The following is a 110,301-nucleotide window of genomic DNA, read 5'->3' on the forward strand; positions in this document are numbered from 1 at the left end:
GCAGCCTGCGCTATATCGGCGGGGGCGGTGCGGCGATGCCGCAGGCCGTGGCGGAGCGCCTGAAGACCCAGTTCGGCCTGAACTATCTGGAAGGCTACGGCCTGTCGGAAACGATGGCGCCGACGCACAGCAACCCGGCCGATCGCCCGAAGCTGCAGTGCCTGGGCGTGCCGACGTTCAACACCGACGCGCGGGTGGTCGATCCGGTCACGCTGCAGGAACTGGCGCCGAACGAGGTGGGCGAGATCATCGTGCGCGGTCCGCAGGTGTTCAAGGGTTACTGGGGCAAGCCTGACGCCACGCGCGATGCGTTCATCGAGTTCGAGGGCCAGACGTACTTCCGCACCGGCGACCTCGGCCGCATGGACGAGGAAGGCTACTTTTTCATCACCGATCGTCTGAAGCGCATGATCAATGCCTCGGGCTTCAAGGTGTGGCCGGCAGAGGTGGAAAACCTGCTGTACAAGCATCCGGCCGTGCAGGAAGCCTGCATCATCGGCACGCGCGATGCCTATCGCGGCGAAACGGTGAAGGCGGTGGTGGTGCTGCGCGCGGATGCCAAGGGCAAGACCCAGCCGGAAGACATCATCGAATGGGCCAAGGAGCACATGGCCGCGTACAAGTATCCGCGCGTGGTCGAGTTCGTCGATGCCCTGCCGAAGTCCGGCACCGGCAAGGTGATGTGGCGCCAACTGCAGGAAACGGAAAACGCGCGTCAGGCTGGCTGATCAGGTGAGGCGTAACACCCCGCGGCACTGGAAACTCAGTGGCCGCGGGCCCGCATCAGCATCCGCACCATCGTCTTGTAGCCACGCTCCCTCGCATGGCGCGACGGCGTGACGCCTTCGCGATCGGCCAGGTTGGCATCGGCCCCGGCGTCCAGCAGTGCCTGGACGATATCTTCGTAGCGCGAACTGCCGTCGCCGAGGATGATGGCTTCCAGCAGTGCCGTCCAGCCCAACTGGTTCACCCGGTCCACCGGGACGCCCGCGCTGAGCAGCAGCTTCACGATTTCCACATTGCCGTGCTGGCTTGCGGCGATCAGCGCCGTGCCGTCGTAGCGGTCGGTGCTGTTCAGGTCCGCGCCATGCGACAGGGCCAGCCGTACCACGTCGATCTGGTTCGTGGCCGCCGCCAGCAGGAATGGGCTGTTGCCTTCATCGTCCTTGCGGTTGACGTCCGCCCCAGCCTGAACCAGCACCCGCGTGACATCGCCGCGACGGTTGTAGACCGCCGCGAGCAGAGCGGTACGTCCGCGTTCGTCCGTGGCCTGGGCCGATGCGCCGGCCTTGAGCAGCCGATTGACCAGGTCGAGGTCGCCGATACTGGCTGCCGTGATCAGGTTGTGGTCGAGGGCGGCCATGCCGTCCCCGCGCGACGGCAGGGGTGTGTGATTGCTGCCGTGCCACGGGCGAGAAGGCATCGGCGCGGATGCGCCGCCCAGTCCACCCACCGAGCGGGCCAGCGTCTGCCCGCCCTGGCCGGCCAGCAACCCCCCAGCGACCAGTAATCCCATCAGCCCGAGTATCTCGGCAAGTGCCTGGCGGCGGGGACGGGTCTGGGAGCGCGTCATGTTGGCAGGTGACAGGATCGATCAGACAGTTTCGTGCGGCTGGATAATAGACTCGGCAGCGTCAGCGCTGGCGACACTCGCCCGCGTTGCGGCGCCGTTGGTTTCGGCGGCATCGCTTTCCTGGAGCTGGCGCCACAGGCGTCCCAGGTACGGATCGTCCACGCCATTCGTTGTCAGGCCAAGCAGGGTTTGCTGGAGATACTCGCGCGCCGGGCCATACAGGCCACAGGCATGGCGCAGGCAGGCCACCACGCGCTCGTCTGGCAGGCGGCCAGCGTAGGCCGAATGCTCGCGGTTCATGACAAAGGCCAGCGCGCGCTGCTCGGGTGCGTCCGGCGCATTGCCGACTCTCACGCGCAGCCAGCGCGGATGATAGGCGCCGGTCAGCATCTCGCGGCGCCACAGCACGCGGAATTCCTGCTCGATCACGTGCCCGGGGATGCGGAATACCATGCCGGTGCAGCAACCGCCACGATCCAGGCCGAGCACGAGGCCCGGATTGTCCCATGTGCCCCGATTGATGCGGGAATAGAGATAGAAGCCTCGATGGTAGCCATGCACGGTGGCCAGCCTGCGATCCGTATGGACCACCATCGGATTCCAGATCAGAGAGCCATAGCCAAACAGCCAGACATCGCCGTTCAGACCGGGTGTCTCGGGCCGGGCGCCGAGCGCGTCGCAGAGCGAACGCTCCACATCGGCTTCTGGCAATAACGAGGACGCGACCGGCGTGCTGCACAACGATGTGCGCAGCCTGTCCGATTCGAGGTCCTGTCGCGTAATGGCCATGTTTGACAGCATAATCCAAAGCGCATTGATGCGTCGCAAGGAAACCACAGATGCCAGCAGGGGTGTGTGTACAAGGCAACGGTCGGCAACGGCTTGTTCCAACAGCCTAGTTCTTCCGCCCGCCCCGATCCGGCGGCAAGTCACTACAATGGGGGCCTCATCCTCGGAGATTTTCGGAGAACCGGCAATGGCGCGTACCCTGACCGTAGTGTTCGGCAGTGGCAAGGAATTTGAATTCACGCTGGGCGACAGTGAACTCGCCGCGGTGACCGAGGATGCCGCCTGGCGCTGGTTTGACCGTGAATACGCCGAGCTGGATTGCCAGGCGTCGAGTCCGGTCGGCAAGGTCCTGGTGATCGACAAGATCCTGAACGTGGCGAAGTTCTCGGGCGAAAATCGCTTTGCCACCCATCCGGAATGGGCGCAGGACTATGCCCGGCACGCCGGCCGGCTGCTCGATCGCGACAAGGTGCGCGTGGATGTTGGCAGCGCGGCAATCGGTTTCTGACCGCCCCGGAATAAAGAAAAACCCCGCTTCGGTAACAAAGCGGGGTTTTTTTCTGCCTTCCTGCCGAAGCCACCTCTTCCGGGGCGGTTTCGTTTTTTCAGGCGGATGTCAGGCGGGTACGCTCGACGGGCTGGTGCAGCGCTGCGACAGATAGGCGCTGAACTCGTCGCGCACCTCGGGGTGCCTGAGGGCGAATTCGACGGTCGCCTTCAGATAGCCGAGCTTGCTGCCGCAGTCGTACCGCACGCCTTTGTAGCGATAGGCCAGCACCTGTTCCTGGTCGAGCATCGACTGGATGGCGTCGGTGAGCTGGATCTCGCCGCCGGCGCCCGGCTTCAGCTCGCGGATATGGTCGAAGATGCGCGGGGTGAGAATGTAGCGACCCACCACGCCCAGGTTCGACGGCGCATTCTCGGGTGCCGGCTTCTCGACGATGGCCGACATCTTGATCACGCGGTCGTCCCACTCGCGGCCGTCGATCACGCCATACGAGCGGCTTTGCTCGGGTGCGATCTCTTCCACGCCGAGTACCGAGCAGTTGTAGTGGTTGTAGATATCCACCATCTGCTTCATCACGGGCAGGTCCTTGCCACCGTCGAGCAAGTCGTCGGCCAGCATCACGGCAAACGGCGTGTCGCCCACGAGCTTGGCGGCGCAAAGCACCGCGTGGCCCAGGCCCAGCGCCTCGGGCTGGCGCACGTAATAGCACTCGACGTTCGCTGGCTTGATCGAGCGCACCACATCGAGCAGTGCCTGCTTGTTCTTGGCCTCGAGTTCCGCTTCCAGTTCGTAAGCCTTGTCGAAGTGATCCTCGATGGCGCGCTTGGAGCGCCCGGTGACGAAGATCATCTCGGTAATGCCTGCGGCCATGGCTTCTTCCACGGCGTACTGGATCAGTGGCTTGTCGACCACGGGCAGCATTTCCTTGGGGCTCGCCTTGGTGGCGGGCAGAAACCGGGTGCCTAGCCCTGCAACGGGAAAGACGGCCTTGGTGACGCGGTTTTCCATTTCAGCCTTCCTTGTTTATCCGGAGTGATACCGTGCCGTAACGGTAGGGGTGCCGTCTGTCCGGTTCCGTCCGACGCTGCAGTCGGCACGAAACCGGGGAAGCACTTTTTACGCTCAGGCAGGCAATCGCTGTAGTTGATCCTGAAGCTTGACCAGCGTCTGTTCGAAATCGGACAAACGCTGCGTTTCCTGAGCCACGACAGCCGGCGGTGCCTTGGCGACGAAGCTCTCATTGGACAGCTTGCCACGGCATTTGCCGATTTCGCCGGAGATACGGTCGATCTCCTTGCCCAGGCGCACGCGTTCGGCAGCCACATCGATCTCGATCTTGAGAAGCAGGTGGTTGCCGTCGGCGATCGCCACAGGGGCGCCGGCGCCTTCCTTCTGCAGCGTGGCCTCGTCTTCGAACACCTTGACCTCGGAAAGTTTCGCCAGCGCCTGGATTTGCGCCGCCGCTTCCTTCAGGAACGTGCTGTCTCCCTGAGCATAGAGCGGGATGCGCTGGGCCGGCGAGATATTCATCTCGCCGCGCAGGTTGCGGCAGGCGTCGACCACCGACTTGAGGCGGGCCACCCAGGCTTCGGCGGCTTCGTCGATCTTGGCCGCGGCGCTCAGCGGGTAATCCTGCGTGGCGATCGACTCGCTGCCATCGCCCTTGGCGCGGCCGGCCAGCGGGGCCACCTTCTGCCACAGTTCCTCGGTGATGAACGGGATGATCGGGTGGGCCAGACGCAGCACCGTTTCCAGCACGCGCAGCAGCGTGCGGCGCGTGGCGCGTTGCTGGGCTTCGGTCCCGGTCTGGATCTGGACCTTGGCCATCTCCAGGTACCAGTCGCAGTATTCGTCCCAGACAAACTTGTAGATCGCGCTGGCGATGTTGTCGAAGCGGTACTCGGCGAAGCCCTTCTCGACTTCCGCTTCCACGCGCTGCAGCAGCGATACGATCCAGCGGTCGGCCTGCGAGAAGTGCAGGTAGCCGTCCGGGCCGCAATCGTTGTTGCACGGGCCCATGCCGCAGTCATGGCCCTCGGTGTTCATCAGCACGAAACGCGTGGCGTTCCAGAGCTTGTTGCAGAAGTTGCGATAGCCCTCGCAGCGGCCAGTGTCGAAGTTGATGTTGCGACCCAGCGTGGCCAGCGACGCAAACGTGAAGCGCAGCGCGTCGGCGCCGAATGCGGGAATGCCGTCCGGGAATTCCTTCTTCGTCTTCGATTCGATCTTCGGCGCATCCTTCGGACGACGCAGGCCGGTGGTGCGCTTCTTGAGCAGCGGCTCGAGCGAGATACCGTCGATCAGGTCCACCGGATCGAGCGTGTTGCCCTCGGACTTGCTCATCTTCTTGCCTTCGGAGTCCCGCACCAGACCGTGCACGTACACGGTGTGGAACGGCACCTTGCCGGTGAAGTGCTTGGTCATCATGACCATGCGCGCCACCCAGAAGAAGATGATGTCGTAGCCGGTCACAAGCACCGACGACGGCAGGAAGTGCTGGATCTCGGGCGTGTTCTCGGGCCAGCCCAGCGACGAGAACGGAACCAGGGCGGACGAGAACCACGTGTCGAGCACGTCTTCCTCGCGGCGCAGCGCGCCGGTGCTGCCGGCGGCCTGGGCCTTCGCGCGTGCTTCCTCTTCGGTGCGCGCCACGAAACAGTTGCCGGCATCGTCGTACCAGGCGGGAATCTGGTGGCCCCACCAGAGCTGGCGGCTGATACACCAGTCCTGGATGTTCGACAGCCACTGGTTGTACGTGCTGATCCAGTTTTCCGGTACGAGCTTGATTTCACCGCTCTGCACGGCCTCGAGCGCGACTTCGGCGATCGAGCGGCCCGGGTTGAATGTGCCTTCCGGGGCGGGCTTGCTCATGGCCACGAACCACTGGTCCGTCAGCATCGGTTCGATCACGCTGCTGGTGCGCTCGCTGCGCGGCACCATCAGCTTGTGCTTCTTGACCTCGCCCAGCAGGCCCTGCGCCTCAAGGTCTGCCACCATCTTCTTGCGCGCGTCGAAGCGGTCCATGCCGGCGTAGGCGGCCGGCGCATCGGCGACGATCTTCGCGTCGAGCGTCAGGATCGACAGTTGCGGCAGGTTGTGGCGCTGACCCACGGCGTAGTCGTTGAAGTCATGGCCCGGGGTCACCTTGACCACGCCGGTGCCGAACTCGCGATCCACGTATTCGTCGGCGATGACCGGGATCTTGCGATCGGTCAGCGGCAGATGCACGAACTTGCCGATCAGGTGGGCGTAGCGCTCATCCTCGGGGTGCACCATCACCGCCGTGTCGCCGAGCATCGTCTCGGGACGGGTGGTGGCCACGGTCAGGTGGGTCAGGCCGCGTACGGTGTCCGGCTCGGCCAGCGGGTAATGGATGTGCCACAGCGAACCGTCTTCTTCGACGCTGTCGACTTCCAGATCGGACACGGCGGTGCCAAGCACCGGATCCCAGTTCACCAGCCGTTTGCCACGGTAGATCAGGCCTTGCTCATGCAGGCGGACGAACACCTCGGTCACGGCCTTCGACATCTCGGGCGACATCGTGAAGTACTCGCGCGTCCAGTCGATCGACGCGCCCATGCGGCGCACCTGGCGCGTGATCGTCGAGCCCGATTCTTCCTTCCACTCCCAGACCTTCTCGGTGAACTTGGCGCGGCCCAGGTCGTGGCGCGATACGCCTTGCGCTTCGAGCTGGCGTTCCACCACGATCTGCGTGGCGATGCCGGCGTGGTCGGTGCCCGGCACCCACAGCGTGTTGGCGCCGCGCATACGTGCATGGCGGGTCAGGCCGTCCATGATCGTCTGGTTGAACGCATGGCCCATGTGCAGCGTGCCGGTCACATTGGGCGGCGGCAGCTGGATGGCGAAATCGGGGCGATTGGCGTCGAACGTGGGCTGGGCAATGCCGCGCCGCTCCCATTCTGGGCCCCATTTCGCCTCGATGGCGGCGGGTTCGAAGCTCTTGGCTAGGGACTGGTCTTCTGCGGTCATGCTGGGATGTCGAGATGTGCGGGTCAGGGCTCTGGCCGGCTGGCGGATCGGCGCGCCGCGGCATTGGGCCGGGAAAACGTCAAATTATAGGGGAGGCGGGGTTCCGGTGCGCATTTCGGCGCCGGAAGGTGGCCCGGGCGGGCGAATGCTGTCATTGCTGCCAGGGCGCGGCGGGGGCCATCGGTATAATTGCGGCCTATCCTTCCGGCCCTGCTCCGATGTCCAGTCTGCTCGCCAATCTCAATGCTGAACAACTCGCCGCCGTCACATTACCTGACGAGCCGGCCCTGATCCTGGCCGGTGCGGGCAGTGGCAAGACCCGTGTGCTGACCACGCGGATCGCGTGGCTGATCCAGAACGGCCGTGTGTCCCCGGCCGGCATTCTGGCGGTGACCTTCACGAACAAGGCCGCCAAGGAGATGCAGACCCGGCTGTCGTCGATGTTGCCGATCAACACCCGGGGCATGTGGATCGGCACGTTCCATGGCCTGTGCAACCGGATGCTGCGTGCGCATTTCCGTGACGCCGGCCTGCCGCAGACATTCGCGATCCTGGACTCGCAGGACCAGCTCTCGGCGATCAAGCGGCTGCTCAAGGGGCTGAACGTCGATGACGAGAAGTACCCGCCCAAGAATCTCCAGTATTTCATCAACAACGCCAAGGAGCAGGGCCTGCGCCCGGCCGACGTCGAAGCCAATGACGATTTCAATCGTCGCTTCGTCGACCTGTACGCGGCCTACGACGAGCAGTGCCAGCGCGAGGGTGTGGTCGACTTCGCCGAGTTGTTGCTGCGCTGCTACGAACTGCTGCGTTACAACGACGCGATCCGCCAGCATTACCAGCACCGTTTCCGCCACGTGCTCGTCGACGAGTTCCAGGACACCAACGTGCTCCAGTACCAGTGGCTCAAGCTGCTGGCCGGCTACGGCTCGGGCAATGCCGCGGCGGTGTTCGCCGTGGGCGACGACGACCAGAGCATCTACGCGTTCCGTGGCGCCAACGTCGGCAATATGCGCGACTTCGAGCAGGAATTCCGCGTTCGCCACCTGATCAAGCTCGAGCAGAACTACCGCTCGCACGGGCATATCCTCGATTCGGCCAACCACCTGATCTCGCACAATGCGCGCCGACTGGGCAAGAATCTGCGCACCGACGCCGGGCACGGCGAGCCGGTGCGCGTGTTCCAGGCAGGTTCGGACGGCCAGGAAGCCTCGTGGATCGTCGAGGAAATCCGCGACCAGATTGCGCAGGGCATGTCGCGCTCGGAGATCGCGATCCTCTATCGCAGCAATGCGCAGTCGCGGGTCATCGAACACGCACTGTTCTCGTCGGGTATCCCGTACCGGGTGTACGGCGGCCTGCGCTTCTTCGAGCGCGCCGAAGTGAAGCACGCGCTGGCCTACCTGCAGTTGATCGAGAACCCGCGCAATGACGCCGCATTCGGGCGGGTGGTCAATTTCCCCACGCGCGGCATCGGCGCGAAGTCGCTCGAAGTGCTGCAGGACGCGGCGCGGCAATACAACTGTTCGTTGGCCGAAGCAGTGGCCTACGTGCCCGGCAAGGCCGGTAGCTCGTTGGGCGCCTTCATCCGGCTGATCGAGCAGATGCGTGCCGAGACCAGCCGGATGACGCTGGCGCAAACGGTCGAGTACGTGACCAACACCAGCGGCCTGATGACGCACTACCAGACCGAGAAGGAAGGTCAGGACCGCATCGAGAACTTGCAGGAACTGGTGACGGCCGCGCAGGCATTCGTGGTCGAGGAAGGCTACGGGCTCGAGGCGCTGGGCCGCATGCTGCCGGCGAACCGCGATGCCATGCCGGCGCTGGCGCAGGGCGAACAGGACCAGCAGGTGCTGGACCCCGAACAGTTGCCCGTGGTGATGACGCCGCTGGTGGCGTTCCTGACCCACGCGTCGCTGGAGGCGGGAGACAACCAGGCGCAGGCCGGCCAGGATGCGGTGCAGATGATGACCGTGCACGCGGCCAAGGGGCTCGAGTTCAATGTGGTGTTCATCACCGGGCTCGAGGAAGGGCTGTTCCCACACGAGAACAGCGCGATGGAGGCTGACGGTCTGGAGGAGGAGCGCCGCCTGATGTATGTGGCCATCACCCGCGCGCGGGAACGGCTTTATCTGTCGTTCGCCCAAAGTCGCGTGCTGCACGGCCAGATGCGCTATCACGTGCGGTCGCGCTTCTTCGAGGAGCTTCCCGAGGCCTCGCTGAAGTGGATCACTCCGCAGGGCCAGGCCTACGGCACCTATGGCTCGGGCAGCGGACGCCAGTCATCCGAGCGCGAAAGCGCGTGGGGCCGCGACTGGTTCAAGCGTGCCGAGGATGTGCCCTATACGGGTGTCAAGCCGACCGGCGGCATGGACACCGGCAAGAACTACGCCGAAGAAAAGCGCGCCGCGGCCACTGGATTCCGCGTGGGCCAGAGCGTGTTCCACAACAAGTTTGGGGAAGGCAAGATCAAGGCGCTGGAAGGCGAGGGCGCCGATGCGCGCGCGAACATCGACTTCAAGCGTCACGGCACCAAGTGGCTGGCGCTGTCGGTGGCGAAGCTGGACGCGATTGATTGAGGAGGGGATTTTCTCCCCACTTCCGCATATGGAAGCGGGGAGAAAAGAGGGTCAGGACTGCGCCACGCTATCGTTCGCCGTCTCACCCGGCGGCGCGATGTTGAAGCAGCCGCGGTACGTCGCGTAGAACGAGCAGTAGAGGATCGCCAGCATCAGCAGCGAGTACGGCGTGATCAGGAACGACAGCACGGTATCCGCGCCGATCGAGGCGAACACTACCTCGAGGAACAGCGGCACTACCACCAGCAACAGCGCGAACAGCAGGGCGTAGGTGAAGAACGCGCCACGGTTGCGCCAGCAGGCGGTCCAGCTGAAGAACAGCGCCTTGACGGGCGGCACGCCATGCCAGGCGGCGAGCATCGGCGCAAACCAGAACATCATTGCCACCGGTGTGTACAGCAGCGCGCCGATCAACAGTGCGTAGTACAGTTGCCGTACCGCTTCGCCGGAGGGCTCCTCGCCCTTGAGCACCATCGGCGCCAGTGCGCTGATGTCGACCACGGCTGTGGCGATGAAGCTCAGCGCGAACACCAGCACCGCGTAAATGCCACCCAGCACCAGCAGGTTGCGGGTGGCCTGTTTCCCGTTCGTGCGGAAGCCCGACAGCAATATCGTGGGCAATACACGCTTGTTCTGGATGACGTCGCGGCAGGCGGTCATCACGCCCACAGACAGGCCTGGGGTGAACACCAGCAGCGCGATGATGCCGAACAGCGGAACGAAGATCGCCAACTGCGCGGCAATCAGATAGATAAACAACAGCATCAGGAATGCCAGCGGGTTCTTGCGGAACAGCCAGATGCCCTGGCGGAACCAGACGTAGCCTTCCTTGGCGGAAACTTCCAGTAGTTGCATGGCGAATCAGATCCAGGGGAGCGCTGCGGCGTCGTCGATGCGGCGGCGCAGGATGCGTTCGAAGTGGGTCGGATCGTGCGGCTGGAGCATATCGGCCTCGCGCGGCAGGTAGAAGTCCCACAGGCGCGATACCCAGAAGCGCAGCGCGCCGGCGCGCAGCATATCTTGCCAGTGCGCCGCCTCCACTGCCGTCAGGGGCCTGACCGCATGATAAGCCCGCAGCATGGCCTGCGCACGTTCCATGTCGATGGTGCCGGTCGCGAGGTCGATGCACCAGTCGTTGACGGTGACGGCCAGGTCGAACAGCCATTTGTCGTCGCCGGCAAAGTAGAAATCGAAGAAGCCGCCGAGCCGGTGGTTGCCGGCGCTGTCAGTGTCGAACAGCGCGTTGTCGCGGAACAGGTCGCAGTGGCAAGGGCCACCCTCCAGCGCGGCGTAGTCACCGCCGCCGAAAAACGCGGTCTGGTGCGCGATTTCCTCGGTCAGCAGCTTGCGCTGCGCGGCATCGAGGAAAGGCGTGATTTCCGGGGTGGTCTGCTGCCACCACGCCAGGCTGCGCAGATTCGGCTGCTTGCGTGGATAGTCCTGGCCGGCGATATGCATGCGCGCCAGCATTGCGCCGACTTCGGCGCAATGGTCGGGCTGCGGTGCAAGTTGCGAGGCGCCGGGCAGGCGCGTGACGATGGTCGCCGGCTTGCCCTTCAGTTCGCGCAGGATCTCGCCGTCGCGGGCTGGCATCGGCGCCGGCACGCAGATGCCGTGCCGTGCCAGATGGTCCATCAGGTGCAGGTAATACGGCAGCTGGTCGAATTGCAGCCGTTCAAAGATCGTCAGTACGTACTCACGTGTGACGCCATCCTGCTCCATGGTCAGGAAAAAGTTGCTGTTCTCGATGCCCGAGGCAATGCCGCGCAGCGCGCGCACTTCGCCAAGGTCATAGTCAAGCAGCCAGCGGGCGATCTCGTCCTGCGAGACCGTGGTGAAAACGGCCATACTGTTCTGTTGGTGCAATTCGGGACGCGACGAACCGAGGGCGGATGGCAATGGCGGTTCGCCGCCGCGGCATCACTGCCGGAGGGCCGGCGCGACCTTCGCCAGGCGCGAGCGCCCGGCGAGGATCGTGGGTAAAAAGACAATCAGGATAACGGGAAAGGCTGCCGTATCAGAACTTCAGGTTCACGGACGGCACGCGGTTCACGTCATGGTCACGAATCTTGGGCGAGCTGTCTTCGGGCTTGCTCATTTCGTACTTGGTGCCGAAACCGGACTGAACCTGGATATCGGTGGCCCGACCCTTGTTGCGGTACTCGGTCACCTGCGTGCCATCGCGCTCGCGCAGCACGAAGCTCGGCTCGCGCGGTTTGTTGATCTCGCTCTTCGCGGCAGGGGCGATCGGTTGGTTGTTGATTTCGTTCAGTTCCTGCTGGGTCAGCGCATTGCTTTCCGCGTTGTCCTGGGCCACGGCATGGGTGGTCACAGTCAGTGCAAGCGCAGCTGCAGCAAGCGCAAGAAGGTAGCCATGACGGCCAATGGCCGTCGGGACATTGGCGAGCCTGGCACCCGTATGCGAAGGGGAAGTCATCTGGGGCTCCTGTGCGTGCGGGCCAGCTGCCCAGCGACGCGGATTTAGCCTGCAAGGACCCGGCGGTGCCGGATCTGGCAGGAGAATGCTTCCATTCTAGCAATTCCTGTCGGTTCCGGGCCGCTCTCGTGCCCTAGCGTCCACCCGCCAGCGCCGCCGGCGGGCGTCCATGCCTTACAGATAGAACATTTCTTCCTTGGGCGGAATCGGATGCTCGCCGCCGCGCTTTTCGTAGTACTCGTAGACGGCTTCGAGCACTTCCTGCGGCTCGTCGACGATCTTCATCAGGTCCAGATCGTGCTCGGCGATCAGGCCCATCGGCAGCAGCGTGAAACGGAACCAGTCGAGCAGGCCCTTCCAGAAGCGGCTGCCATACATCACCACGGGCACGGAACGAGACTTGCCGGTTTGTACCAGCGTCAGCACTTCGGCCAGTTCGTCCAGGGTGCCGAAGCCGCCCGGCATGACGATGAATGCGTCCGAATTCTTCACGAACGTGACCTTGCGCGTGAAGAAGTGGCGGAACCGCATGGCGATGTCCTGGTACGGATTGCCCTGTTGCTCGTGGGGCAATTCGATATTCAGGCCGACACTGGCGGACTTGCCCGCGTGCGCGCCCTTGTTGGCCGCTTCCATGATGCCGGGGCCTCCGCCGGAGATGACGGCAAAGCCGGCATCCGAGAACAGCCGGGCGATTTCGATGGTCTTCTGGTAGTAAGGCGAGTCCTCGCGCAGGCGCGCGCTGCCGTAGATCGAGACGGCCGGGCGGATCTCCGAAAGGTACTCGGTCGCCTCGATGAACTCTGCCATAATCGTGAACATTTGCCACGAGGCGCGCGCCTTCTTGGCCGTGGCGCGGTCTTCATCGGCCAACGCGCGCAGGCTTGGAATCATCTTGCGCGGATTCGCGCGCGCTGCCGCATCGCGTGCGGCAGCTTCCTGCTCGTCGGGGCCTTTGCCTGCCTCGGCGGCATCGGCCATGGCGGCAATGGCAGCAGCATGTGCGGCCGCTTTATCGGCCCGCTGGTCTGCCTTGTTACCGGCAACGTCAGCAATGTCTGTAGCGGCAAGGGGGGCGGCGTCAGCACCGCCTGCGGGGGCACCAGTCAATTTTGAGTCCATGGGAATGTCGGATAGTCCAAAAACACTCTTGCTCGTCGATGGATCGAGCTATCTATATCGCGCGTATCACGCTCTGCCGGACCTGAGGAATGGCGAAGGTCTGCCCACCGGGGCAATCTACGGCATGATCAATATGCTGCGCAAGCTGCGCAATGATTACCCGGCACAGTATATCGCCTGTGTGTTCGACGCCAAGGGCAAGACGTTCCGGGATGACATGTATCCGGCATACAAGGAGCATCGCCCGTCGATGCCTGAGGACCTTGCGAAGCAGATCGAGCCGATCCACGAGGCCGTGCGCGCGCTTGGCTGGCCGATCGTGGTCGTGGAAGGCGTGGAGGCCGACGACGTGATCGGCACGCTCGCGCTCCAGGCGTCGCAGCAGGGCGTGAACACGGTCGTTTCTACGGGCGACAAGGATCTTGCGCAGCTCGTCAATGACACCGTCACGCTGGTCAACACCATGAGCGGCGAGGTCCTCGATCCGCCGGGTGTGGTGGCGAAGTTCGGCGTGCCGCCCGAGCGCATCGTCGACTACCTGTCGCTGATCGGTGACGCGGTGGACAACGTGCCTGGCGTGCCGAAGGTCGGTCCGAAGACCGCCGTCAAATGGCTGACCGAATACGGCACGCTGGACGAGATCATGGGCAACGCCGAGAAGATCAAGGGCGTGGTGGGCGAGAACCTGCGCAACACGCTCGAATGGCTCCCGCGCGCGCGGGAACTGGTCACGGTCAAGACCGATTGCGACCTGAGCGGTGCCGTTGCCGATTTCCAGGCGCTGCACGACCTTGGCGAAGACAAGGAAAAGCTGATCGCGTTCTTCCAGCGCTACGGATTCAAGTCGTGGCTGCGCGAGGCAACCGGTGAGTCGTTGCCGAACGCACGCGCGGCAGCGCGCGCGGTGCCGAAGCCTACGCCGGCGCAGGGCGGGCTGTTCGATGCGCCGGCGCAGGCCGACGCCCCAGCCGAAGATGTGCCCCCGGCCGAGATCAACTACGAGACCGTGACCACCGAGGCCGAGCTCGACGAATGGCTGCGCAAGATCGCCGATGCGCCGATCGTCGCCGTCGACACCGAAACGACCTCGCTCGATCCGATGCTGGCGCAGCTCGTCGGCATCTCGCTGTCGGTCGAACCGGGCGCGGCTGCCTATATTCCCGTGGCGCATCGCGGCCCGGACGTCGCGGGCCTCGAGAACCATGGCCAGCTCTCGCGCGAGTACGTGCTCGAGCGTATGCGCGGCTGGCTCGAGGATCCGGCGCGTCCGAAGCTCGGTCAGCACCTGAAGTACGACTCGCACGTGTTTGCCAACCACGGCGTGGCGCTGCGCGGCATCGCGCATGACACGATGCTGGAAAGCTACGTGCTGGCTTCGTACCGCAATCACGGCATGGATAGCCTGGCCGAGCGCCTGCTGAGCCTGAAGACGATCACGTACGAGGAAGTTTGTGGCAAGGGTGCGAACCAGATCGGCTTCGACCAGATCGACCTGTCGCGCGCCACCGAATACGCGGCCGAGGATGCCGACGTGACGCTGCGCCTGCATCGCAAGATGCTGCCGCAGCTCGAGGCATCGGAAGGGCTGAAGTACGTCTACGAACAGATCGAGATCCCGGTCTCGGTGGTGCTGCAGAAGATCGAGCGCAACGGCGTGCTGATCGATGCCGACCGCCTGGCCGCGCAGAGCGCCGAGCTTGGTCAACGCATGATGGACCTCGAGCGCGCCGCGCACGATGCGGCGGGTCAGCCGTTCAATCTCGGATCGCCAAAGCAGATCGGCGAGATCCTGTTCAACCAGATGAAGCTGCCGGTGGTCAAGAAGACCGCCAGCGGCGCGCCGTCGACCGATGAAGAGGTGCTGCAGAAGCTGGCGGACGACTATCCGCTGCCCAAGCTGCTGCTGGACTACCGGGGCCTGTCGAAGCTGAAGTCCACCTACACGGACAAGCTGCCGAAGATGGTCAACCCGAATACCGGGCGCGTGCATACGAGCTACGGGCAGGCCACTGCGGTGACGGGGCGCCTGGCATCGACCGATCCGAACCTGCAGAACATTCCGGTGCGCACCGAGGAAGGTCGCCGCATTCGCGAGGCGTTCATCGCCGCGCCCGGCAACGTGATCGTCTCGGCCGACTATTCACAGATCGAACTGCGCATCATGGCGCATATCTCGGGCGACGAAAACCTGCTGCGCGCGTTCGCCAATGGCGAGGATATTCACCGTGCCACGGCCGGCGAAATCTTCGGCGTCGAGCGCGAGGCCGTCAACAGCGAGCAGCGCCGCTATGCGAAGGTGATCAACTTCGGCCTGATCTATGGCATGAGCGCGTTCGGGCTGGCCAGCAACCTTGGCATCGAGCGCGAGGCGGCCAAGCACTATATCGACCGCTACTTCATGCGTTACCCCGGCGTGGCGCACTACATGGAGCAGACGCGCCAGACGGCGCGCGAGCAGGGCTATGTCGAGACCGTGTTCGGCCGCCGCCTCTGGCTGCCGGACATCAACGGCGGCAATGGCCCGCGCCGTCAGGCCGCAGAACGCGCGGCCATCAACGCGCCGATGCAGGGCACCGCGGCCGATCTGATCAAGCTGTCGATGATCGCCGTGCAGGACTGGCTCGAAGGCGAGCGTCTCGGCACGCGCCAGATCATGCAGGTGCATGACGAACTGGTGCTTGAAGTGCCGCAGGCCGAACTCGAACTGGTCCGCGTGAAGCTGCCTGAGCTGATGTGCGCGGTGGCCACCCTCAATGTGCCGTTGGTTGCCGAAGTGGGTAGTGGTGCGAACTGGGAAGAGGCCCACTGATCCTCGCGAAGAGGATGTCCTCAATGCGATGCCGATGTATGCATAAGAGTACTGATTGAAGCGACTGCGGAAGGCTTGTCAGGGGTGCTGCTCTGCAGCACACTGGTAGCAATGAACGCATTTGCGGTACATCAAGAAATGCTGCAAGAACATCGGCTTCGCGGCGCAAGACGACAATAGAAAGTCGCCGACGAGGCCTGCCGGTTTTCAAATTGAAAACATCGGGTAGACCATGAGTCACGCATACGACAAAGAGGACAGCACGCAGAGGGAGGCGGCAACCGCAAGCACCCAGCCCGGCACGGTGGCACGATCGGAGAAGCAGGCACACCGGATCATCGTGGTCGGTGGCGGAGCCGGCGGGCTCGAGCTTGTCACGCGGTTGGGCGACAAGCTTGGCAAGTCTGGTACGGCGCAGGTGACGCTGGTCGACCGCTCGCCCACGCACATCTGGAAGCCGCTGCTGCACGAGGTCGCGGCGGGCAGCATGGACCCAAACACGCACCAGCTCGAGTACGTGGCCCAGGCGCGTTGGCACTACTTCGAATTCCAGCAAGGTGAACTGACCGGCATCGACCGGGAGCGCAAGCTTGTCAAGGTGGCGGCGTGCCTCGATCAGGATGGCGCGGAATTGCTGCCTTCCCGGGAATTGCCGTATGACACGCTCGTGCTCGCCATCGGTTGCGTCACGCATTTCTTCAGTGTGCCCGGAGCCGCCGAGAACGCGATCGCGCTCGATACGGTCGATCAGGCAGAGCGCTTCCGGCGCAAGCTGATTGCCGCGTGCGTGCGCGCGCAGAACGGCCGGGGCCGAGTCGGGGAGGATGGCCGCCCACGGGTCGACGTGGCGATCATCGGCGCCGGCGCGACGGGGGTCGAGCTGTCAGCGGAGTTGCGCAATACGGCGCACGTGCTCAATGCGTACGGGCTGCACCAGCTCGATCCGCGTCGCGACGTACGCATCCATATCGTCGAGGCGGGCCCGCGCATCCTGCCGGCGCTGTCGGAGCGTGTATCGGCCGAGACGACCAAGCTGCTGCGCAAGCTCGACGTCGACGTGTTCACCTCGGAACGCGTGACCGAAGTCACGAAGGACGCCGTGCTGACCGCCAGCGGCAAGCATGTCGATGCCGATCTGACGGTGTGGGCGGCGGGTATTACCGCGCCGGGTGTGTTGCGCACGCTCGGCCTGCCAGTCAGCAAGATGGGCCAGATCGTCGTGGGCCCGACGCTGCAGTGCGAGACGGATCCGGACATCTTCGCGTTCGGCGATTGCGCTGCCGCGCCGTGGCCCGAGAAGCAGACCACCGTGCCGCCGCGCGCTCAGGCCGCGCACCAGCAGGCAACCTTCCTCTATGACGCGATTCGTGCGCGGCTGGCTGGCAAGCCGCTGCCAAAGTTCGGCTTCAAGGATTTCGGCTCGCTGGTGTCGTTGGGCCACTTCAGCGCAGTGGGCAGTCTGATGGGTGGCCTGATCGGTGGTTCGATGTTCATCGAGGGGCTGTTCGCGCGCTTCATGTACACGTCGCTGTACCGGATGCACGTAATGGCGCTGCATGGAGCCATTGGCATGGGGCTGGACACCATCACGCACTGGCTGCGCAGCAAGACCAGCCCGCGCGTGAAGCTGCATTAGGCGCAGCGGGCGGAGGCCGGCGCCACCCATGATGCGTGCCGCCGGCCCCACTTGTTCCAGGATTGCTTAGAATTGGCGGCGATGTCTGCATCACTTATCCGATTTTCCGTGATCAAGGAGACCGCCCCATGCTGAAGCCCGAAGTCGAAAGCCTCGTTCCTGGTCAGACGTTCGACCGCCGCAGTTTCGTCAAGACCGCACTCGGATCGGCTTTCGCGGCCGCCGTGCTGCCGGTTCACGCCACGACCATCAAGACCGATTTCAAGGGCCTGACGGCTGGAGAGGTCACGGTCGAGTCGAATGGTTTCAAGATGCCGGTCTACCGCGCACAGCCCGAAGGCAAGACAAACCTGCCGGTGGTGCTGGTGATCAGCGAGATCTTCGGCGTGCACGAACACATCGCGGATATCTGCCGCCGCTTCGCCAAGCTGGGCTATCTGGCGATTGCGCCCGAGCTGTTCGCGCGTCAGGGTGACCCGAGCAGCTACGGCACGATCCAGGAGTTGCAGGCCAATATCATCCAGAAGGTGCCCGACGCCCAAGTGATGGGCGATCTCGACGCCTGCGTGGCCTGGGCCGGCGCCAATGGTGGCGACCTGAGCCGTCTGGCCATTACCGGGTTCTGCTGGGGAGGTCGCATCACGTGGCTTTACACGGCGCACAACAATCGCGTGAAGGCCGGCGTGGCGTGGTATGGGCAGCTTGTGGGCGAGCCGACAACGCTCAAGCCGCGCAATTCGGTCGATATCGTCAACGAACTCGATGCGCCGGTGCTGGGTCTGTATGGCGGCAAGGACACTGGTATTACGCAGGAGCAGGTGGAGCGGATGAAGGCCGCGCTGGCCGCCTCTTCCAATCCGAACGCCAAGGCGTCGCGGTTCGTGGTCTACCCGGAAGCCGGGCACGCCTTCAACGCCGACTATCGCGCCAGCTATGTGGAGTCGGCTGCCAAGGACGGCTGGCAGCGCTGCCTCGACTGGTTCCGTCAACACAAGGTCGCCTGACCTGACTCACCGGAAGGGCCATCAGGTCCATCTGGCCCTTCCGGCGTTGCGGTCATTGCAAAGACTGTGCGGACGTACGTACAATGCCGCTTTCACGTTTTTGCAACATTGTTGCGTTAATCGGTGGCGCCTGCCCGACTCCGGGCGGACACCGGTTCCGGGGAGCCCATCATCCATTCCACGCTTCTTTACATCCTGCTGGCCGCGACAATCTCGGGCGTCGGCAGCATTTTTGGCGCGGCGCTGCTCTCGCTGACCGTCGCGTCGCGTGTGGTGGAGCGCATGGTGAGCTTTTCGGTCGGAGTGCTGCTGGCCACCGCGCTGCTGCATTCGCTGCCCGAGGCTTTCGAATCCGGCGCCGATCCGCGCGCCCTGTTCGGCACATTGTTGGCGGGGCTTCTTGGCTTCTTCCTGCTGGAGAAGATCTCGCTGCTGCGTCATTCGCATCACCACGAGGGCGACGGGCATCATCACCATCACGGGCACGACCGCGAGGAAGCGGGGCGCAGCGGCCTGACGATCCTGGTGGGCGACACCTTCCACAACTTTGCCGATGGCATCGTGATTGCCGCCGCGTTTCTTGCCAATCCGCATATCGGCATCGTCACCGCGCTGGCGATCGCCGCGCACGAAATCCCGCAGGAAGTGGGCGACTTCATCGTGCTGCTGAATGCCGGGTTCTCGAAGGCGCGCGCGTTTGCGTTCAACCTGCTGTCGAGCCTGGCGGCCATCATCGGCGGGCTGGTCGGATATTTCCTGCTCGACCAGCTCACGGGCTGGATTCCGTACGTGCTGGTGATCGCGTCGAGCAGCTTCCTCTACATTGCCGTGAGCGATCTGATGCCACAGATGCAGCGCAAGCCGCGACTCAAGGAGTCGGCGGTGCAGGTGGTGCTGGTGGCGGCCGGCATTGCGGCCATCGTCTTCATCACGAATGGCGTGCACGAGCAACACGGGCATCGCCACTCGCGCACCGCCGCCGGGGTGACATCGAACTGATGTCACCGGCGGGAATTCCGGCTTAGCTGCCGGTGGCGACTGGCCGCTTCGGGTCAGCGCACCACTCGCTCCATGAGCCCGGATAGAGCGCCGCGCCGGTCAGGCCGGCGACTTCCAGTGCCAGAAGATTGTGGCAGGCCGTGACGCCCGAGCCGCACTGCATCACCGTCTGCGCCGGGGCCTTGCCCGCGAACACCTGTCCGAAGTCGGCGCGCAACTGATCGGCCGGCTTGAAGTAGCCGTCAGCCGTCAGGTTGTCCTTGAAGAAACGATTGGCGGCGCCGGGAATATGGCCGCCCACCGGGTCGAGCGTTTCGTTTTCGCCACGGAAGCGGTCGGCGGCGCGGGCGTCGACGACCAGCAGCGAAGGCTGGCTCAGGTTCGCCACCAGCGCGTCGGCATCCACGGTCTTCACCAGTGACGCACGGCGCAGCAGGTTACCTCCAATCTCCGGCTCGGCCGTTGCGCCATGCTCTAGCGGCAGCCCAGCCGCCACCCACGCATTGCGTCCGCCATCGAGCACGAGCGCCGCGGCATGGCCGACCCAGCGCAGCATCCACCAGAGCCGTGCGGCATACATGCTGCCTTGTCCGTCATAGGCCACGACCAGCGTATCGTTATCGACGCCCAGCACGCGCAGGCGCGCCGCGAACAGTTCGGCATCAGGCAGCGGGTGGCGACCGCTGAGGCCCGTCTTCGGTCCGGAGAGTTCGTTGTCGAGGTGGAGGTAATACGCGCCGGGGATATGGCCTTGTTGATAGCTATCGCGGCCGGCGGCGGGGTTGGTCAGGTCGAACGAGCAGTCGAAGACGACCACGCGCGGCTTGCCGGCGGCGCGCAGTTGGTCGAGTTCGGTGGCGGTGATCAGCGGAGTCGGCATGAAAGTCCTGTCTGCGTTACGTGTCGGGAACATGCCGCCAATGCTACACCGGCCTACACCTCCGGATGCACCTCGGCCTCGAGTGACTTGACCGGGGTGGCCGGCGTGGGGTGTTTGTCTGTAGCGCGTGCGCGGGTGAGCGTGGTGGCGATGCCGCTGGCTACGATCAGTGCCATGCCCAGCCACGAGATCCAGTTGAGCTTGTCGCTCCACACCAGGATGCCCCACAGGCTGGAAAACACAATGCCCGCGTACTGCAGGTTGGCGGTCAGCAGCGTGTTGCCGCGCTTGTAGGCGCGCGTCATCGACGTCTGGCCAAGCGTGGCGAGGATGCCGATCGCCAGGAGCAGGCCCGCGCTATGCCACGTGTGCGGGCTCACGCCGGTAAACAGCATCCAGACCAGGCCGCACACCAGCCCCACGGCCGAGAAGTAGAACACGATGCGGCCTTCCGGCTCGCCCAGTTGGCCGAGTTGGCGCACTTCGACATAGGCCAGCGCCGTGAACACGCCCGAGATCAGGCCGATCAGGCCGCCAGTGAGCTGGTCCTGGCCAACCGAGGGTTGCAGCAGACAGATCACGCCGGCAAACGACAGCAGGATTGCGCCGATCAGCTTGCGATCCGCCGCCCCGGCCGTACCGGCAAGCGCGGCGCTGGCGCCGAGGATCAGGGCGATCCAGACCGGCGACATGTAATTGAGCGTCATGGCCGTGGCCAGCGGCAGCATCGAGATCGAGGTGAACCAGAGCAGCAGTGCCGTCACGCCGAACACGCTGCGCTTGATGTGAGTGGCCATGTGCGGCGTGCTCACCGGTACTCCGCGCGAGGCCAGCATGATCCACATGATCGTCACGCCGATGAGGCTGCGATAGAAGACGATCTCGCCCGTGGTGTAGAACTCGGCCGCCAGCTTGACACCCACCCCCATCAACGAGAACGAGAAGGCGGCGAACAACATCCAGAGCGATTGCATGATGGCGGGTGAGGGCGAGGGGGGCGGAACGGAAGCGTGTGCCGGTGTCGGCACGGCGCCAAAGGCAGGCAAACCGTTGTAAAAGCAACGAATAAGAGACGGATTCTAGCAGTGCTCCGGCGGCCGCACCAATGCAAAACGGACCGCTCTCGCGGTCCGTTTGCTGGCATCCACCGATAACGGGCGATCAGCGCACGCCAGTTACCTGTTGTAGTCCATCACGCGGCGGTACCACTCGTGGAAGTGCTGCATGCCGTCTTCCATCGGAGACTGGTAGGGGCCGGTCTCGCTGATACCGCGCTTCATCAGCGCCAGGCGGCCAGCGTCCATGCGCTCAGCGATCTCGTCGTCCTCGATGCACGTTTCCATATAGGCAGCGCGCTCGGCCTCGACGAACTCGCGCTCGAACAGCGCGATTTCCTCGGGGTAGTAGAACTCGACGATATTGCGCGTCTTGCGCGGGCCCAACGGGTGCAGCGTCGAAATGCAGAGCACGTTCGGGTACCACTCCACCATGATGTTGGGGAAGTAGGTCAGCCAGATCGCGCCGTGCTTCGGCAGTTGCCCGTTGTTGAAGCGCAACACGGCCTCGTGCCACTTCTCGTACGTAGGGGTGCCCGGGCGCTTCAGGCCAGCATGCAGGCCCACGGTCTGCACGCTATGCCAGTCGCCGAATTCCCACGTGAGGTCGTCGCAGGAGACAAAGCTGCCCAGGCCCGGGTGGAACGGCACGACGTGATAGTCCTCCAGGTAGACCTCGATGAAGGTCTTCCAGTTGTAATCACAGTCGTGGACTTCCACGTGGTCGAGCTTGTAACCGTCGAAGTTCAGGTCCTGCGCCACGCCGAGCTTTGCCAGGTCGGCGCGCACGTCGCGCTTGCCCTCGAACAGCAGGCCGTTCCAGTTCTGCAGCGGCGAGCGGTTCAGGTGCGTGCAGGGCTGCTTCTCGAAGTGTGGCGCGCCGAGCAGGCCACCCTTGAGGTCGTATGTCCAGCGATGCAGCGGGCAGACGATGTTCCTGGCATTGCCGCGGCCGTTGAGCATGATGGCCTGGCGATGGCGGCACACGTTCGACAGCAGTTCGATGCCGTCGGGGTTGCGCACCAGCATACGGCCTTCGTCCTCGGCGGCCAGCGTCTGAAAGTCGCCGGTCTCCGGCACCATCAGTTCGTGGCCGACGTAGCCGGGGCCATTCTTGAACAGCAGTTCCAGTTCTTGTTGATGCAGTGCCTCGTCAAAGTAGACATTCACGGGCAACTGCGAATCAGCCGGCGCCAGCTTGAGCGCGGTGCTGAGATTGGACATTATCCCCACTCCCTATAACAGGCGAAAGCAGTGAACAACCCAACCATCGAAATATGAATCGATTTGGGAAACCGTGTCAGACGAGCAGGATCCGGCCAGGTTCCCCCGGGGTTAGTGATGGGGAAAATGTGCCCGCCGACACACCGCGTATGAGCGGTCATGTTGGTGCGGACGCAACGGCCTGGAACTCGCTGACGAGCCCGGGATTGTACCCGAGCCAAAAAGTTAAGGGCCTGATTTTTTTGCCTTTTTAGCGAAAAAGTCGACCCGGGTCGTCATGGAGGTGCCCTTTCGGGCGCATTCCGAATGACGACCCGGCCGCACACGTCACTTCCCTGTCAAAACCCGGTGCCAGGTAGATATCCACATGGACGATATGGCTATTGCGCCGGTCAGGCGATTCTGCGACCAAGCTCAGGATTGGCGTAAAATCCCGGATTCCCCTGATGAAGGCCTGACATGCCAAGAACCACGACCGCCCCGGTCCAGCCTGAAGATACGCCGGCCGCCAGCGTGCCGCCGGCTTCCTATGAGGCCGCAATGGCCGAGCTGGAAACGCTGGTGGCGAGCATGGAAAGCGGCGATCTGCCGCTCGAGGCATCGCTTGCCGCCTACCGCCGCGGTGCCGAGCTGGTGCGTTTTTGCCAGCAGAGCCTGGAGCGCGTGGCGCAGCAGGTCAAGGTACTCGAAGGTGACGCACTGAAGCCGCTTGCCGGCGAGTCGCGCACCCAGAACAACGCAGATAGCAACAGCGCAGATTTCGAATGAGCGATTTCGCCACCTGGATGCGGGCGCAGGGCGCCCGCACCGAAGCCGCTTTGGAAGCGGCCCTACCGTCCACGGACACAATTCCACACACCCTCCATGAGGCGATGCGCTATGCTGTGCTCGGCGGTGGCAAGCGTGTGCGCCCCCTGTTAGTGCACGCTGCGGGCGAGGTGGTCGGTGCGACACCCGAGGCTTGCGATGCCGCAGCATGTGCCGTCGAGATGATTCACGCCTATTCGCTGGTCCACGACGACATGCCCTGCATGGACGACGACGATCTGCGCCGCGGACGTCCCACGGTCCACAAGGCCTATGACGAGGCCACGGCCCTGCTGGTGGGTGACGCATTGCAGAGCCAGGCGTTCATCGTGCTGGCCCAGACCCCGGCACTGGCCGCGGAAGCGCGCCTGAAAGTGGTGGCGGAACTGGCCGTGGCATCGGGCTCGGTGGGCATGTGCGGTGGACAAGCCATCGATCTCCAGAACGTCGGCAAGGCCATGACCCGTGAGGCACTCGAAGGCATGCACCGCATGAAGACTGGCGCCCTGTTGCGCGCCAGCGTGCGCATGGGTGCGTTGTGCGGAAACATCGACCAGGCCGGCCTTGTGGCGCTTGATCGATATGCCGCGGCCGTGGGATTGGCGTTCCAGGTCGTGGACGATATTCTCGACGTCACTGCCGACACGGCAACGCTTGGCAAGACGGCGGGCAAGGATGCCGCGAACGACAAGCCGACCTACGTATCGCTGCTTGGCCTGGATGCCGCACGCGAACTGGCTGCCCAGCTTCGCACCGACGCCCACGAGGCGCTGGAGGGATTCGGCGCACGCGCTGGCCGGCTCGCCGAACTGGCCGACCTGATCGTGCTGCGCTCAAACTGAACTGAAAAGCCGGACGCACAGAATCCGGCGGCCGAACGGACACCATGACCTACACGCTGCTCAATAAAATCGACGACCCCGCGGACCTGCGCAAGCTGGACCGTCGCCAGCTCGACACGCTGGCCGAGGAACTCCGCGCCTACGTGCTCGAATCGGTCTCGCAAACCGGCGGGCACCTGTCGTCCAACCTCGGCACGGTGGAGCTGACGATCGCGCTGCACTATGTCTTCGACACACCGAACGATCGCGTGGTCTGGGACGTGGGTCACCAGAGCTATCCCCACAAGATCCTGACTGGCCGCCGTGACCGCATGTCGACGCTGCGCCAGTATGGTGGCATCTCCGGCTTCCCGCGCCGTGCCGAGAGCGAGTACGACACTTTCGGTACTGCGCATTCGTCGACGTCGATTTCCGCGGCGCTGGGCATGGCGCTCGGTGCCCGTACCCGGGGCGAGAAGCGCGTGGGTATCGCCGTGATCGGCGATGGCGCGATGACCGCCGGCATGGCTTTCGAAGCCATGAACAATGCGGGCGTCTACAAGGACCTGCCGATGCTGGTGGTGCTGAACGACAACGACATGTCGATCTCCCCGCCGGTGGGCATGTTGAACAAGCACCTGGCGCGCCTGATGTCGGGCCAGTTCTACGCGGCCACGAAGAAGGGCATCGAGAAGGTGCTGTCGGTGGCGCCGCCGGTGCTCGAATTCGCCAAGCGTCTGGAAGAACATGCCAAGGGCATGGTCGTGCCGGCCACGCTGTTCGAGGAATTCGGTTTCGACTACGTCGGCCCGATCGACGGCCACGACCTCGAGTCGCTGGTCCCGACGCTGCAGAACATCCGCCAGCGCGCGCTGGAAGGCCACGGCCCGCAGTTCCTGCACGTGGTGACCAAGAAGGGCCAGGGCTACAAGCTGGCCGAGGCCGATCCGATCCTCTACCACGGCCCGGGCAAGTTCAATCCGGCCGAGGGTATCCGTCCGTCGGCCAAACCGTCGCGCAAGACCTACACGCAGGTGTTTGGCGAGTGGCTGTGCGACATGGCCGCGGCCGACAAGCGCCTGATCGGCGTGACGCCGGCCATGCGCGAAGGCTCGGGCATGGTCGAGTTTGAAAAACGCTTCCCGGACCGTTACTACGACGTCGGTATCGCAGAGCAGCACGCGGTGACCTTTGCCGGCGGCCTGGCCTGTGAGGGCCTGAAGCCGGTGGTGGCGATCTACTCGACGTTCCTGCAACGTGGTTACGACCAGCTTATTCACGACGTGGCGCTGCAGAACCTGCCAGTGGTGTTCGCGCTGGACCGCGCTGGCCTGGTGGGCGCCGATGGCGCCACGCACGCCGGTGTGTACGACATCCCGTTCCTGCGCTGCATCCCGAACATGATGGTGATGGCGCCGGCAGACGAGAACGAGTGCCGTCAGTTGCTGACGACCGCGTTCCAGCAGGATTGCCCGACCGCAGTGCGCTATCCGCGCGGCGCCGGCGTCGGCGTGGCCACGCAGCCCGAACTGACCGCGCTGCCGGTGGGCAAGGGCGAGATCCGCCGCGAAGGCCATGCCCGCGCAGGTCAACGTGTGGCGATCATGGCGTTCGGTTCGATGGTGCATCCGGCCCTGACCGCGGCTGAGCAACTCGATGCCACGGTGGCCAACATGCGTTTCGTGAAGCCGCTCGATGTGGAACTGGTCAAGCAACTGGCCGCCAATCACGACTTCCTGGTCACGGTGGAAGAGGGCGCCACGATGGGCGGTGCTGGTAGCGCCGTGCTCGAAGCGCTGGCCGAGGCGGATATCGCACTGCCGACGTTGGTGCTGGGCCTGCCCGACAAGTTCATCGACCATGGCGATCCGGCGCATCTGCTGTCGCTGTGCGGCCTCGACGCGGCCGGCATCGAGCGTTCGGTGCGCGAGCGCTTCGGCCTGGCGGCGCAACCGGTCAAGGTGGCGAGCGTGGCCTGACGCCAACCGATACAGGTCATACGCGGTACTGAGAACCGGCGCGGCAACCCCGCGCCGGTTTGTTTTTTGGCGCGCGGGAATGGCATTTTTCTGCAGCGCTGCGGCATTATCCGCATGAAATATGCGGATTCACGGCGGGCGGGAACATGACTGTCCAATATCCCGTAAAATCGCCTTTCCGTTTTTGTGTTCGCAGCTGCGGGCCGGCGCCCCCATCCAGCCTGGACCCGTCGTTTCACACTCGTTGCGCGGCGTAGAGATGTTCTGCGAAATCGCCGCGACCGTAAGGATGGCCGCGCCCCCTTTGTCGGCCTCCTGGAGGAAACCGTAGATGAATGACATCAATCCCGCCTTCGTCATGCCCGACGTGCAGTCGAGCGTCGATACCCGCCAGATCGTGATCCAGCGCGTCGGCGTGAAGGGCGTGCGATATCCGCTGACGCTGAAGACGCCTGCCGGCGCAGTGGGCACGGTCGGTACGTTCAATATGGACGTGCGCCTGCCGGCCGACCAGAAGGGCACGCACATGTCGCGCTTCGTGGCGCTGCTCGAGGAAAACCGCGCGCCGCTGGACCTGGCCGCTTTCCGCGCGCTGGTCGACGACATGCTGGTTCGCCTGGAAGCCGATGCGGGTCGTATCGAAGTGTCGTTCCCGTACTTCATCACGAAGACCGCGCCGGTGTCGGGCGTGCAGTCGCTGCTGGACTACGAAGTCACGCTCGTGGCTGAGGCGCGTGACGGCCAGACACGCATGTTCATGACCGCGCTGGTGCCGGTGACGAGCCTGTGCCCGTGCTCGAAGAAGATCTCGCAGTACGGCGCGCACAACCAGCGCTCGCATATCACGATGCGCGTGGAGCTTGCCGGTGACCTCGATGTCGAGGCGCTGGTGCGCATGGCTGAGGAAGAGGCATCGTGCGAACTGTGGGGTCTGCTCAAGCGCCCCGACGAGAAGTTCGTTACCGAGCGTGCCTACGAGAATCCGAAGTTCGTGGAAGACCTGGTGCGCGATATCGCGATGCGGCTGAACGCGGACGATCGCATCGTCGCATACACGCTGGAAGCCGAGAATTTCGAATCGATCCACAATCACAGCGCCTATGCTGTGATCGAGCACGACAAGCGGCATCAGTAACGGTTGCTTGTTTTTCGCCCCTCGCCCACGTGTGGGAGAGGGGCGCATTGCCGCATCGGACTGGTATCAGACCAGCGTCACCGCAGGCGTTCCCGCCGCAACCTCCACCACCTGCACACTGGCTGTCGCCGGCATCGCCGGGGCCACGCCGCCCGCGATCGGCTTGAGTTTGTGAAAGCTGCAACTCAGCTTCGAAGCCGTCAGCGTCACCACCGCGTAACCCTGCGCGTCGGAGTTCACATACGTTAGCCACGGATTGAACGACGTCAGCGTCGTGTTGAACGTGTTCACCATCGCCCCGTTGCCATCGGTCGTGTAGACCAGCGGTTTTGCGTCCGCGAATGCCGCGTCGCTGTCTACCACGCTCTTGAAGTAGCTTTGGAACGAGTTGCTCGACAGACCCGCCGTGACCAGATCCACCATGACCGGGACCGGCGTCGCGGCGTCGTAGTCGTCCATGACCGGGCCCGCGAAGAACGCGTGAATGTCGCCGGTCAGCGCCACCACATTGCTGATGCGCTGCGTCTTCAGGAAGGCCATCATGGCCTTGCGCTCGGCGTTGTAGCCATCCCACTGGTCGGCGTTGAGAATGAACTGGTCGATCAGCATCGCAGGTGGCAGACCACCGGTCAGCGCGGCCACGATGGCGTTGATCTGGAGCGCGGGCACGGTCAGCCCCGTCAGCAGGCCGCGCAACTGGGTAAAGGCCGGCGCCTGGTAGCTGTTGGCGGCCTTTGCGTCCTTCAGATCCTGCGCAATGGCGCCGGTCAGGGGCCGCTTCTGCGATGCCAGCGCGGGAATTTGCGCGATCACGGCGTCGGCCAGCAACGATCCGACCGCCAGCGCCCCGTCAATCTGCATGCGTAGCAACGAGACCTCGTTGCCCCACAGCTTCCACGTGGTCGTGGCATTGCCTATCTGCTGTTGCCACCAGCCGCGTTGGGTGTCGCCAAGGATCGACACCGGCGTCAGCGCGCCACCAGCGGCGGCCAGCTTGCTGCCTTCCAGCGCGGCCAGCGTGGTCTTCGGCACGAAGTAGCGGCTGCCGATTTCGCTGCCCGCCGCCTGTTCCGGAATCACATGATCGGCGCGATAGAGCCGCTCGTCCGTCATCACCAGCGTGGCCAGGTTGCCGAACGTGAACGAACGGTAGATCTGGATGTTGTGGAACGACGTATCCGCCTGGTCGAAGCTGACGTCGGCTGGCATGAACTCGAACCACGCCTGGTTCGCCGCGCGCCGGCGCGCGGTGCGCGGCGTGGCATCGTCAGCGGCGGTATAGGTCTGATGGTCCTGCCAGCAGTCGTCGGAGAATTCGTGATCGTCCCAGATTGCGATCACGGGAAAGCGCGCGTGCAGCGCCTGCAGGCGTGGATCGCTGCGATATGACTTGTAGAGGTAGCGATAGTCGTCGATTGTGGTCGCGTAGTGAGCGCCATCGTCGCGCAGCGTGCCGTTGGGCAACGTCAATTGCGCATGGCGCGTTTCCACCTTGCCGGTCTGGAACGCCGCGCCGACGGTCTCGTAGATGTAGTCACCCATGTGGACCACGAAATCGAGGTCTTCGTTGACAAGCTCCTCCATGCCGGCCCAGTGATTCACGCTCCAGTCCTGGCAGGTGATGAAGGCGAACTTCAGTTGCGACAGTGGCGTGCCGGCGGTGGGCGCGGTCTTGGTGCGGCCCACGGGGCTGGTCTGATTGCCAACCTGGAAACGGTAGTAGTACGTGGTGCCGGCGGACAGACCCGTCACCTTGTTGCGCAGCGTGTAGTCCCAGTCAGGCGAGGCAGCCAGTGTGCTGTTGACGATCAGCGTGCTGAAGTCCGCCTGTGTCGACACCTGCAGTTGCACGTTGACGGGCTTGCTGCCGTTGTTGCCGTCCACGCGCGTCCAGAGCATGACGCTATCGGGTTTCGGGTCGCCGGATGCCACGCCTTGCTGGAACGTGAACGTGTTGCCCGGCTCGTTGGCGGGCGGCGTCGTGGGCGGATTGGTCGAGGGGGTGGCGGGCGAGGCGTTGTCGTCACCACCGCAGCCGGCCAGGCCGGTGGTGGCCACCGTCACGGTGACGAAACTTCCCCATTGCAGAAATTTGCGGCGATCCACTTTGCGTTCCCTTCCTTGTTATGTGATGCAGGAATCGCAAATTGTTCGGTGGTCCCGTGACCACCATGTGTCTGGATGTCAGCTCGATTAGAGCTTTTCTACGAAGTCCGGGCCTCGGGCAGGCGGATATCGGCCAGATCCCACCGTGGCGTCACGCCATAGTCGTAGCCGTGCCGGGCAAGCTCCGGCGCGGCCTTCAGGCGCATCGCGCCGGCAAACGCGATCATCGCGCCATTGTCAGTGCAGAACGCCAGATCGGGGTAGAACACCTCGACCTTGCGGCGCTTGCCCATCTCATTGAGCCGTTCGCGCAGTTGCCGATTCGCGCCCACGCCGCCCGCAACCACGAGCCGCTTGTCGCCGGTCTGCTTGAGCGCGGCGAACGACTTGGCGGCCAGTACGTCGACGATCGCATCGACGAACGCGCGCGCCAGATTGGCGCGGTCCTGCTCACAGGCATTGCTGAGCTTGCGTGTCTGCGTCAGCACGGCGGTCTTGAGGCCAGCGAACGAGAAATCGAGATTGCCAGAATGCAGCATCGGCCGCGGCAGTTCGAAGGCGCCGGGGTTGCCGAATTCCGCCAGCCGCGACACTTCCGGGCCGCCCGGATACCCGAGGCCCAGCAGCTTGGCGGTCTTGTCGAATGCTTCGCCGGCGGCGTCGTCGAGCGTTTCGCCGAGCAGCTTGTAGTCGCCGATGCCCTTTACTTCCATGAGCTGGGTGTGCCCACCAGACACCAGCAGCGCCACGAACGGGAACGGCGGCGGGGCACTCGTCAGCAGTGGCGAGAGCAGATGGCCTTCCAGGTGGTGCACGCCGATCATCGGCACGCCGAGCGCGAAGCCCAGCGCATTGGCCACCGATGCGCCCACCAGCAGCGCGCCGGCCAGTCCGGGGCCCTGCGTGTAAGCGATGGCGTCGATGTCCGCGCGCGTGCGGCCCGCATCGTCCAGTACCTGCTGCAACAGCGGCAGCACGCGCCGGATATGGTCGCGTGATGCGAGTTCGGGCACCACGCCGCCGTATTCGCGATGCATGGCGATCTGCGAGTGCAGCGCGTGCGCGAGCAGGCCGGCCTCGGTGTCGTAGAGGGCCAGCCCGGTTTCGTCACAGGAGGATTCGATACCGAGGACAAGCATGGCGTTTCTGGTGCGGCTGGCAGCGCCCGTGCAGGCATCTGCAGCGATCGTGCCGGCAAAATCTGAAGGCCAGCAGGGTAGCACACCGGGGCCAGGCGCGCTCGCGGGCCCGCATTTCGATACAATCCGGGCTTCGTTGAAGGGGTGGCATGACTCAGGGCAGACAAGACCGGTTCGATGTGGCGGTGCTGGGCGCGGGAGCCGCCGGCATGATGTGTGCCGCCGTGGCCGGGCAGCGCGGCGCGCGCGTGGTGTTGATCGACCACGCCACGAAGCTGGCGGAGAAGATCCGTATTTCCGGCGGCGGGCGGTGCAATTTCACGAATCTCCAGGCCAGCCCGGCCAACTATTTGTCGTCCAACCCCCATTTCTGCCGCTCGGCGCTGGCGCGCTACACGCCGCAAGATTTCCTGGCGCTGATGCGCCGCTACGACATTGGTTGGCACGAGAAGCATCGCGGCCAACTGTTCTGCAATGACAGCGCCGAAGACGTGATCAACCTGCTGCGCGCTGAGTGCGAGGCTGGCGGCGTGCGCTGGCAGACCGGCTGCAGCATCCATGAGATCCGCCGCGAGGGTGCCGACTACCTGTTGCTGACATCCCAGGGCACGGTGCGAGCCGGCGCGCTGGTGGTCGCTACCGGCGGGCTGTCGATCCCGAAGATCGGCGCAACGGACTTCGGCTATGCCATCGCCCGTCAGTTCGGCCTGAAAATCATCGACACGCGACCGGCCCTGGTACCGCTGACGTTCGACGGCCAGGCGTGGCAGCCGTTCGTGCCCTTGGCGGGGGTGTCGATGGAAGTCGATATATCCACGGGCAGCGGCAAGACCGCGGGCACGTTCAAGGAAGACCTGCTGTGGACGCATCGGGGCTTGTCCGGGCCGGCGGTGCTGCAGATCTCCAGCTACTGGCGCCCCGGAACGCCGATCGAGATTGACCTGTTCGATGGCGAGGACGCCGCCGCGTGGTTGATCGGGCACAAGAAGAGCAGCCGTAAGCATCTGAACAATCTGCTGGGCGAGCGTCTGCCGTCGCGACTGGCCGACGCATGGTGCGCGGCGGTGGGGCTGCAAGGCACGCAATCCGTGGCCGATATGCCGGACAAGGCACTGCGCCAACTGGGCGAATCGCTGAATCGTTGGCGCCTGGTGCCGTCCGGCACCGAGGGCTACAAGAAGGCCGAAGTGACACTGGGTGGTGTCGATACGCGCGGACTGTCGTCGAACACGATGATGGCGCGGGAAGTCGACGGACTTTATTTCATTGGCGAGGTCGTGGACGTGACCGGATGGCTCGGCGGCTACAACTTCCAGTGGGCCTGGGCATCGGCGGTGGCGGCTGGGGAAGCCGTGGCCGAGGCGGCTCGCGGCGCAGGCGCTGTTGCGTAGGCAGCATGTGTCGGCCCGCATGTTGGCCCTCGTGCCGGCCCTCATGTGCAGCTTGGCAGACCTTGCGCTAGAATCGTCGCTCTCGTAAAGCCGCCGGCGCGGTGCCGGCGCAATCCCACCCGGTTTTCTCATTGCATTTCGGCCGCCATATGACGACGATTCGCCTTAAGGAAAATGAACCGTTTGAAGTTGCGCTGCGTCGCTTCAAGCGCACCATCGAGAAGAATGGCCTGCTCCCCGAACTGCGGGCGCGGGAGTTTTACGAGAAGCCCACCGCCGAACGCAAACGCAAGCGCGACGCCGCCGTCAAGCGCAATTACAAGCGCCTGCGCAGCCAGATGCTGCCGAAGAAGCTATACTGACCGTGTCTTAGCGTCAGCACGAAACCCGCTGTGAGCATGGCTCCGGCGGGTTTTTGCGTTATGGTCGGGTTTGCCCCGCTCGCGTCCGTTGCTGGCGCGTAATCCAACTTTTCGGAAGATTGCCATGTCCCTCAAAGCCCGCATCAACGATGACATGAAGGCCGCCATGCGTGCCCGTGAAGCCGAGCGTCTCGGCACCGTCCGCCTGCTGCTGGCGGCCATCAAGCAGCGCGAGGTGGACGAACGCATCGAACTGGACGACGCTGGCATCACCGCCGTGATCGACAAGATGATCAAGCAGCGCAAGGACTCGATCTCCCAGTTCGAGCAGGCGGGCCGCGATGATCTGGTTGCCAAGGAAAAGGCCGAACTCGACGTGCTGGTAGCCTATATGCCGGCACAGCTCTCCGACGCGGAAGTGGCTGCCGAGGTTCAGAAGGCCGTGACCGAAAGCGGCGCAGCCGGTCCGCAGGACATGGGCAAGGTCATGGGCCTGGTGAAGGCCCGCCTGGCCGGCCGTGCCGACATGACCGCGGTTTCCGGGCTGGTGAAGGCCGCGCTCGCGCCGAAGTAAGCCTCTCATCGGTCAGAATCATTGCCGTCAGCAGATGTAATGCGTGATGTTGTCTGCGCGTTGATGAAAATTGCGCGTAGATGTCAGCAATCCCAAGTGGCGCGTTGCATCTGCACTACAATGATTCGATAGCCGCCGGGCGACGCCCCGGTCACGTATTCCAGAGAACTTCGAAACGGCCGCCGGCGTTTTGCCCGGCAGGCCGTGCCATCAGGACGGTCAGTCGGGTGATTCCGCAATCCTTTATTCAGGACCTGCTCAACCGCGTCGACATTGTCGATGTGGTGGGCAAGTACGTGCAGTTGAAGAAGGGCGGCGCCAACTTCATGGGCCTGTGCCCGTTCCATAACGAGAAGTCCCCGTCCTTTACCGTATCGCCGACCAAGCAGTTCTATCACTGCTTCGGCTGCGGCGCGCATGGATCCGCCATCGGGTTCCTGATGGAGTACTCGGGGCAGTCCTACCCGGACGCGGTGCGCGAGCTGGCCCAGTCGGTCGGCCTGTCCGTGCCGGAGGAGCGCAATAGCCTGCCACCCGCCCAGCGGGCAGAGCAGCAAGCCAGGTCGTTGGCGCTGACAGATGCCATGACGCGTGCCACTGACTTCTACAAGAAGCAGTTGCGCGGCGCCCCGCAGGCCATCCAGTACCTCAAGGGTCGTGGCCTGACCGGCGAGATTGCCGCTCACTTCGGTCTTGGCTACGCGCCGGACGACTGGCAAGGGCTGGAGACCGTGTTCGGAAGCTATCGCGATGACGCCATCGCCGGCCCGCTGGTGGAGGCCGGGCTGCTGATCGAATCTCAGGACAAACGTGATGCCGATGGCAAGCCGCGTCGCTACGACCGCTTCCGCGATCGGATCATGTTCCCGATCCGCAATACGAAGGGCAATGTGATCGGATTTGGCGGCCGCGTGATGGGGCGGGGCGAGCCAAAGTACCTGAATTCCCCGGAAACGCCGCTCTTCAGCAAGGGAACGGAGCTCTACGGTCTGTTCGAGGCGCGTCACGCAATCCGCGAAAATGGCTACGTGTTGGTGGTAGAAGGCTACATGGATGTGGTCGCGCTGGCTCAGCTCGGGTTTGCCAATGCCGTCGCCACACTTGGCACGGCCTGCACGCCGGTTCATGTGCAGAAGCTGATGCGCCAGACCGACGCCGTGGTGTTCTCGTTCGATGGTGACGCCGCTGGCCGCCGTGCCGCGCGCCGCGCGCTGGAAGCCTGCCTGCCGCACGTGGCGGATAACAAGACGATCCGCTTCCTTTTCCTGCCGGCCGAACACGACCCGGATAGCTACGTCCGCGAGGAGGGAACCGACGCGTTCGCGCGCCAGGTTCAGAACGCGATGCCTTTGTCGCGCTTCTTGCTGCAAATCGTCACGGAAGATCAGGATCTGCGCCAGCCCGAAGGCCGTGCCCGCGCGCAGTACGAGGCCAAGCCGCTGCTCCAGGCGATGCCTGCCGGTGGCTTGCGGCTGCAGATCGTGCGCGAACTTGCCGATACCACAAGCACCACGCCGGCCGAGATCGAGGCGATTTGTGGCCTGGGCAGCGATTCCTCACGGGTTGGTCGATTCGCTCAGCCGCGCCCGCGCGCGCGGCGTCAGGCGCCGACGGGGCTCGAACAGCGCGTGATCCAGTTGCTGATGTGCTACCCGTCGCTGGCGGCCCGGCTCGATGGGGACGCACGCGCATTGCTGCTTGACCCCCAGCACTCCGGATCCGAGGCGCTGGGCTACCTGGTGTCCGCTTGCGACGGCATTCAGGGTGAGGTGAACTTCGCGGCCTTCAGCGAGCAGTTGGCGCAAACGCCCTACGCCGATGTCTACGCGAGCGCACGCACGGTGGTACTGCGCGAGGAAATCGAAGAGGAGCCGGCGACGCATGAGTTCGACGGCGCCGTCCACAAGTTGCTGGCCGAGCCGCTGGAGCGCGAGCAGAAGGCGCTCGAGACCATGGTGAGCGCGGGCATGGCCGACGAAGAGACCAAGGCGCGATATCTCTGGCTATCGCGCGAAGTGCAGCGGCGCAGGCAAATGGGCTGGCGGCCCGCCGCCATGGAGGATAGTTGAACCGATTTTCGGCGTGAGCAGTTGAGCACGTGGCCTGAACCGATGGAAAAATTGGCGGCCAAACTGCTTAAGCCTTGATTTTTCAGGTGAAAACACAACCTGACAGGAAGCCGGGGGTTGGTGACGTGCTACAATGCCCGGTTTGGATTGCGAAATCTTTCTTCCCATTACTGGCGAAAGTGAGCGTGCCAATGGCAAAGGCCAAAGCAACCGAAGGGGTAGCCGTGAAGGCGCCCTCCAAAGCTCCCCAATCAGGGAGCGGCAAGGCGTCCGTGAAAACAACGGCGGCGAAGACATCGACCGCGTCAGTCAGGACGACATCAGCCCGGTCTGCGCCAGCAAAATCCGCGCGGAGCGCAACTGCGCCCGCCGGAACCACTTCCGCCAGGAATCGCACATCCGAAAATACAAAGCCCTCGACTTCGGCACGCGAGAGCGGCAAGAGCGCCAATACAAGCGGCAAGAGCGCCGCTGCACCAGTGAAAGGCAAGAGTATCACCGTGGCGAAACAGCAGAATACCGAAGTCGAGAGCAAGCGTGCGGCAACGACGGCCGGCACACGGAGTGGAGGCGCCAAGGCAGGCACCACCACTGCCGCGACGCCCAAGGCCCGTGCCGCGACTCCCGCACCCGTTGCATCCGAGCGTCCCGCCGCTCCGGCCGTCAAGCCGGAGCCGAAAAAGCGTGGCCGCAAGCCCAAGGCCGAGATGCAGCAAGACGACAGCACCATCGAAGACGTGACTGAAGAGTTTTACGACAACGACGCGCCGGCTACCCCTGCCGCTGCGCCCAAGACCGAAAAGCAGAAAGCCAAGGACCGCAAGGCCAAGGAAAAGGCCCTGCTCAAGGAATTTGCATCGTCGAATCAGGCTGGTAGCGAGGAAGAGCTCGAGATCCGTCGCCAGAAGCTCAAGGCGCTGATCAAGCTCGGCAAATCGCGTGGCTACCTGACCTATGCGGAAATCAACGATCACCTGCCGGACGACATGGTCGATTCGGAAACGATCGACACGCTGGTCGCCACGCTGAACGACATCGGTATCGCCGTCTACGAACAGGCGCCGGATGCCGAGACGCTGCTGCTCAACGACAACGCACCGTCCGCCACGAGCGAGGAAGAGGCCGAGGAAGAAGCCGAAGCCGCCCTGTCGACCGTGGACTCCGAATTCGGCCGCACCACCGACCCGGTCCGCATGTACATGCGTGAAATGGGTACCGTGGAACTGCTGACGCGCGAAGGCGAAATCGAGATCGCCAAGCGCATCGAAGCGGGCCTGAAGGACATGGTGATGGCGATCTCGGCCTGCCCGGTCACGATCTCCGAAATCCTGGCCAGCGCCGAGCGCGTGGCGAACGAAGAGATCAAGATCGACGAGTTCGTCGATGGCCTGATCGACCCGAACGCAGAGGAAGTCCAGGACAACTCCCCGGCCCAGGCGGTAGCTGCCGATGACGAGGACGAGGATTCGGACGAAGACGGCGACGACGGCGAAGAGGAAGACGACGAAAGCGGCGGTGGCGCCGGTGCGTCGGCTCGCCAGCTCGAGGAACTGAAGGTTGCCGCGCTGGAAAAATTCCGCGTGATCGCCGAGCAGTTCGACAAGATGCGCCGTGCCTTCGAAAAGGAAGGCTACAAGTCGAAGCCGTACGTGAAGGCCCAGGAAGCTATCCAGGCCGAACTGATGAGCATTCGCTTCACCGCGCGTAATGTCGAGCGTCTGTGCGACACGCTGCGTGGCCAGGTGGACGAAGTGCGCAAGCTGGAACGCGCCATCCTGAATATCGTTGTCGACAAGTGCGGCATGCCGCGCGCCGACTTCGTGGCCCGTTTCCCGGGCAACGAGACGAACCTGGACTGGATCCAGACCATCGTGGCCGACGGCAAGTCGTACAGCACGATCGTCGAGCGTAACGTGCCGGCCGTGCACGAGCTGCAGCAGAAGCTGATCGACCTGCAGTCGCGCGTGGTGCTGCCGCTGAAGGAACTGAAGGACGTCAATCGCAAGATGTCCGAAGGCGAGAAGCGCGCCCGCGAAGCCAAGCGTGAAATGACCGAGGCCAACCTGCGTCTGGTGATCTCGATCGCGAAGAAGTACACGAACCGCGGCCTGCAGTTCCTGGATCTGATCCAGGAAGGCAACATCGGCCTGATGAAGGCGGTGGACAAGTTCGAATACCGTCGCGGCTACAAGTTCTCCACCTACGCCACGTGGTGGATTCGCCAGGCCATCACGCGCTCGATCGCCGACCAGGCTCGTACCATCCGTATTCCGGTTCACATGATCGAAACGATCAACAAGATGAACCGGATCTCGCGCCAGATCCTGCAGGAAACCGGCAATGAGCCGGATCCGGCAACGCTGGCCGAGAAGATGGAGATGCCCGAGGACAAGATCCGCAAGATCATGAAGATCGCCAAGGAACCGATCTCCATGGAAACGCCGATCGGTGACGACGACGATTCGCATCTGGGCGACTTCATCGAAGACACGAACACGCTGGCCCCGGCCGAGGCTGCGCTGCATGGCTCCATGCGCGACGTGGTCAAGGACGTGCTCGACAGCCTGACGCCGCGCGAAGCCAAGGTGCTGCGCATGCGTTTCGGCATCGAAATGAGCACCGACCACACGCTCGAGGAAGTCGGCAAGCAGTTCGACGTGACGCGCGAACGTATCCGCCAGATCGAGGCAAAGGCACTGCGCAAGCTGCGCCACCCGAGCCGCTCCGACAAGCTGAAGAGCTTCCTGGAAGGCAACTAACGCCTTTCAAGGGCCTCTAGCTCATGCCTGGTTAGAGCAGCGGACTCATAATCCGTTGGTGCCGTGTTCGACTCACGGGAGGCCCACCACTGATGTTGTAAATGCGAAGGGGTTACGGTTTATGCCGTAACCCCTTTTCTGTTTCTGGCCTGTTTCTGGCCTGTCTCTGCCGGTAGATCGACCAAAACGTCGATCAAGGGCTCAAGCCCACGTCCGTTCCACCCGCCTTGTCATCGCCCCCCAGGCCGCACACGCCCCTTCCACCAATCGCTCGACAATCTTCCCCGCCGGCTCGATTGCATCGGCGAAGCCGGCGGCCGGGCCGAGCGAGACGATGCCGGCGTCGGTATCGCCGCCCAGGTACACGCGTTCCTGGGTGCGCGACGACAGGATAAGGTCGCCGAATGCCGCGTGCGAGCGGGCGCCTTCGGCTTCGAGGCGTTGCACCTCGCGCGCGGCAGCGTTGTCGAGCACGCGCCAGGTATCGTTCAGGCTGCGCAGGATGGCAACCGAGCAGCGCTCGTCGGCGGCGACGATGCGTTCCTTTAGCGCGCGGTGGGTGGCGATCTCCGTGGCCACCATGAAGCGGCTGCCCATCACCACGCCATCGGCGCCAAGCGCCAGCGCGGCCGCAATCTGACGGCCGCTGCCGATGCCGCCGCCGATCACGAGCGGGATCTCCACACGCTCCAGCGCAAACGGGCCATTGACGAAGGCCGACAACTGGTTGGCGCCAGGGTGTCCCCCTTCCTCGAGCCCGACCAGCGCGACGGCATCCACGCCAAGCCGCTGCGCTGTGACCGCGTGGCGCACGCTCGGGCACTTGTGGATCAGCAGGCCACCGCCGGCATGGATCGGCGCGACCAGTCGCTCGGGCGACATGCCCGCGCTCTCGAACACGCGCACGCCTTCGTCCAGCGCCACGTCGATCCATGCTGCGGCCAACTGGTTTCGATCCTCGCGAGCCGAGAGCGTGACGTTGACACCAAAGGGCCTGCCCCGGGTCAGCGTGCGGCAACGGCGCAGGTCGGCGCGAAAGGCTTCGAGGGTCGGGAAGGAGCGCGCCGTGATGAACCCCATCGCTCCCGCGTTGACAACGGCCGCCACCACATCGGACGTGCCGAGGAGTTGCATGCCGCCCAGCAGGATCGGATAGCGGATATCCAGCAGCGCCGTCAGGCGCGTCTGGAAGATGTGTTCGGCCGCGTGGCCGGATGCTGCCGGACTCATGTGTTCTCCTCGGTCGGACGTCAGGATGCGGTGCGAGCCAGAGAAGCTGGCTTCAGAGCATCACGTAGCCGCCGTTCACACCGAGGCTCTGGCCGGTGATGAAGGCTGCGCGATCCGATGCCAGGAAAGCCACCACACCCGAGATGTCCTCCGGCCGCGACAGCCTGCCGAGTCCGCGTGCGATCGGGTAGGCGCCGAGCATTTTCTTGAGGCGGTCGTCGGTCTCGGGGGTGGACGACGGATGCAGCGGGCCGTTGGCGATGCCCTCGTGCGACACCGCGCCCAGTGCGATGGTGTTCACGTTGATGCGGTCACGGCCGTGCTCCTGCGCGATCGCCTTCGCGAAGCCGAGCATGGCAGCCTTGGCGCCCGAGTAGACCGCCAGGCGTGCCTCGCCGACGCGTCCGGCTTCGGACATGATGTTGACGATCTTGCCGCCGCCCTTGCGCTGCATGCCGGGCAGGGCGCTGTGGCAGCAGTTCATCACGCCGTAGACGTTCAGGTCGACGACTTCCTTCCAGTCTTCGACCGGCATTTCCATGAACGTTGGGGGCATGCCGCCCTTGGTGCGACGCGCCACGGTCACGCCGGCGTTGTTCACCAGGATATCGACGTCGCCGAAGCGTTCACGCGCCGCCGCGAACATGCGTTCCACCTGTTCCGAGTCGCCGATGTCTGCCTGCACGGCCAATGCCTGGCCGCCCGCTGATTCGATCTCCTTTTGCACCGCCTGCGCGCGCTCCAGGAAGTAGTCGTTGATCACCACGTTGACGCCTTCGCCGGCGAGTTCCAGGCAGATGCGTCGGCCCACGCCTTGTCCGCCGCCAGTTACCAATGCCACCTTGCCTTGCAGATGCAGTTCCATGCCGTACTCCTCCAGTTTTCGATGTTCCGTGTTTCGATACCGTTCGCGTGCGGATCAGCGCCCGACGAACCGGGGCTCGCGTTTCTCGACGAATGCGCGCATCCCTTCCTTCCTGTCCTCGCTGTCCATCACCATGGCCGCGCCGTAGCATTCGAACTGCAGGCCCATGTCGACCGAGCCCTGCATGCCCAGGTTGACCGACCGCTTGGCGAAGCGCACGGCCAGCGGTGGTTGCGCGGCGATGCGCCTGGCCATCGTCAGTGCCGCGTCCATCAGCTTTTCGTCGTCGATCACGCGATTCACGAGGCGGATGTCTTTCGCGGCGTCGGCGTTGATCAGTTCGCTGGTAAAGATCAGTTCCTTGGCGATGGCGGGACCCACCACGCGCGGCAGGCGCTGCGTGCCGCCAGCCGCGGGAATGACGCCGAGCTTGATCTCTGGCAGGCCGAATCGTGCCGATTTGGCGGCCAGCCGGATGTCGGCACACAGGGCCAGTTCCAGGCCGCCGCCGAGCGCCACGCCATTGATGGCGGCGATCACCGGCTTCTCGAATTCCTCGATGCCACGAAACAGCTCGTGCGTGCGTTGCTGCGTGACGTAGTAGTCGGCGGGGTGGGCCGTGCCGCCGGCGCGTTCCTTGATGTCGGCGCCCGCGCAGAATGCTCTGTCGCCGGTGCCGGTCAGCACTACGCAGCGAACGCTGGTGTCGTTACGCGCCAACTCGAAGAACGCGCGGGCGAGATCCGGTTTCATGGTGCCGCCGAGTGTGTTCATGCGATCCGGGCGGTTCAGCCGGATGATGGCCACGCCCTCGACCACTTCGTACAACAGGGTTTCGAATTGCATCCTTGTCTCCTTGCCTGGAATGATGTGCGCGACGGATGCGCCAGCCGTGCTCGCGGCCGGTGCATTCGCGCGGTCAGTGCGATGCCGCCAGAATGTGCGCGAAGGCCACCGAGCCGAGCCCGATCATGTGGGCGAGCCCAAGGCGTGCGCCGGGGTGCTGCCGTCCATGTGCCTCGCCGCGAATCTGGCGCGTGATTTCGGCGATCTGCCCGATGCCGGTCGGTCCGGTCGGATGGCCCATGCCGAGCAGGCCACCCGAAGCATTGACCGCGCATTCGCCGCCAATGGCCGAAGCGCCGCGTTCGAGCCATGCCGCACCTTCTCCGGGCGCGCACAGGTCCATCGCTTCGGTGTAGACCAGTTCCTCGATCGAAAAGGCCTCGTGCAACTCCACCAGGTTCAGGTCGCGCGGGCCGACGCCGGCCTGCTCGTACGCCATCGCGGTGGACTTGCGCACCATGTCGACGGCTGCAGACGAATCGCCGCGTTCCAGTTCCTCGCTGTTCGCCACCGATGCCAGCACGCGCACGGCGCGGCGCTTGTCCAGGCCGAGCCGCTTGATCGCGGCCTCGGACACCACGATCACGGCTGCGGCACCATCGCCACGCGGGCAGCACTGCTGCACCGTCAGGTCACCCACCACCTTGGGCGAAGCCATGACCTGCTCGAGCGTACGAGCCTTGCGGAACTGCGCATATGGGTTGAGCGCTGCGTTGCCGTGGTTCTTCACCGCGACGCGTGCCATTGCTTCGGGCTTCAGCCCGTGCTGGCGCAGGTATTCATGCGCCATCAGCGCGAACTTCACGGGCGGCATGGTCGCGGTGGGCGCAAGGTGCGGCAGGCCGTCCTTGTCGGCGGCCTTGCGGCCATCGCCGAATTTGTCGACGCCGATTGCCACTACCACGTCCGAGACGCCGCTTGCCACTTCCAGGCACGCCTGGCGGAACGCCGAGCAGCCCGATGCCGAGGCGCTCTCCACCTGTGTGACGGCCAGGCCGGTAGAGCCCAGGTGGCGGAACATCACGCGTCCCGTTGCCATGCCGATTGCCGAGGTGCCCACGTAGGCGCTCTGCACCTCGGGCCAGGCGATGCCGGCGTCGGCCAGTGCCTCGCGCATCGCGCGCAGGCCAAGGCTGACATAGGGGGTATCCGACGCGAACTGGTACGGATGCAGGCCGATGCCGATGACATAGACCGAGGTTTGCTGCAGCAGGCGGTTCATCGTTGCACCTCCTGGCTGGCGGGTACGAAGCGCAGCGGGTAGCGGTCGCCGCACGGAGCGTCGGCGCGGATCACGCCCTGAACCGTCATGCCTGGGGCCAGCTCCGTTTCGCTGGCGACGTCGAGCAGGACCTCTTCGCGAATGCCTTCCGCAAAGTCGACCTCGCCGACGACGAACGGCGGTGGCATGTCGCGCACCAGCGGCGCATGAACGGTCACGTAATTGCGCAGCGTGCCTCGCGCCGGCATCTGTTCCACCGTGCCGCGCTCGGGCTCGGCGCCGCAGTACTGGCAGCCATAGGCAGAAGCGGGGTAGGTGGGCTTGCCGCATGCGCCGCAGCGCAGGACGGCCAGGCTTGGCGCTGCTTGTGTTTCAGGCGAGCGGGATTCCGCAGTCTGCATCGTGTCTCCTCTTCAGTGTCTGTTTGTCCATCGAGGCGCGGGTGCCTTGTATGTCGGCGCGCCATCGCCGGTGCCATCGGCCGATCTTTATCTTGCGTAACTACGATAGGTCGGATTAGTATTCAGTATATCGTAGTAAGATCCCCTGTCAAACACGGAAACGCGTACGAAATCTCGTAGACTGTGCGGTTTGGGCGGATGTCGCCTTTTCAATACGAGATTTCGGAGAACCCATGCCTAGCTTTGTTCCTGCTGCCGCGCGCAGCCTTGCCGTCTTCGAGGTGTTCTCGCGCGAAAAGCGCGAGCTCTCCAATTCGGAACTTGCGCGCCTGCTCGACCTGCCAGAGAGCAGTTGCTCGGACCTGCTGCATACGTTGACCGAGACGGGGTACCTGATGCGTACCGCGCGCACGCGCCGCTTCTATCCCACGATGCGGCTCCATTCGATTTGCGAGGCCATTGCGGGCAACGATCCGCTGGCTGCCGTGGCGGCGGAGGCCACCGAGTTCCTCACCGGCAAGACGGGCGAGACCTCGCTGTGCGGCCGGCTGGACGGCGCCTACGTGCGGGTGACCGGCTTCCAGGAAAGCCGCTACGAACTGCGTTACGTGCTGCGCGTTGGCAAGCGTCTGGCCTTGCACGCCACGGCGCTCGGCAAGGCGTTGCTGGCGGTGCTGCCGCCGGAAGACGCCGCGCGGCAGTTGCGCCTGCGCGCGCTGCCCAAGCTGGGGCCGAAGACGGAAATCAATCCGGTCGTGCTGGAAAAGCAGGTCGCCGAAGTGCGCGAGCGCGGCTGGGCGTGGGTCGAGGACGAGGGCGGAGAAGGGGTGACGGCCATCGCGGTAGCCGGGCGCATCGGTGACGAGCCGTTCGCCATCTCGCTGGCGGGCCCCACCGAACGATTCAATCGCCGCAAGGACGAGTACCTGGAGGTAATCGAGGCAGCGCGGGATCTGGTTTTCCCGACCGCCCAGAAGGATTAGGCCGGCACATGGGACCGCTCCTGTGTCCGGCTTTGTTTCGACGGTGCCTGGCGATGATGCCGCTGGCGCCGGATGCATTTCCCAACCGGACTACTACAGGAGACATCCATGTTTTTCGAAGCCACGCCAGAGCAGCGACTGCTGCGCGACAACATTCGCCGATTCATGCAGGCGGAGGTCGCTCCGCTGATCAGCCGGCATGATCAGGAGAAGACGTTTCCGTTCGAGATCCTGAAGGGGCTGGCGCAGTTTGGCTACATCGGCGGGCGCCTGTCGGAGGAACAGGGCGGGATGGGGCTGGATCAGCTCACCTGGGCGATGATGATGGAAGAGGCCGGCTATGCCTGGCTTTCGCTACGCACCATCCTGAACATCACCAACGGACCGATCGCCAAGCTTGCCGCCGTCGGCACGCCGGACCAGAAGGCCCGCTTCCTCGAGCCGTTGCTGGCCTGCGAGCGCAAGGTGTTCACAGCGATCAGCGAGCCTGGCACCGGTTCCAATATCGCGCAGATCCAGACGCGCGCCGACCTGAAGGGCGAACACTACGTGCTCAACGGCCGCAAGCTCTGGATCACCAACGGCGCATTTGCCGACTTTGGCATCGTGGTGGCGCGCACCTATAGCGACAACTGCGAAGGCCAGCTGTCGACGTTCCTGGTGGAGCGCGAGGTCAGCCCCTACGAGGTGCGTCGCGTGGACACCATGGTGCTGCGCAGTACCGGCACCGCCGAACTCGGTTTCGATAACGTGCGTGTGCCGCGCGAGAACCTGCTCGGCGAAGAAGGCGGGGCACTCAAGCGCATGCTGCAGGGCCTGGATGGCGCGCGCGTCAATATCGCGATGGGCGCTGTGGGCGCGGCGCAGTCCGCGCTGGATCTGGCTACGGACTATGCCAAGACGCGCACGCAGTTCGGCCGTGCCATCGGCAGCTTTCAGCTCGTGCAGAAGATGATCGTGGACATGACGATCCGGGTGGAAGCCGCTCGCGCGCTCGGGTATCGCGCCGCAATGGCGCTCGACCGTGGCGAGGACACGCGTGTCTCTGCGTCGATCGCCAAGCTGTATGCGACCGAGGCCGCGCACGAAGTAGCCAGCATGGCGCTGCAGGTGCATGGCGGTCTGGGCTACGCCACCGACTATCCGATCGAGCGCATCTTCCGCGACACGCGTGGCGGCACGATTCCCGAGGGGACCACGGAGGTACAGACCTTGATCGTCGGCCGCGAGATTCTGGGCATGTCGGCGATTGCCTGATCGGCACAGCAGTCCCCTTTTCCGCCCGGCGTGGTGGTGGATCGGCGCATCAGCACATCAGCACATCAGCGCCTCGTCGGGCTCCACAGACTTCCGCAAAGAGAGAACAAATATGGAGACATACCAAGACCTGTCGCGGCTCGTCAGCCCGCGTTCCATCGCCCTGGTTGGGGCCAGCGACCGCAGCGGCAGCATTGGCGCGCGCGCGCTCGAGAATCTGATGGACCATTCCGACTTCAAAGGCGACGTCTATCTGGTCAACGCGACCAAACCGGAAGTGGCCGGGCGCAAGGCATGGCCCGATGTGGCATCGCTGCCGGCCGTGCCCGACACCGCTCTGGTAGCGGTGCCCGCCGAGCACGTGCTCGCGGTGCTGGAACAGTGCAGCGAGAAAGGGGTGCGCTTCGCGATCATCCTGACCTCGGGCTTCGGCGAAGCCGGTGAGGAAGGCAAGGCTGCCGAGCAGACCATGAAGGAGATCGTGGCGCGCACGGGCATGCGCATCTACGGACCGAATTGCCCGGGCCTGACCAATATCACGGAGCGTCTCGGCTTCACGTTCTCGCCTTCGTTCCGGCACGATCTTCGCGGCGGGCCAGTTGGGCTGGCCACGCAGGGTGGCGGCCTGGGCCGCAATGTGCTGCAGGCGATGGACCGTGGCATCGGCGTGGCGCTCTGGAGTTCCAGCGGCAACGAGGTCGATTTGCAGGTGAGCGACTTCATCCACTACATGGCCGACGCGCCGGATATCAAGGTCATCGCCACGCTGCTCGAAGGCGTCAACGATGGCCGCAAGTTCGTCGCCGCCGTGCAGCACGCGGCGCGCAAGGGCAAGCCGGTGGTGGTGCTGAAGGTGGGACGCTCCGAGTACGGCCGCAAGGCGGCGCAGTCGCACACGGCGTCGATCACCGGCTCGGCGGAGGTCAACAGCGCCGTGTTCGCGCAGCTTGGCGTGGTGGAGGTGGATGACATCGACGAATTGATCGACACCGCCTGGCTGTTCGCGCGCGGCATGCCGCGTCAGGGCGGCGCACTGGCCATCTATTCGGGATCGGGCGGCACGGCGGCACTGTGCGCCGACATGGTCGGCAACGCCGGATTGAAACTGGCGGAGTTCGCGCCGGAGACACTTGCCGTACTGCGCGACGCGCTGCCGTCGTATGCCGCAATCGACAACCCCATCGACACCACCACCGCGGTGATGGCAAAGCCGGAGCTGGCACGCACGTGCCTGCAGGCGGTCTGCAATGACCCGGGCGTGTCGCTGGTACTGCTGCCGCAGGCGCTCGAGTATGGCGACATCACCAAGCTCGCTGCCGACATCACGGCCGACGTGCAGAAAGGGAGCCCGGTGCCGATGTTGCCGATCTGGATGAGCGAGCGTCAGGGCGGGGCCTACAAGGTGTTTGCCGATGCAGGCCTGGCGCCCGTGCGCAGCATCAGCAAGGCGGTCAAGGCCGTGGAGCGCTGGATGGGTTACGCGAGCTGGCGCGCCCGCGCCGATATCGACTTCAAGCCGCTGATGCAGACGGCGGCGCGGCCCGTTGCCGATGTGCCGACTCGGGCCCTGTCTGAGCCAGAGGGCAAGGCGATGCTGCGTGCGGCCGGCATCGCTATTCCGGTGTCCCGCGTAGCGGCCACGCTGGAGCAGGCACGTGAGCTGGCGCGCGAGGTGGGGTATCCGCTTGTGGCCAAGGTGGTGAGCGAGCAGATCCAGCACAAGTCGGATGTTGGCGGCGTGGTGGTCGGCATTCACGATGATGCGGGACTCGAAGCGGCATGGGAGAGCATTCACACGTCGGTCAAGCGCAATATGCCCGATGCGCGTATCGACGGAATTCTGTTGGAACACATGGCCGCGCCGGGTGGACTGGAGATCCTGATTGGCGTGTCGCGCGATCCGGTGTTTGGGCACATCCTGACCTTCGGTCTCGGCGGGATCTACGTGGAAGTCTTCAAGGACGTATCGCGCCGGATGTTGCCGCTGTCGGCCACGGAGGCCGAGGCCATGATTCGCGAGGTGCGCTGCTTCGCGCTGCTCGATGGCGTGCGAGGCAAGCCACGGCGCGACATCGCCGCGCTGACGGCGCTGCTGGTGAAAGTCTCGGACTTTGTCGTCGCGCATGGTGACCATCTGGTCGAGATGGATCTGAACCCGGTATGGGTCGGCGTTGCTGGAGAGGGCGCATTGCCGCTCGATGCGGTGATCGTGATGGAGCAAGGGGAGGGGGGGAAATGAGCACGTCCGATGCCACCCATGCGGCGAACGCGGCGGATGCAGCCGCCACGCCGCCACTCGCGGGCGTACGCGTCGTCGACCTGACCGAACTGCTCCCCGGCCCGTTCCTGACGCAGACGCTCGTCGAGATGGGCGCCGAGGTAATGAAGATCGAACGTCCACCCCACGGCGACAATGCCCGGCGGCTGGCACCGGGGCTGTTCGCCGCGCTCAACCGTGGCAAGCACAGCCTGTATTGCGACTTGAAGAGCGACAGCGGACTGGCCGAGGTGCGGGCGCAGATCGCGCAGGCGGACATTCTGATCGAGTCCTATCGCCCGGGCGTGATGCGTCGGCTCGGGCTGGACTACGAGAGCCTACGCGAGCAGTTTCCCCGACTGATCTACCTGTCGCTGACCGGGTTTGGTCAAGAGGGCCCACATGCGCTGCTGCCGGGGCATGACATCAACTATCTGGCTGCGGCGGGCGCGCTGTCGCTGACGGGCACGCCCGGTGGCGCTCCGGAGCACCAGGCCATGCTGCCGATTGCGGATCTGGCCGGAGCTTCCATGGCGCTATCCGCGCTGCTGGCCGCGCTCTACCAGCGCACGGTGAGTGGACGTGGCCAGTATCTCGACGCGGCACTCGCTGACAGCGTTCTGCACTGGATGGCGCCGAGGCTGGGGCTGTTCCGCCAGAAGGCCGCAGCCACGCCTGACGCACAGCGCGCGATGCTGGGCGGCAAGCCAGCCTATGGCGTGTTCCGTTGCAGGGATGGCCGCTATCTGACCATCGCCGCGCTGGAGGAGCATTTCTGGCGCGGTCTGAATGACGTGCTGAGCCTGTTCGCCGCCAATGACGCGTGTTGCGTGGACCACGCCGCCCGGACGGCGAATGCGGAGAGGATCAATACGCGCCTGGCCGAGCGCGTGGCGGAATATGACGCCGATGCGTTGATGGCGCGGCTGGCGAATGCGGACCTGCCGGTGTTCCCGGTGCTGGATGCGGTGGAGGCTGTCGCGCAAGCCCGACACAGATCGGGCGCGCGGATCACGGAAACCGAGAACGGGCCGCTGCCCGGATTCCCTGTGACGCTGGAAGGCATGGCCTGAACATGGCCTGACTTCACGTGGGGCGTCGGCCTTGCCCGCGCCCCACGATGATGTCCTTGCGGATGTCCCGATGGTCAGTCCAGCTTGGCGCCGGACTTCTTGACCACATCCCCCCACTTCACGATTTCGGCCTGGATGAAGCTGCCGAACTTGGCTTCGGAGAGGCCGTACATCGGCATGCTGCCGTAAGGCTCGATCGATTTTCGTACCTCGGGGTCGCGCAGCGCTTCCTCCGTTGCCTTCGAAATCAGCGCCACGGTCTGAGGCGGTGTGCCGGCTGGCACCAGGATGCCGGACCAGCTGCTGGCCTGCGCCATGGCGAATCCCGATTCGGCGATGGTGGGCACGTTCGGCAGCAGCTCCAGACGATCCTTGCCGGTCGTGGCGAGCGCACGCAGCTTGCCGCTCTGGATGAACGGCAGCACGATGCTCGGATAGTCGAACATCACGTCCACCGTGCCGCCAAGCAGGTCATTGATGGCCGGCGAGCTGCCCTTGTAAGGAATGTGGGTCAGCTTCACGCCAGCGCTGGCCTGGAACAGCTCTGCGCTCAGATGCGTGCCGGTGCCGGCGCCAGCCGAACCGAAGTTGACCTTGCCCGGATGCTGCTTCGCGTATTCGACCAGCTCCTTGACCGTCTTGTACGGGCGAGAGGCGTTCACGACCATGATCGTGGATGTTTCGGAGAGCGCGTGGACGGGGGCGAAATCCTTCAACGGGTCGTAGCGCACCTTGCTGTACAGCGCCAGGTTGGCCGCCATCGTGCCCTGCGTGCCATAGATCCATGTGTAGCCGTCGGCTGGCGCGCGGGCCGCCACTTCGGTGCCGACCATCCCGCCTGCACCGGGGCGGTTTTCCACCACCACTGACTGTTTCAACGTTTCCGACATCTTCTTGGCGATAGTGCGCGATGCCGTATCGGTGATGCCTCCCGGGGTAAACGGCACGATCCAGGTGATCGGCCGGCTCGGGAACTTGTCTTGCGCGAATGAAAGCGCCGGCGCCAGTGCCAGCGTTGCCAGCAGCGGTCGCAGCCGGACTCGGAAACTCCTGTTCATTATTGTCTCCTTTTGGTTATATATTCCGATATGTCGAAGAACTATACAGCCAATCGCAGAAAAGACAAACACGAAATCCCCCGATCCGGGCAAGAGGCCGTGTGGTTGGGCGTCGCGGGGGGCTTCCGGCTTCAGGTCACGCCGGCAAAAGGAGGGCCCGGGGGCTGCGGTCGTGCCGGAGCCCCTGACTGGTCAGAAACGGGTGTGTTCAGTCTTTCAGTACTTGATGTCGCGGGCGGTCTGTCGCCCTTGCTGCTTGGTGTCCCGCTTGTCCTGTCGGCAATGCGAGTTGCTTTTCTGGTTCGCGGCGCGGCAATCCTGTTTGGTCTCGCGCGAGCCCTGGCGGGTGTCCTGGCGGACGTCGCGACCAGCGCGGCGTTGCTGCGCCTGTTCAGTGGCGCTGACCAGTCCGGGCGCCGGGATGACAACCATCGCGATGACCAGCGCGCCGAGCCTTCCATAGATGTTCGTCATTTGCCTGCCTCCCCAAAATCAAGCGACGAAGTCGTCCACCAAGACGTCTGGTAGCCAACCCGCCTGTACGTCAGTCTACCCCTCCACGCCTCATACGATCAGTTGATTCTCCAACGTAACGTCAGGGGATACGTTACCCATACGGTTGTCGCGCTCATGGCGAGCCATTGAACAACGCGTACAGGGAAATCAGAACAAGGGGGAGCCGTATGACACATCCTGCGAAGCTGACTGCAATGTCCTTTGCCTGCCTGACCATCGCGTTGGCGGGTTGTGGAGGAGGGGGCGATTCCACGCCAACGAGCGCCACTACCACGAGCACGGGAACGCAGCCGACCACGCCGACCACACAGTCTCCGACCGTCCAGCGCAATACGCTTCTGTCAGGGATCACGGATCCCGGTCCAAATATTGGCAACGATGGGGACTTCTATATCAATACCGCCACCTGGATGATCTTCGGGCCCAAGGCCAATGGCGTGTGGCCGGCGGGCGTGTCTCTGGCGGGGCCCGCAGGCGTAAATGGCACCAAGGGTACGACGGGCGCCACCGGAAATACCGGAGCAGCCGGCAACACCATTCTTTCCGGCTCGGTCGACCCGACCGACAGCGTTGGCAATAACGGGGACTATTACATCAACACCGCAACGTCCACGTTATTCGGGCCCAAGGCCAATGGCACGTGGCCACCGGGTACTTCGCTGGTGGGGCCGGCTGGCCCGAGCGGCAATCCCGGCGCGCCTGGTACCAACGGCAGCGCCGTGCTGTCTGGCAGCGGCGCTCCCGGCAACACCATTGGCAACAATGGCGACTTCTATCTCGACACCAGCACCTGGACGATCTACGGGCCGAAGGCCAATGGCGTCTGGCCGGCGGGCGTATCGCTGATCAACCAGAGTTCCAGCGGCGGCGGTACTAATACTGGTACTGGCACGGGCAGCGGTTCCGACACCGGCGGCCACATCCTGTCCGGGAGCGGCGCTCCGTCCGACAGCATCGGGGTCGACGGCGATTTCTATCTCGATACCACAACGTCCACCCTCTACGGCCCCAAGACGGGGGGCAAGTGGCCTGGCACCGGTATCACCATGACCACCGGCACCGTCTACAGCGGCAACTTCAATGTGCCCGATACATTGAGCCGTGGCGCGTATGTCATGACTGGCGACGGTGGCGCGGTGGCCTTGCCGAGCGATTTCGGCGTCACGATTCCGTACGACTGCAGAAGCGTTAGCCTGACGGCCACGACGCTTGGCAAAGCTACGGGCGTGTTGAACCTCGCTGTGTTCAAGGTCACGGGCTCCGGCGTTTCCGCGACGTACGCACCGGTCAGCGGGTTGAGTTGCAAGATCAGTAACGGTCAGCAGAACTGCAGCGTGCAGGCTCCGGCAGGTGCGGTAGCACATGGCGACAAGCTGCAGGTACAACTCGACAACAACCAGGCAACGGGCTGGGGCGGCCTCTCGGTCAACCTCGCGTGTTCGCTATAGCCTGATGATGACCGCTGCCGGATGCGGCGGTCATCATGCGTGCAGCGGGACGTCGTGTCCCGCTGCACGCTATTGGCAATCGCCGGCATCGGGCTGGGATTAGCGCACGGGGCCGGATCACAGACGGGCGGCTACCAGACGTCCGATCGCGCCAACAGCCGCAACCAATCCATCCTCCTGCACCATGCGTTCGCCAAGTGCCCGGGCGCGATCACAGACCTCTGGCCGTTGTGCGAATGCAATCGCCTGTGTCAGCGTGGAAGCCCGCAGCCGTTTGCCTGGGACCGGATCGCCGGCCACGCCGGCATCCCGTAGCCGCTGTGCCCAGAAGAACTGATCGCCCGCGAACGGCACAGCCACCGAAGGGATGCCGGCCCGCGCCGCCGAATGCGAGGTACCCGATCCGGCGTGATGAATCGCCATCGACGTCCGGGGGAAGAGCCAATGATGCGGGGTCTCGCCCACGACGAAGAAGTTCTTCGGCAATGACGCCCCATCAATGCCGCTCCAGCCAGGATAGAACAGCGCGCGCCGGCCAGCGATGGCTGTGATCAGCGCATCGGTCATTGCCACATGATCGAACCCGGCCATGCTGCCGAAGCCAATGTAGATGGGCGCTTCGCCCGCCGCGAGGAATGCCTCGAGCGCTGGAGGTGGCGTCCAGTGGGTCGCTGCGGCGCTCCATTGCCCGCAGACGAATGCGTTCGCAGCCCAGTCCCGCGGGCGTGGCAGCAGGCTTGGCGATACGCCGTAGAGCATTGGATGATCGCTCCAGACATGCTTGCGTGCGGGCAGGCCGCAGACATCGGCTCGCGCGGCGTTGGTGGTTTTCTTGAATGCCTGCCAGAGCAGTTCGTTCACCAGACGGTGGCTGGCGCGATTGAGCCATCGCGGCACCTTGCCCGGTGGCAGGAAGGGCGAAGCGAAGTCGGCGGTCGGCGTGATGGGGATCAGTCCGGTACCGATGGCCGGGATGCCGCGATACTCGGCCACGGAAAGGCCGACAAAGGCGGCCAGCCCCGAGATGATCAACGCATCGCAACCCTCCGATGCGTCGGCGACCTCGCGCATCCAGGCCGGTGTGCTGGCATTGGCGATGGCCGCCAGCGCACGGCTCGTGTCCTGGAACCCGCCCTTGCGATAGACCGCGTTCGACAGCGCTTGCCCCGGCGCCAGCGCCTTGCGGATATCGCCTGAGAGTGCCGAGGCCGGGACGCCGAGCGCCTCGGCCGAATGCAGCGTCGAGGCGTCGGCCTGCAGATGCACCTCATGACCCGCGTCGATCAACGCACGGGCAAGCGCCGCGAGCGGGCGCGTGTCGCCTTCGGTTCCATAGGTCACCACAGCCAGCTTCATCGTTCACCTCTGCGTCGTACGGGCATGTGAGTGGCGATTATGGCATTCATGGTCGCGAGGATCTTGTCTGCACGAGCGGACATGCAGTCGTTCGTCACGCTGCGCGAAATGCGCCGTAACACGGCTTACAGACCGGGCGTCGTCTGCCTGCGCAGTTGCCGCATTAATGCAGGCAAGGGCGACGTCCCCATCAGAAACGACGGCCCGAGCACCCTGACAACGTATGTGGAGGAATCAATCATGAAGCGCAATTCCGTTCTTCTTGCTGGCCTGATCGCAGCCACCCTCTCGGGTATCGCCAGCGCGCAAACCGGCGCGGTGACCTACGACACCCAGCGCGACGTCAACCAGCAGCAGCGTATCGAGAATGGCCTGAAGTCGGGCACGCTGACCACGCGAGAGGCGTCAAGCCTGGAGCAGCAGGAGTCGAAGGTCGATCGCATGGAAGCCAATTCGCTGCAGAACGGCAAGCTTTCGCCGCAGGAGCAGGCCCGCATCCAGAACGCGCAGAACCGAGTGAGCCAGGATATATCGCGTGATACCCACAACGGCAAGGTCGGCAACCCGGACAGCGTGTCGTCACAGCGGATGCAGGCCGACGTCCAGCGCAATATCAATCAGGAGACGCGTGTCCGCAATGGTGTGGAAAATGGCTCGCTGACCAACCGGGAGACGGCGCAACTCGAGCGTGGCCAGGCGCATGTCGATCACGCAGAAGCGCGCGCGGGCCGTAACGGCCATGTCGGGGCGGGGGAACAACGCTCGATCAATCGTGCCGAGAACCATGCCAGCGGCCAGATCTACCACGACAAGCACAACGGCCATCGTCGCGGCTGAACGCCGGAGGGCGGATGTGCAAGCGCGGGCGGCGCGACGCTAACTCGCGACCGCCACGCGCACCTGCTTCAGCGCGCGGAACGGTTCTAGCTGGTCGGCGGTGGCATCGCCATCTGTCACCAGCGTCCATCCGCGTTCCAGCGGGGTCCAATGCTGCTGGCGGGCGCGGCCCAGCTTGGTCGAGTCGGCCAGCACGAAGATATCGGCGGCTTGCCGGATGATGCATTCCTTCAGATAAGCCTGTTCGGCGCTGGCCTCGCACAGGCCCACGCCAGCCACGACACCGTCGGCGCCCAGGAATGCCTTGTCGACGCTGATGCGCGACAGCGCCAACTGTGCCAGCGGGCCGAACGTGCCCATGCTCGATGGCCGCACATCGCCGCCGATCAGCGTGACGCGGACTTCGGGCAGGCCGGCCAGAGCAGTGACCACAAGCAGGTTCGTCGTGTAGACATGCAGGTCCGAACGCGCGGCGAGCATCCGGGCCAACGCGGCCGCCGTGGTGCCGCTATCGAGCAGCACGGCGTCACCGTCGTCGACAAAGGTCGCCGCCATGCGCGCGATCGACTCCTTCTGGTCGCGTTGCAGTGCCTTGCGTTCCTCGAGCGAAGCCTCGGGTTCGTGCCCGCCGATCTGCATCAGCGGCGCGGCACCGCCGTAAGTGCGCACGATGCGCCCTTCGCGTGCCAGCGCGGTGAGGTCGCGGCGCACCGTTGCTTCGGATACGCCGAGGTTGCTGGTCAACCGTTCAACGTTGGCATCCTCGCCGGACAGTACGAGTTCGAGGATAGCGCGGCGGCGGTCGGCGGCTTTCATGGATGGGAAAAGAGAAAAGGGGATCGCAAACGATCCCCGATCTTACCGCAGCGGTGGCTGGCTCAAGCCGTGTGGCCGTGTCGCCGTGTGGCTGGGCCGCCGGTCCGCTCACGCGCGGCGGGTAGCCAGTTCCGCGCCCTGGCGCAACGCTTCCAGCAGGCTGCGTTCGTCGGCGATGCCCTTGCCGGCGATGTCGAACGCCGTGCCGTGGTCCACCGACGTGCGGATGACTGGCAGGCCCACGGTGATGTTCACACCGGCTTCCAGGCCAAGCACCTTGACCGGGCCATGGCCCTGATCGTGATACATGGCCACCACGAGATCGAAATCGCCACGGCCAGCGCGGTAGAACAGTGTATCGGCCGGCAGCGGGCCTTCCACGTCCCAGCCGCGCGCGCGCAGTGCTTCCACGGCCGGAATGATCTTCTGCTCTTCCTCGCCGTGACCGAACAGGCCGTTCTCGCCAGCGTGCGGGTTGATGCCGCAGACGCCGATGCGCGGGGCAGCGATGCCCGCGCGCTGCAGCGTCACCTGGCCCCGCTCGATCGTGCGCTGTACCAGACCGGGCTCGATCTTGCGGATGGCATCCAGCAGGCCGATGTGCGTGGTGACGTGAATCACGCGCAGCTTCGGCGCGACGAGCATCATCGAGACTTCGGGCGTGCCGGTCAGGTGCGCCAGCATCTCGGTGTGGCCCGGAAACTTGTGGCCGCCCGCGTGCAGGGCTTCCTTGTTCAGCGGCGCGGTGCAGATCGCATCGATCTTTTCTTCCTGCGCCAGTCTGACCGCGCGCTCGATGTAGCGGAACGCGGCGTCGCCGGCCACGGCGGACAGTTTGCCGAACGGCAGGTCTTCGGGGATCAGGCCCAGGTCGATGCAGTCGATCGTGCCCGGCTCGAAGCGTGCTTCCTCGGGCGACTGGATCGCGCGGATCCTGAGGGCCGAGTTGACGAGTTTGCCTGCCTGTTCGAGCCGGCGCGCATCGCCGATGACCAGCGGGCGGCATTGGGCGTAGACGGTTTCGTGGGCCAGGCTCTTGACGATGACTTCGGGCCCGATGCCCGTGGCATCACCCATCGTGATGCCGATGACAGGAATGTAGTCGCTCATGTTTGTCTTTATCCCGTTTCGTGGGGCGGTTCAGTTCTGGCGCATGGCTTGCCACGCCAGCCACAACGCGGCTTCGGTGCCGAATGCACCGGCCTTGGTGGCCACGCGGCGCGCTGGCGCGCCAGGGAGGGATTCAATGGTGTCGGACAGCGGCACGCCGGGTTCGACCTCGTGCCGTAATGCCAGCGCGGCAATACCGGCCGCGCCGAGCATGGCGCGCGCGGTTTCGCCGCCGGTGGCGATCAATCCGCCAACATGTTCGAAGGAGGGCAGAACCAGTTGCGCGAGCGCGGTCGACAGCCGCGACCCTTCGGCCGGGTCGAAGGCATCGTCGCGGCCGATGCTGAGCAGCAGATCGCGGCCGGCGCTCAGGCATGTCGTGATCGATTGCCGCGTGGTGGTCCATGCGGGATGGCCCGGGCCATCGCGTAGCGTCTGCGGCGCCACGATCAGGGCTTCCATTCGCGCCCGCTCGCACAGGTAGGCGGCTTGCTTGCCGGAGATGCCCGACATGCTGCCGACCATCGTCAGCATCGGACCCCGGTGATACGTGAGCGGAGATGTCGTCTCCGCACGCGAGACCTGCGCTACGGTGGACAGCGCGCGCGCCAGTCCGCCGGAGCCGACCCAGTACGCCGGCGTGTCGAGCTGACTCGAGGCGTCGGCCAGCGTCACCAGATCCTGTTCGGTTTCGGCGTCGCAGACAACTGCTGCGATGCCGTCCGCCTGTCGCGCACGCAACTCGGCGAGCACGGCCGGGGCGCCGGCACGAACGACGTCGAGCGGCAGTAGTGCCGTGGCCAGTCCGCGCGCGGCGAGCAGTGCCACCATGTCAGCGTGACCGTTCAGGCCTTCCAGGCGCCAGATGTCGGTGTCCTCCAGTGGCTGGCCGTTGACGAACATGCGGCCGCCGCGCGTGGTGCGCCCCGTCGCGGGGAACGCCGGCGCGATGATCGCCAGCCCTGCCAGCGGCTGCAATGCCACCGTTTCGGCGGCCCAGTTGCCGCGCAGGGTCGAGTCGATTTTCTTGTACAGACGCCGGTGCCGGCCGTCGCCGCGATGCCAGGCGTCGATGTTGCTGGTGGTGGCATCTTCGGGCGTCATGCGGCGGCTATCGACATCAGCCGCCACGATTTCTGCATCGGCGATGCCGACGGAATCGGCCACGTCGAGTGTGACCACCGCGCGCGCGCCGTGCGCGGCAAAGCCGATCGCGCAGTCAGCGGCGCCGGACAGGTCGTCGGCGATGATCAGCCAGGTCATGCGGTGGTCCTGGCCACGGCCGCACTGGTGCGATTGGCTACCCGGCGTGCCACGAATGCGGTGACCAGCGGCGTCAGCACGGCGGTCACGACCACGCAGGCGGCCACCAAAATCGTGGCGCTCTTGGCCGCTTCGGTATAGGCGGGGTTGGCTGCCGCCACCAGCGTGGGTACCGCTGCGGCATTGCCCGCGGTGCTTGCCGCCGCAACACCCGCCACACCCGTGCCGCCGCTCAGGCGGTCCGCGATATACAGCGCGAAGCCGGTGACCACCACCACTGCCACACCCAGGCCGAGGCCAAGCATGCCGGCCTGCCAGACCTTGTGCAGATCGAGGCCCGCGCCCAGCGCCAGCGCGAAGAACGGAATCATCACGGGAACGGCCTTGCTGAGGAAGTCGCGCATCTCGCGATCGAGGTTACCGAGCAGCATGCCCAGCATCAGCGGCAGGATACTGCCAACCAGTGTCGGCCAGGGGAATGCCGAAAGACCGGCCACGCCCAGCGTCACCATGGTCAGGAACGGCCCCGATTCCAGCGACATGATCGAGTAGGCGCCGACGTCCTCGGGCCGGCCGTACTGACCCATCAGCGCCATGTACAGGCCGCCGTTGGTGTCGTTCATCGCGGCCACCACGGCCAGCGTGGAGAGGCCGGCGAACATGCCCGCGCTGATCGGCGACTCGCCGAGGAAGTGACCGAGGATGACGCCCAGCAGCATTGCCGTGCCCACCTTGGTGGCGAACAGCACGCCGCCTTTCTTGACGATGTATGGGGTGGCCTTGATGTTGATGCTGGCGCCCATGCAGACATAGAACACCGCCAGGATCGGCAGGGCGCCGGTGAACAGCGCGTTGGTGAACGACCCGAAGAACTTCGGGCCGTCGGGCGCGAAGGTGGCAACCAGTGAACCGATCAGCAACGGCACGATCATCATGCCGCCCGGCACGCGCTCGATGGCGCGCTTGATATGAATCTGCATGTTCGTCTCCAGCCGCGCCTGGGGTGCGCGGCAGCCTGTGTGTTTTGATCAATGAATTGATTGAATCGATCAATTCAGGGGCGAAGTGTAGGCGAAATGCGATTTTTTGACCAGTTCAATCATTGATATGATCGAAATGATCATTGGGTTGCTTGAGCGACGCGGTCATGTGCTGTCACGTGCGGCACGCTGCATGTGCGTCCGGGCTGCGCTATCGTATGCGTCCCGGCGCGGAAATCGCCGCGTCACCCAGCCACCGGAGCCAAGGAAATGAGACTGATCGGGATGCTCGACTCTCCCTACGTACGCCGCGCCGCCATCGCGCTGCGCCTGCTCGACCTGCCGTTCACGCATGAATCGGTGTCGGTATTCCGTACTTTCGATCAGTTCCGCGCGATCAACCCGGTGGTCAAGGCGCCGTCGCTGGTTTGCGATAACGGCGTTGTGCTGATGGATTCGACGCTGATCATCGACTACGCGGAAACGCTGGCAGGCCGCAGCTTGATGCCTGCGGGTCTGGTGGATCGCCAGCGCGCGCTGCGCACGATTGGCCTGGCGTTGGCGGCCTGCGAAAAGGTGGTCCAGAACGTCTATGAGCACAACCTTCGGCCCGAAGCCAAGCAGCATGAGCCCTGGCTGGAACGGATCGACGGCCAGCGCGCGGCCGCGTTTGAGCTGCTGGAGCAGGAGATCGCCAAGATGCCGGTGCCGGCCGACGCCCGTGCGCTTGATCAGGCAGGACTGACCGCTGCCGTGGTCTGGACGTTCACGCAGGCCATGTTGCCGGGCGCGGTCGACCCGGCGCGGCATCCGGCGCTGGCGGCGTTCACGTCGGCGGTCGAACGGTTCGCTCCGTTCCAGGATCTGCCGCTCGCATGACTTTTCGCGGAAGTTAGGTGCGTTACCCCACGCTTTTCCCCACATTCGGGTGATGCCGAGCCGCAGGTCTTCCACCAAGATAGCCCTTGGGGCGACTGGATCCTTGCCCCGCTACCACTTCAGCCCCGCGACCTCCCCGGCCAGCGGGGCTTTTTCCTTTCGGGGCCGTTTGCGCGTTGGCAGTGTGTCGTCAGCGTGCTTTCAGGATCGACTCGATCTGCGCCGCCGTGCGTCGCAGAGGCGGCAGGTAGTGTTTTTCGAGATAAGCCTGATCGCGGCTACCTAGCACCATGCTCAGGCCCAGGCCAGCCACGGTCTTGCCGGTCTGGTCATGCAGCGGCACCGAGATGCCGGCGAAGCCATCCGCCAATTCACTGATCAGCGTGCAGAAGCCGTCGGCGCGTACCGCTTCGAGCTTGCGTGCCAGCGCGGGGCCCGAACTGATCGTGAATGGCGTCAGTTGCCTGAGTTCAGCTTGCGCGAGATAGGCGTCGAGCGCTTCAGCGTCGAGCCCCGCCAGCAGCACGCGGCCGAGCGAGTGTGCATATGCCGGCATCCGGCGGCCGATGGCCATGTCCACGCGCAGTAGCTGGCTGGGTTCCTCGCGCGCGACCAGCACCACGGATTCCTGGTCGAGCATCCCGACCGAGCAGCTTTCGCCGACTTCGGCGCAGAGTGTCTGCAAGTAGGGGCGGGCCAGTTGCGGCAGGTTCATCGACGCAAAGTACGCGTAGCCCAGATCCATCACTTTTGGAGTCAGGGCGAACTGCCGGCCTTCCTGCGCCAGGTAGCCGTTGTGCGCCAGCGTCAGCAGCAGCCGGCGCGCGGCTGCGCGGGTGACGTCGAGTTCTTCCGCCACCTCCTGCATCGTCAGACGCTCCACGCCGCTGGCGTACAGCCGCAGCAGGGCAAGCCCCTTGGTCAGCGAGTCGAGCAGTTCTTCCTTCTTCGGGATCTCCGGAGCGTGGTCGTCAGGCATTGGCGTGGAAGTCAATCAAAGGTATCCGAGGGTCAGACCGGGCTTGCGTCCGGGCTGCCGATCCGTATGATATGCGTTTTCCGAACAAATGTTCGCAAAACGTGGTTCGGCGAAAACCACGATGGCAGGACAGTCCGGAAACGCCAGAAAAACCAGAAGAACCAGGAGACAGCAATGAAGGTGATCACCACCGCGCAGGCGGCCGCGCTCGTGCAGAGCGGCTGGACCGTGGCCAGCGCCGGGTTTGTCGGGGCGGGGCACGCCGAAGGGGTGACCGAGGCGCTCGAGCAGCGTTTCTTGCGCGAGGCCCTGCCACGGGACCTGACGCTGGTGTATTCGGCCGGGCAGGGCGACCGGGGCGCCCGTGGTGTGAACCATTTCGGTAACGTCGGCATGACCCGCGCGGTCGTCGGCGGTCACTGGCGCTCCGCTACGCGGCTGGCCACGCTGGCGATGAACGAACAGTGCGAAGGCTTCAACCTGCCACAGGGCGTGCTCACGCATCTCTATCGGGCCATCGCAGGCGGTAAGCCCGGCGTGCTGACCAAGATCGGTCTGCATACGTTCGTCGATCCTCGTGTCGAGAAGGACGCGCGTTACCACGGTGGCGCGGTCAACCAGCGTGCCCGCGATGCCATTGCCGCCGGTACAGCGAACTGGGTAGAGGCGGTCGACTTCCGTGGCGACGAATATTTGTTCTACCCGAGCTTCCGCATTGATTGCGCGCTGATCCGCTGCACGGCGTCCGACACGCGCGGCAATCTCAGCACGCATCGCGAGGCCTTCCACCACGAACTGCTGGCGATGGCGCAAGCCGCGCACAACTCGGGCGGCATCGTGATCGCCCAGGTGGAGTCGGTGGTCGACTACCACGAGACCCTGCAGGCCATCCACGTGCCGGGCATTCTGGTGGACTACGTGGTGGTCAGTGAACAGCCCGGGCATCACCTGATGACGTTTGCCGAGGCCTACAACGAAGCCTACGTCAGGCCCTGGCGCGGTGAAGCCGCCGAGGCCGCGGAGCGGGCGAAGGAAGCCGAGGTGCTGCCCGATGCGTCGGCGCAACTCGATGCGCGCACGATCGCGCAGCGGCGCGCCGTCATGGAGCTAGCGGCACGCAAACCGCGCGTGGTGAACCTGGGTGTCGGGATGCCGGCCGCGGTTGGCGCGCTGGCGCATCAGGCCGGCCTGGGCGGTTTCACGCTGACCGTGGAAGCCGGTCCGATCGGCGGCACGCCGGCGGATGGACTGAGCTTCGGCGCGTCGGCCTATCCTGAGGCGGTGGTCGACCAGCCCGCGCAGTTCGACTTCTACGAAGGCGGCGGCATCGACCTGGCGATCCTCGGTCTGGCTGAACTCGACGGGCACGGCAACGTCAACGTGAGCAAGTTCGGGGAAGGCGAGGGTGCGTTGATTGCCGGTGTTGGCGGCTTTATCAACATCACCCAGAGCGCACGCGCGGTGGTGTTCATGGGCACGCTGACAGCCGGTGGCCTCGAGATACGGGTCGAGCAGGACCAGTTGCGGATCGCGCGCGAGGGTCGTGTGAAGAAGATCGTGCCCGAGGTATCGCACCTGAGCTTCAACGGCCCGTACGTGGCGTCGCTCGGCGTGCCGGTGCTCTACATCACCGAGCGTGCCGTATTCGAAATGCGCGCTGACGCGCAGGGCGATGCTCGCCTGACGCTGGTCGAGATCGCTCCCGGCGTGGACCTGCAACGCGACGTGCTCGATCAATGCGCCACGCCGGTCGCCGTGGCCGATGACCTGCGCCTGATGGACGCGCGGCTGTTCCGGCCGGGCGTCATGAAGCTCTGAAACGGATTTTCAAGAACGAGAAAGCAGGCCGGCGTGTCCTGTTCGCCGGCAGCAATTGGAGGAAGCACCGTGCAATACCGTAGTCACCGTCATCAACGTACCCATCGCCGTCTGGCGCTGTCCGCGCTCGCCGTGGCGGCACTGCTGCCGTTCGTCCCTGCCGCTGCGCAGGCCCAGGCGAACTACCCGGACAAGCCGATCCGGCTGGTCGTGCCGTTCCCGGCCGGTGGTCCCACCGATACCGCTGCGCGCATCATCGGCCAGAAGATGAGCGAGACGCTCAAGCAGCCGATCGTCATCGACAATCGTCCGGGGGCGTCGGGCACCATCGGCACCGAGACCGTGGCCAAGGCCACGCCCGACGGCTACACGATCGTGATGCTTGCCACGCCGACGCTGCTGGCGCCGTATCTGCTGCCGCGCAAGGGCTATGACATCTTCAAGGACTTCGCGCCTATCGGTAACGCGTATGAGCTGCCGATCGTGATGGTGGTCAATCCGCACGCGCTGCCCGATGTGACCAACCTGCAGCAGTACATCGCAAAGGCCAAGGCCAATCCCGGCCAGATGAACTACACCAGCGCGGGCAATGGCAGCTTCGGTCATCTGTCGACGGAGCTTCTGAAGAACCTCGGCCACTTCGACGTGCAGCACGTGCCTTACAAAGGCAGCGCGCCGGCCATGTCCGACGTGCTGGCCGGACAGGTGCCGATGATGTTCTCCGACATGATTGCCGCGCTGCCGCACATCAAGGCGGGCAAGCTGCGCGCAATCGCGGTGGGGTCAAGCAAGCGCGTGAGCTTCGCGCCCGAGGTGAAGACCGTAGCCGAGCAGGGCTTCCCGGGATTCGACGCCGCGTCGTGGGGTGGCCTGCTGGCGCCGGCCGGCACGTCCAAGGAGATCGTGGCCAAGCTGTCGGCCGCGCTCAAGGGGGCGCTGGCCGATCCGACTGTCGAGCAGAAGATGCTGGGCGCCGGCACCGTGGCCTCGTACCTGCCTTCTGACCAGTTCGCCACGCGTATGCGCAATGACTACGCGAAGTGGGGCAAGGTCATTCAGGACAACGGTATCAAGAGCGATTGATCTCGGCGATTGATACCGGCGATTGATACCGGCGATTGATACCGCCGTCCGGCGTTTCGGTCGGCGGCTTCGCGAGGACGCTCAGGCCTGCGCCTGCAGCGTCTGCGAATACTGCGACACGCCGTTCAGGTCACGCAGATCGACGGTCAGCGCGCGTGAGGCGGGGTCGATGTTGACCTCGCCGAAGAACTGATAGCCGGCAAACGGCGACATGTTCTGCGCGGTGGGCGCTTTCTGGAATGCGACATGCGGCCCGAACGTGTTGTCGAGCGGGTTCGGGCCGAAGCTGCCTGCATTGAGCGGGCCGGCCACGAATTCCCAGAACGGATCGAAATCCTTGTACACCGCGCGTTCCGGCGAGTAGTGGTGGGCGGCGCAATAGTGCACGTCCGCCGTCACCCACACCACGTTCTTGATGCCGGCTTGTCGGATGCGCGTGAGCAGTCGCGCGGTTTCGAGTTCGCGTCCCAGGGCCGGACCGTCGCCGTTGGCGATGGCTTCCCAGCGCGGACGCCCCTGAGCGTCCTTGCCATCTGGCACGCCAAGGCCGATCGGCATATCAGCGGCGATGACCTTCCAGGTGGCCCGCGATGCCATCAGTTCCGCCACCAGCCATTCGAGCTGCGCATTGCCGAGGAATGCCGTGGCCGCGCTCTCGGTCGTCTCGCGGTTATAGCCATTTGGACCGCGGAAGCTGCGCATGTCGAGCACGAACACGTCCAGCAACGGTCCGTAGCCGATCTTGCGATGCACGCGCTCGGCCAGCCCCTGGCGGTGCCAGCGCATCGGCGCGTTTTCCAGGAAGGCGCGGCTGCCGCGCGCCACCAGCACGCGCACGTCTTTTTCCGTGTAGCGCGCGTCGCCGGAGAGATCCTTCGAGGCCGACCAGTTGTTGGTGATCTCGTGGTCGTCCCACTGCCAGATCTGCGGCACCTGGCTCGCAAAGCGGCGCACGTTGGTGTCCATCATGTTGTAGCGATGACGGCCGCGGAACTCCTTCAGCGTCTCGGCGACCTTGCTGACTTCCTCCGTCACCAGGTTGCGCCAGATGCGGCCATCCTCGGCTTTCTGCTCGGCCGTGATCGGGCTGTCCGCGTAGATCGTGTCGCCGCTGTGGATGAAGAAGTCCGGGTTGCGCTGGCGCATCGCTTCATAGATGCGCATCCCGCCGAGGTCGGGGTTGATGCCCCAGCCCTGGCCGACCGTATCGCCCGACCAGACGAAGCGGATCGGGCGATCGGCCTGCTGGGACGGGGTGCGGAACGAACCCTCCGTCCAGGCACCCAAGCCACGGCGTTGCTCGGGGTTCTCGAATGCGACGCGCACGTGGTATTGCTGACCCGGCAGCAGGCCGGTCAGCAAGGTGCGGGCGGTGAGGTCGGCTTCACTGGTCGCCAGCGGGCCTGAAATGCGCATCGGATTGCGGAAACCCGGCTCGGTGGCGTATTCGACCACCATGCGCGACTGGCGCTCGGCGCGTGCCCAGACCACGAGCCCGTCATCCGACGGATCGCCAAGCTGGATGCCGTCGGGCGTGTTCGGGCGTCCGTTCGACACCACGGCCGGGGCCGCGAGCACCGCCGGTCCAACCAGCGCCAGACTGGCGCCCAGGCCCAAAAAGCGCCGGGAAGTGCGCAGGAACCTGCGTCGGGTCAGATCGCTGGGCTCGGCGAGCGGGGTGGTGGTCATGGTGGAGTCCGTGGTGGAACGCTTTTTCTGGGTGGTATGGTCGGCGCTTGAGCCGGGGCAACATCGTCGCGCGTGGATGTGACATGTTGTTGACATCGCAGGCGCCGATACTGGCTAGCGTCCGGGATGACCGCGCCCGGGCAGTAATGGTAGAATCCAAGTCTTTGATTTTCCGGGCAATTCACCCTTTGCCCGGTCTCAGTTCCAGACGCGTGTCCGATTGCGACGGCTTCGCGCCCTGCACAGACACCTCAACCATGACGATGACAACCACACAAGACCAGGCCCCAGCAGCAGAGCAGACGTTCGAAAGCTTCGGGCTGGATCCGCGCGTTCTGCGCGCCTTGACCGAACAGGGTTACACCAAGCCGACGCCGATTCAGGCGCAGGCGATTCCCGTGGTGTTGCTGGGCAAGGATGTGATGGGCGCCGCGCAGACGGGCACCGGCAAGACCGCTGGTTTCGCGCTGCCGATCATTCAGCGTCTGCTGCCGCTCGCCAACGCGAGTGCCTCTCCGGCGCGTCACCCGGTGCGCGCGCTGATGCTGACGCCGACGCGCGAACTGGCCGATCAGGTCTACGACAACGTCGCCCGGTATGCCAAGCACACTGACCTGCGCAGCACGGTGGTCTTCGGTGGCGTCGACATGAACCCGCAGACCGATGCGCTGCGCCGTGGCGTGGAAATCCTCGTGGCCACGCCGGGTCGTCTGCTCGATCACGTGCAGCAGAAGTCGGTGAACCTGTCGCAGGTGCAGATGCTGGTGCTCGACGAAGCCGACCGCATGCTCGACATGGGCTTCCTGCCCGACCTGCAACGCATCATCAACCTGCTGCCGGCGCAGCGCCAGACGCTGCTGTTCTCGGCCACGTTCTCGCCCGAAATCAAGAAGCTGGCCTCCAGCTACCTGAAGCAGCCGGTGACGATCGAAGTGGCGCGCAGCAACTCGACCAACGAGAACGTGCGTCAGGTGGTGTATCAGGTGCAGGATGGCCACAAGCAGGCCGCCGTGGTGCATCTGCTCAAGCAGCGCGCCAACGAACAGCAGTCGCGCCAGTGCATCGTTTTCGTCAACAGCAAGATTGGTTGCTCGCGTCTGGCGCGTCATCTGGAGCGCGAGGGCATCAACGCCGCCGCGATTCACGGCGACAAGACGCAGACCGAGCGTATGCAGACGCTCGACGGTTTCAAGAATGGCACGATCGACGCGCTGGTGGCCACCGATGTGGCGGCCCGTGGTCTGGACATTCCCGCCATGCCCTGCGTGATCAACTTCGACCTGCCGTTCAGTGCGGAAGACTACGTGCACCGCATCGGCCGCACAGGCCGGGCTGGCGCCAGCGGCGACGCGCTTTCGATCTTCGTGCCGGGCAATGACGACCGTCTGCTGGCCGATATCGAGAAGCTGATCAAGCGCAGCATTCCGCGTGGCTCGCTGGACGGCTTCGATCCGACCGGCGAGCGTGCGCGTCAGGAAGACAGCGATCGTCGCCGCGCGCGTTCGGAAGTTCGCCGCGTTCGCGACAATGGCGAGGGCGAGGAGCAGCAGCGCCGCCGCCGTACCGAGCCGAATGGTCGCCAGGCGTTCCGTCCGTCGGACGATCCGTTCTTCTCGCGTCCGTACGAGCCGTCAGGCAACTACACGCCGGCACCGAAGACCGAGGAACAACTGGCCGCCGCGCTGACGCGTGGACGTCAGGCGCCCAAGCGCCCCGTGGCCGCGCTGCTGGGCGGCGCGCCGCGCAAGTCCTGAACGGCGCGAAGCCGTTCCAGCCACTGACCGGTTGCGGTCGCCAGCCAGGCGGCCACGGTCTTCTCCTGATTCACGATGCCCAGATGCGTTCCCGCGGTGCGGAGCGCATCGAGCGGCGCCGAAGCATCGAGCGCTTGCGCGCCGCTCTGCTTGCTCAATTTCTCTCCGACTGCGTTGACCACCACCGGCACGTGCAGATAGCCCGGCGTCGGCAAGCCCAGCAAATGCTGGAGGTGGATCTGTCGCGGTGTCGAATCCAGCAGGTCCGCTCCGCGCACGATATGCGTGATGCCCTGCGCGGCGTCATCGACCACGACCGCAAGCTGATAGGCCCATAGCCCATCGGCCCGTCTCAGTACGAAATCCCCGAGTTCCGTTTCCAGGTTCTGGCATTGGCGGCCCTGCCAGCGGTCGTCAAAGCAGATCGTTGCCGCCGGGCCATCTGGCACGCGCACGCGCCAGGCACGTGGCAGCTTGCCATGCAGGCCATTGCGGCAAGTGCCCGGGTAGCCGAGTGTCTGATGCCGTTCGCGCACGTGCACGAGCGAATCAGCGATTTCCTTGCGTGTGCAGCCGCACGGGTAGAGATTGCCGGCGGCGTCGAGCTGGCGCAGCGCCTCCGCGTACAGGCCCTCGCGACGGCTTTGCCAGACGGGCGGTTCGTCCGGGTGCAGGCCCAGCGCGTCGAGCGTGCGCAGGATGTCATCGTCGGCGCCCCTGACGCAGCGCGGGTAGTCGATGTCCTCGATCCGCACGAGCCAGTCGCCGCCATGGGCGCGCGCGTCCAGCCAGCTCGCCAGCGCGGTAACCAGGGAGCCCAGATGGAGTGGGCCAGAGGGGGAGGGCGCAAAGCGGCCCCGGTAGCGTTGTGACATGGAACTGCGGGATTCAGTCGACCTGTTTCAGTCGCTCTGTTTCAATCGGTCTGATCTAGCGGAGAGTGCGCCGGCTGAAGCAATAGCGCCTGTGCCAGCCGAGGGTCCTCGAGCTTGTTCGTCCACCACTGCAGCGCCTTGCCGCGCGTGTTCGTCCGCCAGGCTACCTTGAAGTTTCCGGGGGCGCGTACCTCCACGGTCTCCCGGGCCTGCAGCACGCCGCTTTCGATATGCGGTTGGGCCAGTGGCGCGGGCAGCCAGCCGCAGCCCAGGCCGCGGATCTGCGCTTCGAGCTTGTCGCGCATGGTGGGCACCACCAGCACATCCTGGCCGGCCAGCACGCCGTGGGTGCGCGCGGGCAGGTTGCGCGACGTATCGCCCACGGCCACGATGCGGTGCTTGGCGATCTCGATCGTCGTGAGCGGCCCTTCAATGGCGGCCAGCGGATGATGCGCGGCCACCGCGAACACGAATGGCATGGCACCAAGGGCACGCACCTGGAAGCCCTGCGTGCTTGGCGCCTCGTAGGCGCCGCCGATGATCAGATCCGCGCGATTGCTGACCAGCGCATCCCATGCGCCACCCAGCACCTCCTTGGAAAAGCGCAGCCGCGTGGCGGTGTTCTCGGCGTAGAAATCCTGGATCACGGGCAGCAGGGCGCGGAAATTGACGAGGTCGTCGACGGTGATGTTCAGGCTGGCCTCCCAGCCGGTGGCCAGTCGCTTGACGCGTCGCTCCAGGTCGTCGGCCGCGCGCAGGAGGTGGCGGCCCTCGTCGAGCAGCGCCCGGCCAGCCGGTGTCAACTCGGCGCGATGGCGGCGCCGGTCGAACAGCAGCACGTCGAGATCTTCCTCGAGCTTGCGGACGACATAGGTCAGGGCGGAGGGCACCTTGCCCATCTCGTGGGCGGCGGCGGCAAAGCTGCCTTTGCGCTCGATGGCGTCAAGGACTTCGAGGGATTCCAGGGACAGGGCCATATTCAGATTTTCTGAATGACTGCTTCTAATGTGGTGCCCGCCAATATACTCCCGCTGCCCTAAACTGCCTAGCATCGAAACGCCCCTGACCCATATGGATCTAGCCATCTGGGTCGATAGCCAGGCCACAAGGAGGGCCATCAAAATGATTGAAATCCGTAAATCTGAAGAGCGTGGGTATGCGGACCATGGCTGGCTCAAGTCGTACCACAGCTTCTCGTTTGCTGATTACTACGATCCGCGCCATGTCCAGTTCGGGTCGCTGCGCGTGATCAACGAAGACCGTGTGGCGCCGGGCATGGGCTTCGGCACGCACGGGCACCGGGACATGGAGATCATCAGCTATGTGCTTGAAGGCGAGCTGGCCCACAAGGACAGCATGGGCAACGGCAGCGTGATCCGTCCGGGGGATGTGCAGCGCATGAGCGCCGGCACGGGCGTGCGTCATTCGGAATACAACCACGCGGCGCACGATACGACGCATTTCCTGCAGATCTGGATCATGCCGAACGAGACCGGCATCGAACCCGGATACGAGGAGAAGCACTTCGAAGCCGCCGACAAGCGCGGTCGCCTGCGCCTGGTGGGTAGCCCGGACGGCGCCGAAGGTTCGGTGGTGATCCATCAGGATGTGCGCCTATACGCGGGCCTGTTCGATGGCGATGAAACTGCCACGCTGTCGTTGGCACCGGGCCGTCGCGCCTATGTCCACGTGGCGCGTGGGCGCATCAGCATGAACGGCCAGGCGCTCGAGGCTGGCGACGCCGCGAAGCTGGAAGACGTGGAAACCGTGAACCTGTCGCAAGGCAGCGGGGCCGAGGTGCTGGTCTTCGATCTCTCCTGACCGGCTCATCCGTTTCCTACCCCGTGGCATTGACGCCCGCTTCGGCGGGCGTTTTGTGTTTTTGCCGCTTTTAGCTTTTTGCTTACCAGTGCTTACACGAGTATTGCAAAGCCACCGAAGCGCTATGCTATCGTCTGGCTATACGGCCAAGGGACCGCCGCGGCACTTCGCCGCACACCGATTAATCGTCACCCGATGACTTTCGTTTCCATTCTTCTGGCGCTGATTGCCGAACAGTTCCGCGCCTTGGGTCGGAACAATCCGATTTTCGACATCGTGCGCGTGCTGGGCGACCGGGCCGAGCACGCATTCGATACCGGTCGCCCGCGCGACGCCGCGCTGGCCTGGCTGACCGTGGTATTACCGCTGACGCTGGCGGTAGTGATCGTCCACTATCTGCTGTCTTCGATCAGCATCGCGCTGACGCTGGTCTGGAATGTGCTGCTGCTGTACCTGACCCTCGGGTTCCGGCAGTTCAGCCACTACTTCACCGACATCCACGAGGCGCTCAACCGCGACGACCTGCATACCGCGAGGACGATCCTGCACGAGTGGACCGGGCTCGATACCGTCGAAATGCCGGTCAGCGAGATCGTGCGTCATACGCTTGAAGCGGCGATCGTCGCCGTGCACCGCCATGTCTTTGGCGTGTTCTTCTGGTTCCTGGTGCCGATCGGCCCGGGTGGCGTGATCCTCTATCGCACCGCCGAGTATCTGAGCCGGCAGTGGAACAGCCCGTCCAACGAACGCAGCCCGGCCCTGGGTTGCTTTGCCGCGCAGGCGTTCTACGTGCTCGATTGGGTCCCGTCGCGCCTGACCTCGATCGGATTTGCGATCGTCGGCAACTTCGAGGATGCGGTCTACGCGTGGCGCAACCACGCGCGCAAATGGAACGATGCGGTCAACGGCATCCTGCTTGCCAGTGGTGGCGGGGCGCTTGGCGTCCGGCTCGGCGCGCCGCTGGCCGAGGACGATTCGAGTGTGATGCTGCGCATGAGCGTGGCGGGCGTCGACTATGCTCCTGGCATGGACGATGGTTCGGACCCCGTGCCGCCCGAATTCGGCAGCGATCCGGGTGTTCGCACGCTGCAATCGGCGGTTGGTCTGGTCTGGCGTGCCGTGGTCCTCTGGATGATTCTGCTGGCGATGATCTCGCTGGCGTTGTGGGTGGGTTGAGCCCGCAGCGACTCTCGCAAAGAAAAAAGCGCCACGTTGGCGCTTTTTTCTTTCTCCCGGCGGCCGATGGCTGGTCTATCCGACGGCCTGCTCCTGTGGCTGCCCACAGCGCCAGCACGCCGCGAACTGCGCCTCATGCCATTCTCCGCAGTGCCGGCACTGCCAGTGCGGACCCGGCCTCGGGTTTGCCGCGGCATTCAGCACCGCCCAGGCATCGGTTTCGGTAGAGTCATCGAGAATCCAAACCTGAGGTGCGCTTTCCTGCAGCGGGATATCACCCGCCGCGCCCGCCAGCCATGTGTTGCGGACCTCGGCCTGGATGCCCGCCGCGCGCAGCACGTTTTCGCAGTGCGCGGCGTGGACCAGCGATGGCGTCCTCAGCAGCAGTTTCATGATGGTGCGAAGCGAACGGGCAGGTGCGCTTACCTTACCACGGCTTCTGCTGGCGTGACTCGTGCAGCAACTGCGTGTAGAGCTGATGCCGGCGGGTGGAAATCGTGCCGTCGTCGATGGCCTGCAGCACCCCGCAGCCTGGCTCGTTGATGTGATGGCAGTTGTAGAATCGGCATTCGGTCAGCCGTGGCCGGAACTCCGGAAATGCCCGCTCGAGCATGCCTTCGCTCAGGTGGTGCAGTCCGAATTCCTGGAAGCCTGGCGAGTCGATCAGATAGCCCGGACGGCCGTCGACCACTGCCCATTCCTCGGGCAGGTGGTACAGGCGGGTGAACGTGGTGGTGTGCTTGCCCGAGTCGAGCTTCGCGGAGATCTCGCGCGTCTGCGCTTCCACACCCGGGATCAGCAGGTTCAGCAGCGACGACTTGCCCATGCCGGACTGGCCGATCATGATGCTGGAGACGCCCGCCGTACGCGGCTTGAGCGCGGCGAGCGCCTCTTCCGGGCGCCCGTGCACGGATAGCTCCAGCGTCTCGTAGCCCAGGTCCTGGTAGAGCTTCAGCCGCCGCCGCGCGTCATCGAGCCGCGCGGTCAGGTCGGTCTTGTTCAGGATCACCAGCGGCCGGATTTCCAGCGCTTCGGCCGATACCAGGGCGCGGCCCAGCAGGTCTTCGGAGAAGCTGGGCTCGGTGGCCAGGACGATGATGACCTGGTCGATATTCGCAGCCAGCAGCTTCGACTTGAACTGGTCGGAGCGGTGCAGCAGGTTCTTGCGCGGATCGATCGCGGTGATCACACCCTGATCCACCGAGGCCAGTTCCACGCGTACATGGTCGCCCACGGCGGCATCGCTCTTCTTGCCACGCGGAAACGCATGCAGGTGCGTGCCGTCCGCGCGTTCCACGACATAGTGCCGGCCGTGTGCCGCGACAATCAGTGCCGATTCGCTCGAGTCGTTCTTGCCGGTGCCTTTCCCGGCGTTGTGATGGCGCGCGCTGCGGGTCATGCGTGCGCCAGCAGGCGGTCGATCCGCTGGGCTGCGGGCGGATGCGAGTAGTAGAACGCGCTGTAGAGCGGGTCGGGGGTCAGCGTCGAGGCGTTGTCCTTGTACAGCTTGACCAGCGCCGAGACCAGATGGCCAGCATTGGTCTGGTGCGCGGCGAATTCGTCGGCCTCGAACTCATGCTTGCGCGACGATACGCTGGCCAGGGGGCCCAGGAAGAACGTGAATACCGGCAGCGTCAGGAAGAACAGCACCAGCGCCAGCGCGTGGTTGCTGCTGCCGAAGTTCGGCAGCACGCCCAGCCCGGTGAAGAACCATTCGCGCGTGGCCAGCCAGCCGAGCAGGGCCAGGAACACCAGCGACAGCGCAAACGTCACGATCATCATCTTGGCCACGTGACGACGCTTGAAGTGGCCCAGTTCGTGCGCCAGCACCGCTTCCACTTCCTCGCCATCCAGGCGCGACAGCAGGGTGTCGAAGAACACGATGCGCTTCGATGCGCCAAAGCCTGTGAAATAAGCGTTGCCATGGGCGCTGCGCCGGCTGCCATCCATCACGAACAGGCCCTTGCTGGCAAAGCCGCACTTGCGCAGCAGCGCCTCGATGCGCTCGCGCAGGGTTTCGTCGTTGAGCGGTTCGAACTTGTTGAACAGCGGGGCGATGAAGGTCGGGAAGATCACCTGCAGCAGCAGGCTGAACGCCATCCACAGCAGCCAGGTCCAGACCCACCAGTACGTGCCGGCCTGGTCCATCAGCCACAGCACGGCCAGCAGCAGCGGCAGGCCCAGCACGCAGGCCACCACGGCCATCTTGAGCAAGTCCGCCAGCCACAGGCCGAACGTCATCTTGTTAAAGCCGAAGCGCTCTTCGACCACGAACTGGCCGTAGAGCGAGAAGGGCAGGTCAATCAGCCCGCCAATCAGTACCACGCTGGCGATCAGCGCGACGCCATAGAAGTAGCCACCGCCGCCGAATACGTGCAGCCAGAGCTGGTTCAGCGCGTGCAGGCCGCCCAGCAGCGTGAAGCCGATCAGGACGGCCGCGCCGGCCAGCACCTCGAGCATCGACAGCCGCGTGCGTGCGATGGTGTAGTCCGCCGCTTTCTGGTGGGCGGACAATGTGATGGTGTCGGCAAAGCGTTCCGGCACGGCGCCGCGATGACGGCCCACATGGCGAATCTGGCGGCTGGCCAGCCAGAGTTTGGTCAGCACCATGACAACCAGTGCGGCAAGAAAGATCAGCGTGAACATCTGTGGGCCTTGTTGACGATGGCGCGGCGGAAGACATGCATACCTGGCCATCGGGGCGGATATGCGAGAATTATAAATTGTTCGCCCGCCGTACCTTTGGGTAATCCGTCGGGCGCTCTTATCCGACCTCCATATCGAGCCGTACCGCCAGAATGACAAGTCCTTCCGCATCCTCCGTCAAAAGTGAAAACAACCTCGTCTGGTTGGACATGGAAATGACCGGCCTGCAGCCGGACACCGACCGGATTATCGAAGTGGCGGTAGTGGTCACTGACTCCGAACTCAATATCCTGGCCGAAGGGCCGGTGCTGGTGATCCATCAGCCGGATGCCGTGCTGGACGCGATGGATAACTGGAACAAGGGCACCCACGGTCGCTCGGGCCTGATCGACAAGGTCAAGGCGTCCACGCTGACCGAAGCCCAGGCCGAGGCCGAATTGCTGGCGTTCCTGAAGCGCTGGGTGCCGGCCAACAAGTCGCCGATGTGCGGTAATTCGATCTGCCAGGACCGTCGCTTCATGGCGCGCTACATGCCCAAGCTCGAGTCGTTCTTCCACTACCGCAACCTGGACGTCTCGACGCTCAAGGAACTCTGCAAGCGCTGGGAACCGGCGATCCACAAGGGTTTCACCAAGCGCCAGCTTCACACGGCCCTGGCGGACATTCTGGAATCGGTGGAAGAACTGCGCTACTACCGCCAGCATTTCATCAAGACGTCGGCCTCCGCCACGCCCGAGGCGCCCGACGCACCCCAGGCACCAGCAGCCTGACCGTTCAAAAGTAGTACCTCCACGTGGCGGGCCGGTGCGCGGCCTCCGCCGCGCCACCCTGTCGCCCCCGCCCATGTTCACGCGCATCGTCTCGATCATCACCCCGGTCATCCTGATCATCCTGATTGGCTGGCTCTACGGACGCCGTGCCCATCCGGACATGACTGGCATCAACCGGGCGACGCTGGAAGTGATTGCGCCGTTACTTGTGGTGTCGGCGTTCATCAGCAAGGACTTCGTGCTGGCCGACCAGCTTGTCCTGCTGGCCTGCGCGGTGGCCGTGGTGATCGGCTCGGGGGTGCTTGCCTGGCTCGTGGCACGGATGATCGGGGCCAATCCGCGCACATTCGTGCCGCCGATGATGTTCAACAACTGCGGCAACATGGGCCTGCCGCTGTCGGTGTTCGCATTCGGTCCGGCAGGCCTGGCGCCGGCCGTGGCGCTGTTCGCGGCATCGAACCTGATGCATTTCACGGTCGGCATGAAGATCGTCAACCGGCATGCATCGATGGCGCAGATCGCACGCAACCCGATGGTGCTGGCCACGGTGGCCGGTGTGGCGTTGTCGCTGGCGAAGCCCTACTTCACCTTGCCCGAGCCGGTCTACGAGTCCATCAAGCTGCTGGGCGATGCCACGGTGCCGCTGATGCTGTTCGCGCTCGGCGTGCGTATGAAGGACGTCAGCCTGCGCAACTGGGGGATGGGGGTGCTGGGCGCAGCGGTTTGCCCGCTGGCGGGGATCGTCGTGGCGCTGGGACTGGCCTGGTGGGTGCCGATGACCGACCTGCAACGCGGGCTGCTGTTCGTCTTCGCGGCGCTTCCGCCGGCAGTGCTGAACTTCCTGGTAGCCGACCACTTCCGGCAGGAGCCGGATCAGGTGGCGTCGATCGTGCTGCTCGGCAATATCGCGGCGGTGGTATTCGTGCCGATCGGGCTGTACCTGGGTTTGAAGTGAACCTTTCAGTCTTCTCCCCGCTCCCGCCGGGCGGGTGTGGGGAGAAAACGTCAAACATCAAACGTCAAACCTCAAGCTGATGCCGGCTTCGCGCGCACGGCGTTCTTCGGCCGCCAGGCCTTGACCACCGCTTCATCGGTCTCGATGTACGGCCCGCCGATCAGGTCGATGCAATACGGCATGGCCGCGAACACCCCCTGAACGATCGACTTGCCATCGGCATCGCGCAGGCCTTCCAGCGTTTCGCGGATGGCGCGCGGCTGGCCGGGCAGGTTCACGATCAGCGCGGCGCGGCTCGGCGTTTCGCGGATCACGGCCACTTGGCGCGACAGAATCGCGGTCGGCACGAAATGCAGGCTGACCTGGCGCATCTGCTCGCCGAAACCCGGCATTTCCTTGGTGCCGACGGCCAGCGTGGCTTCCGGCGTCACGTCGCGGCGCGCAGGGCCGGTGCCGCCCGTGGTCAGCACCAGGTCACAGCCAGCCACGTCCACCAGTTCGATCAGCGTGCGCGAAATCTGCGCCTGCTCGTCGGGAATCAGACGTTCCACAGACTGCCACGGCGTGGTCAGCGTCTTGCCGAACCAGTCGCGCAGCGCAGGGATGCCTTCGTCCTGATACGTGCCGGACGACGCCCGGTCGGAAATCGACACAAAGCCGACCACCAGCTCGTCTGGGCTCTTGCGGGCGACGGGCGATGTCAGCGGGGTCTGCGGGTTCATGCTTCGGGCTCCGGTGCGTTGTCTGGGGCCGCGTCGGCGTCCTTCTCTTCCAGCGCGGTCTTGATGGCCTGGAACAACTCGCGGAAGTACTTCGGCGGCTTGGCCAGTTCCTTTTCCTTGCGGGCATTGCGGATGATGTTGCGTACCGATTGCACGTCCACGCTTGGGTGCTCGCCAAGGAACTTGGTCAGCGCGTCGTCGTCGGCCAGCAGCAACTCGCGCCAGCGCTCGATCAGGTGCATCCGGGCCGTTTCGGCCTTGCTGGTGCCCTTGAAGCCTTCCAGCGCCGCCCGGATGGTGGCAATTTCGTCGTCATCCAGGCCACGCATGACCTTGCCGACGAACTGCATCTGGCGGCGCTTGCCTTCGTGGCTCGTGATCTTGCGGGCCGCGTGGATCGCGTCGGCCAGCGCCTCGGGCATGGGCACGCGCGCCAGCCTGTCCTTGGGCAGGGACTCCAGCTCGGCGCCGATGTCCTGCAGCGCCGTCATATCGCGCTTGCGCTGGGACTTGCTCTTGGGCAGGTCGTCCTCGTCCTCCGGGGCAAAGGCGCCCGGGAATCGGCCATTGGGATTGTTACGGGTATTTCGCGTCATGGGCGGCATTTTATCTTGCTATGATTCCCGTTTGGACTTTTGATCACGCCCGCCCATATGAGCCAGACCGCCGAACAGACCGCGCATTTCACCTACACCCAGGACCAGCTCAAGACCATGGCGGCCGATGTGCTGCGTGTGGCACGCGAGCTAGGCGCGACGGATGCCGCCACCGAGATTTCCGAGGGCAGTGGCCTGTCGGTGTCGGTGCGCAAGGGCGAGGTGGAAACCATCGAGCAGAACCGCGACAAGGTGGTGGGTGTGACGGTGATGATCGGCAAGCGTCGCGGCAATGCCAGCACGTCGGATTTTTCGGCCGCCGCGCTGCGCGCCACGGCCGAAGCCGCGTACAACATCGCCCGTTTCACGGCCGAGGATGACTGCGCTGGCCTGGCCGAGGAAGAGTTGCTGGAGCGCGACCCCCAGGATCTGGACCTGTTCCACCCGTGGACCATCGATGCCGAAGGCGCGATCGACATTGCCCGCCGCGCCGAAGCGGCGGCTTTCGCCGTCTCGCCGAAGATTCGCAACAGCGACGGCGCGAGCGTGTCGGCCCAGCACTCGCAGTTTGTGCTGGCCACGTCGCGCGGCTTCTCGGGCGGCTATCCCTACTCGCGCCACTTCATCTCGTGTGCGCCAATCGCCGGTTCGGGCGGTGGCATGCAGCGGGATGACTGGTATTCGTCGAAGCGCGCCCCTGGAGCGCTGGCTGAGCCGGAAGCGATTGGCCGCTATGCGGCGGAGCGCGCGCTGGCCCGCCTGAACGCCCGCAAGCTGTCCACGCGCAAGTGCCCGGTGCTGTTCGAGGCGCCACTGGCTGCTGGCCTGCTGGGCGCGTTCGTGCAGGCGGTGTCGGGGGGCGCGTTGTATCGCAAGTCGACGTTCCTGTATGACACGCTGGGCAAGGAGGTTTTCGCGCCGCATATCCAGGTTTACGAACGGCCGCACGTGCCGGGCGCGATGGGCAGCGCGCCGTTCGACGAAGAGGGCGTGCGCACGCACGAACGCGACGTGGTGCGCGACGGCGTGGTGCAGGGCTACTTCCTGTCGACGTACTCGGCACGCAAACTCGGCATGAAGACTACCGGCAACGCGGGCGGCTCACATAACCTCACGCTGACCAGCTCGCAGACGCAAGCGGGCGATGATTTCGTCGGGATGCTGAAGAAGATGGGCACCGGTCTGCTGGTGACCGAGCTGATGGGGCAGGGCGTGAACTACGTGACCGGCGACTATTCGCGCGGCGCCTCGGGCTACTGGGTCGAAAACGGCGTGATCCAGTATCCGGTGGAGGAAATCACGATTGCCGGCAACATGGTCGAGATGCTGCGCCAGATCGTTGCTGTTGGTGCCGATGCGCTGGTGCGTGGCACCAAGGAGACTGGCTCGATCCTGATCGAGCAGATGACGATCGCCGGGAACTGATGGTTTGTGCGTCTCTTCCGAACGGGAGAGACGACAAGGGCCGATCAGGGACGACGAAGGGCGGCGCAAGCGGGTGAACCCGTTTGCGCCGCCCTTTTTTATTCTTCCCCGGACGCCGGCCGTTCGTACGTCACGAACGCATAGTCGAAGCCATTCGTTTCCGAATGGTGTACCTCACGCGCGGTCTCGACCCATGTCGTGCGGTCCACGGCCGGGAAGAACGCATCGCCTTCCACATCCGCGTCGATTTCCGTGACGATCAGGCGATCGGCGCTCGGCAGTGCCTCCGCATAGAGCTGCGCGCCGCCGATCAGGAATACCTGTTCCGCACCTATGCACAGCCGTTGCGCATCCTCGATCGATCCCACCACATCAGCGCCCTCGATATGCAGGTCGCGGTTGCGGCTCACCACGATATTGCGGCGCCCCGGCAGCGGGCGCCCGATCGAATCCCAGGTCTTGCGACCCATGATGATCGGCGCGCCCATGGTCGTGCGCTTGAAATGCTGCAAGTCTTCCGGCAGGCGCCACGGCAAGGTGTTGTCGCGGCCGATCACGCCGTTGCGCGCGCGCGCGACGATCAGTGTCAGCAGCGTCATACGGCCACCGGCGCCTTGATCGCGGGGTGCGACTCATAGCCGACCAGCTCGAAATCGTCGTACTTGTAGTCGAAGATGCTGTCGGGACGATGCTTGATTCGCAGCGTTGGCAGCTTCATCGGCTCGCGCGAAAGCTGCGTTGCCACCTGCTCGAAGTGGTTGCTGTAGATGTGGCAGTCGCCACCGGTCCACACGAAATCGCCCACGCCCAGGTCGCATTGCTGCGCGATCATGTGCGTCAGCAGCGCGTAGCTGGCGATGTTGAACGGCACGCCGAGGAAGATGTCGGCGCTGCGCTGGTAGAGCTGGCAGGACAGCTTGCCGTCGGCCACGTAGAACTGGAAGAACGCGTGGCAGGGCGGCAGTTTCATCTGCGGGATCTCGCCCACGTTCCAGGCCGACACGATCAGCCGGCGCGAATCGGGGTTGTCGCGGATCTGGCGCACGACCTCGGTGATCTGGTCGATATGGCGACCGTCCGGCGTCGGCCATGCGCGCCACTGGTAGCCGTAGATCGGACCCAGTTCGCCATTGGCATCGGCCCATTCGTCCCAGATGGTGACGCCGTTTTCCTTCAGGTACCGGATGTTGGTCGAGCCCTGCAGGAACCACAGCAGTTCATGGATGATCGACTTCAGGTGCAGCTTTTTCGTGGTGACGACGGGAAAGCCCTCGTTCAGGTCGAAGCGCATCTGGTAGCCGAAGACCGAGCGCGTACCGGTGCCGGTGCGGTCGGACTTTTCGGTGCCATGCTCGTACACATGGCGCATGAAGTCGAGGTACTGTTTCATCGGAACAGGAAGTGGGAAGTGACGTCGGCGCGCGGGCCGCAAGCGGGGATTTTAGCCTGAAAGCAGAAAGCCGCCCGAAGGCGGCTTTCTGCGTCAGATGCGGGGTGTCAGTTGGCTTGGGTGGACGGCTCCCGGCGCTTCTGCGTCAGGTAGCCGGCGCCCAGCACACCGCCGACGATCACCAGGTACAGCGCCCACTTGACGATGGGTTGCGCCTCGAAGAACGGCTTGGTGATCGGCTCGCCCAGGATCATCTTCACAGCCGTGAAGGCCAGCACGCCGGCACCCACGTAGATGATGGACGGGAAGCGTGCCATCAGCTTGAGCACCAGGCTCGAGCCCCAGACCACGATCGGAATACTGATCAGCAGACCCAGCACCACCAGCAGGAAGCTGCCGTGGGCGGCGCCGGCCACGGCCAGCACGTTGTCCACGCCCATGACTGCGTCGGCGATGATGATCGTCTTCATCGCGCCCACCAGCGTGCTGGCGCCGCTGCCGTGCTCGTCACCGTCTTCCTCGGCGGCCAGGAGCTTGTAGGCAATCCAGACCAGCGCCAGGCCACCCACCAGCAGCAGGCCGGGGATCTTCAGCAGCCAGACCACGCCGATGGTCATTGCCGAGCGCACGACCACGGCGCCGATGGTGCCCCAGACAATGGCTTTCTTTTGCAGGTGCGGCGGCAGGTTACGCGCCGCCAGGGCGATCACGATGGCGTTGTCGCCGGCGAGTACCAGGTCGATGACGACGATCGACAGCAGTGCTGTCAGGAACTGCATCGTGAACAGATCGGTAAACCACTCCATGTAGGCTCCTCAAGTGCAAATTGCTGCGGGCCGATCGGGCCAGCAAGTTTTTTGACACCTGGGATTACGGAGCGACGGAAGTTGCCGACAAGGGCGGGACTGCCTTTGCAAACCGTAACACCAGGTTGCAAAGGTCTTGCTCGACACGCTGGCACGGTATGCGTACCAGGGTCAGCACAACCGGAGACGGGTCAGCGCCTCGGAATGACGATTGTGCTAAGGGCATGGGCCCCCAAGCTACTCCCCTTTAACTTCCCTTTGGAAGGGACGCTGACACCGGATGCTCCGGCGTTTTGCGTTGGGCGCGATTATACCGAAGCTGCGGGAAAAATGTTGCATCACCGACAATGTGTCTGAATGTATGGACAAAGTGTGTAGGCAAATGCGGGGCTGCCGGGTCATGCAATGCATGACGCACGCATATGCATATGCGCCTATGCTTGTTGGATTGGCGGTCGGTCGGTGTGCGTCAGACACGACAGGAGCGCACCCCACGCCAACCGTGTGCCCGTCGTGCCATGCGGTCTTTGAGGGATTCACGTAGTGCCCATCGACAATAAGGAAACGTCATGCCGGCTGTTACGACACCACTGAACCCGTCTCGCCCCCAGCCTCAGCCTCTCCACCACGCCAACCACCATTCCGCTCCCGAACACGCGCAGGACCCGACGCCACGCCTGGTCGTGGCGAACGGCGCCCATGCCGCGCTCCGGCCGGAATTCATTCAGCAATATCACGAGAACAGTGATGCGCTGCGCGCGGAGATCGTCTCCGGATTGCTCCGGTCGCAGGCGGGCATCAGCCCGAAGTTCTTCTACGATGTGCTCGGCTCGCGCCTGTTCGAGGCCATCACCGACCTGCCCGAGTACTACCCGACGCGCACCGAGGCGTCGATCTTCGCCAGCGTCGCCCCGGCGATCGCGGCGCGTGCCGGTAGCGGTTGCGTGCTGATCGACCTCGGCGCCGGCAACTGCGAGAAGGCCGCCCGGCTTTTCCCGAGCCTGCAGCCGGCCCAGTACGTCGCGCTCGATATCTCGGTGGATTTCCTGCGCGGCACCCTGTCCGGGTTGCAGCAACAGCATCCGCATATCCCTATGCTCGGCCTGGGCACGGACCTGTGCGGGCCACTCGACCTGCCATCCAGCGTCAGGCGTGGCCGCCGGTTGCTCTTCTACCCGGGTTCCAGCATCGGCAATTTCACACCGATCGATGCGCTGGCGCTACTGCAGCGGCTACGCGCGGTGACGGGTCATGGCGATGGTGTCCTGATCGGCGTCGACCTCTACAAGGACGCTGATACGCTGGTCGCGGCTTATGACGATGCCCTTGGTGTCACGGCCGCGTTCAATCGCAATGTGCTGCGCAATGTGAACCGGATCCTGGGCAGCGACTTCGCGCTCGAGGACTGGCGCCACGTGGCATCGTTCGATCAGCAGGCATCCCGCATCCAGATGCACCTCGAGGCCGAGCGCGCGGTGACGGTTCGCTGGCCCGATGGTGAACGCAACTTTGCCAAAGGGGAGCGGATCCATACCGAGGACTCGCACAAGTATCGGCCCGAGGATTTTGCGATCCTGCTGGAATCGGCTGGTTTCACCGACCCCGTAAGCTGGACCGACCCGCGTGGCTGGTTCGCCGTTTTCCACGCTCGCGGCTGAACGCCAGTGGAGAAGCCGCGGCGCCGGCAGGGGGATAGGGCGCGCGGAAAATGGCACCGGCTCGCCGGTGTCATAATGCGCGCAGCCGGCGTGTCCGGCTTTTCTTTCACCCTCAGTCACGGACCTTGCGATGAGCGGCTTCTCCATGCTTCCCGATCTTCACTTTACCGGCGGCAAGGCGGCGTGGCCCGATGCGCGGCGCCTGCCGCGCGAGGGGCTGGCGCAGGCGCTCGTGGAATCGCGCAACCGCACGCTGGCGTGGCTGGGTGCGTTCGGTCAGACACGCCGAGGCTGGACCGTCCCGCGTCAGTACGATTGCAACCCGCCGCTGTGGACGCTGGGTCACGTCGCCTGGCACGCCGAATGGTGGTGTCTGCGCGGTGTACGTCATCTGGAGCAGGGCGGTATCCGCCTGCCGGTGGCCAGCGAGCCATCGTTGCTCGATGGCGCCGACGAGTGGTTCGATCCCGAGCGCATCGGTCCGGACGAGCGCTGGGAAATCGCGCTGCCCGATGTATCGCGCGTCAAGCAGTACGCGGCCCAGGTGCTGGATGGATTGCTGCGCCGCATCGCGCTGCTGGCCGACGATGATGACGCAACGCTGTACCCGTTCCGCCGCGCGCTGTACCACGAGGACGTCCAGGGGGAGACCATCGCGGCGTTGTTGCAATCATTGGGCGTAGCGCCGGCCGAGCCGGCGTCCGTGGGCCCGGCGGCATCGGTCTCTCACAACGACGCGCTGCATTTTCCGGGTGGAAACTTCACGCAGGGCTGGAGCGATGCCGATGGTTTCGCATGGCCCGATGAACTGCCGCCCCAGAAGGTCTATGTGCCGGCGTTCGAGATGGATGCGGCACTGGTCTCCAACGCGCAATACCTCGAGTTCGTCGAGGACGGTGGCTATGAGCATCCTGCGTACTGGTCCGCGGCGGGCCGCCAGTGGCTGATGATGCAGGAGCGGTCCGCGCCGCGCTACTGGTCTCGCCATGCGGTGACGCGAAGCTGGGTGGTATCGCGCTTCGGTGCCGAGCGCACGCTTAACCCCGATGAACCGGTGCGGCACGTGACCCTGTTCGAGGCGCAGGCATGGTGCGTGTGGGCGGGCCGCCGCCTGCCGCAGGAAGTCGAATGGGAACTGGCGGCCACGCAGAATCGCGGACTCCAGTGGGGCGCGCTGCGCGAGTGGACCGCCACGCCATACGAGCCCTACCTGGGCTTCATCGCAGAGCCGACGGACGGCGAGATCGTCGGCCGCTTCGGTACCCATCAGGTGGTGCGGGGTGTGTCGTTTGCGAGCCCTGCGCGACTGCGCCATACGCGCGCGCGAACCGCGCTGCTGCCCGAGGACGATGTGTCGTTCGTCGGGTTCAGGACTTGCGCGGTGTGAGGGGGCATCAGCGGCTCGCGCTCGTCGCAGGCAAGCCGACAGCATAAAAAAAGGCACCCGAAGGTGCCTTTTTTATTTATCGCTCGTAACGCGAGCGGCTGTTGCGCTGGCCGCCGAAGCCGGCGCGGTCGCCACCGCGATCACCGAACTTGCGGTCGCCGAAGCTGCGATCGCCAAAGCTACGGTCACCGAAGCTGCGGTTGCCGTCGCGCTGGCCGTCACGGTTGCCGCCAAAGCTGCGGTTACCGTCACGTTGTGCGGCGTCACGGTTGCCATCGCGCTGCGCGAAGTCGCGGTTGCCGAAGCTGCGTTCGCCGCCGAAGCTGCGCTGCTGACCTTGGCCCTGGCCCTGGCCTTGGCCTTGACCCTGGCCACGGTAGCCGCCATTGCTATTGCCATTGCTGCGGTCGCCGAAACCACGCTCGCCACGATCGCCGAAACCACCACGGTTGTCGTCGCCGAACGGACGCGGGGCGCGATCGCCGAAGCCACGGTTGTCGCTGCTGAATCGGCGCTCGCCGAAGTTGCGGTCGCCGTTACCTTCGCGGTTGCCGCGATAGCCACCGCCGTTGTTGCCGCGATAGCCGCCACCGGTGCCACCGTTGCCGCGGAAGCCGTCGCGGCCGCCCGGCTTGCCGCCGAAGTTCGAACGCGGCTTCGGCGAGCGACGCGGTTCGAAGCCTTCGATCACCGAGGCGTCGATGCGGTTGTTCGTGAAGCGCTCGATACGGCGCCACTGGAACATGTCACCGTGGTTCACGAGGTTGATCGCCACACCCGAGCGACCGGCACGGCCGGTGCGGCCAATGCGGTGCACGTAGTCTTCCGCCTGCTTGGGCAGGTCGAAGTTCACCACGTGGGTAATGTCGGGCACGTCGATGCCGCGCGCGGCCACGTCGGTGGCCACCAGCACGCGCAGGTTGCCACGGCGCAGGGCCGTCAGCGTGCGGTTACGCGCGCCCTGGGTCATGTCGCCATGCAGCGCGCCGGCGGAGAAGCCGGTGTCCGACAGGCGCTCGGCCAGCGAATCGGCATCGCGCTTGGTAGCGGTGAAGACGATGGCTTGCTTGAGCGATGCATCGCGCAGCAGGTGGTCGAGCAGGCGCTCCTTGTGCGACATGTCGTCGGTGAAGTGCAGGCGCTGTTCGATGTTGCTGTGGTCGGCGCGCGCGGCGGCGATCTCGATACGCTGCGGGTCGCGGAGCTGGCGCGAGGCCAGTTGGGCGATGCGGGCGTCAAGCGTGGCCGAGAACATCAGCGTCTGGCGCGATGCCGGCGTGGCGGCGACGATGGCGTCGATGTCGTCGGCGAAGCCCATGTCGAGCATACGGTCGGCTTCGTCGAACACCAGCATTTCCAGCGCGGACAGGTCAATGCGGCCGGCTTCGATATGGTCGAGCAGGCGGCCCGGCGTGGCCACGAGGATGTCCGGCATACGGGCCAGCATGGCCAGCTGCTTCGGGTAGGGCATGCCGCCCAGGATGCTGGCGCAGACGATACGGCGCAGATGGCGGCCATACTTGGCGGCAGCTTCGGTTACCTGCAGGGCCAGTTCACGCGTCGGCGTCAGCACCAGCAGCGACGGCTGGGCCGGAGACGGACGGGGGCGCTTGCCCTTCATGCGCTTGGCCGGTTCGGTCGGGCGATGCGTCGTGGCAGGCTTTTCGCTGATGCGCTGGATTGCGGGCAGCATGAACGCGGCGGTCTTGCCCGAGCCGGTCTGGCTGGAAACCAGCAGGTCGCGGCCGGCCAGGAAGGCGGGGATGGCCTGCGCCTGCACCGGTGTAGGTGTGTTGTAGTTGGCTTCGGCCAGTGCGCGCAGGATGGCGGGGTCGAGGCCGAGTTTTGCGAAGCCGTTTTCCGAGGCTTCCACGGCCGGTGCGGCGTCAGCGTTCAGCATGGCGTCGAGCTTGTCGAGCGGGCTGGCGGTATCGGCGGGCGTGGCGAATGCGTCGGTGGCGGAGGCAATAGGCTGCTCCGCACGGAAATCGTGCTGGGTCATGTCGTACGTCTTAAAAATGCATGGCACCCCTGGCAGATGTGCGCGAAGGGGTGGGCGCAGTGCAAAGTCTTAAAAAGGCTTCGGCGCCAATCGGTAGGCCGTTCGACAGACTCAGCTGGCAAAACGGCGGCAGGCAGGGGCGACTGGTTATCGAAAAACCAACCGGAACCCTGGCAGGCAAACAGCTAACAATCGGGCTGTTCTTCAGGATCGGAGACGAGGCAGCGTCAGGTGAGTGGTGCGTTCTGGCCAGGCACCTGTCAGCGATACTTCCGAGAAAATGACAGAGGCAGGGAGCAGAGCTTGGGAGGTAGCGGATACGCCACAGCGTTGAAAGCCGGGCGAGTTGCGGAACTCACAGTGCGAAACTCACGGCGCGAAGTATAGCAGAACACCGAATATTTTGTTGCGGTGCGAAAAGTCCGAAAAGGTAACGGGATGTATCGCGCACATGGCTTGAATGTCCGGCCTTGCTGCCTATACTCGAGAGCGCGAGCTTCGATGCTCGTACGGGGCGGACGACGACATGTCCCGCTGATCCTGCCTTTGGCAAGGTTGGCTTGCCACTCGCCCCCGGCATTGCGGTCATTGTTGCCATTGCCAGGTTTTCTTCGACTGTCCGGGTGGTCCGGATGGACGTCCGGGTCATGGGCGGAATCACGGGAAACATGCTTGGCACAGGAATGACCGGAATTGCCGGCGACGCAGACCCAGGAGGTCCGGGCCCGTCCGCAGCCCAAGCCCGCCACTCAGTTGGCGGGCTTTCTATTTGTGCTGTGTGTGGCGCGCTGCTTGCGCTGAGCCACGTTTGGCGGGTCAGCCCGTGGTGTCCGACGAGGAGGGCGATTCCGAGCCGCCGTCAGCCTCGCTGGCGCGGACCACCACCACCGTGACGTTGTCCTGACCACCGTGCGCCAGCGCCAGTCTCACCAGTTCATCTGCCGCGTGCCGGCAATCCCCGGAGGCCAGTACCGAGGCGATGTCCGTATCGTCGACGTCGTTGTAGAGGCCATCGCTGCAGAGCAGGAACATGTCGCCGTCCCGGACGTCCAGCGTGAGCGTTTCAAGGTCAAGCGTGGCGGCAGCCCCCACGGCGCGTGTGATCGCGTTGTGCGCGGGATGGTGTTTCGCTTCCTCGGCGGTAATAAGGCCACGCGCGCGCAATTGCTCCACGTGACTGTGGTCGCGCGTGAGCTGTTGCAGATGGTTGGCGCGGAGCAGGTAGAGCCGGCTGTCGCCCGCCCAGAGACAGGCGCATTGATGCCCGCGCGCGAGCAGCGCTACCACCGTGCTGCCGATCACGCGTACCCGCGCCTGCCGCGCTTCATCCATTAGCAACTGATTGACGCCGAGGATGGCAGCGCGTGTATCGTCGATGGCCTGATCGAGATCGCCGGGCAGCGATAGCGTCGACAGCGCCTCCACGATCGAGTGGCTGGCGAAATCGCCAAGCGCGTGGCCGCCCATACCATCGGCCACGACCCAGAGGCCGGGCGTGGCGAGCCACGCATCCTCATTGCGTGCCCGCGCGAGTCCAACATCCGTGTGGGCGGCGGATTCCCACTGGAACTCTGCTGTGTTCTCCATATGTCCAGCATAGCGGCTGTCGCCGATCCTGCGTCCGAGTTTGCTATACTGCGCCCCGTCTTTTGGCTCGCCTGCCCCGATGCGGCGCGAGCCCCAGGCAGACGGTCCGCTCGCCGTAGTTCAATGGATAGAACGAGCGCCTCCTAAGCGCTAGATACAGGTTCGATTCCTGTCGGCGGGACCATCATCAGTCTGCACTGGCTTCTCCCTCCCTTCATCGTTGCCTCCGATTGTTTCGCGCCGTGCCGTCTCTCGCTGTAGGAGAACGTCTTGCTGCGGAATGTCCTCGTTCCTACATCGTGGCGGTAATCCAATGCGTATGCTCGAGAAGGGAAAAGGCTGAACAGGAGTGCCATATGAAGCCCATTCTTGTGATTCTCATCACCTCCGTGGCGCTGCTTGGCGGGTGCGTCATTACACCCGACCATGGTGACCACAGAGGCGGTGGGTACTACGGCGGAGATGGTCGATCTGATTACGATCATGGCGATCGTGACCGGAACGATCACCGGGACAACGATAATGACCGGGATCGCTGGCAGGGCGGCCCGCATTATTAGTGTGTGTCCTGATCTCGTGCCAGGCGGCCACGGATGGGATGGGGACTCCCTACGTATTTCCAGACGGAGCAGGTCATCACCGGCGGAAGCGTCAGCGCCATTGTGACGCTGTACATGAACTATCCGTAGTTGCTGCCACGCGAGGTGGCCAACGGTAGATGGGGCGGCTGGACGCGCCCCGTCTGTGTGGACAAGGCCGACAATCAGGTAGGGCGAGACGGACAAGGCCATCCTCGCCCGTGGTCTTGCTGACGCTGAGACTGGTAGCTGGAAATCAAGGCGAATTGACTTGCCTTAGAAATTGCCGCAGCAGTTCACTACGTGTCAGCCTTCCAACCATGACCACTTGACCTTGGCACATTGATTGTCTGCGCTAGCATCGGGAACGATCCGAACATGAAAAGTTGTGGCAGGTCATATGTGTTTCAGTTGCGGCGAAGAGCTGGTTGGATGCAGTGCTACGCTGTAGGAATACTCTGGAAGTATTCTGATGAAAGCATTGGCCAGTATGTGTTTTGCCTTGTTACTTACCGGCTGCGCGATCGGATCCAACTGCTCGTTGGGACAGCGTGAGCCCTGCAAGTTCATTCCGTTCATCGCGCCTCCGGGGACCACAGTCGTTCCTGCGACGGCACCCCGTTAGGTCCACGGGGCAGGCGTATCGTTGAGGATCCAGTCACGCGCGGGTACATTGCGCTGACGTCCATGCGGCATACGGAGCCTGACCATGCAGACCGACCCTGAATACTGGTTTCACGCCAAGCGCTATGGCTGGGGATGGGGGCTCCCGACTTGCTGGCAAGGCTGGGTAGCCTATGGCGCGTATTTCGCGATGCTAGCGCTGGCTGTCTTCTTCTTCCGTGTTGACCACCGTCCCGTTGTCTTCGTCTTCCTCGTGGTGATCCTGAGCCTGGCGCTGTTTGTCGTTTGCTGGATCAAGGGGGAGCCGCCACGCTGGCGTTGGGGAGACGACTGATCGGCCCGTCGCTGATCTACCTATCCACCGAGCTACCCCTTTTGGCAGACCATTTCACGATGGTCTGTTTTCATCTTGGCCGGTGTCCGCGCCCGCCAGTTATTGATAACTGAGCGTGAACGTTGCCAGCGCTCTGACAGCGCCGGGAATGACGGTTCCCGTTGAAACATAGCGCGCGGTCAAGGGCACAAGGGTGGTGGCGGCAGACGGCCCCACGTACCATTGCCCGGGGTTTCCTCGTACTGCGGAATCGGCGCCAAAGGTGATTGGCGTGCCGCCACTCGACAGTCGAAGCGCGATGCCCTGCGCCGCGGAATCAGGCGTCAGCGAGAGATTGTTCGTCCTGTTGCCGGGCCGGGTTGCGTCCGTCAACGTGATATAGACGCCGATACCGGTTGGACACGACAAACTGATGTTGAAGTCGGCGCGCTCGGCGCTAACGTTGCCGACTGGTAGCAGGCTCGCAAGCCTGACCGGGGGTAACGCCGCCTCGACGTGCGGCGTCGTGACGGTGCAACTGTTGGCGACGATCCGTGTGCCGGGCGTGATCGTCACGGTACGGGTGACCGTATTGAAGCAACTGCCTGAGAACTGAACGGTCATGGAAGGCAGGCCGGTCAGGGTACCGGACTCCATGGGACCAGTCACGATGATTTCGGCAGAGAAGTACTCCGCGGCGGAGATGCTTGGACTCGCCGCAGAAAACGTTGCCGTCTGTGGTGCTGGCGTGAAAAGCCCCGCCCAGCCGTCGGTGAGTGCGAAGCGTATACCGAAGCCGGTCAGATTGGTCTGGTACACATTGGGCATTCCTGGCACTGGAACCCCACTGACACTTGCTGTTTTCGTTATTGAGCAGCGAACATCAGAAAGTCTAACGCCGGGATTCCGCCACTCGCGTGCCAGTTGCTTCCCGATCCTTTCGACTCGCGAAGAAGTCATTAACGACGTCCCAAATGACAGATTGAACGAGGTCGATTCGATAGATGGATAGATGACCTCACCCGCTGACGCCGGCTGGACTTGGCTCAAGACGATGCAGCCAACGAGGAGGGTGATCCGGATAAGTCCGCGCGTGGCCGGCTTCCATCCGGTTGATTGGAAAGGTCTGATGAGCGGTTCAAGCATGGGCAATCGTTTGTCGTCGATGGAAGCGCACCGGGATTGAGATTTCGTGCGGCAGTCCATCATCTATTGAAGGGAACGGTGACCGCCATCGTGGTGCATTCGATGCCATGCTCCAAAGCCAGTTTCGTCGAGTGTCGACTCTAAGGGGGGGCTGTTGGTGTGTGAATCGTAATAAATTGAATGTCTCTGTTCAGGCGAAACGCGGCGTCTCTTGACGCGACCCGCTTACCTTGTGGACATTTCCGATTGGATGATTCAGCGAACGGATATGATGTCGGCTTCACGCCGCAAACGAGGACCCATTTGGCCAGCTTCCGCCCAACCATGCCATCCGTCCGCGCGAACCTCTGCCGGTTGCCGCTGCTTGTCCTGATTGGTGCGATGCCGGCTCTGGCGGTGCCACCGGCGTCCGATCCGGCGCTGGCCGATACATCGGGCTGCACGGCGCTGATCAATATCGTGCAGGAGAGCTTGCGGGGTGAGCTGGAGGTCCCGTGCGCGGAGCCGAATCGCGAGGCATGCGAGGCCAAGAATGGGCAGATCCGCGCCATGCTGGAAATCGTCGAGCAGCGCCGGCAGCGCAAGGCTGACGAATGCGAGACACTGGCCCAGGTCAATCGGCTGCTGCGCACGCTGCCACCAAAGGGGTGAGCGCAGCCGGGCAGGGTGCTGTCGGAATCAGTGCGACATCTTCGAGAAAAGCTGGATTACCGCCACGCCGGCGATGATCAGCCCGATGCCTAGCCAGGCCGCCAGGTCGGGGACCTGCCGGTAGAGCACGGATGCAATGAGCGTCACGAGCACGATGCCGGCGCCGCACCAGATCGCGTAGGCCACACCGACTGGCACTGTTTTCATCACCTGCATCAGCAACCAGAACGCCGCCACGTATCCGGTCACCACCAGGACGCTGGGGACCAGGCGCGTGAAGTTCTCGGCGGCCTTGAGGCTGCTGGTGGCGATGACTTCGGCAATGATGGCCAGGGCTAGGAGCAGATATCCGTTCATGAATTGATCAAAAGAGACTGTTGCGGCACGCGGATTCGATATTATGCAATCCGCGCCCCCGATCACCCCCAAACGGGGCTGCAAACCATGGGACGAATTGCCGAGAATCCTGGCGTCATAGTGCTTTCAGGTGATCGATTACCCTCCCACACGGTGGTTGCCCTGCAAGGGATAGGGGAATTGAATGATGGTATGCGCTGAAAACGCACGGGGCGCCCGGGAATACACAAGAGGCGCCTCCAGAATGTCGCGGCGGTATCCAATCTGGCCTGACCATGCCGGCACCAAAACATACGCCGGCGGCTGGCGAGGTTGTAGTTGGGATCAAGGGGAGCATCATGAACAACGAGCTTGACGGGGTAACGGCCTGGCCGACCACGCGACTCGGCCATTTGCAGGGGGAGTCCGATCCCGGGCGCGATCCGGGAGAGGGCGTCTGGCAGAACACAATTGCCGCCGCCGATCACGCGCTGGAAGAAGCGTCCCGCATTCAGCGAGGCGTGCAGCAAAATCTGAAACTGATGCAGGAGGTGCGGACGCTGCGCGACGAATTGCGCCGTGCCCATGCCGAGATCGATCGCTATCGAGGGATGCACGCGCGCGTGGTGGTCAGCATGCGGCAGCTCGAGGATGAGCACAGCGTCGAGATGTCGCGCCTGCAAACCGACAACGAACTGCTGCTGGTGCGCCATCGCGTCTACAAGCTGCTGGCGGAGCACTACGCCACCGCCGCGTTACGGTTCGATCCCGCTGTGTTCGCCGAGCACCGTGACCGGGTGCTCGAGCACGTGCTGTTCCAGCGCCGCAAGGGCATGTTGCTCACGCAGATCGGCGTGGCGGACATCGCCTTCCTGCTGCTGTAGCAGATCGGGTCGTTGAGCCCGGGTGTTGCCCGGCGACGATCAGGCGACCTTCAGGCGACCATCAAGCGGACTTTGGCTCGCGCGGCTTGAGCACCAGCAGCGCGAGCATGCCGCCCACCACGCCCCAGAACGCGGAGCCGACGCCTGCCAGCGTCATGCCTGACGCCGTGATCATGAACGTCAGCAGGGCCGATTCCCGTTCGGCCGGCGTCTGCATGGCCACCGTCAGGCCGTTGGCGATCGAGCCAAGCAGCGCAAAGGCGGCGACTGCCACCACCAGCGCCTTCGGGAAGGCCGCGAACAATGCGGCGATGCTGGCCGCCATGATGCCCATGACCAGGTAGCCGATACCGCAGACCACGGCGGCCATGTAGCGGCGGCGCGGATCGGCGTCAGCCTGCGGGCCGGTGCAGATCGCGGCCGTGATGGCCGCCAGGTTGATGCCGTGCGATCCGAACGGCGCCAGGATGGCCGATGCCAGGCCGGTGACCGCAATCAGCGGACTGGCCGGCACGTGGTAGCCATCGGCACGCAGCACGGCCAGCCCCGGGATGTTCTGGGACGCCAGCGCCACGATGAACAGCGGCACGGCAATGCTGACGAACGCAGATACCGAGAACGCCGGCGTGGTCCAGACCGGCATGGTCACGGCGAAGTGAAACTGCTCGAAGTGCAGCTGGCCGAGTACGCCGGCCAGCGCCACGCCGATCACCAGCACACCGGGCACCGCATACCGCGGCCACCAGCGCCGCCCGAGCAGGTAGACGGCGAACATCACCAGCAATAGCAGCGTCTGGTGCTGGGCCTGGACGAATACGTCGACGCTGATGCGGAACAGGATGCCGGCCAACAAGGCCGAAGCGATGCTGGCCGGTAGTGCCTTCATGAGCTTGTCGAACCAGCCGGTCAGGCCGGCCGCCGTCATCAGCAGGGCCGCCATCAGGAACGCGCCAATCGCTTCCGGGTAGGGCACCCCGGGCAGAGATGCGATCAGCAGCGCCGCCCCGGGCGTGGACCATGCGATCACGATCGGCACCCGCATCAGCAGCGATAGTCCGAGCGTAGTGACACCCATGCCGACCGATAGCGCCCAGATCCAGGACGATATCTGGGCATCGGTCAGGTGCGCGGCTTGCCCGGCCTGAATCATCAGGACCAGCGAACTGGTGTAGCCGGTCAGCATGGCGATCAGCCCGGCCACCGTGGTGGAAACGGACAGGTCGGACAGCTTGAGGGGGACGGCGGTCATGGTGGATCGTGCGGTGCGGGCCCGAGGGCAACGGGCGGTATCTTCGCACGGGATGACCGGAGTGGTGTTCTGTTTTCTCCCCCTCTCCCGCAAGTGGGGAGCGGGGGAGAAAGGGGTGAAAGGGGAGAAAGACCGGCGGTCGGCGTCAGCGCCTCAATCCGCCACCTTGTCGCTCGGGAACTTGAACGAGTCCCGCAGCAGGTAGCTCATCGGAATATCCAGCGTGATCCCATGGGGCGGGATCGGCTGCTGGAACCACTTGCGGTAGAGCTTCTGGGTTTCCTGGTCATAGATCGCGTTGACCAGGGCCTTGTCGACGATCTTCTTGAACTCGACGTCCTGCTTCGACAGCATGATCGCGTAGGGTTCGATCGTCAGCAGGTCGCCGGTCACCGCCAGCGAAGCCGGGTTCTTCGCGTTTGCGCGCAGGCCGAACAGCAGCACGTCGTCCATCACGAACGCATCGGCGCGGCCCGATTCCACCATCGCGAACGCCTCGGCATGGTCCTTGGCCTCCAGGACCTTCCAGCCCATCGCGCCGGACTCGTCCATCTTGCGGATCATGGCCAGCGGCGTGGTGCCGGTGGTGGAGACGACGGTCTTGCCGCGCAGGTCGCTCCAGCGGCGGATGCCGGAATCCGACTTGACGAGCATGCGGCTGCCGGCGATGTAGTGCGGGATCGTGAAGGCGACCTGTTCGCGACGCTCGCGATTGTTGGTGGTCGACCCGCATTCCAGATCGGCCTTGCCATCGACGATGGCCGGGATGCGCGTGGCCGGCGTCACGGGCACCCACTCCACGCGCAACTGCGGCATTTTCAGTTGGGCGCGCACGGCGTCAGCCGCTTTCAGGCACAGATCGACGGCGTACCCGACTGGCTTGCCGTCGGCCATGAACGAGAACGGCACGGAGCTTTCGCGGTGCGCGATGCGGATCGTGCCGGTCTGCTGGATGCGCTGGATAACCGGACTGGATGCCGCCTGCGCGGCCGGGATGGCGGCCGGCGTCAGCAATGCGGCAAGGGAAAGGAAGACAGACGCGACGCCCCCGAACGAGGCGCGGCGTGGCAGGCCCGAATTGGTCATGATGATACCCGTCGAAAAATAGTCAGAAATAACCGTGGCGGCGCTAGGCCGCCCTGGCCATCCGCCGATCACCAATTGGCCGGATCGGTCCGGCTCTGTTGTGCTTCGTGGTGCTGCTTCTTGTTGTGCGATCGGATGTTTCCGATGGCGCTGATTGTTCCACGGGGGGCGGCGGCGACACAACTGCAAACGCTGGCAGACGTGCGCTACGTAATGGCGGCGTCCCCGTAACGCAACGCTTCGACCCAACCCGCGTTGACGGGGGCTTTCCCTTACGGAGTTATCCGACTTCTTGTGACTCAGGCGAATGGCTATTCTTCAGCCGTGCCTTGCGAGCAGGGCACCGAGGAGAGACTCTTGGGCCCGTGAAGGAACGGGCCCTTCTTTTTTTCGGGGGTGCCATTTGGGGTGCCGACGCCTGCGACTCGTCTACAATCTTGGGCCTACTCAGTCGGACCCACCATGGCCCTGTTCTCCATTACCGATGCCCAGCTGGCTTTCGGCCACGTGGCGTTGCTCGACCACACCGATTTTTCCCTTGAAGCCGGCGAACGTGTTGGCCTGATCGGCCGCAACGGCACGGGCAAGTCGTCCCTGCTGCGGATCGTGGCCGGCATGTCAGCGCCCGACGATGGCCTGATCTCCCGCCAGAGCGGCGTGACGTGCGCCTATGTGGCGCAAGAGCCGCAGTTCGCGCCGGGCTTGACCGTATTCGATGCGGTGAGCCAGGGCATGGGCGCGGCGCACGATCTGCTGCTGCGCTATGACGCCGCGCTCACCAAGCTGGAAACCCACAACGACGAGGCCACCCTGGCCGAACTGCATCGTGTGCAGGCCGAACTCGATGCCGCCGACGCCTGGCAGTTGCGTACCCGCGTGGAAACCACGCTGGCAAAGCTCGCGCTCGACCCTCACGTGCGCGTGGACGCGCTTTCTGGCGGTCTGCAGAAGCGCGTGGCGCTGGCTCAGGGTCTGGTGGCCGAGCCGGACATCCTGCTGCTCGACGAGCCGACCAACCACCTCGACGTGGAGGCCATCCGCTGGCTCGAAGACCTGCTGCTCGGGTTCCGCGGCAGCGTGCTGCTGATTACCCACGACCGCGCGTTCCTGGATCGCGTGGCGACCCGCATCGTCGAACTCGATCGGGGCCGGCTGGTTTCGTTCCCCGGCAACTTTGCCGCCTACCAGGCGCGCAAGGCTGAACTGCTGGCCAACGAGGCCGTGGAGCAAGCCAAGTTCGACAAGCTGCTGGCGCAGGAAGAAGTGTGGATCCGCAAGGGCGTGGAAGCACGCCGTACCCGCAGCGTGGCGCGCGTGCAGCGGCTGGTGACGATGCGGGCGGAGCGCGCCTCGCGTCGCGAGGTGCAGGGCAACGTCAAGCTCGAAGTCTCGCAGGGCGAGCGTTCGGGCAAGATCGTGGCCGAGTTGACCAACGTGTCGAAGGCTTATGGCGACAAGGCGGTCGTGCGCGACTTCACCGCGACGATCATGCGCGGCGACAAGGTCGGCCTGATCGGGCCGAACGGTGTCGGCAAGACCACGCTGCTGCGGCTGATTCTGGGTGAACTGCCGCCCGACAGCGGCACGGTGCGCAATGGCAGCAATCTGCAGGTGGCGTACTTCGACCAGATGCGTACCTCGCTGGATCTGGAGAAGTCGCTCGCGGACACCATCAGCCCGGGCAGCGACTGGGTCGAGGTCAACGGCCAGCGCAAGCACGTGATGAGCTACCTGGGCGATTTTCTGTTCGCGCCCGAACGCGCGCGGTCGCCGGTCAAGTCGCTGTCGGGCGGCGAGCGCAACCGGCTGCTGCTGGCACGGCTGTTCGCACGGCCCGCGAATGTGCTGGTGCTGGACGAACCGACCAACGACCTGGACATCGACACGCTCGAACTGCTGGAAGAACTGCTACAGGACTACAGCGGCACGGTGTTCCTGGTTTCGCACGATCGTGCGTTCCTGGACAACGTGGTGACCTCCACGATCGCTGCCGAAGGCGATGGCATGTGGCGCGAATCGGTAGGCGGTTACTCGGACTGGCTGGAACAGTCGGCCCGTGCGCAGGCGTTGCAGGCTGCCCGCGCTGAATCCAGGCAGGCCACGGAGGCGCCAAAGTCGGCCGCGCGCGAGGCGCGGGGCGCGAATCGCACAGTCAAGCTGTCGTACAAGGAGCAGCGCGAACTCGACAGTCTGCCGGAACGTATCCAGTCGCTGGAGACCGAGCAGAAGACCATCGGCGCGCAACTCGAGGACGGCTCGATGTACGCCACCGATCCGAAGCGGGCGGCCGATCTGGCCACGCGTCACGACGAGATCGAGATGGAGCTGCTCGAGGCGCTCGAACGCTGGGAAGTGCTGGAGAAGAAGACGAAGGGCGAGGGCGCCTAAGCGTTGCTCTTGGTTTTCTCCCTCTCTCCCACGGCGTGGGAGAGAGGGGCTGGTCGGTAGTCAATCCACTCATCCGCACCACGCCAGCACCATATTGGTCAGGTCGACCATGAACGCTGGGCGCAGGTAAGCCAGAAACCCCAGCGTCAGCAGCGCCGCCAGGGCAAGGAATCCAAGGCCCTTGGCCAGTCTCATCTCAGGCCCCCACGGGTTGTGGACGGACCAGCGCCTGCTCGCGGATCGGCAGGTTGACTACCGCGGCCATCAAGCCCAGCGCGATCGCGATCATCCATACGGTGCTGTAACTGCCGGTCTTGTCGAATAGGTAGCCACCCAGCCATGCGCCCAGGAAGCTGCCGATCTGGTGCGAGAAGAACACCACGCCCGACAGCATTGACAGGTACTTCACGCCGAATACCTGGGCGATGATCCCGTTGGTCAGCGGTACCGTCGACAGCCACAAGAAGCCCATCAGCGCCGCGAACACCCAGGTGCTGGCCGCCGTCAGCGGCATCAGCAGGTAGCCGGCGATCACCACCGAGCGCGCGATATAGATGAACGACAGCAGGTAGCGCTTGGGCATCCGCTGGCCCATCGACCCGGCCGTATAGGTGCCGAACACATTGAACAGACCGATCAGCGCCAGCGCCACTGTGGCGACCTTGGGATCGGTGAAGCCCCGGTCCTTGAGGTAAGGGGCCAGATGCACGCCGATGAACACCACCTGGAAGCCGCAGACGAAGTAGCCGAGCGTCAGCAACTGGAAATTGCGGTTGCCGAATGCCTCGCGCGTCGCTTCGCCGATGGTCTGGTGATGGCCGGTGGTCGTCGCGGCCATCTTCGGTTCCCGCAGTGTCAGTGCCAGAGGCAGCATGAAGCACGCGAGGAATGCCAGGATGAACAGCGCGTTTTGCCAGCCCATGGTGGAAATCAGCGTCTGTTCCACCGGAATCATCAGGAACTGGCCGAAAGACCCGGCCGCTGCCGCGATGCCCATGGCCCAGACGCGCTTCTCCGCGCTGGCCACGCGGCCGATCACGCCATAGACCACGCTGTACGTGGTGCCGGACTGTGCGATACCGATCAGCACCCCGGCGCCCGTGGCAAAGGCGGTGCCGCTGGTGGCCAGTCCCATGACGACCAGACCGGCCACATAGAGCGCCACGCCGATGATCATGATGCGCAGGGCGCCGAACTTGTCGGCCAGCGCGCCGGTGATCGGCTGGCTGGCGCCCCACATCAGGTTCTGCAGCGCCAGGGCAAAGGCGAAGGTCTCCCGGCTCCAGCCATGGGTTTGTGTGATCGGCAGGTTGAACAGGCCAAAGCCATGCCGGATGCCCATCGAGAGCGTCACGAGCAGCCCACCGCACACTAGGACGGTGGTCAGGGAGAGTTTGCGGTCAGTCATGTCGGGCTCGGTAGGTATTGTTTCTATTGTTATGTCGACGGCTGCTGTAGCGACTGCGGAGGTGCCGTATGCGCGGTCCGGCGAGTTTACTCCGCGCTATCCAATCTTGCCGGCGCGGGATTCGTGCCGCGCCCATCCATTACAATGCAGCGCATTCCGGCCGCCGACGGCCGGGCGTCCCACTTTCCGCAAAACGACTCCATGGCGAGCAAAACCAGTCAGTACAGCGAATCTTCCATCCGGGTCCTGAAGGGTCTGGAGCCGGTCAAGCAACGGCCCGGCATGTACACCCGTACCGATAACCCCCTGCATGTCGTGCAGGAGGTGATCGACAACGCGTCCGACGAAGCGCTCGGCGGCTACGGCACCGAAATCCTGGTCACGCTGCATCGCGACGGCAGCATCAGCGTGGAAGACGATGGCCGTGGCATCCCGGTGGGCATCCACCCGGAAGAACAGGTGCCGGTGGTGGAAATCGTCTTCACCCGTCTGCACGCGGGCGGCAAGTTCGACAAGGGCAAGGGCGGCGCCTACGCATTCTCGGGCGGCCTGCATGGCGTGGGCGTGTCCGTTACCAACGCGCTGGCCACGCGCCTGGACGTCACGGTCTGGCGCGACGGGGCGGTGTCCACGCTGACGTTCGAGCACGGTGGCGAAGTGACCCGCCCGCTGGCGACGCGCAAGATCGAGCGCGGCGAGAAGAAGAGCGGCACGCGCGTGCAGGTGTGGCCGGATGCGAAGTACTTCGATTCGGCCGCAATCCCGATGGCCGAACTGCAGCGCCTGCTGCGCAGCAAGGCCGTGCTGCTGCCGGGCGTGAAGGTCACGCTGGTGCTCGAGAAGACTGGCGAGCAGACGGTGTGGCAGTACGAGCAGGGCCTGAAGGGCTATCTGGTCGAGGCCCTGGCCCAGGGCAGCGGCGCCGAACTCGTGATCCCGATGTTCGAGGGCGAGCACTTTGCCGACCCGGACAAGAATGCCGGCGAGGAAGGCTTTGCCGAAGGCGAAGGCGCGTCGTGGGTGGTGGCGTGGACCGAGGAAGGCGCGCCGGTGCGCGAATCCTACGTCAACCTGATTCCCACGCCAGCCGGCGGTACGCACGAATCTGGCCTGCGCGAAGGCCTGTTCCTGGCGGTGAAGAGCTTTATCGAAATGCACTCGCTGCAGCCGAAAGGCGTGAAGCTGATGAGCGAAGACGTGTTCGCGCGTGCATCGTTCGTGCTGTCGGCCAAGGTGCTCGATCCACAGTTCCAGGGCCAGATCAAGGAGCGCCTGAACAGCCGTGACGCCGTGCGTCTGGTTTCCACGTTCAGCCGCCCGGCGCTCGAACTCTGGCTGAACCATCACGTCGATTTCGGCAAGAAGCTGGCGGAACTGGTGATTCGCCAGGCTCAGGCCCGCACGCGTGCCGCGCAGAAGGTCGAGAAGAAGAAGGGCTCCGGCGTGGCCGTGCTGCCCGGCAAGTTGACCGATTGCGAATCGACCGATGTCGAGCGCAACGAGATTTTCCTGGTGGAGGGCGACTCCGCCGGTGGTTCGGCCAAAATGGGCCGCGACAAGGAATTCCAGGCCATCCTGCCGCTGCGCGGCAAGGTGCTCAATACCTGGGAGACCGAGCGCGACCGCCTGTTCGCCAATAACGAAGTGCATGACATTGCGGTGGCGATCGGCGTTGACCCGCATGGCCCGGACGACGAGCCCGACCTGTCGAACCTGCGGTACGGCAAGATCTGCATCCTGTCCGATGCGGACGTTGACGGGGCGCACATCCAGGTGTTGCTGCTGACGCTGTTCTTCCGCCACTTCCCGAAGCTGATGGCCAACGGCAACGTCTGCGTGGCACGCCCGCCACTGTTCCGCGTGGATGCGCCGGCGCGTGGCAAGAAGCCGGCGCAGAAGCTCTATGCGCTCGACGAAGGCGAGCTCGAAGCCATCCAGGACAAGTTGCTCAAGGATGGCGTCAAGGAAGGCGCGTGGCAGATTTCGCGCTTCAAGGGCCTTGGCGAGATGAGCGCCGGGCAGCTCTGGGAGACGACGATGAATCCCGATACGCGCCGGCTGCTGCCGGTGTCGCTGGGCGAGTTCGACATGCCGCAGACCGTCACCATGATGAACATGTTGATGGGCAAGGGCGAAGCCTCGCAACGACGAAGCTGGCTGGAAGAGAAGGGCAACGAAGTGGAGGCCGACATCTGACGGCAGCGCGCATATGAGGCAGGGTAGCAACAACATCGGACGATTCGGTCGATTCCGCCAATCTGGGCGGATGGTGGCGCGGGTGGCAGCGCGGGTGGCAGGAACGCTCGCCGCGCTGGCGTCGCTCTGCCTTGCTGCGCCTGCCCATGCGGAACTCTGGGGCTTTATCGACGCCGATGGCGTGGCGCACTTTGCCGATGCGAGGCTCGATGCGCGCTACAAGCTGTTCATGAAGGATGGCGGCAGCTTCGATTCGGGCAACATGCGCAATCTGCCCAATCTGCATCAAGGCGGCCTGCCCGGCGGCAAGCTGGACCCCGAACGCGAGAAGCTGTACCGCTACGTGCTCAACCATCCGAACCTGGCGATGGTCGATCCGATCATCCAGAAGGCGGCTGCGGCGCAGAACGTGGACCCGGCACTGGTCAAGGCCGTGATGGCCGTGGAGAGCGGCTTCAATCCGACGGCGGTGTCGCCGAAGGGCGCGATCGGACTGATGCAGGTGATTCCGGACACGGGCGCGCGCTTTGGCATCGCCGCAGACAAGCGCGGGACCGTGGAGCAGAAACTGGCCGATCCGCGTCTGAACATCACCACCGGTGTGCGGTACCTGCGCTGGCTGATGGAGCTGTTCCCGAATAACCTGGAGCTGGTGCTGGCCGCGTACAACGCCGGTGAGGGCGCCGTGCAACGCTACAACAACCAGATCCCGCCATTTCCCGAGACACAGCAGTATGTCGCCACGGTGCTGGAGTTCTATCGCCTGTACCAGCCGGGCGAGGCGTCCGGTGCGCGCGTGGTGCGGACCGGCATGGCGGCCGAGCGGGTCAGGATGGTGATCGGCGGTCGCCGGCCCATGCCCTGACATGCGGACGCCTGATGCCGCTTCCTGAGATGGATTTGCCACGCGGCCAGAGTTTGCGGCGGTATCGCCATCCACTTCCTTTAGAATCCCACGCTGACTGCAACAGCCGGCTGCCGGGCGCGCAGGTGCCTGCCGGGCCGAAATCTTGCCAAACATGGATCAACCAGACATTACGTTTCAGGCCGACGAGCCTGCCGATTCGCTGACGCTTGCTCGCTACGCCGAGCGCGCCTATCTCGACTACGCCGTGAGCGTGGTCAAGGGCCGCGCGCTGCCCGAAGTGGCCGACGGCCAGAAGCCCGTGCAGCGCCGCATTCTCTTCGCCATGCAGGCGATGGGGCTGCGTGCCGATGCCAAGCCCGTGAAGTCCGCCCGTGTGGTCGGCGAGGTGCTCGGCAAATTCCACCCGCATGGCGACCAGTCCGCCTATGACGCCCTGGTACGCCTGGCGCAGGACTTCTCGCTGCGCTATCCGCTGATCGACGGCCAGGGCAACTTCGGCTCGCGCGATGGCGATGGCGCCGCGGCCATGCGCTACACGGAAGCCCGCCTGACGCCGATCTCGCGCCTGCTGCTCGATGAAATCGACATGGGCACGGTGGACTTCCTGCCGAACTACGACGGTTCGGAAGAAGAGCCGAAGCTGTTGCCCGCGCGACTGCCGTTCGTGCTGCTGAACGGCGCATCGGGCATCGCGGTGGGTATGGCCACCGAAATTCCGCCGCACAATCTGCGCGAAGTGGCAGGTGCCACGGTGGCGATGATCCGCAACCCGAATATCTCGCTGGCGGACCTGCTGGCGCTGATGCCGGGGCCGGACTACCCGGGCGGCGGCCAGATCATTTCGCCGGCGTCCGAGATCGCCCAGATCTACGAAAGCGGCCGTGGCAGCCTGAAGGTGCGTGCGCGCTGGACCATCGAGGAAATGGCGCGGGGTCAGTGGCAGATGGTGGTGACCGAACTGCCGCCGGGCACGTCGGCGCAGAAGGTGCTCGAGGAAATCGAGGAAATCACCAACCCGAAGATCCGCACCGGCAAGAAGGCGCTGACGCCCGAGCAGACCCAGCTCAAGACGACGATGCTGTCCGTGCTCGACGCGGTGCGCGACGAGTCGGGCAAGGATGCGCCGGTACGCCTGGTGTTCGAGCCCAAGAGCAAGAACACCGAGCAGCAGGACTTCATCCAGACGCTGCTCGCGCATACGAGCCTGGAATCGGGCGCGCCGATCAACCTGGTGATGATCGGCACCGATGGCCGTCCGCGCCAGAAGGGGCTGCAGGAAATCCTGCGCGAGTGGATCGAGTTCCGCTTTGCCACGGTGACGCGCCGCACGCGCTTCCAGCTGACCAAGGTGGAGGATCGCATCCACATCCTGGAAGGCCGGATGCTGGTGCTGCTGAACATCGACGAGGTGATCCGCATCATCCGCGAAAGCGATGAGCCGAAGCCCGCGCTGATCGAGGCGTTCCGCCTGAGCGACCGCCAGGCTGAGGACATCCTGGAAATCCGCCTGCGCCAGCTGGCGCGCCTGGAAGCGATCAAGATCGAACAGGAACTGGCGAAGCTGCGCGACGAGCAGGCCGAACTGGACGTGCTGCTGAAGTCCGAGACGATGATGCGCCGTCGCATCATCAAGGAAATCGAGCAGGACGCGAAGCAGTACAGCCCGGAAGACAAGGATCCGCGTCGCACGCTGATCCAGGAGGCCAGCCGTGCCGCCGCCGAGGTAAAGGTGATCGACGAGCCGGTGACGGTCATCGTGTCGGGCAAGGGCTGGGTGCGCACGCGCCAGGGCCACGGCCACGATGCGTCGCAGTTCACATTCAAGGCGGGCGACAACCTCTACGGCACCTTCGAATGCCGCACCGTTGACACGTTGCTGGCGTTCGGCAGCAACGGCCGCGTGTACTCGGTGGCCGTATCGGGCCTGCCGGGCGGGCGGGGCGATGGCGTGCCTGTGACGACGCTGATCGACCTGGCCGCCGGCACGCAGATCGCGCACACGTTCGCCGGTGCCGCCGAGCAACGGATGCTGATCGCCACGGCGGGTGGCAATGGCTTCGTTACCAAGGTTGGCGACATGATCGGCCGCCAGAAGGCGGGCAAGGCCTTTGTCACGCTGGACGAGGGTGACACGCTGCTGGCCCCGACGCCGATTGGCGACGAGTGCACGCATGTGGCCTGCTTCTCGGCCAATGGCCGACTGCTGCTGGCGGCGCTGGACGAGGTCAAGGTGCTGTCGGCCGGTGGCCGCGGTGTGATCCTGATGGAGCTGGAACCGAAGGAAACGCTGATGCAGGCGGTGGCCGTGGGCGCGCCGGGCCTGATGATCTCGGGCATCGGCGTTCGTGGCGGCAAGGTGCCGCCGCAGAAGCTGGCCGGCAAGACGCTGATCCCTTACGTTGGCAAGCGCGCCCGCAAGGGCAAGGCGATCGAGCCGCGCCTCAAGGAAGTGAAGATCGAGCCGGTAAAGGTTGGGGAGTAAAGGGGAGCGGCGTCGGTGATTCTGGCGCTGATCCTCTGATCCGGTCCCTCTCCTGCTGGGCGGGAGAGGGGAGCGAACTCTCGGCATGTGAGTTGCTGTCGGGGCTCTCACCTCTCCGGCCCCGCGCGACAGGACAAGTCGCATGATCCGCGATACTGCCCGCATCACTCCTATCCTCCGGCATCGCCAATCGAGACCCCCTCTTTCCAATCCGTGATGACCCCGGGCGCGTGCCGCCGTGCGGGATTGCCGTACCATGTCGGTTGCCCCCAATTCCTCCAGTGCGCGGGCATAAGAAGATCATCAAGACCATGTCCTCCACGCCGATTCCCGTTGAGTCCGAGCTTGCGCCGGCTCCCACGCCCCGTACGTTGTTCATCGAATTTGCTCGCATGGGGCTGTCAGGGTTTGGCGGCGTGCTGCCATTCGTGCGACGGTCCGTCGTCGAACGCAACCGCTGGCTCAATGACCGCGATTTCGTCGAGATACTGAGCCTCGGGCAGGTGCTGCCGGGGCCGAACGTGATCAACCTGGCGTTGATGCTCGGCCTGCGCTTCGCCGGACTGCGCGGCGCGTTGGCCGCATTCGCCGGACTGGTGCTGATGCCGCTGGTCGTGGTGCTCTGCGCGATGGGCCTGTACCTGCGCTTCCAGGATGTGACCGCCGTACGGCAGATGCTGGCGGGCATGACTGCGGTGGCGGCGGGGCTGGTGCTGTCGACGGGCGTGAAGCTGGCGCAAAGTCAGCCGCGCACCGTGCGCGCGATTGCCGTTGGGGTTGCCGCGTTCGTTGCGATTGGCCTGCTGCGCTGGCCGCTGTTGCCGGTGATGGCCGTGCTGGTGCCCGTTGCGCTGGTGCTCGAATACCGCGCGATGCGCAAGGGGGGCGCATGACTTCGCCCGAGATCCTGCGCAGCCTGCTTGGCCACTTCGGCATGCTCTCGTTGCTGGCCGTCGGTGGCGGCGGTTCCGTGATTCCCGACATGCATCGCTTCCTGGTCGAAGCGAATGGCTGGATGAGCGACGAGCAATTTGCCGCGCTCTATGCCATCTCGCAGGCGTCTCCCGGGCCCAACATTCTGTTTGTCGCGCTGTTCGGCTGGCAGGTGGCCGGGCCGGCCGGTGCGTTCGCGTCGATGGCCGGCATCTGCGGGCCGTCGAGCGTCATCGCGCTCGGTTTCGAATACTTCGCGGGCCGTTCGCCGCACGCAGTATGGCCCGGCCTGATCCGACGCGGCCTGTCTGCATTGACCATCGGCCTGCTTATGTCCACGGGTTGGGTGCTGGCCGGCAGCGTGGACCATAGCTGGACGGCCGCGCTCGTGACGCTGGTGACGGTGGGGCTGATGCTGAAGACGAAGGTGCACCCGCTGGCCCTGGTGGCGCTTGGCGCCGGGGCAGGGCTGCTGGGGCTGGTCTGACGGCGGATCAATCGACGCCGACGAAGCCCCCGGTCTGGTGCGTCCAAAGCCGCGCATACAGGCCACCATCCGCCAGCAATTCGGCGTGCGTGCCGCTTTCGACGATGCGGCCGCCGTCGAGGACTACCAGACGATCCATGCGGGCAATCGTCGATAGCCGGTGCGCGATGGCGATCACGGTCTTGCCGTGCATCAGCGCCTCCAGGCTTTCCTGAATCGCGGATTCCACTTCCGAGTCCAGCGCGGACGTGGCTTCATCGAGGATCAGGATCGGTGAGTTCTTCAGCAACACCCGCGCGATGGCGATGCGCTGCCGCTGCCCGCCCGAGAGCTTCACGCCGCGCTCCCCGACCAGCGCATCCAGCCCGTGATTGCCGTGCGAGTCGACCAGCAGGTCCATGAAGTCGTCGGCGCGGGCCTGACGCAAAGCCTCGTGCAACTCGGCCTCTGTGCTGTCGGGCTTGCCGTAGCGCAGGTTGTCGCGAATCGAGCGGTGCAGCAGTGATGTGTCCTGCGTGACCATGCCGATCTGCGCACGCAGGCTTTCCTGCGTCACGCCAGCAATGTCCTGGCCGTCGATCAGGATGTGGCCGGTCTCCACGTCGTAGAGCCGTAGCAGCAGGTTGACGAGCGTCGACTTGCCCGCGCCAGACGGCCCGACCAGTCCGATCTTCTCGCCAGGCCGCACCACGAGGTTCACGTTGTCGATGACGCCGCTGCCCTTGCCGTAGTGGAAGCCGACATGGTCGAACCTGACCTCGCCCTGACGGATGTCGAGCGGCTGCGCATCGGGACGGTCGAGCACGCGACGCGGCACGGCGATGGTTTTCATGCCGTCCTGCACCTGGCCCACGTTCTCGAAGATGCCGTTGACCACCCACATGATCCAGCCGGACATGTTGTTGATCCGGATGACCAGCCCCGTGGACAACGCAATGGCGCCCGTGGTGACCAGCCCCTGGTTCCACAGCCACAGCGCGATGCCCGTGGTGCCAGCGATCAGCAGGCCGTTCAGCGTGGTCACCGTGACGTCCATCGCGCTGACCATCCGGCCGGCCTGCCGGACCTTGTCGGTCTGGTCGGCCATCGCATCGCGCGCGTAGGTCTCCTCATGCTGCGAGTGGGCAAACAGCTTGAGCGTGGTGATGTTGGTATAGCCGTCGACGATGCGGCCCATCAGACGCGAGCGCGCGTCGGTGGCCACCACGGAGCGTTGCTTGACCCGGGGCGTGAACCACGCCAGCGCGGCGACATACCCGACGATCCAGATGAGCAACGGAATTGTCAGCCGCCAGTCGGCCTCGGCGAACAGCGCCAGCGAACTGACCGCGTAGACGATCACGTGCCAGAGCGCATCCACGGCCTGCACGGCCGAGTCGCGCAGCGAGTAGCCGGTCTGCATGATCCGCTGCGCGATGCGGCCGGCGAAGTCGTTCTGGAAGAACGACAGGCTCTGCTTGAGCACGTAGCGGTGGTTCTGCCAACGGATCATGTTGGCCAGGCTCGGGTTGATCACCTGGTGGACCAGCACGTCGTGGGCCCCGATCATCAGCGGGCGAAGGATCAGCGCGACGAACGCCATCCACAACAATTCGTTCTGGTGGCGTGCGAAGAACGACCCGTCGGGCGTCTCGCGCGCCAGATCGACCAGCCGGCCGAGAAAGCTGAAGAGTGCCACTTCGACCAGCGCTCCGATCAGGCCGACGATCAGCAACGCCGCGAAGACGCCGCGGACTTCGCGCAGGAAATGGGCATAGAAGCGCCACACGCTTTCCGGCGGCTGGCTGTCGGGCAGGCCGCGGAACGGGTCGATCAGTCTTTCCAGACGGCGCATCAGCATGGGGGGCGATCCTCGTCAGGTCTGCTGGGTGAGCCGATCATGATACGCCCATGAAAAAGCCCCGCTCGAGGGCGGGGCTTGAAGACTGAAGCGGATGATGGCTGGTGGATCAGTGGATCACCATCAGCGTGAACGGATGCACATACGCCTGCAGCGTCACGAAGATACCGACCATCAGCGCCAGCGCGATCGAGTGGAAGAACACGTAGCGCAGAATCTCGCCTTCGTGGCCATACCACTTGGTGGCGGTGGAAGCCACCACGATCGACTGTGCATCGATCATCTTGCCCATCACGCCGCCCGAGCTGTTGGCCGCGGCCATCAGGGTCGGAGACAGGCCAAGCTGTTCCGCCGTGGTCTTCTGCAGGCCGCCGAACAGCACGTTCGATGCGGTGTCCGAGCCCGTCAGCGCCACGCCCAGCCAGCCCAGCATCGTGCCGAACAGCGGGTAAAGCACGCCGGTCTGCGCGAAAGCCAGGCCCAGCGTGGCGTCCAGACCCGAGTAGCGGGTCAGGTAGCCGATGCCGAACATCGCGCAGATCGTCAACAGCGAGTAGCGCACGAGCTTGATCGTCTCGAAGTACTCCTTGATCAGGCGCGGGATCGAATAACCCATCAGCAGGCCGCCGACCAGGGCCGACACCAGAATGCCGGTACCCGCCATCGACAGCACGTTGAATGCGAACACGGCTGGTTCGGCGATTTGCTTTGCCACCACGGGCGGGCCCTTGAGCACGGCCTTGTCCAGACCCGGGATCGCGTACTTCCATTGCCATACGCCGTCCATCAGCTTCTTGAACTCGGGGATGCCCCAGACGAACACGAAGACGGTCAGGATCACCCAAGGCATCCACGCCTTGATCACCGAGATGTTGGCCGATGCGGCGTTGGCCTTGGCGTCGGCTTCGAGGGCTTCGGCATTGTCGACCTTGGAATCGTCGTGACGGCCCAGGATGCGCGTCGAGGTCCAGATTTCCTTCGGATGCCAGATCTTCAGGAAGGCGGTCAGGCAGCCCATTGAGACCAGCGCCGAAATCACGTCCACCAGCCACGGGCCGTGGAAGTTCGACACCAGGAACTGCGGCACCGCGAAGCTGACGCCGGCCACCAGGATCGCCGGCCAGATCGCCAGCATGCCGCGGAAGCCCGCGAACGCCCAGATCAGCCAGAACGGCACCAGCACCGAGAAGAACGGCAACTGGCGGCCAATCATCGCGGAGAGTTGCACCTGATCAATGCCGGTCACCGAGGACAGGCCGATGATCGGCGCGCCGAGCGCGCCGAATGCCACCGGCGCGGTGTTGGCGATCAGCGCCAGGCCCGATGCAGCCAGCGGCGAGAAGCCCAGGCCGATCAGGATGGCGCCGGTCACGGCCACGGGCGTGCCGAAGCCGGCCGCGCCTTCGAAGAACGCGCCAAAGCTGAATGCCACCAGCAGGAGCTGCAGGCGGCGATCTTCGGTGACGCCCGAGATCGAGTTCTGCAACACCTTGAATGACCCGTTTATCGTGGTCAGCCGGTGCAGGAAGATGATATTGAGGACGATCCAGCCAATCGGGAACAAGCCGGAGATGATGCCGAGCCCGGCGGCTTTGCCAGCCATTTCCGCAGGCATTCCGAACACGAATGACGCCACAACGACGCCGACGACCAGCGCCAGCCCGGCCGCCAGGTGCGCCTGCATGTGAAAGAACGCCAGCGCTGCGAGCAGCACGACAACCGGAACCGCGGCGGCAATAGTGGACAACGCCATACTGCCGAGCGGGTCATACACTTGACTCCACACGATTGAATCCTCCTCTGGATTGAAACGACAGCTTGCCTCTGACGGGCCTGGGCTGCCGGAATGCAAATGCCCGTTCTAGCGACGATAGCGCCCCTGGGGGGCGCTATCAAAATGAGTCATGCGTCGTTGCACGGCCTTGCCGTACGACTTCTACAGTCTGCGGCCGTACCCTTGGCCGGAACCGCTCCGCTTCATTTTGATAGCGCCCCAAAGTGGACAGAAGGGGGATTGTAAGGATGGGTCCCGGGCCGCCTGCCTTAAATCGGATCATCGGAATGATGAGCCGGATTCAGGGATCAGGGTTTGCTCGGGGGCAGGCTGAAGCACCTCACGCTCTCGCGCGAGACTACTCCTTAATACGAGTGTTCGAAATAGGGGATGTGGAGGGAAGGGCGTAAAACCAACGCCGTGGTCACTGAAAACGCGGGCTTGCGTAGTGACTTGTTCCGCACAGGCAGGGGGGAGGGAGAGGAGGCGGTCACCTGCCGGCTGGGCGGCGGTGACCGCGATACAACGATTTACTTCAGCGGCAGCTCGAGGATGCCAGTGGCCGCCGGACGCGCCCGCATGGCCGCGAGCCAGCGCTCCAGGTTGGGCCGGGCCGTGTGGGCCTTTGGCATGCCCATCCAGCGGTGCGCCGCGCAGGCCAGCGAGACGTCGGCCATCGTGAACCGATCGCCACCGATGAACTCGCGGCCTTCCAGCGCGTCGTCGAGCATCTTCGCCAGCGGCTCGGCGCGCTCGCACGATTTCTCGACGACGGCCTCGTCACGCTTGTCCGCCGGCGTGCGAACCAGTTGCAGGAACGCCTGGACCATCGCCGGGCTGAACGTCGTGGTCTGCCAGTCCATCCAGCGGTCTGCCGAGGCGCGCGCCTTGACGTCCGAGGGCCACAGCGTGTCCTCGCCATAGCGCGCGCACAGGTAGCGCACGATCGCGTTCGATTCCCACAGCACGAACGGCTCGCCGGCCACGTCGGTGTCGCGGAAATCCTCGATCACCGGAATCATGCGGTTCGGGTTGAGACGCACGTAAGCCTCGGTATCGAGCTCGCCCTTCTGATTGCCGATGTCGATGCGCTCGTGGTCCAGATGCAGCTCGCGCGCGCACCAGACCACCTTCTGGACGTTGATTGACGACAGCCTGCCCCAGATGCGAAGCATGTTCGATGGCTCCTCGGGTTGGTTGTAGCGTGCCGGCTCAGGCCGCCCGTGCCTGCGGCGCGGCTTGCGCGATCGCTTCGCGGAACACCTCGCCCAGGATCGACACGCCCTGCTCGATGCGCTCGGCCGAAACGGTCACGAACGCCAGGCGCAGCGTGTTCTTGCGCGGGCTGCCCGCGTAGAACGGCGCGCCCGGCACGTAGGCCACGTTGCGGCGCACGGCTTCTTCCAGGATCTTCATGCTGTCCAGACCCTCAGGCAGCTCCACCCAGATGAACATGCCGCCCTCGGGCGCGTTCCAGGTCACGCCGGCCGGCATGTGGCGCTTCAGCGCGTCCAGCATGTACGCGCATTGCTTGCCGTAGAGCTCGCGAATGGTCGGGATGTGCTGTTCGAGCAGGCCGTCCTTGATCGTTTCATAGGCGATGCGCTGCGTGAACGTCGGCGTGTGCAGGTCCGAGGCCTGCTTGGCCTGGCACAGCTTGAAATGCAGGTCGGGCGGGGCGATGACGAAACCCAGGCGCATACCGGGCGCCAGGATCTTCGAGAACGAGCCCATGTAAATCACGCCGTCCGGGTTCATCGACAGCAGCGACGGCAACTGGTTACCCGAGTAGCTCAGTTCGCCGTACGGATCGTCCTCGACCAGCAGCACGCCGAGTTCCTTGGCGCGCTTGACCAGTTCCTGGCGGCGCTCCAGCGGCAGGCGGCGGCCGGTGGGGTTCTGGAAGTTCGGCAGGGCGTACAGGAAGCGCGCGCCGGCGGTCAGTTCGGGCGTCAGCGCCTCGGGGATCAGGCCCTTTTCGTCGGACGGGATCGACACGAATTCCGGCTCGAACAGCGAGAACGCCTGCAGCGCGCCCAGGTAGCTCGGCGTTTCCACCAGCACCGGGCTGCCCGGATCGATCATCACCTTGGCGATCAGGTCCAGCGCCTGTTGCGAACCCGTGGTGATCATCACGCGTTCCACGTCGACGTTGTAGCGCTTGGCCACGAACTCGCGCAGCGGCATGTAGCCTTCTGTGGCCGCGTATTGCAGCGCGCCTTGCGGGTTGTCGGCGAATACACGGGCCACTGCCGCTTCCATGGCCGCTACCGGGAACGAAGCCGGCGAGGGCAGGCCGCCGGCGAACGAAATAACTTCCGGACGCTCGGTGACTTTCAGGATTTCACGGATGGCCGAGCTGGTCAGTTGCTGCGCCCGGCGGGAGATGGCCCATTTCATGATTGGTCTCGTGGTGGGGGAATTCAATGCGCCGGCCTCCGCAAGAGGCGGCGCGGCATTATCTGTTTACGTGGTTTTCGACGACGTCAGATCTCGACGATCATTTCGATCTCGACGCAGGCACCCAGCGGAATCTGCGCCACGCCGAACGCGCTGCGTGCGTGCTTGCCTTTCTCGCCGAATACCTCGGCCAGAAACTCCGAGCAGCCGTTGGTGACCAGATGTTGTTCAGTGAACTCGGGCGTCGAGTTCACCAGGCTCATCACCTTGACGATGCGCTTGACGCGGTTCAGGTCGCCGATATGTGCGTGCAGCGTGGCCAGCAGGTCGATGGCGATCGCGCGCGCGGCCTGCTTGCCGGATTCGGTGTCGATATCCTTGCCGAGCTTGCCAGCCCAGGGCTTGCCGTCCTTCCTGGCGATATGGCCGGACAGGAATACGGTGTTGCCGGTGGTCGCTGCCATGACATAGGCAGCGGCGGGGGCGCCGGCCGAGGGCAGTTCCACGCCCAGACGGGCAAGGGTGTCATAGACGGACATGCATGTCTCCTGTCAGTGAAGTCGTCCTGGAAGGATAGGGGGCGCCTCCTCGGCGGCGGATGCCAATGGCATGGCGGGTGCGGTGTTGCGCACTGCGGCGCGTCGGCCAAGGGCCACCACGGCGATCACCGCCACTGCGAAAGCGACGGTGGCGGCATCGAGGGGCTCGGCCAGGATCAGCGCGCCGCCCGCCAGCGTGAGGAACGGCTGGAGCAATTGTATCTGGCCTACGCGCGCCACGCCGCCTTTTGCGAGTCCGGCGTACCAGAACAGGAAGCCGATGAACATCGAGAACACCGACACATAGGTCATGCCCAGCCACGCGCGGGGCGACGCGGCGGCGATGGATGCGGCATGTTCCAGCCCCAGCCAGGCCACCAGGGGCGCCAGCACGGGCAGCGAGACCACCAGCGCCCAGCTGATCGTCTCCAGCCCGCCCAGTTCGCGCGAGAGCTTGCCGCCTTCGGCATAACCGAGCGCGCCAAGCACCACCGCCAGGAACAGGTACCAGTCGGCATGTTGCAGCCCGCCCGCGCCTTGCCACAGGGCGAAGGCCACCACGAGCGCGCTGCCGGCCACGGCGGACAGCCAGAAACCCAGCGACGGCCGTTCATTGCCGAACCATGCGGCGAACACCGCGGTGGCCAGCGGCAGCAGGCCAATCACGATCGCGCCATGCGCGGACGGCACTTCGCGCATGGCCAGCGACGAAAACACGGGAAAACCGACCACCACGCCCAGTGCGGTCACGACCAGCCGGAGCCATTGGCCACCACGCGGTCGCCGGCCTGATGCCAGGGCGCCGCGCATCGCCAGCAGCGCGAGCGCCAGCG

At 64.6% G+C, this 110,301-nt stretch carries 95 protein-coding genes and 2 tRNA genes; 45 read left to right on the plus strand and 52 right to left on the minus strand.

Annotated features, from left to right (window positions below; all coding sequences use genetic code 11):
- On the plus strand, positions 1-728 hold a 728-nt coding region (locus tag D769_RS22570), incomplete at its 5' end, for an AMP-binding protein (RefSeq protein WP_008649805.1).
- 35 nt (positions 729-763) lie between these two features.
- Here the strand turns inward: D769_RS22570 and D769_RS22575 are convergent.
- Both D769_RS22575 and D769_RS22580 read right to left on the minus strand, forming a co-directional pair.
- On the minus strand, positions 764-1,573 hold the full coding sequence (locus D769_RS22575; protein ID WP_152415051.1) for an ankyrin repeat domain-containing protein: 810 nt from the start codon (positions 1,571-1,573) through the stop codon (positions 764-766).
- A 21-nt stretch (positions 1,574-1,594) separates the two neighbouring features.
- Positions 1,595-2,362 carry a gamma-glutamylcyclotransferase gene (locus D769_RS22580; RefSeq protein WP_008649807.1) on the minus strand — a complete coding sequence of 256 codons (768 nt, stop codon included), beginning with the start codon at positions 2,360-2,362 and terminating at the stop codon, positions 1,595-1,597.
- A 187-nt stretch (positions 2,363-2,549) separates the two neighbouring features.
- Here D769_RS22580 and D769_RS22585 point away from each other — a divergent pair, with 187 nt between their 5' ends.
- The gene (locus D769_RS22585; protein WP_008649808.1) at positions 2,550-2,870 is read left to right on the plus strand and encodes a hypothetical protein; all 321 of its coding nucleotides are present in this window, start codon (positions 2,550-2,552) and stop codon (positions 2,868-2,870) included.
- Between the two features lie 108 nt (positions 2,871-2,978).
- Here the strand turns inward: D769_RS22585 and galU are convergent, their stop codons facing one another.
- On the minus strand, positions 2,979-3,878 hold the full coding sequence (galU, locus tag D769_RS22590) for a UTP--glucose-1-phosphate uridylyltransferase GalU (RefSeq protein ID WP_008649809.1): 900 nt from the start codon (positions 3,876-3,878) through the stop codon (positions 2,979-2,981).
- Positions 3,879-3,992: 114 nt separating this feature from the next.
- Complete coding sequence (locus D769_RS22595; protein ID WP_008649810.1) at positions 3,993-6,860, minus strand: valine--tRNA ligase; 2,868 nt, start codon at positions 6,858-6,860, stop codon at positions 3,993-3,995.
- A 218-nt stretch (positions 6,861-7,078) separates the two neighbouring features.
- Between D769_RS22595 and D769_RS22600 the strand changes: the two genes are divergently transcribed.
- Positions 7,079-9,442 carry a UvrD-helicase domain-containing protein gene (locus D769_RS22600; protein ID WP_008649811.1) on the plus strand — a complete coding sequence of 788 codons (2,364 nt, stop codon included), beginning with the start codon at positions 7,079-7,081 and terminating at the stop codon, positions 9,440-9,442.
- A 51-nt stretch (positions 9,443-9,493) separates the two neighbouring features.
- Here D769_RS22600 and D769_RS22605 read toward each other — a convergent pair whose 3' ends face one another.
- The 4 genes from D769_RS22605 to D769_RS22620 form a co-directional block, all read right to left on the minus strand.
- Positions 9,494-10,297: a BPSS1780 family membrane protein gene (locus D769_RS22605; protein ID WP_008649812.1), complete on the minus strand. Its 804-nt coding sequence runs from the start codon at positions 10,295-10,297 to the stop codon at positions 9,494-9,496.
- Between the two features lie 6 nt (positions 10,298-10,303).
- Positions 10,304-11,290: a homoserine kinase gene (locus D769_RS22610; protein WP_008649819.1), complete on the minus strand. Its 987-nt coding sequence runs from the start codon at positions 11,288-11,290 to the stop codon at positions 10,304-10,306.
- Between the two features lie 169 nt (positions 11,291-11,459).
- Positions 11,460-11,879: a DUF2782 domain-containing protein gene (locus D769_RS22615; protein WP_008649820.1), complete on the minus strand. Its 420-nt coding sequence runs from the start codon at positions 11,877-11,879 to the stop codon at positions 11,460-11,462.
- A 174-nt stretch (positions 11,880-12,053) separates the two neighbouring features.
- A complete protein-coding gene (locus tag D769_RS22620; protein WP_187192250.1) occupies positions 12,054-13,001 on the minus strand; it encodes a TIGR00730 family Rossman fold protein in 948 nt (315 codons plus the stop codon).
- Between the two features lie 4 nt (positions 13,002-13,005).
- Here D769_RS22620 and polA point away from each other — a divergent pair, with 4 nt between their 5' ends.
- The 4 genes from polA to D769_RS22640 all read left to right on the plus strand — a co-directional run bounded on the left by polA (position 13,006) and on the right by D769_RS22640 (position 19,449).
- Positions 13,006-15,810 (plus strand): DNA polymerase I, encoded by a 2,805-nt coding sequence (gene polA / locus D769_RS22625; protein ID WP_008649830.1) that lies wholly within the window; start codon positions 13,006-13,008, stop codon positions 15,808-15,810.
- A 232-nt stretch (positions 15,811-16,042) separates the two neighbouring features.
- Complete coding sequence (locus tag D769_RS22630) at positions 16,043-17,446, plus strand: NAD(P)/FAD-dependent oxidoreductase (protein WP_008649832.1); 1,404 nt, start codon at positions 16,043-16,045, stop codon at positions 17,444-17,446.
- A gap of 128 nt (positions 17,447-17,574) precedes the next feature.
- Positions 17,575-18,450, plus strand: a complete 876-nt coding sequence (locus tag D769_RS22635; protein WP_008649833.1) for a dienelactone hydrolase family protein — start codon at positions 17,575-17,577, stop codon at positions 18,448-18,450.
- Positions 18,451-18,573: 123 nt separating this feature from the next.
- The gene (locus D769_RS22640; RefSeq protein WP_008649836.1) at positions 18,574-19,449 is read left to right on the plus strand and encodes a ZIP family metal transporter; all 876 of its coding nucleotides are present in this window, start codon (positions 18,574-18,576) and stop codon (positions 19,447-19,449) included.
- A gap of 22 nt (positions 19,450-19,471) precedes the next feature.
- On the opposite strand, the gene D769_RS22645 is transcribed toward D769_RS22640, so the two are convergent.
- From D769_RS22645 to D769_RS22655, 3 genes are all read right to left on the minus strand, one after another.
- The gene (locus D769_RS22645) at positions 19,472-20,329 is read right to left on the minus strand and encodes a sulfurtransferase (protein ID WP_008649838.1); all 858 of its coding nucleotides are present in this window, start codon (positions 20,327-20,329) and stop codon (positions 19,472-19,474) included.
- A 53-nt stretch (positions 20,330-20,382) separates the two neighbouring features.
- Positions 20,383-21,303: a DMT family transporter gene (locus D769_RS22650; RefSeq protein ID WP_008649840.1), complete on the minus strand. Its 921-nt coding sequence runs from the start codon at positions 21,301-21,303 to the stop codon at positions 20,383-20,385.
- 201 nt (positions 21,304-21,504) lie between these two features.
- Entirely contained in the window at positions 21,505-22,608 is a 1,104-nt protein-coding gene (locus tag D769_RS22655; RefSeq protein WP_008649842.1) for an SRPBCC family protein, read from the minus strand.
- A gap of 459 nt (positions 22,609-23,067) precedes the next feature.
- On the opposite strand from D769_RS22655, the gene D769_RS22660 reads away from it, so the two are divergent.
- The 4 genes from D769_RS22660 to folE2 all read left to right on the plus strand — a co-directional run bounded on the left by D769_RS22660 (position 23,068) and on the right by folE2 (position 27,350).
- Positions 23,068-23,376, plus strand: coding sequence for an exodeoxyribonuclease VII small subunit (locus D769_RS22660; RefSeq protein ID WP_008649843.1), 309 nt, complete (start codon positions 23,068-23,070; stop codon positions 23,374-23,376).
- Positions 23,373-24,257 (plus strand): farnesyl diphosphate synthase, encoded by an 885-nt coding sequence (locus D769_RS22665; protein WP_008649845.1) that lies wholly within the window; start codon positions 23,373-23,375, stop codon positions 24,255-24,257. Before D769_RS22660 ends, D769_RS22665 begins: the two co-directional genes overlap by 4 nt.
- Before the next feature lie 44 nt (positions 24,258-24,301).
- Entirely contained in the window at positions 24,302-26,215 is a 1,914-nt protein-coding gene (gene dxs, locus D769_RS22670; RefSeq protein ID WP_008649846.1) for a 1-deoxy-D-xylulose-5-phosphate synthase, read from the plus strand.
- A gap of 331 nt (positions 26,216-26,546) precedes the next feature.
- Positions 26,547-27,350, plus strand: a complete 804-nt coding sequence (gene folE2 / locus D769_RS22675; protein ID WP_008649847.1) for a GTP cyclohydrolase FolE2 — start codon at positions 26,547-26,549, stop codon at positions 27,348-27,350.
- A gap of 66 nt (positions 27,351-27,416) precedes the next feature.
- Here folE2 and D769_RS22680 read toward each other — a convergent pair whose 3' ends face one another.
- Complete coding sequence (locus D769_RS22680) at positions 27,417-29,456, minus strand: alkaline phosphatase D family protein (protein ID WP_008649848.1); 2,040 nt, start codon at positions 29,454-29,456, stop codon at positions 27,417-27,419.
- A 98-nt stretch (positions 29,457-29,554) separates the two neighbouring features.
- Positions 29,555-30,595 (minus strand): tRNA (adenosine(37)-N6)-threonylcarbamoyltransferase complex transferase subunit TsaD, encoded by a 1,041-nt coding sequence (gene tsaD / locus D769_RS22685; RefSeq protein WP_008649849.1) that lies wholly within the window; start codon positions 30,593-30,595, stop codon positions 29,555-29,557.
- 149 nt (positions 30,596-30,744) lie between these two features.
- Here tsaD and D769_RS22690 point away from each other — a divergent pair, with 149 nt between their 5' ends.
- From D769_RS22690 to dnaG, 4 genes are all read left to right on the plus strand, one after another.
- Positions 30,745-31,986 (plus strand): NAD(P)/FAD-dependent oxidoreductase, encoded by a 1,242-nt coding sequence (locus D769_RS22690; RefSeq protein ID WP_008649851.1) that lies wholly within the window; start codon positions 30,745-30,747, stop codon positions 31,984-31,986.
- 149 nt (positions 31,987-32,135) lie between these two features.
- The gene (gene rpsU / locus D769_RS22695) at positions 32,136-32,348 is read left to right on the plus strand and encodes a 30S ribosomal protein S21 (protein ID WP_008649856.1); all 213 of its coding nucleotides are present in this window, start codon (positions 32,136-32,138) and stop codon (positions 32,346-32,348) included.
- A 124-nt stretch (positions 32,349-32,472) separates the two neighbouring features.
- Entirely contained in the window at positions 32,473-32,922 is a 450-nt protein-coding gene (locus tag D769_RS22700) for a GatB/YqeY domain-containing protein (RefSeq protein WP_008649861.1), read from the plus strand.
- Positions 32,923-33,149: 227 nt separating this feature from the next.
- The gene (gene dnaG, locus D769_RS22705; RefSeq protein WP_008649862.1) at positions 33,150-34,991 is read left to right on the plus strand and encodes a DNA primase; all 1,842 of its coding nucleotides are present in this window, start codon (positions 33,150-33,152) and stop codon (positions 34,989-34,991) included.
- An 82-nt stretch (positions 34,992-35,073) separates the two neighbouring features.
- Here the strand turns inward: dnaG and D769_RS31670 are convergent, their stop codons facing one another.
- Positions 35,074-35,481 carry a hypothetical protein gene (locus D769_RS31670; protein ID WP_223277285.1) on the minus strand — a complete coding sequence of 136 codons (408 nt, stop codon included), beginning with the start codon at positions 35,479-35,481 and terminating at the stop codon, positions 35,074-35,076.
- Between D769_RS31670 and rpoD the strand changes: the two genes are divergently transcribed.
- Together rpoD and D769_RS22720 are read left to right on the plus strand one after the other, a co-directional pair.
- Positions 35,471-37,750, plus strand: coding sequence for an RNA polymerase sigma factor RpoD (rpoD, locus tag D769_RS22715; protein WP_040011203.1), 2,280 nt, complete (start codon positions 35,471-35,473; stop codon positions 37,748-37,750). The two genes, D769_RS31670 and rpoD, sit on opposite strands and share 11 nt — an antisense overlap.
- A gap of 10 nt (positions 37,751-37,760) precedes the next feature.
- Positions 37,761-37,839 (plus strand) — tRNA-Ile (locus tag D769_RS22720).
- A 112-nt stretch (positions 37,840-37,951) separates the two neighbouring features.
- On the opposite strand, the gene D769_RS22725 is transcribed toward D769_RS22720, so the two are convergent.
- The 5 genes from D769_RS22725 to D769_RS22745 all read right to left on the minus strand — a co-directional run bounded on the left by D769_RS22725 (position 37,952) and on the right by D769_RS22745 (position 42,314).
- Positions 37,952-38,980, minus strand: coding sequence for a nitronate monooxygenase (locus tag D769_RS22725; protein ID WP_008649864.1), 1,029 nt, complete (start codon positions 38,978-38,980; stop codon positions 37,952-37,954).
- Between the two features lie 52 nt (positions 38,981-39,032).
- On the minus strand, positions 39,033-39,845 hold the full coding sequence (locus tag D769_RS22730; RefSeq protein ID WP_008649865.1) for a 3-oxoacyl-ACP reductase family protein: 813 nt from the start codon (positions 39,843-39,845) through the stop codon (positions 39,033-39,035).
- A gap of 54 nt (positions 39,846-39,899) precedes the next feature.
- The gene (locus tag D769_RS22735; protein WP_008649866.1) at positions 39,900-40,691 is read right to left on the minus strand and encodes an enoyl-CoA hydratase-related protein; all 792 of its coding nucleotides are present in this window, start codon (positions 40,689-40,691) and stop codon (positions 39,900-39,902) included.
- Positions 40,692-40,764: 73 nt separating this feature from the next.
- Positions 40,765-41,913, minus strand: coding sequence for a thiolase family protein (locus D769_RS22740; RefSeq protein WP_008649868.1), 1,149 nt, complete (start codon positions 41,911-41,913; stop codon positions 40,765-40,767).
- Positions 41,910-42,314, minus strand: coding sequence for an OB-fold domain-containing protein (locus tag D769_RS22745; RefSeq protein ID WP_008649870.1), 405 nt, complete (start codon positions 42,312-42,314; stop codon positions 41,910-41,912). Before D769_RS22745 ends, D769_RS22740 begins: the two co-directional genes overlap by 4 nt.
- A 233-nt stretch (positions 42,315-42,547) precedes the next feature.
- Here D769_RS22745 and D769_RS22750 point away from each other — a divergent pair, with 233 nt between their 5' ends.
- The 4 genes from D769_RS22750 to D769_RS22765 all read left to right on the plus strand — a co-directional run bounded on the left by D769_RS22750 (position 42,548) and on the right by D769_RS22765 (position 47,884).
- The gene (locus D769_RS22750; RefSeq protein WP_008649872.1) at positions 42,548-43,297 is read left to right on the plus strand and encodes an IclR family transcriptional regulator; all 750 of its coding nucleotides are present in this window, start codon (positions 42,548-42,550) and stop codon (positions 43,295-43,297) included.
- Between the two features lie 108 nt (positions 43,298-43,405).
- On the plus strand, positions 43,406-44,554 hold the full coding sequence (locus D769_RS22755) for an acyl-CoA dehydrogenase family protein (protein WP_008649873.1): 1,149 nt from the start codon (positions 43,406-43,408) through the stop codon (positions 44,552-44,554).
- A 112-nt stretch (positions 44,555-44,666) separates the two neighbouring features.
- On the plus strand, positions 44,667-46,793 hold the full coding sequence (locus tag D769_RS22760) for an acetate--CoA ligase family protein (protein WP_008649875.1): 2,127 nt from the start codon (positions 44,667-44,669) through the stop codon (positions 46,791-46,793).
- Complete coding sequence (locus tag D769_RS22765; protein ID WP_008649877.1) at positions 46,790-47,884, plus strand: CaiB/BaiF CoA-transferase family protein; 1,095 nt, start codon at positions 46,790-46,792, stop codon at positions 47,882-47,884. The genes D769_RS22760 and D769_RS22765 overlap by 4 nt, the downstream gene beginning before the upstream one ends.
- Positions 47,885-47,958: 74 nt before the next feature.
- Here the strand turns inward: D769_RS22765 and D769_RS22770 are convergent, their stop codons facing one another.
- Together D769_RS22770 and D769_RS22775 are read right to left on the minus strand one after the other, a co-directional pair.
- Positions 47,959-48,942: a tripartite tricarboxylate transporter substrate binding protein gene (locus tag D769_RS22770; protein WP_008649879.1), complete on the minus strand. Its 984-nt coding sequence runs from the start codon at positions 48,940-48,942 to the stop codon at positions 47,959-47,961.
- Between the two features lie 216 nt (positions 48,943-49,158).
- On the minus strand, positions 49,159-49,374 hold the full coding sequence (locus tag D769_RS22775) for a hypothetical protein (protein ID WP_234707117.1): 216 nt from the start codon (positions 49,372-49,374) through the stop codon (positions 49,159-49,161).
- A 251-nt stretch (positions 49,375-49,625) separates the two neighbouring features.
- Here D769_RS22775 and D769_RS22780 point away from each other — a divergent pair, with 251 nt between their 5' ends.
- Positions 49,626-50,906, plus strand: coding sequence for a hypothetical protein (locus D769_RS22780; RefSeq protein ID WP_008649882.1), 1,281 nt, complete (start codon positions 49,626-49,628; stop codon positions 50,904-50,906).
- Between the two features lie 117 nt (positions 50,907-51,023).
- Here D769_RS22780 and D769_RS22785 read toward each other — a convergent pair whose 3' ends face one another.
- Positions 51,024-52,262 carry a glycosyltransferase gene (locus D769_RS22785; RefSeq protein ID WP_008649884.1) on the minus strand — a complete coding sequence of 413 codons (1,239 nt, stop codon included), beginning with the start codon at positions 52,260-52,262 and terminating at the stop codon, positions 51,024-51,026.
- A gap of 240 nt (positions 52,263-52,502) precedes the next feature.
- Between D769_RS22785 and D769_RS22790 the strand changes: the two genes are divergently transcribed.
- Positions 52,503-53,099 carry a hypothetical protein gene (locus tag D769_RS22790; RefSeq protein ID WP_035884849.1) on the plus strand — a complete coding sequence of 199 codons (597 nt, stop codon included), beginning with the start codon at positions 52,503-52,505 and terminating at the stop codon, positions 53,097-53,099.
- A gap of 39 nt (positions 53,100-53,138) precedes the next feature.
- Here D769_RS22790 and D769_RS22795 read toward each other — a convergent pair whose 3' ends face one another.
- The 4 genes from D769_RS22795 to D769_RS22810 all read right to left on the minus strand — a co-directional run bounded on the left by D769_RS22795 (position 53,139) and on the right by D769_RS22810 (position 57,268).
- The gene (locus tag D769_RS22795) at positions 53,139-53,915 is read right to left on the minus strand and encodes a DeoR/GlpR family DNA-binding transcription regulator (RefSeq protein WP_008649888.1); all 777 of its coding nucleotides are present in this window, start codon (positions 53,913-53,915) and stop codon (positions 53,139-53,141) included.
- 108 nt (positions 53,916-54,023) lie between these two features.
- Positions 54,024-55,025: a 4-hydroxythreonine-4-phosphate dehydrogenase PdxA gene (gene pdxA / locus D769_RS22800; protein ID WP_008649889.1), complete on the minus strand. Its 1,002-nt coding sequence runs from the start codon at positions 55,023-55,025 to the stop codon at positions 54,024-54,026.
- Between the two features lie 30 nt (positions 55,026-55,055).
- Complete coding sequence (locus tag D769_RS22805) at positions 55,056-56,288, minus strand: four-carbon acid sugar kinase family protein (protein WP_008649891.1); 1,233 nt, start codon at positions 56,286-56,288, stop codon at positions 55,056-55,058.
- Positions 56,285-57,268, minus strand: coding sequence for a 2-keto-3-deoxygluconate permease (locus tag D769_RS22810; protein WP_008649893.1), 984 nt, complete (start codon positions 57,266-57,268; stop codon positions 56,285-56,287). The genes D769_RS22805 and D769_RS22810 overlap by 4 nt, the downstream gene beginning before the upstream one ends.
- A gap of 270 nt (positions 57,269-57,538) precedes the next feature.
- Between D769_RS22810 and D769_RS22815 the strand changes: the two genes are divergently transcribed.
- Positions 57,539-58,147, plus strand: coding sequence for a glutathione S-transferase (locus tag D769_RS22815; RefSeq protein WP_008649896.1), 609 nt, complete (start codon positions 57,539-57,541; stop codon positions 58,145-58,147).
- A 190-nt stretch (positions 58,148-58,337) separates the two neighbouring features.
- Here the strand turns inward: D769_RS22815 and D769_RS22820 are convergent, their stop codons facing one another.
- Positions 58,338-59,141, minus strand: a complete 804-nt coding sequence (locus D769_RS22820; RefSeq protein WP_234707116.1) for an IclR family transcriptional regulator C-terminal domain-containing protein — start codon at positions 59,139-59,141, stop codon at positions 58,338-58,340.
- 159 nt (positions 59,142-59,300) lie between these two features.
- Between D769_RS22820 and D769_RS22825 the strand changes: the two genes are divergently transcribed.
- Both D769_RS22825 and D769_RS22830 read left to right on the plus strand, forming a co-directional pair.
- Positions 59,301-60,944, plus strand: a complete 1,644-nt coding sequence (locus D769_RS22825; RefSeq protein WP_008649901.1) for an acetyl-CoA--acetoacetyl-CoA transferase — start codon at positions 59,301-59,303, stop codon at positions 60,942-60,944.
- A 69-nt stretch (positions 60,945-61,013) separates the two neighbouring features.
- On the plus strand, positions 61,014-62,027 hold the full coding sequence (locus D769_RS22830; RefSeq protein WP_008649910.1) for a tripartite tricarboxylate transporter substrate binding protein: 1,014 nt from the start codon (positions 61,014-61,016) through the stop codon (positions 62,025-62,027).
- Positions 62,028-62,108: 81 nt separating this feature from the next.
- Here the strand turns inward: D769_RS22830 and D769_RS22835 are convergent, their stop codons facing one another.
- Positions 62,109-63,716, minus strand: a complete 1,608-nt coding sequence (locus D769_RS22835) for an alkaline phosphatase D family protein (RefSeq protein ID WP_008649912.1) — start codon at positions 63,714-63,716, stop codon at positions 62,109-62,111.
- A 257-nt stretch (positions 63,717-63,973) separates the two neighbouring features.
- Between D769_RS22835 and D769_RS22840 the strand changes: the two genes are divergently transcribed.
- Positions 63,974-65,470: a DEAD/DEAH box helicase gene (locus D769_RS22840; RefSeq protein WP_008649914.1), complete on the plus strand. Its 1,497-nt coding sequence runs from the start codon at positions 63,974-63,976 to the stop codon at positions 65,468-65,470.
- Here D769_RS22840 and gluQRS read toward each other — a convergent pair.
- Together gluQRS and D769_RS22850 are read right to left on the minus strand one after the other, a co-directional pair.
- Positions 65,413-66,345: a tRNA glutamyl-Q(34) synthetase GluQRS gene (gene gluQRS / locus D769_RS22845; protein WP_040011204.1), complete on the minus strand. Its 933-nt coding sequence runs from the start codon at positions 66,343-66,345 to the stop codon at positions 65,413-65,415. The two genes, D769_RS22840 and gluQRS, sit on opposite strands and share 58 nt — an antisense overlap.
- A gap of 41 nt (positions 66,346-66,386) precedes the next feature.
- Positions 66,387-67,322, minus strand: a complete 936-nt coding sequence (locus D769_RS22850) for a LysR family transcriptional regulator (RefSeq protein ID WP_008649920.1) — start codon at positions 67,320-67,322, stop codon at positions 66,387-66,389.
- A 145-nt stretch (positions 67,323-67,467) separates the two neighbouring features.
- Between D769_RS22850 and D769_RS22855 the strand changes: the two genes are divergently transcribed.
- Both D769_RS22855 and D769_RS22860 read left to right on the plus strand, forming a co-directional pair.
- On the plus strand, positions 67,468-68,166 hold the full coding sequence (locus tag D769_RS22855; protein WP_008649922.1) for a pirin family protein: 699 nt from the start codon (positions 67,468-67,470) through the stop codon (positions 68,164-68,166).
- Positions 68,167-68,361: 195 nt separating this feature from the next.
- Positions 68,362-69,342 (plus strand): CobD/CbiB family protein, encoded by a 981-nt coding sequence (locus D769_RS22860; protein ID WP_008649924.1) that lies wholly within the window; start codon positions 68,362-68,364, stop codon positions 69,340-69,342.
- Positions 69,343-69,417: 75 nt separating this feature from the next.
- On the opposite strand, the gene D769_RS22865 is transcribed toward D769_RS22860, so the two are convergent.
- The 3 genes from D769_RS22865 to D769_RS22875 are packed head-to-tail and all read right to left on the minus strand — an operon-like array spanning position 69,418 to position 71,988.
- Positions 69,418-69,735 carry a DUF2007 domain-containing protein gene (locus D769_RS22865; protein WP_008649925.1) on the minus strand — a complete coding sequence of 106 codons (318 nt, stop codon included), beginning with the start codon at positions 69,733-69,735 and terminating at the stop codon, positions 69,418-69,420.
- 34 nt (positions 69,736-69,769) lie between these two features.
- Positions 69,770-70,741: a ribosome small subunit-dependent GTPase A gene (gene rsgA / locus D769_RS22870; protein ID WP_008649927.1), complete on the minus strand. Its 972-nt coding sequence runs from the start codon at positions 70,739-70,741 to the stop codon at positions 69,770-69,772.
- A complete protein-coding gene (locus tag D769_RS22875; RefSeq protein WP_008649928.1) occupies positions 70,738-71,988 on the minus strand; it encodes a M48 family metallopeptidase in 1,251 nt (416 codons plus the stop codon). Before D769_RS22875 ends, rsgA begins: the two co-directional genes overlap by 4 nt.
- Before the next feature lie 152 nt (positions 71,989-72,140).
- Between D769_RS22875 and orn the strand changes: the two genes are divergently transcribed.
- Together orn and D769_RS22885 are read left to right on the plus strand one after the other, a co-directional pair.
- Entirely contained in the window at positions 72,141-72,758 is a 618-nt protein-coding gene (gene orn, locus D769_RS22880; protein ID WP_040011205.1) for an oligoribonuclease, read from the plus strand.
- 73 nt (positions 72,759-72,831) lie between these two features.
- Positions 72,832-73,713, plus strand: coding sequence for an AEC family transporter (locus D769_RS22885; protein ID WP_008649930.1), 882 nt, complete (start codon positions 72,832-72,834; stop codon positions 73,711-73,713).
- Between the two features lie 71 nt (positions 73,714-73,784).
- Here the strand turns inward: D769_RS22885 and mog are convergent, their stop codons facing one another.
- On the minus strand, positions 73,785-74,435 hold the full coding sequence (gene mog, locus D769_RS22890) for a molybdopterin adenylyltransferase (RefSeq protein WP_008649931.1): 651 nt from the start codon (positions 74,433-74,435) through the stop codon (positions 73,785-73,787).
- Positions 74,432-75,040: a ribosome biogenesis factor YjgA gene (gene yjgA / locus D769_RS22895; protein ID WP_008649932.1), complete on the minus strand. Its 609-nt coding sequence runs from the start codon at positions 75,038-75,040 to the stop codon at positions 74,432-74,434. Before yjgA ends, mog begins: the two co-directional genes overlap by 4 nt.
- Positions 75,041-75,088: 48 nt before the next feature.
- Between yjgA and pmbA the strand changes: the two genes are divergently transcribed.
- A complete protein-coding gene (gene pmbA / locus D769_RS22900; RefSeq protein WP_008649933.1) occupies positions 75,089-76,456 on the plus strand; it encodes a metalloprotease PmbA in 1,368 nt (455 codons plus the stop codon).
- Positions 76,457-76,554: 98 nt separating this feature from the next.
- Here pmbA and D769_RS22905 read toward each other — a convergent pair whose 3' ends face one another.
- From D769_RS22905 to D769_RS22915, 3 genes are all read right to left on the minus strand, one after another.
- The gene (locus D769_RS22905; RefSeq protein ID WP_008649934.1) at positions 76,555-77,055 is read right to left on the minus strand and encodes a dihydrofolate reductase; all 501 of its coding nucleotides are present in this window, start codon (positions 77,053-77,055) and stop codon (positions 76,555-76,557) included.
- Positions 77,052-77,846, minus strand: a complete 795-nt coding sequence (locus D769_RS22910; protein ID WP_008649935.1) for a thymidylate synthase — start codon at positions 77,844-77,846, stop codon at positions 77,052-77,054. Before D769_RS22910 ends, D769_RS22905 begins: the two co-directional genes overlap by 4 nt.
- Positions 77,847-77,953: 107 nt before the next feature.
- Positions 77,954-78,652: a TerC family protein gene (locus D769_RS22915; protein WP_008649936.1), complete on the minus strand. Its 699-nt coding sequence runs from the start codon at positions 78,650-78,652 to the stop codon at positions 77,954-77,956.
- Positions 78,653-79,221: 569 nt separating this feature from the next.
- On the opposite strand from D769_RS22915, the gene egtD reads away from it, so the two are divergent.
- Both egtD and D769_RS22925 read left to right on the plus strand, forming a co-directional pair.
- The gene (gene egtD / locus D769_RS22920; protein WP_035884829.1) at positions 79,222-80,310 is read left to right on the plus strand and encodes an L-histidine N(alpha)-methyltransferase; all 1,089 of its coding nucleotides are present in this window, start codon (positions 79,222-79,224) and stop codon (positions 80,308-80,310) included.
- Between the two features lie 130 nt (positions 80,311-80,440).
- On the plus strand, positions 80,441-81,697 hold the full coding sequence (locus tag D769_RS22925; RefSeq protein ID WP_008649940.1) for an ergothioneine biosynthesis protein EgtB: 1,257 nt from the start codon (positions 80,441-80,443) through the stop codon (positions 81,695-81,697).
- Positions 81,698-81,773: 76 nt separating this feature from the next.
- Here D769_RS22925 and D769_RS22930 read toward each other — a convergent pair whose 3' ends face one another.
- Both D769_RS22930 and D769_RS22935 read right to left on the minus strand, forming a co-directional pair.
- Positions 81,774-83,699 carry a DEAD/DEAH box helicase gene (locus tag D769_RS22930; protein ID WP_008649941.1) on the minus strand — a complete coding sequence of 642 codons (1,926 nt, stop codon included), beginning with the start codon at positions 83,697-83,699 and terminating at the stop codon, positions 81,774-81,776.
- 816 nt (positions 83,700-84,515) lie between these two features.
- A complete protein-coding gene (locus D769_RS22935; protein ID WP_008649944.1) occupies positions 84,516-85,286 on the minus strand; it encodes a protein phosphatase 2C domain-containing protein in 771 nt (256 codons plus the stop codon).
- A 109-nt stretch (positions 85,287-85,395) separates the two neighbouring features.
- On the opposite strand from D769_RS22935, the gene D769_RS22940 reads away from it, so the two are divergent.
- The 3 genes from D769_RS22940 to D769_RS22945 all read left to right on the plus strand — a co-directional run bounded on the left by D769_RS22940 (position 85,396) and on the right by D769_RS22945 (position 86,822).
- Positions 85,396-85,470, plus strand: a tRNA-Arg gene (locus D769_RS22940).
- 172 nt (positions 85,471-85,642) lie between these two features.
- Positions 85,643-85,846: a hypothetical protein gene (locus tag D769_RS31990; RefSeq protein ID WP_152415053.1), complete on the plus strand. Its 204-nt coding sequence runs from the start codon at positions 85,643-85,645 to the stop codon at positions 85,844-85,846.
- A 727-nt stretch (positions 85,847-86,573) separates the two neighbouring features.
- Entirely contained in the window at positions 86,574-86,822 is a 249-nt protein-coding gene (locus D769_RS22945; protein ID WP_008649945.1) for a hypothetical protein, read from the plus strand.
- A 99-nt stretch (positions 86,823-86,921) separates the two neighbouring features.
- On the opposite strand, the gene D769_RS32435 is transcribed toward D769_RS22945, so the two are convergent.
- A complete protein-coding gene (locus D769_RS32435; protein ID WP_008649946.1) occupies positions 86,922-87,620 on the minus strand; it encodes a fimbrial protein in 699 nt (232 codons plus the stop codon).
- A 651-nt stretch (positions 87,621-88,271) separates the two neighbouring features.
- Here D769_RS32435 and D769_RS22955 point away from each other — a divergent pair.
- Positions 88,272-88,598 carry a hypothetical protein gene (locus D769_RS22955; RefSeq protein ID WP_152415054.1) on the plus strand — a complete coding sequence of 109 codons (327 nt, stop codon included), beginning with the start codon at positions 88,272-88,274 and terminating at the stop codon, positions 88,596-88,598.
- Positions 88,599-88,625: 27 nt separating this feature from the next.
- On the opposite strand, the gene D769_RS22960 is transcribed toward D769_RS22955, so the two are convergent.
- Positions 88,626-88,955 (minus strand): SMR family transporter, encoded by a 330-nt coding sequence (locus D769_RS22960; protein ID WP_008649948.1) that lies wholly within the window; start codon positions 88,953-88,955, stop codon positions 88,626-88,628.
- Between the two features lie 338 nt (positions 88,956-89,293).
- Between D769_RS22960 and D769_RS22965 the strand changes: the two genes are divergently transcribed.
- Positions 89,294-89,818: a hypothetical protein gene (locus D769_RS22965; protein WP_008649949.1), complete on the plus strand. Its 525-nt coding sequence runs from the start codon at positions 89,294-89,296 to the stop codon at positions 89,816-89,818.
- 61 nt (positions 89,819-89,879) lie between these two features.
- Here the strand turns inward: D769_RS22965 and D769_RS22970 are convergent, their stop codons facing one another.
- Entirely contained in the window at positions 89,880-91,067 is a 1,188-nt protein-coding gene (locus D769_RS22970) for a benzoate/H(+) symporter BenE family transporter (protein WP_008649950.1), read from the minus strand.
- 153 nt (positions 91,068-91,220) lie between these two features.
- The gene (locus D769_RS22975) at positions 91,221-92,153 is read right to left on the minus strand and encodes an amino acid ABC transporter substrate-binding protein (protein WP_008649951.1); all 933 of its coding nucleotides are present in this window, start codon (positions 92,151-92,153) and stop codon (positions 91,221-91,223) included.
- Positions 92,154-92,615: 462 nt separating this feature from the next.
- Between D769_RS22975 and D769_RS22980 the strand changes: the two genes are divergently transcribed.
- Complete coding sequence (locus D769_RS22980) at positions 92,616-94,541, plus strand: ATP-binding cassette domain-containing protein (protein ID WP_008649952.1); 1,926 nt, start codon at positions 92,616-92,618, stop codon at positions 94,539-94,541.
- A gap of 69 nt (positions 94,542-94,610) precedes the next feature.
- Here D769_RS22980 and D769_RS32960 read toward each other — a convergent pair whose 3' ends face one another.
- Positions 94,611-94,736, minus strand: a complete 126-nt coding sequence (locus D769_RS32960; RefSeq protein WP_008649954.1) for a hypothetical protein — start codon at positions 94,734-94,736, stop codon at positions 94,611-94,613.
- A gap of 1 nt (position 94,737) precedes the next feature.
- Positions 94,738-95,949 (minus strand): MFS transporter, encoded by a 1,212-nt coding sequence (locus D769_RS22985; RefSeq protein ID WP_008649955.1) that lies wholly within the window; start codon positions 95,947-95,949, stop codon positions 94,738-94,740.
- A 201-nt stretch (positions 95,950-96,150) separates the two neighbouring features.
- On the opposite strand from D769_RS22985, the gene D769_RS22990 reads away from it, so the two are divergent.
- The 5 genes from D769_RS22990 (at position 96,151) to D769_RS23010 (ending at position 102,915) form a co-directional block, all read left to right on the plus strand.
- A complete protein-coding gene (locus D769_RS22990; protein WP_008649957.1) occupies positions 96,151-98,145 on the plus strand; it encodes a DNA topoisomerase IV subunit B in 1,995 nt (664 codons plus the stop codon).
- A gap of 13 nt (positions 98,146-98,158) precedes the next feature.
- Complete coding sequence (locus D769_RS22995; protein WP_085959091.1) at positions 98,159-99,010, plus strand: lytic transglycosylase domain-containing protein; 852 nt, start codon at positions 98,159-98,161, stop codon at positions 99,008-99,010.
- A 154-nt stretch (positions 99,011-99,164) separates the two neighbouring features.
- A complete protein-coding gene (gene parC / locus D769_RS23000) occupies positions 99,165-101,495 on the plus strand; it encodes a DNA topoisomerase IV subunit A (protein WP_008649960.1) in 2,331 nt (776 codons plus the stop codon).
- Between the two features lie 311 nt (positions 101,496-101,806).
- Positions 101,807-102,388 (plus strand): chromate transporter, encoded by a 582-nt coding sequence (locus D769_RS23005; RefSeq protein ID WP_011517094.1) that lies wholly within the window; start codon positions 101,807-101,809, stop codon positions 102,386-102,388.
- Positions 102,385-102,915: a chromate transporter gene (locus tag D769_RS23010; protein WP_008649963.1), complete on the plus strand. Its 531-nt coding sequence runs from the start codon at positions 102,385-102,387 to the stop codon at positions 102,913-102,915. Before D769_RS23005 ends, D769_RS23010 begins: the two co-directional genes overlap by 4 nt.
- Positions 102,916-102,922: 7 nt before the next feature.
- On the opposite strand, the gene D769_RS23015 is transcribed toward D769_RS23010, so the two are convergent.
- The 6 genes from D769_RS23015 to D769_RS23040 form a co-directional block, all read right to left on the minus strand.
- Positions 102,923-104,755: an ABC transporter ATP-binding protein gene (locus tag D769_RS23015; RefSeq protein ID WP_008649965.1), complete on the minus strand. Its 1,833-nt coding sequence runs from the start codon at positions 104,753-104,755 to the stop codon at positions 102,923-102,925.
- Between the two features lie 109 nt (positions 104,756-104,864).
- The gene (locus tag D769_RS23020; protein ID WP_008649966.1) at positions 104,865-106,541 is read right to left on the minus strand and encodes an L-lactate permease; all 1,677 of its coding nucleotides are present in this window, start codon (positions 106,539-106,541) and stop codon (positions 104,865-104,867) included.
- Positions 106,542-107,059: 518 nt separating this feature from the next.
- A complete protein-coding gene (locus D769_RS23025; protein ID WP_008649973.1) occupies positions 107,060-107,704 on the minus strand; it encodes a glutathione S-transferase in 645 nt (214 codons plus the stop codon).
- A 37-nt stretch (positions 107,705-107,741) separates the two neighbouring features.
- Positions 107,742-108,929, minus strand: coding sequence for a PLP-dependent aminotransferase family protein (locus tag D769_RS23030; protein WP_008649975.1), 1,188 nt, complete (start codon positions 108,927-108,929; stop codon positions 107,742-107,744).
- 86 nt (positions 108,930-109,015) lie between these two features.
- Positions 109,016-109,468: a RidA family protein gene (locus D769_RS23035; RefSeq protein WP_008649984.1), complete on the minus strand. Its 453-nt coding sequence runs from the start codon at positions 109,466-109,468 to the stop codon at positions 109,016-109,018.
- A 12-nt stretch (positions 109,469-109,480) separates the two neighbouring features.
- The coding region (locus tag D769_RS23040) for a DMT family transporter (RefSeq protein WP_040011206.1) at positions 109,481-110,301 on the minus strand (821 nt) is incomplete at its 5' end.

Source organism: Cupriavidus sp. HMR-1, assembly GCF_000319775.1.
Lineage (GTDB): Bacteria > Pseudomonadota > Gammaproteobacteria > Burkholderiales > Burkholderiaceae > Cupriavidus > Cupriavidus metallidurans.

What these genes read in the sequence shown, in the direction of transcription:
- D769_RS22575 (WP_152415051.1), bottom strand. Translation starts at nt 1,573, where the DNA reads ATGACGCGCTCCCAGACCCGTCCCCGCCGCCAGGCACTTGCCGAGATA.
- D769_RS22580 (WP_008649807.1), bottom strand. Translation starts at nt 2,362, where the DNA reads ATGGCCATTACGCGACAGGACCTCGAATCGGACAGGCTGCGCACATCG.
- D769_RS22585 (WP_008649808.1), top strand. Translation starts at nt 2,550, where the DNA reads ATGGCGCGTACCCTGACCGTAGTGTTCGGCAGTGGCAAGGAATTTGAA.
- galU (WP_008649809.1), bottom strand. Translation starts at nt 3,878, where the DNA reads ATGGAAAACCGCGTCACCAAGGCCGTCTTTCCCGTTGCAGGGCTAGGC.
- D769_RS22595 (WP_008649810.1), bottom strand. Translation starts at nt 6,860, where the DNA reads ATGACCGCAGAAGACCAGTCCCTAGCCAAGAGCTTCGAACCCGCCGCC.
- D769_RS22600 (WP_008649811.1), top strand. Translation starts at nt 7,079, where the DNA reads ATGTCCAGTCTGCTCGCCAATCTCAATGCTGAACAACTCGCCGCCGTC.
- D769_RS22605 (WP_008649812.1), bottom strand. Translation starts at nt 10,297, where the DNA reads ATGCAACTACTGGAAGTTTCCGCCAAGGAAGGCTACGTCTGGTTCCGC.
- D769_RS22610 (WP_008649819.1), bottom strand. Translation starts at nt 11,290, where the DNA reads ATGGCCGTTTTCACCACGGTCTCGCAGGACGAGATCGCCCGCTGGCTG.
- D769_RS22615 (WP_008649820.1), bottom strand. Translation starts at nt 11,879, where the DNA reads ATGACTTCCCCTTCGCATACGGGTGCCAGGCTCGCCAATGTCCCGACG.
- D769_RS22620 (WP_187192250.1), bottom strand. Translation starts at nt 13,001, where the DNA reads ATGGACTCAAAATTGACTGGTGCCCCCGCAGGCGGTGCTGACGCCGCC.
- polA (WP_008649830.1), top strand. Translation starts at nt 13,006, where the DNA reads ATGTCGGATAGTCCAAAAACACTCTTGCTCGTCGATGGATCGAGCTAT.
- D769_RS22630 (WP_008649832.1), top strand. Translation starts at nt 16,043, where the DNA reads ATGAGTCACGCATACGACAAAGAGGACAGCACGCAGAGGGAGGCGGCA.
- D769_RS22635 (WP_008649833.1), top strand. Translation starts at nt 17,575, where the DNA reads ATGCTGAAGCCCGAAGTCGAAAGCCTCGTTCCTGGTCAGACGTTCGAC.
- D769_RS22645 (WP_008649838.1), bottom strand. Translation starts at nt 20,329, where the DNA reads ATGCCGACTCCGCTGATCACCGCCACCGAACTCGACCAACTGCGCGCC.
- D769_RS22650 (WP_008649840.1), bottom strand. Translation starts at nt 21,303, where the DNA reads ATGCAATCGCTCTGGATGTTGTTCGCCGCCTTCTCGTTCTCGTTGATG.
- D769_RS22655 (WP_008649842.1), bottom strand. Translation starts at nt 22,608, where the DNA reads ATGTCCAATCTCAGCACCGCGCTCAAGCTGGCGCCGGCTGATTCGCAG.
- D769_RS22660 (WP_008649843.1), top strand. Translation starts at nt 23,068, where the DNA reads ATGCCAAGAACCACGACCGCCCCGGTCCAGCCTGAAGATACGCCGGCC.
- D769_RS22665 (WP_008649845.1), top strand. Translation starts at nt 23,373, where the DNA reads ATGAGCGATTTCGCCACCTGGATGCGGGCGCAGGGCGCCCGCACCGAA.
- dxs (WP_008649846.1), top strand. Translation starts at nt 24,302, where the DNA reads ATGACCTACACGCTGCTCAATAAAATCGACGACCCCGCGGACCTGCGC.
- folE2 (WP_008649847.1), top strand. Translation starts at nt 26,547, where the DNA reads ATGAATGACATCAATCCCGCCTTCGTCATGCCCGACGTGCAGTCGAGC.
- tsaD (WP_008649849.1), bottom strand. Translation starts at nt 30,595, where the DNA reads ATGCTTGTCCTCGGTATCGAATCCTCCTGTGACGAAACCGGGCTGGCC.
- D769_RS22690 (WP_008649851.1), top strand. Translation starts at nt 30,745, where the DNA reads ATGACTCAGGGCAGACAAGACCGGTTCGATGTGGCGGTGCTGGGCGCG.
- rpsU (WP_008649856.1), top strand. Translation starts at nt 32,136, where the DNA reads ATGACGACGATTCGCCTTAAGGAAAATGAACCGTTTGAAGTTGCGCTG.
- D769_RS22700 (WP_008649861.1), top strand. Translation starts at nt 32,473, where the DNA reads ATGTCCCTCAAAGCCCGCATCAACGATGACATGAAGGCCGCCATGCGT.
- D769_RS22725 (WP_008649864.1), bottom strand. Translation starts at nt 38,980, where the DNA reads ATGAGTCCGGCAGCATCCGGCCACGCGGCCGAACACATCTTCCAGACG.
- D769_RS22730 (WP_008649865.1), bottom strand. Translation starts at nt 39,845, where the DNA reads ATGGAACTGCATCTGCAAGGCAAGGTGGCATTGGTAACTGGCGGCGGA.
- D769_RS22735 (WP_008649866.1), bottom strand. Translation starts at nt 40,691, where the DNA reads ATGCAATTCGAAACCCTGTTGTACGAAGTGGTCGAGGGCGTGGCCATC.
- D769_RS22740 (WP_008649868.1), bottom strand. Translation starts at nt 41,913, where the DNA reads ATGAACCGCCTGCTGCAGCAAACCTCGGTCTATGTCATCGGCATCGGC.
- D769_RS22745 (WP_008649870.1), bottom strand. Translation starts at nt 42,314, where the DNA reads ATGCAGACTGCGGAATCCCGCTCGCCTGAAACACAAGCAGCGCCAAGC.
- D769_RS22750 (WP_008649872.1), top strand. Translation starts at nt 42,548, where the DNA reads ATGCCTAGCTTTGTTCCTGCTGCCGCGCGCAGCCTTGCCGTCTTCGAG.
- D769_RS22755 (WP_008649873.1), top strand. Translation starts at nt 43,406, where the DNA reads ATGTTTTTCGAAGCCACGCCAGAGCAGCGACTGCTGCGCGACAACATT.
- D769_RS22760 (WP_008649875.1), top strand. Translation starts at nt 44,667, where the DNA reads ATGGAGACATACCAAGACCTGTCGCGGCTCGTCAGCCCGCGTTCCATC.
- D769_RS22765 (WP_008649877.1), top strand. Translation starts at nt 46,790, where the DNA reads ATGAGCACGTCCGATGCCACCCATGCGGCGAACGCGGCGGATGCAGCC.
- D769_RS22770 (WP_008649879.1), bottom strand. Translation starts at nt 48,942, where the DNA reads ATGAACAGGAGTTTCCGAGTCCGGCTGCGACCGCTGCTGGCAACGCTG.
- D769_RS22775 (WP_234707117.1), bottom strand. Translation starts at nt 49,374, where the DNA reads ATGGTTGTCATCCCGGCGCCCGGACTGGTCAGCGCCACTGAACAGGCG.
- D769_RS22780 (WP_008649882.1), top strand. Translation starts at nt 49,626, where the DNA reads ATGACACATCCTGCGAAGCTGACTGCAATGTCCTTTGCCTGCCTGACC.
- D769_RS22785 (WP_008649884.1), bottom strand. Translation starts at nt 52,262, where the DNA reads ATGAAGCTGGCTGTGGTGACCTATGGAACCGAAGGCGACACGCGCCCG.
- D769_RS22790 (WP_035884849.1), top strand. Translation starts at nt 52,503, where the DNA reads ATGAAGCGCAATTCCGTTCTTCTTGCTGGCCTGATCGCAGCCACCCTC.
- D769_RS22795 (WP_008649888.1), bottom strand. Translation starts at nt 53,915, where the DNA reads ATGAAAGCCGCCGACCGCCGCCGCGCTATCCTCGAACTCGTACTGTCC.
- pdxA (WP_008649889.1), bottom strand. Translation starts at nt 55,025, where the DNA reads ATGAGCGACTACATTCCTGTCATCGGCATCACGATGGGTGATGCCACG.
- D769_RS22805 (WP_008649891.1), bottom strand. Translation starts at nt 56,288, where the DNA reads ATGACCTGGCTGATCATCGCCGACGACCTGTCCGGCGCCGCTGACTGC.
- D769_RS22810 (WP_008649893.1), bottom strand. Translation starts at nt 57,268, where the DNA reads ATGCAGATTCATATCAAGCGCGCCATCGAGCGCGTGCCGGGCGGCATG.
- D769_RS22815 (WP_008649896.1), top strand. Translation starts at nt 57,539, where the DNA reads ATGAGACTGATCGGGATGCTCGACTCTCCCTACGTACGCCGCGCCGCC.
- D769_RS22825 (WP_008649901.1), top strand. Translation starts at nt 59,301, where the DNA reads ATGAAGGTGATCACCACCGCGCAGGCGGCCGCGCTCGTGCAGAGCGGC.
- D769_RS22835 (WP_008649912.1), bottom strand. Translation starts at nt 63,716, where the DNA reads ATGACCACCACCCCGCTCGCCGAGCCCAGCGATCTGACCCGACGCAGG.
- D769_RS22840 (WP_008649914.1), top strand. Translation starts at nt 63,974, where the DNA reads ATGACGATGACAACCACACAAGACCAGGCCCCAGCAGCAGAGCAGACG.
- gluQRS (WP_040011204.1), bottom strand. Translation starts at nt 66,345, where the DNA reads ATGTCACAACGCTACCGGGGCCGCTTTGCGCCCTCCCCCTCTGGCCCA.
- D769_RS22850 (WP_008649920.1), bottom strand. Translation starts at nt 67,322, where the DNA reads ATGGCCCTGTCCCTGGAATCCCTCGAAGTCCTTGACGCCATCGAGCGC.
- D769_RS22855 (WP_008649922.1), top strand. Translation starts at nt 67,468, where the DNA reads ATGATTGAAATCCGTAAATCTGAAGAGCGTGGGTATGCGGACCATGGC.
- D769_RS22860 (WP_008649924.1), top strand. Translation starts at nt 68,362, where the DNA reads ATGACTTTCGTTTCCATTCTTCTGGCGCTGATTGCCGAACAGTTCCGC.
- D769_RS22865 (WP_008649925.1), bottom strand. Translation starts at nt 69,735, where the DNA reads ATGAAACTGCTGCTGAGGACGCCATCGCTGGTCCACGCCGCGCACTGC.
- rsgA (WP_008649927.1), bottom strand. Translation starts at nt 70,741, where the DNA reads ATGACCCGCAGCGCGCGCCATCACAACGCCGGGAAAGGCACCGGCAAG.
- D769_RS22875 (WP_008649928.1), bottom strand. Translation starts at nt 71,988, where the DNA reads ATGTTCACGCTGATCTTTCTTGCCGCACTGGTTGTCATGGTGCTGACC.
- orn (WP_040011205.1), top strand. Translation starts at nt 72,141, where the DNA reads ATGACAAGTCCTTCCGCATCCTCCGTCAAAAGTGAAAACAACCTCGTC.
- D769_RS22885 (WP_008649930.1), top strand. Translation starts at nt 72,832, where the DNA reads ATGTTCACGCGCATCGTCTCGATCATCACCCCGGTCATCCTGATCATC.
- mog (WP_008649931.1), bottom strand. Translation starts at nt 74,435, where the DNA reads ATGAACCCGCAGACCCCGCTGACATCGCCCGTCGCCCGCAAGAGCCCA.
- yjgA (WP_008649932.1), bottom strand. Translation starts at nt 75,040, where the DNA reads ATGCCGCCCATGACGCGAAATACCCGTAACAATCCCAATGGCCGATTC.
- pmbA (WP_008649933.1), top strand. Translation starts at nt 75,089, where the DNA reads ATGAGCCAGACCGCCGAACAGACCGCGCATTTCACCTACACCCAGGAC.
- D769_RS22905 (WP_008649934.1), bottom strand. Translation starts at nt 77,055, where the DNA reads ATGACGCTGCTGACACTGATCGTCGCGCGCGCGCGCAACGGCGTGATC.
- D769_RS22910 (WP_008649935.1), bottom strand. Translation starts at nt 77,846, where the DNA reads ATGAAACAGTACCTCGACTTCATGCGCCATGTGTACGAGCATGGCACC.
- D769_RS22915 (WP_008649936.1), bottom strand. Translation starts at nt 78,652, where the DNA reads ATGGAGTGGTTTACCGATCTGTTCACGATGCAGTTCCTGACAGCACTG.
- egtD (WP_035884829.1), top strand. Translation starts at nt 79,222, where the DNA reads ATGCCGGCTGTTACGACACCACTGAACCCGTCTCGCCCCCAGCCTCAG.
- D769_RS22925 (WP_008649940.1), top strand. Translation starts at nt 80,441, where the DNA reads ATGAGCGGCTTCTCCATGCTTCCCGATCTTCACTTTACCGGCGGCAAG.
- D769_RS22930 (WP_008649941.1), bottom strand. Translation starts at nt 83,699, where the DNA reads ATGACCCAGCACGATTTCCGTGCGGAGCAGCCTATTGCCTCCGCCACC.
- D769_RS22935 (WP_008649944.1), bottom strand. Translation starts at nt 85,286, where the DNA reads ATGGAGAACACAGCAGAGTTCCAGTGGGAATCCGCCGCCCACACGGAT.
- D769_RS31990 (WP_152415053.1), top strand. Translation starts at nt 85,643, where the DNA reads ATGAAGCCCATTCTTGTGATTCTCATCACCTCCGTGGCGCTGCTTGGC.
- D769_RS22945 (WP_008649945.1), top strand. Translation starts at nt 86,574, where the DNA reads ATGCAGACCGACCCTGAATACTGGTTTCACGCCAAGCGCTATGGCTGG.
- D769_RS22955 (WP_152415054.1), top strand. Translation starts at nt 88,272, where the DNA reads ATGCCATCCGTCCGCGCGAACCTCTGCCGGTTGCCGCTGCTTGTCCTG.
- D769_RS22960 (WP_008649948.1), bottom strand. Translation starts at nt 88,955, where the DNA reads ATGAACGGATATCTGCTCCTAGCCCTGGCCATCATTGCCGAAGTCATC.
- D769_RS22965 (WP_008649949.1), top strand. Translation starts at nt 89,294, where the DNA reads ATGAACAACGAGCTTGACGGGGTAACGGCCTGGCCGACCACGCGACTC.
- D769_RS22970 (WP_008649950.1), bottom strand. Translation starts at nt 91,067, where the DNA reads ATGACCGCCGTCCCCCTCAAGCTGTCCGACCTGTCCGTTTCCACCACG.
- D769_RS22975 (WP_008649951.1), bottom strand. Translation starts at nt 92,153, where the DNA reads ATGACCAATTCGGGCCTGCCACGCCGCGCCTCGTTCGGGGGCGTCGCG.
- D769_RS22980 (WP_008649952.1), top strand. Translation starts at nt 92,616, where the DNA reads ATGGCCCTGTTCTCCATTACCGATGCCCAGCTGGCTTTCGGCCACGTG.
- D769_RS32960 (WP_008649954.1), bottom strand. Translation starts at nt 94,736, where the DNA reads ATGAGACTGGCCAAGGGCCTTGGATTCCTTGCCCTGGCGGCGCTGCTG.
- D769_RS22985 (WP_008649955.1), bottom strand. Translation starts at nt 95,949, where the DNA reads ATGACTGACCGCAAACTCTCCCTGACCACCGTCCTAGTGTGCGGTGGG.
- D769_RS22990 (WP_008649957.1), top strand. Translation starts at nt 96,151, where the DNA reads ATGGCGAGCAAAACCAGTCAGTACAGCGAATCTTCCATCCGGGTCCTG.
- D769_RS22995 (WP_085959091.1), top strand. Translation starts at nt 98,159, where the DNA reads ATGAGGCAGGGTAGCAACAACATCGGACGATTCGGTCGATTCCGCCAA.
- parC (WP_008649960.1), top strand. Translation starts at nt 99,165, where the DNA reads ATGGATCAACCAGACATTACGTTTCAGGCCGACGAGCCTGCCGATTCG.
- D769_RS23005 (WP_011517094.1), top strand. Translation starts at nt 101,807, where the DNA reads ATGTCCTCCACGCCGATTCCCGTTGAGTCCGAGCTTGCGCCGGCTCCC.
- D769_RS23010 (WP_008649963.1), top strand. Translation starts at nt 102,385, where the DNA reads ATGACTTCGCCCGAGATCCTGCGCAGCCTGCTTGGCCACTTCGGCATG.
- D769_RS23015 (WP_008649965.1), bottom strand. Translation starts at nt 104,755, where the DNA reads ATGCTGATGCGCCGTCTGGAAAGACTGATCGACCCGTTCCGCGGCCTG.
- D769_RS23025 (WP_008649973.1), bottom strand. Translation starts at nt 107,704, where the DNA reads ATGCTTCGCATCTGGGGCAGGCTGTCGTCAATCAACGTCCAGAAGGTG.
- D769_RS23030 (WP_008649975.1), bottom strand. Translation starts at nt 108,929, where the DNA reads ATGAAATGGGCCATCTCCCGCCGGGCGCAGCAACTGACCAGCTCGGCC.
- D769_RS23035 (WP_008649984.1), bottom strand. Translation starts at nt 109,468, where the DNA reads ATGTCCGTCTATGACACCCTTGCCCGTCTGGGCGTGGAACTGCCCTCG.